The sequence below is a fragment of the Rhodococcus sp. 14-2483-1-2 genome (genome assembly GCF_002259405.1).
Classification (GTDB): domain Bacteria; phylum Actinomycetota; class Actinomycetes; order Mycobacteriales; family Mycobacteriaceae; genus Rhodococcoides.
In genome coordinates this window covers 1-114068 of record NZ_NPFW01000008.1, presented here as the reverse complement: position 1 = coordinate 114068, position 114068 = coordinate 1, and the positions used below count along the sequence as shown (strand labels likewise).

Annotated in this window: 108 protein-coding genes, 1 tRNA gene and 1 riboswitch (1 of these 110 running past the window's edge); of the genes, 50 read left to right on the top strand and 59 right to left on the bottom strand. The window is 65.2% G+C overall.

From position 1 onward, the window contains the following. The 4 genes in view from CH295_RS08465 to CH295_RS08450 are tightly spaced (at most 2 nt apart) and all read right to left on the bottom strand, a layout consistent with a single transcriptional unit that may run on beyond the window. Positions 1-2002, bottom strand: partial view of a xanthine dehydrogenase family protein molybdopterin-binding subunit gene (locus CH295_RS08465; protein ID WP_252341966.1) — the 5' portion only. 323 nt of this gene lie to the left of the window's left edge; the window shows 2002 of its 2325 coding nt (coding positions 1-2002); its start codon is at positions 2000-2002; its stop codon lies beyond the left edge, outside the window. Continuing rightward, on the bottom strand, positions 1999-3351 hold the full coding sequence (locus CH295_RS08460) for an 8-oxoguanine deaminase (protein WP_170945817.1): 1353 nt from the start codon (positions 3349-3351) through the stop codon (positions 1999-2001). The genes CH295_RS08465 and CH295_RS08460 overlap by 4 nt, the downstream gene beginning before the upstream one ends. Continuing rightward, a complete protein-coding gene (locus tag CH295_RS08455) occupies positions 3348-3821 on the bottom strand; it encodes a (2Fe-2S)-binding protein (protein ID WP_094740386.1) in 474 nt (157 codons plus the stop codon). Before CH295_RS08455 ends, CH295_RS08460 begins: the two co-directional genes overlap by 4 nt. Positions 3822-3823: 2 nt before the next feature. Continuing rightward, the gene (locus CH295_RS08450) at positions 3824-4720 is read right to left on the bottom strand and encodes an FAD binding domain-containing protein (protein ID WP_230596455.1); all 897 of its coding nucleotides are present in this window, start codon (positions 4718-4720) and stop codon (positions 3824-3826) included. Between the two features lie 149 nt (positions 4721-4869). Here CH295_RS08450 and CH295_RS08445 point away from each other — a divergent pair, with 149 nt between their 5' ends. Then, positions 4870-6375, top strand: a complete 1506-nt coding sequence (locus CH295_RS08445) for a PucR family transcriptional regulator (protein ID WP_252341965.1) — start codon at positions 4870-4872, stop codon at positions 6373-6375. A 13-nt stretch (positions 6376-6388) separates the two neighbouring features. After that, positions 6389-6685 carry a putative quinol monooxygenase gene (locus CH295_RS08440; protein ID WP_094635013.1) on the top strand — a complete coding sequence of 99 codons (297 nt, stop codon included), beginning with the start codon at positions 6389-6391 and terminating at the stop codon, positions 6683-6685. A gap of 27 nt (positions 6686-6712) precedes the next feature. Here CH295_RS08440 and CH295_RS08435 read toward each other — a convergent pair whose 3' ends face one another. The 4 genes from CH295_RS08435 to CH295_RS08420 all read right to left on the bottom strand — a co-directional run bounded on the left by CH295_RS08435 (position 6713) and on the right by CH295_RS08420 (position 12868). Next, positions 6713-8557, bottom strand: a complete 1845-nt coding sequence (locus tag CH295_RS08435) for a bifunctional diguanylate cyclase/phosphodiesterase (RefSeq protein WP_252341964.1) — start codon at positions 8555-8557, stop codon at positions 6713-6715. A gap of 92 nt (positions 8558-8649) precedes the next feature. After that, positions 8650-11019 carry a lysylphosphatidylglycerol synthase transmembrane domain-containing protein gene (locus CH295_RS08430; RefSeq protein ID WP_037194916.1) on the bottom strand — a complete coding sequence of 790 codons (2370 nt, stop codon included), beginning with the start codon at positions 11017-11019 and terminating at the stop codon, positions 8650-8652. Between the two features lie 9 nt (positions 11020-11028). Further along, complete coding sequence (locus tag CH295_RS08425) at positions 11029-11616, bottom strand: GNAT family N-acetyltransferase (RefSeq protein WP_094740385.1); 588 nt, start codon at positions 11614-11616, stop codon at positions 11029-11031. Beyond that, positions 11585-12868 (bottom strand): MFS transporter, encoded by a 1284-nt coding sequence (locus tag CH295_RS08420; protein WP_094740384.1) that lies wholly within the window; start codon positions 12866-12868, stop codon positions 11585-11587. Before CH295_RS08420 ends, CH295_RS08425 begins: the two co-directional genes overlap by 32 nt. A 90-nt stretch (positions 12869-12958) precedes the next feature. On the opposite strand from CH295_RS08420, the gene CH295_RS08415 reads away from it, so the two are divergent. Together CH295_RS08415 and CH295_RS08410 are read left to right on the top strand one after the other, a co-directional pair. Beyond that, positions 12959-13273: an ArsR/SmtB family transcription factor gene (locus tag CH295_RS08415; protein ID WP_037194912.1), complete on the top strand. Its 315-nt coding sequence runs from the start codon at positions 12959-12961 to the stop codon at positions 13271-13273. Positions 13274-13307: 34 nt separating this feature from the next. Further along, positions 13308-14456, top strand: a complete 1149-nt coding sequence (locus CH295_RS08410) for a macrolide family glycosyltransferase (RefSeq protein ID WP_094740462.1) — start codon at positions 13308-13310, stop codon at positions 14454-14456. On the opposite strand, the gene CH295_RS08405 is transcribed toward CH295_RS08410, so the two are convergent. The 6 genes from CH295_RS08405 to CH295_RS08380 all read right to left on the bottom strand — a co-directional run bounded on the left by CH295_RS08405 (position 14457) and on the right by CH295_RS08380 (position 18736). After that, positions 14457-14978 carry a hypothetical protein gene (locus CH295_RS08405; protein WP_037194911.1) on the bottom strand — a complete coding sequence of 174 codons (522 nt, stop codon included), beginning with the start codon at positions 14976-14978 and terminating at the stop codon, positions 14457-14459. A 257-nt stretch (positions 14979-15235) separates the two neighbouring features. Beyond that, a complete protein-coding gene (locus tag CH295_RS08400; RefSeq protein WP_094740383.1) occupies positions 15236-15562 on the bottom strand; it encodes an Rv0313 family protein in 327 nt (108 codons plus the stop codon). Positions 15563-15647: 85 nt separating this feature from the next. Further along, positions 15648-16391, bottom strand: a complete 744-nt coding sequence (locus CH295_RS08395) for an AIM24 family protein (protein ID WP_037194905.1) — start codon at positions 16389-16391, stop codon at positions 15648-15650. A gap of 12 nt (positions 16392-16403) precedes the next feature. Continuing rightward, a complete protein-coding gene (locus CH295_RS08390) occupies positions 16404-17081 on the bottom strand; it encodes an AIM24 family protein (protein ID WP_037194904.1) in 678 nt (225 codons plus the stop codon). Position 17082: 1 nt separating this feature from the next. Next, positions 17083-17691, bottom strand: coding sequence for an AIM24 family protein (locus tag CH295_RS08385; RefSeq protein WP_037194903.1), 609 nt, complete (start codon positions 17689-17691; stop codon positions 17083-17085). 67 nt (positions 17692-17758) lie between these two features. Further along, positions 17759-18736 (bottom strand): LLM class F420-dependent oxidoreductase, encoded by a 978-nt coding sequence (locus CH295_RS08380; RefSeq protein WP_170945816.1) that lies wholly within the window; start codon positions 18734-18736, stop codon positions 17759-17761. 59 nt (positions 18737-18795) lie between these two features. Between CH295_RS08380 and CH295_RS08375 the strand changes: the two genes are divergently transcribed. Continuing rightward, positions 18796-19176: a VOC family protein gene (locus tag CH295_RS08375; protein ID WP_094740382.1), complete on the top strand. Its 381-nt coding sequence runs from the start codon at positions 18796-18798 to the stop codon at positions 19174-19176. Between the two features lie 6 nt (positions 19177-19182). On the opposite strand, the gene CH295_RS08370 is transcribed toward CH295_RS08375, so the two are convergent. Beyond that, positions 19183-20283 carry a S1C family serine protease gene (locus tag CH295_RS08370; RefSeq protein WP_094740381.1) on the bottom strand — a complete coding sequence of 367 codons (1101 nt, stop codon included), beginning with the start codon at positions 20281-20283 and terminating at the stop codon, positions 19183-19185. A 95-nt stretch (positions 20284-20378) separates the two neighbouring features. Between CH295_RS08370 and CH295_RS08365 the strand changes: the two genes are divergently transcribed. After that, positions 20379-21212, top strand: a complete 834-nt coding sequence (locus CH295_RS08365; protein WP_094740460.1) for a DUF72 domain-containing protein — start codon at positions 20379-20381, stop codon at positions 21210-21212. Between the two features lie 41 nt (positions 21213-21253). Here the strand turns inward: CH295_RS08365 and CH295_RS08360 are convergent, their stop codons facing one another. Then, positions 21254-22060, bottom strand: coding sequence for an IclR family transcriptional regulator (locus CH295_RS08360; protein ID WP_037195521.1), 807 nt, complete (start codon positions 22058-22060; stop codon positions 21254-21256). A gap of 109 nt (positions 22061-22169) precedes the next feature. Here CH295_RS08360 and CH295_RS08355 point away from each other — a divergent pair, with 109 nt between their 5' ends. The 5 genes from CH295_RS08355 to CH295_RS08335 all read left to right on the top strand — a co-directional run bounded on the left by CH295_RS08355 (position 22170) and on the right by CH295_RS08335 (position 27239). Continuing rightward, a complete protein-coding gene (locus CH295_RS08355) occupies positions 22170-23045 on the top strand; it encodes an isocitrate lyase/PEP mutase family protein (RefSeq protein WP_037194900.1) in 876 nt (291 codons plus the stop codon). Between the two features lie 5 nt (positions 23046-23050). Beyond that, positions 23051-24316, top strand: a complete 1266-nt coding sequence (locus CH295_RS08350; protein WP_371828458.1) for a 3-isopropylmalate dehydratase large subunit — start codon at positions 23051-23053, stop codon at positions 24314-24316. After that, entirely contained in the window at positions 24313-24861 is a 549-nt protein-coding gene (locus CH295_RS08345; protein ID WP_094635020.1) for a 3-isopropylmalate dehydratase small subunit, read from the top strand. Before CH295_RS08350 ends, CH295_RS08345 begins: the two co-directional genes overlap by 4 nt. Beyond that, entirely contained in the window at positions 24858-26177 is a 1320-nt protein-coding gene (locus tag CH295_RS08340; RefSeq protein WP_094635021.1) for an MFS transporter, read from the top strand. The genes CH295_RS08345 and CH295_RS08340 overlap by 4 nt, the downstream gene beginning before the upstream one ends. 81 nt (positions 26178-26258) lie before the next feature. Then, positions 26259-27239, top strand: coding sequence for an NAD-dependent epimerase/dehydratase family protein (locus tag CH295_RS08335; RefSeq protein WP_094740380.1), 981 nt, complete (start codon positions 26259-26261; stop codon positions 27237-27239). Positions 27240-27420: 181 nt separating this feature from the next. On the opposite strand, the gene CH295_RS08330 is transcribed toward CH295_RS08335, so the two are convergent. Beyond that, on the bottom strand, positions 27421-27987 hold the full coding sequence (locus tag CH295_RS08330; protein WP_037195517.1) for a TetR/AcrR family transcriptional regulator: 567 nt from the start codon (positions 27985-27987) through the stop codon (positions 27421-27423). An 81-nt stretch (positions 27988-28068) separates the two neighbouring features. Between CH295_RS08330 and CH295_RS08325 the strand changes: the two genes are divergently transcribed. Then, positions 28069-29688 carry an MFS transporter gene (locus CH295_RS08325; RefSeq protein WP_252341963.1) on the top strand — a complete coding sequence of 540 codons (1620 nt, stop codon included), beginning with the start codon at positions 28069-28071 and terminating at the stop codon, positions 29686-29688. Positions 29689-29753: 65 nt separating this feature from the next. Here CH295_RS08325 and CH295_RS08320 read toward each other — a convergent pair whose 3' ends face one another. The 3 genes from CH295_RS08320 to CH295_RS08310 form a co-directional block, all read right to left on the bottom strand. Then, the gene (locus tag CH295_RS08320) at positions 29754-30518 is read right to left on the bottom strand and encodes a GTP pyrophosphokinase (RefSeq protein ID WP_052048086.1); all 765 of its coding nucleotides are present in this window, start codon (positions 30516-30518) and stop codon (positions 29754-29756) included. Positions 30519-30932: 414 nt separating this feature from the next. Next, complete coding sequence (locus CH295_RS27740) at positions 30933-31088, bottom strand: DUF6131 family protein (RefSeq protein WP_094608853.1); 156 nt, start codon at positions 31086-31088, stop codon at positions 30933-30935. Between the two features lie 93 nt (positions 31089-31181). Further along, positions 31182-33131 carry a helicase-related protein gene (locus CH295_RS08310; RefSeq protein ID WP_252341962.1) on the bottom strand — a complete coding sequence of 650 codons (1950 nt, stop codon included), beginning with the start codon at positions 33129-33131 and terminating at the stop codon, positions 31182-31184. Between the two features lie 48 nt (positions 33132-33179). On the opposite strand from CH295_RS08310, the gene CH295_RS08305 reads away from it, so the two are divergent. The 3 genes from CH295_RS08305 to CH295_RS08295 are packed head-to-tail and all read left to right on the top strand — an operon-like array spanning position 33180 to position 36376. Further along, complete coding sequence (locus CH295_RS08305) at positions 33180-33893, top strand: type 1 glutamine amidotransferase (RefSeq protein ID WP_094740378.1); 714 nt, start codon at positions 33180-33182, stop codon at positions 33891-33893. Positions 33894-33902: 9 nt separating this feature from the next. Beyond that, positions 33903-35081, top strand: coding sequence for an alpha-hydroxy-acid oxidizing protein (locus tag CH295_RS08300; RefSeq protein WP_094740377.1), 1179 nt, complete (start codon positions 33903-33905; stop codon positions 35079-35081). Next, positions 35081-36376 carry an alpha-amylase family protein gene (locus tag CH295_RS08295; protein ID WP_094740376.1) on the top strand — a complete coding sequence of 432 codons (1296 nt, stop codon included), beginning with the start codon at positions 35081-35083 and terminating at the stop codon, positions 36374-36376. Before CH295_RS08300 ends, CH295_RS08295 begins: the two co-directional genes overlap by 1 nt. Here CH295_RS08295 and CH295_RS08290 read toward each other — a convergent pair. Then, positions 36369-36680, bottom strand: a complete 312-nt coding sequence (locus CH295_RS08290; RefSeq protein WP_094740375.1) for a hypothetical protein — start codon at positions 36678-36680, stop codon at positions 36369-36371. The two genes, CH295_RS08295 and CH295_RS08290, sit on opposite strands and share 8 nt — an antisense overlap. Before the next feature lie 105 nt (positions 36681-36785). Continuing rightward, positions 36786-36878: riboswitch (TPP riboswitch) on the top strand. A gap of 48 nt (positions 36879-36926) precedes the next feature. Here CH295_RS08290 and CH295_RS08285 point away from each other — a divergent pair. After that, the gene (locus CH295_RS08285; protein WP_094740374.1) at positions 36927-37688 is read left to right on the top strand and encodes a 3-oxoacyl-ACP reductase; all 762 of its coding nucleotides are present in this window, start codon (positions 36927-36929) and stop codon (positions 37686-37688) included. Between the two features lies 1 nt (position 37689). Continuing rightward, positions 37690-38958, top strand: coding sequence for an LLM class flavin-dependent oxidoreductase (locus CH295_RS08280; protein WP_094740373.1), 1269 nt, complete (start codon positions 37690-37692; stop codon positions 38956-38958). Between the two features lie 6 nt (positions 38959-38964). On the opposite strand, the gene CH295_RS08275 is transcribed toward CH295_RS08280, so the two are convergent. From CH295_RS08275 to CH295_RS08265, 3 genes are all read right to left on the bottom strand, one after another. Then, on the bottom strand, positions 38965-39861 hold the full coding sequence (locus tag CH295_RS08275; protein WP_094740372.1) for an alpha/beta fold hydrolase: 897 nt from the start codon (positions 39859-39861) through the stop codon (positions 38965-38967). Between the two features lie 12 nt (positions 39862-39873). Beyond that, complete coding sequence (locus tag CH295_RS08270) at positions 39874-40893, bottom strand: PDR/VanB family oxidoreductase (RefSeq protein WP_252341973.1); 1020 nt, start codon at positions 40891-40893, stop codon at positions 39874-39876. Positions 40894-40976: 83 nt separating this feature from the next. Beyond that, on the bottom strand, positions 40977-41876 hold the full coding sequence (locus CH295_RS08265; RefSeq protein ID WP_037195510.1) for a metal-dependent hydrolase: 900 nt from the start codon (positions 41874-41876) through the stop codon (positions 40977-40979). A gap of 115 nt (positions 41877-41991) precedes the next feature. Here CH295_RS08265 and CH295_RS08260 point away from each other — a divergent pair, with 115 nt between their 5' ends. Next, positions 41992-42507: a hypothetical protein gene (locus CH295_RS08260; RefSeq protein ID WP_052048032.1), complete on the top strand. Its 516-nt coding sequence runs from the start codon at positions 41992-41994 to the stop codon at positions 42505-42507. Between the two features lie 140 nt (positions 42508-42647). Here CH295_RS08260 and CH295_RS08255 read toward each other — a convergent pair whose 3' ends face one another. Continuing rightward, a complete protein-coding gene (locus tag CH295_RS08255) occupies positions 42648-43115 on the bottom strand; it encodes an alpha-isopropylmalate synthase regulatory domain-containing protein (protein WP_094635034.1) in 468 nt (155 codons plus the stop codon). 228 nt (positions 43116-43343) lie between these two features. On the opposite strand from CH295_RS08255, the gene CH295_RS08250 reads away from it, so the two are divergent. Then, positions 43344-44546 carry an ATP-binding protein gene (locus CH295_RS08250; protein ID WP_094635035.1) on the top strand — a complete coding sequence of 401 codons (1203 nt, stop codon included), beginning with the start codon at positions 43344-43346 and terminating at the stop codon, positions 44544-44546. A 7-nt stretch (positions 44547-44553) separates the two neighbouring features. On the opposite strand, the gene CH295_RS08245 is transcribed toward CH295_RS08250, so the two are convergent. Continuing rightward, positions 44554-45738: an alkane 1-monooxygenase gene (locus CH295_RS08245; protein WP_094635036.1), complete on the bottom strand. Its 1185-nt coding sequence runs from the start codon at positions 45736-45738 to the stop codon at positions 44554-44556. Positions 45739-45904: 166 nt separating this feature from the next. On the opposite strand from CH295_RS08245, the gene CH295_RS08240 reads away from it, so the two are divergent. Together CH295_RS08240 and CH295_RS08235 are read left to right on the top strand one after the other, a co-directional pair. Beyond that, positions 45905-46759 carry an alpha/beta hydrolase gene (locus CH295_RS08240; RefSeq protein ID WP_094740371.1) on the top strand — a complete coding sequence of 285 codons (855 nt, stop codon included), beginning with the start codon at positions 45905-45907 and terminating at the stop codon, positions 46757-46759. Between the two features lie 28 nt (positions 46760-46787). After that, positions 46788-47636 carry a patatin-like phospholipase family protein gene (locus CH295_RS08235; protein ID WP_094635038.1) on the top strand — a complete coding sequence of 283 codons (849 nt, stop codon included), beginning with the start codon at positions 46788-46790 and terminating at the stop codon, positions 47634-47636. Positions 47637-47645: 9 nt separating this feature from the next. Here CH295_RS08235 and CH295_RS08230 read toward each other — a convergent pair whose 3' ends face one another. Together CH295_RS08230 and CH295_RS08225 are read right to left on the bottom strand one after the other, a co-directional pair. Then, positions 47646-48554, bottom strand: coding sequence for an amidohydrolase family protein (locus CH295_RS08230; protein ID WP_094740370.1), 909 nt, complete (start codon positions 48552-48554; stop codon positions 47646-47648). Further along, positions 48541-49224, bottom strand: a complete 684-nt coding sequence (locus tag CH295_RS08225; protein WP_094740369.1) for a dienelactone hydrolase family protein — start codon at positions 49222-49224, stop codon at positions 48541-48543. The genes CH295_RS08230 and CH295_RS08225 overlap by 14 nt, the downstream gene beginning before the upstream one ends. A gap of 106 nt (positions 49225-49330) precedes the next feature. Here CH295_RS08225 and CH295_RS08220 point away from each other — a divergent pair, with 106 nt between their 5' ends. After that, on the top strand, positions 49331-50308 hold the full coding sequence (locus CH295_RS08220) for an NADPH:quinone oxidoreductase family protein (RefSeq protein ID WP_094740368.1): 978 nt from the start codon (positions 49331-49333) through the stop codon (positions 50306-50308). A gap of 35 nt (positions 50309-50343) precedes the next feature. Here the strand turns inward: CH295_RS08220 and CH295_RS08215 are convergent, their stop codons facing one another. Both CH295_RS08215 and CH295_RS08210 read right to left on the bottom strand, forming a co-directional pair. After that, the gene (locus CH295_RS08215) at positions 50344-51714 is read right to left on the bottom strand and encodes an ABC1 kinase family protein (protein WP_252341961.1); all 1371 of its coding nucleotides are present in this window, start codon (positions 51712-51714) and stop codon (positions 50344-50346) included. Beyond that, a complete protein-coding gene (locus tag CH295_RS08210; protein ID WP_170945814.1) occupies positions 51711-52274 on the bottom strand; it encodes a TetR/AcrR family transcriptional regulator in 564 nt (187 codons plus the stop codon). Before CH295_RS08210 ends, CH295_RS08215 begins: the two co-directional genes overlap by 4 nt. 104 nt (positions 52275-52378) lie before the next feature. Here CH295_RS08210 and CH295_RS08205 point away from each other — a divergent pair, with 104 nt between their 5' ends. Next, positions 52379-52996, top strand: a complete 618-nt coding sequence (locus CH295_RS08205; protein ID WP_170945813.1) for a DUF998 domain-containing protein — start codon at positions 52379-52381, stop codon at positions 52994-52996. On the opposite strand, the gene CH295_RS08200 is transcribed toward CH295_RS08205, so the two are convergent. Further along, on the bottom strand, positions 52979-53758 hold the full coding sequence (locus tag CH295_RS08200) for an enoyl-CoA hydratase/isomerase family protein (RefSeq protein ID WP_094635043.1): 780 nt from the start codon (positions 53756-53758) through the stop codon (positions 52979-52981). The genes CH295_RS08205 and CH295_RS08200 overlap by 18 nt on opposite strands. A 79-nt stretch (positions 53759-53837) precedes the next feature. Here CH295_RS08200 and CH295_RS08195 point away from each other — a divergent pair. Then, positions 53838-53911: transfer RNA gene (locus tag CH295_RS08195), tRNA-Met, on the top strand. Between the two features lie 52 nt (positions 53912-53963). Here CH295_RS08195 and CH295_RS08190 read toward each other — a convergent pair. From CH295_RS08190 to CH295_RS08170, 5 genes are all read right to left on the bottom strand, one after another. Continuing rightward, positions 53964-54602 (bottom strand): LON peptidase substrate-binding domain-containing protein, encoded by a 639-nt coding sequence (locus CH295_RS08190; RefSeq protein WP_094740367.1) that lies wholly within the window; start codon positions 54600-54602, stop codon positions 53964-53966. Next, positions 54599-55513, bottom strand: a complete 915-nt coding sequence (locus CH295_RS08185; RefSeq protein WP_094740366.1) for an alpha/beta fold hydrolase — start codon at positions 55511-55513, stop codon at positions 54599-54601. Before CH295_RS08185 ends, CH295_RS08190 begins: the two co-directional genes overlap by 4 nt. 99 nt (positions 55514-55612) lie before the next feature. After that, on the bottom strand, positions 55613-58186 hold the full coding sequence (locus CH295_RS08180) for an alpha/beta fold hydrolase (protein ID WP_094740365.1): 2574 nt from the start codon (positions 58184-58186) through the stop codon (positions 55613-55615). Between the two features lie 183 nt (positions 58187-58369). Next, positions 58370-60892 (bottom strand): ABC transporter permease, encoded by a 2523-nt coding sequence (locus CH295_RS08175; RefSeq protein ID WP_094740456.1) that lies wholly within the window; start codon positions 60890-60892, stop codon positions 58370-58372. Between the two features lie 68 nt (positions 60893-60960). Further along, a complete protein-coding gene (locus CH295_RS08170; RefSeq protein WP_037194862.1) occupies positions 60961-61695 on the bottom strand; it encodes an ABC transporter ATP-binding protein in 735 nt (244 codons plus the stop codon). Positions 61696-61770: 75 nt separating this feature from the next. Here CH295_RS08170 and CH295_RS08165 point away from each other — a divergent pair, with 75 nt between their 5' ends. Then, on the top strand, positions 61771-62535 hold the full coding sequence (locus CH295_RS08165) for a deoxyribonuclease IV (RefSeq protein ID WP_037195492.1): 765 nt from the start codon (positions 61771-61773) through the stop codon (positions 62533-62535). On the opposite strand, the gene CH295_RS08160 is transcribed toward CH295_RS08165, so the two are convergent. The 5 genes from CH295_RS08160 to CH295_RS08140 all read right to left on the bottom strand — a co-directional run bounded on the left by CH295_RS08160 (position 62513) and on the right by CH295_RS08140 (position 67083). Then, positions 62513-63208, bottom strand: coding sequence for a condensation domain-containing protein (locus tag CH295_RS08160; RefSeq protein ID WP_141216979.1), 696 nt, complete (start codon positions 63206-63208; stop codon positions 62513-62515). The genes CH295_RS08165 and CH295_RS08160 overlap by 23 nt on opposite strands. A gap of 106 nt (positions 63209-63314) precedes the next feature. Continuing rightward, a complete protein-coding gene (locus CH295_RS08155; RefSeq protein ID WP_094635047.1) occupies positions 63315-63791 on the bottom strand; it encodes a DUF309 domain-containing protein in 477 nt (158 codons plus the stop codon). Positions 63792-63827: 36 nt separating this feature from the next. Further along, positions 63828-65093, bottom strand: a complete 1266-nt coding sequence (locus CH295_RS08150) for a multidrug effflux MFS transporter (protein ID WP_502694477.1) — start codon at positions 65091-65093, stop codon at positions 63828-63830. Positions 65094-65154: 61 nt separating this feature from the next. Beyond that, positions 65155-66099 (bottom strand): aldo/keto reductase, encoded by a 945-nt coding sequence (locus CH295_RS08145; RefSeq protein WP_094635048.1) that lies wholly within the window; start codon positions 66097-66099, stop codon positions 65155-65157. Between the two features lie 51 nt (positions 66100-66150). Then, positions 66151-67083 (bottom strand): DNA-3-methyladenine glycosylase family protein, encoded by a 933-nt coding sequence (locus tag CH295_RS08140; protein ID WP_052048027.1) that lies wholly within the window; start codon positions 67081-67083, stop codon positions 66151-66153. Positions 67084-67258: 175 nt separating this feature from the next. Between CH295_RS08140 and CH295_RS08135 the strand changes: the two genes are divergently transcribed. The 4 genes from CH295_RS08135 (at position 67259) to CH295_RS08120 (ending at position 71774) form a co-directional block, all read left to right on the top strand. Further along, positions 67259-68452 (top strand): MFS transporter, encoded by a 1194-nt coding sequence (locus CH295_RS08135; protein WP_094740454.1) that lies wholly within the window; start codon positions 67259-67261, stop codon positions 68450-68452. 119 nt (positions 68453-68571) lie between these two features. Beyond that, complete coding sequence (locus CH295_RS08130; protein ID WP_094740364.1) at positions 68572-69165, top strand: ribonuclease H family protein; 594 nt, start codon at positions 68572-68574, stop codon at positions 69163-69165. 192 nt (positions 69166-69357) lie between these two features. Then, positions 69358-70764, top strand: a complete 1407-nt coding sequence (locus tag CH295_RS08125) for a hemolysin family protein (RefSeq protein ID WP_037195487.1) — start codon at positions 69358-69360, stop codon at positions 70762-70764. After that, the gene (locus tag CH295_RS08120; RefSeq protein ID WP_094740363.1) at positions 70761-71774 is read left to right on the top strand and encodes a CNNM domain-containing protein; all 1014 of its coding nucleotides are present in this window, start codon (positions 70761-70763) and stop codon (positions 71772-71774) included. Before CH295_RS08125 ends, CH295_RS08120 begins: the two co-directional genes overlap by 4 nt. Positions 71775-71783: 9 nt before the next feature. Here CH295_RS08120 and CH295_RS08115 read toward each other — a convergent pair whose 3' ends face one another. The 4 genes from CH295_RS08115 to CH295_RS08100 all read right to left on the bottom strand — a co-directional run bounded on the left by CH295_RS08115 (position 71784) and on the right by CH295_RS08100 (position 74688). Beyond that, a complete protein-coding gene (locus CH295_RS08115; protein ID WP_037194851.1) occupies positions 71784-72671 on the bottom strand; it encodes a pirin family protein in 888 nt (295 codons plus the stop codon). Next, positions 72668-73120: a MarR family winged helix-turn-helix transcriptional regulator gene (locus tag CH295_RS08110; protein ID WP_252341960.1), complete on the bottom strand. Its 453-nt coding sequence runs from the start codon at positions 73118-73120 to the stop codon at positions 72668-72670. The genes CH295_RS08115 and CH295_RS08110 overlap by 4 nt, the downstream gene beginning before the upstream one ends. After that, positions 73107-74198 (bottom strand): LLM class flavin-dependent oxidoreductase, encoded by a 1092-nt coding sequence (locus tag CH295_RS08105; protein ID WP_094740361.1) that lies wholly within the window; start codon positions 74196-74198, stop codon positions 73107-73109. The genes CH295_RS08110 and CH295_RS08105 overlap by 14 nt, the downstream gene beginning before the upstream one ends. An 85-nt stretch (positions 74199-74283) precedes the next feature. Then, the gene (locus CH295_RS08100; protein ID WP_141216978.1) at positions 74284-74688 is read right to left on the bottom strand and encodes a hypothetical protein; all 405 of its coding nucleotides are present in this window, start codon (positions 74686-74688) and stop codon (positions 74284-74286) included. A 538-nt stretch (positions 74689-75226) separates the two neighbouring features. Here CH295_RS08100 and CH295_RS08095 point away from each other — a divergent pair. Continuing rightward, on the top strand, positions 75227-76264 hold the full coding sequence (locus CH295_RS08095; protein ID WP_170945811.1) for a GGDEF domain-containing protein: 1038 nt from the start codon (positions 75227-75229) through the stop codon (positions 76262-76264). Here the strand turns inward: CH295_RS08095 and zapE are convergent. Then, entirely contained in the window at positions 76203-77225 is a 1023-nt protein-coding gene (gene zapE, locus CH295_RS08090; protein WP_094740358.1) for a cell division protein ZapE, read from the bottom strand. The genes CH295_RS08095 and zapE overlap by 62 nt on opposite strands. Positions 77226-77285: 60 nt before the next feature. Here zapE and CH295_RS08085 point away from each other — a divergent pair, with 60 nt between their 5' ends. Together CH295_RS08085 and CH295_RS08080 are read left to right on the top strand one after the other, a co-directional pair. Continuing rightward, positions 77286-77846, top strand: coding sequence for a TetR/AcrR family transcriptional regulator (locus tag CH295_RS08085; protein WP_094740357.1), 561 nt, complete (start codon positions 77286-77288; stop codon positions 77844-77846). Between the two features lie 144 nt (positions 77847-77990). Then, positions 77991-78422: a glycerophosphodiester phosphodiesterase family protein gene (locus tag CH295_RS08080; protein ID WP_252341959.1), complete on the top strand. Its 432-nt coding sequence runs from the start codon at positions 77991-77993 to the stop codon at positions 78420-78422. Positions 78423-78432: 10 nt separating this feature from the next. On the opposite strand, the gene CH295_RS08075 is transcribed toward CH295_RS08080, so the two are convergent. Continuing rightward, positions 78433-79320 (bottom strand): oxidoreductase, encoded by an 888-nt coding sequence (locus CH295_RS08075; protein WP_094740355.1) that lies wholly within the window; start codon positions 79318-79320, stop codon positions 78433-78435. Positions 79321-79355: 35 nt separating this feature from the next. Here CH295_RS08075 and CH295_RS08070 point away from each other — a divergent pair, with 35 nt between their 5' ends. Further along, positions 79356-79565, top strand: a complete 210-nt coding sequence (locus tag CH295_RS08070; RefSeq protein WP_094740354.1) for a helix-hairpin-helix domain-containing protein — start codon at positions 79356-79358, stop codon at positions 79563-79565. Between the two features lie 12 nt (positions 79566-79577). Here the strand turns inward: CH295_RS08070 and CH295_RS08065 are convergent, their stop codons facing one another. Next, complete coding sequence (locus CH295_RS08065) at positions 79578-80384, bottom strand: pentapeptide repeat-containing protein (protein ID WP_037194844.1); 807 nt, start codon at positions 80382-80384, stop codon at positions 79578-79580. Positions 80385-80416: 32 nt separating this feature from the next. Further along, complete coding sequence (locus tag CH295_RS08060; protein WP_170945829.1) at positions 80417-82054, bottom strand: 2-isopropylmalate synthase; 1638 nt, start codon at positions 82052-82054, stop codon at positions 80417-80419. 222 nt (positions 82055-82276) lie between these two features. On the opposite strand from CH295_RS08060, the gene CH295_RS08055 reads away from it, so the two are divergent. The 5 genes from CH295_RS08055 to CH295_RS08035 all read left to right on the top strand — a co-directional run bounded on the left by CH295_RS08055 (position 82277) and on the right by CH295_RS08035 (position 88968). Next, positions 82277-82930, top strand: coding sequence for a FadR/GntR family transcriptional regulator (locus CH295_RS08055; protein ID WP_212556153.1), 654 nt, complete (start codon positions 82277-82279; stop codon positions 82928-82930). A gap of 95 nt (positions 82931-83025) precedes the next feature. After that, entirely contained in the window at positions 83026-83808 is a 783-nt protein-coding gene (locus tag CH295_RS08050) for a putative protein N(5)-glutamine methyltransferase (protein WP_094740351.1), read from the top strand. Positions 83809-83853: 45 nt separating this feature from the next. Further along, positions 83854-84555 (top strand): type 1 glutamine amidotransferase domain-containing protein, encoded by a 702-nt coding sequence (locus CH295_RS08045; protein ID WP_094635061.1) that lies wholly within the window; start codon positions 83854-83856, stop codon positions 84553-84555. Between the two features lie 108 nt (positions 84556-84663). Further along, positions 84664-86991: an endopeptidase La gene (gene lon / locus CH295_RS08040; RefSeq protein ID WP_094740350.1), complete on the top strand. Its 2328-nt coding sequence runs from the start codon at positions 84664-84666 to the stop codon at positions 86989-86991. Positions 86992-87102: 111 nt separating this feature from the next. Then, positions 87103-88968: an ABC transporter ATP-binding protein gene (locus CH295_RS08035; RefSeq protein WP_094740349.1), complete on the top strand. Its 1866-nt coding sequence runs from the start codon at positions 87103-87105 to the stop codon at positions 88966-88968. 37 nt (positions 88969-89005) lie between these two features. Here the strand turns inward: CH295_RS08035 and CH295_RS08030 are convergent, their stop codons facing one another. From CH295_RS08030 to CH295_RS08020, 3 genes are all read right to left on the bottom strand, one after another. Further along, positions 89006-89998, bottom strand: coding sequence for an iron-siderophore ABC transporter substrate-binding protein (locus tag CH295_RS08030; protein WP_094740348.1), 993 nt, complete (start codon positions 89996-89998; stop codon positions 89006-89008). An 86-nt stretch (positions 89999-90084) separates the two neighbouring features. Continuing rightward, positions 90085-91299, bottom strand: a complete 1215-nt coding sequence (locus tag CH295_RS08025; RefSeq protein ID WP_037194829.1) for a lipase family protein — start codon at positions 91297-91299, stop codon at positions 90085-90087. Positions 91300-91524: 225 nt separating this feature from the next. Then, positions 91525-93828 (bottom strand): ATP-dependent DNA ligase, encoded by a 2304-nt coding sequence (locus CH295_RS08020; RefSeq protein ID WP_094740347.1) that lies wholly within the window; start codon positions 93826-93828, stop codon positions 91525-91527. Positions 93829-93887: 59 nt separating this feature from the next. On the opposite strand from CH295_RS08020, the gene CH295_RS08015 reads away from it, so the two are divergent. Beyond that, the gene (locus tag CH295_RS08015) at positions 93888-94316 is read left to right on the top strand and encodes a type II toxin-antitoxin system Rv0910 family toxin (protein WP_032396781.1); all 429 of its coding nucleotides are present in this window, start codon (positions 93888-93890) and stop codon (positions 94314-94316) included. Between the two features lie 86 nt (positions 94317-94402). Here CH295_RS08015 and CH295_RS08010 read toward each other — a convergent pair whose 3' ends face one another. The 3 genes from CH295_RS08010 to CH295_RS08000 all read right to left on the bottom strand — a co-directional run bounded on the left by CH295_RS08010 (position 94403) and on the right by CH295_RS08000 (position 96782). Next, on the bottom strand, positions 94403-95716 hold the full coding sequence (locus tag CH295_RS08010; RefSeq protein WP_094740346.1) for an HNH endonuclease signature motif containing protein: 1314 nt from the start codon (positions 95714-95716) through the stop codon (positions 94403-94405). 288 nt (positions 95717-96004) lie between these two features. After that, positions 96005-96409: a hypothetical protein gene (locus tag CH295_RS08005; protein WP_037194821.1), complete on the bottom strand. Its 405-nt coding sequence runs from the start codon at positions 96407-96409 to the stop codon at positions 96005-96007. Then, the gene (locus CH295_RS08000; protein ID WP_094635067.1) at positions 96402-96782 is read right to left on the bottom strand and encodes a hypothetical protein; all 381 of its coding nucleotides are present in this window, start codon (positions 96780-96782) and stop codon (positions 96402-96404) included. The genes CH295_RS08005 and CH295_RS08000 overlap by 8 nt, the downstream gene beginning before the upstream one ends. A 272-nt stretch (positions 96783-97054) precedes the next feature. Between CH295_RS08000 and CH295_RS07995 the strand changes: the two genes are divergently transcribed. Genes CH295_RS07995 through CH295_RS07960 form a run of 8 tightly spaced genes read left to right on the top strand, consistent with a single transcriptional unit; the run spans position 97055 to position 104443 of the window. Next, positions 97055-97579 (top strand): MSMEG_0572/Sll0783 family nitrogen starvation response protein, encoded by a 525-nt coding sequence (locus tag CH295_RS07995; RefSeq protein ID WP_027495238.1) that lies wholly within the window; start codon positions 97055-97057, stop codon positions 97577-97579. Positions 97580-97588: 9 nt separating this feature from the next. Beyond that, positions 97589-98644, top strand: a complete 1056-nt coding sequence (locus tag CH295_RS07990) for an MSMEG_0568 family radical SAM protein (protein ID WP_094740345.1) — start codon at positions 97589-97591, stop codon at positions 98642-98644. Between the two features lies 1 nt (position 98645). Beyond that, positions 98646-100061 carry an MSMEG_0567/sll0787 family protein gene (locus tag CH295_RS07985; protein ID WP_094740453.1) on the top strand — a complete coding sequence of 472 codons (1416 nt, stop codon included), beginning with the start codon at positions 98646-98648 and terminating at the stop codon, positions 100059-100061. Then, entirely contained in the window at positions 100058-100939 is an 882-nt protein-coding gene (locus tag CH295_RS07980; RefSeq protein WP_094740344.1) for a carbon-nitrogen hydrolase family protein, read from the top strand. The genes CH295_RS07985 and CH295_RS07980 overlap by 4 nt, the downstream gene beginning before the upstream one ends. Then, a complete protein-coding gene (locus tag CH295_RS07975; RefSeq protein ID WP_094635070.1) occupies positions 100932-101222 on the top strand; it encodes an MSMEG_0570 family nitrogen starvation response protein in 291 nt (96 codons plus the stop codon). Before CH295_RS07980 ends, CH295_RS07975 begins: the two co-directional genes overlap by 8 nt. Before the next feature lie 11 nt (positions 101223-101233). Beyond that, positions 101234-102526, top strand: a complete 1293-nt coding sequence (locus tag CH295_RS07970) for an MSMEG_0569 family flavin-dependent oxidoreductase (RefSeq protein ID WP_094740452.1) — start codon at positions 101234-101236, stop codon at positions 102524-102526. A 7-nt stretch (positions 102527-102533) separates the two neighbouring features. Then, positions 102534-103385 carry a carbon-nitrogen hydrolase family protein gene (locus tag CH295_RS07965; protein ID WP_037194809.1) on the top strand — a complete coding sequence of 284 codons (852 nt, stop codon included), beginning with the start codon at positions 102534-102536 and terminating at the stop codon, positions 103383-103385. Then, complete coding sequence (locus tag CH295_RS07960) at positions 103382-104443, top strand: MSMEG_0565 family glycosyltransferase (protein ID WP_094740343.1); 1062 nt, start codon at positions 103382-103384, stop codon at positions 104441-104443. The genes CH295_RS07965 and CH295_RS07960 overlap by 4 nt, the downstream gene beginning before the upstream one ends. Here the strand turns inward: CH295_RS07960 and CH295_RS07955 are convergent. The 3 genes from CH295_RS07955 to CH295_RS07945 are packed head-to-tail and all read right to left on the bottom strand — an operon-like array spanning position 104425 to position 109170. Further along, entirely contained in the window at positions 104425-105456 is a 1032-nt protein-coding gene (locus CH295_RS07955) for an adenylate/guanylate cyclase domain-containing protein (protein WP_094740342.1), read from the bottom strand. The genes CH295_RS07960 and CH295_RS07955 overlap by 19 nt on opposite strands. After that, on the bottom strand, positions 105449-106876 hold the full coding sequence (locus tag CH295_RS07950) for an HAD-IB family hydrolase (RefSeq protein ID WP_037194802.1): 1428 nt from the start codon (positions 106874-106876) through the stop codon (positions 105449-105451). Before CH295_RS07950 ends, CH295_RS07955 begins: the two co-directional genes overlap by 8 nt. Continuing rightward, on the bottom strand, positions 106873-109170 hold the full coding sequence (locus CH295_RS07945) for a glycerol-3-phosphate 1-O-acyltransferase (RefSeq protein ID WP_094635075.1): 2298 nt from the start codon (positions 109168-109170) through the stop codon (positions 106873-106875). Before CH295_RS07945 ends, CH295_RS07950 begins: the two co-directional genes overlap by 4 nt. Before the next feature lie 398 nt (positions 109171-109568). On the opposite strand from CH295_RS07945, the gene CH295_RS07940 reads away from it, so the two are divergent. Next, positions 109569-110309, top strand: coding sequence for a DUF6319 family protein (locus CH295_RS07940; RefSeq protein ID WP_094740341.1), 741 nt, complete (start codon positions 109569-109571; stop codon positions 110307-110309). 66 nt (positions 110310-110375) lie between these two features. Further along, positions 110376-111032: a chymotrypsin family serine protease gene (locus tag CH295_RS07935; protein WP_037194795.1), complete on the top strand. Its 657-nt coding sequence runs from the start codon at positions 110376-110378 to the stop codon at positions 111030-111032. Between the two features lie 85 nt (positions 111033-111117). Here the strand turns inward: CH295_RS07935 and CH295_RS07930 are convergent, their stop codons facing one another. After that, the gene (locus tag CH295_RS07930; protein ID WP_037194793.1) at positions 111118-111735 is read right to left on the bottom strand and encodes a TetR family transcriptional regulator; all 618 of its coding nucleotides are present in this window, start codon (positions 111733-111735) and stop codon (positions 111118-111120) included. A 192-nt stretch (positions 111736-111927) separates the two neighbouring features. Between CH295_RS07930 and CH295_RS07925 the strand changes: the two genes are divergently transcribed. Beyond that, positions 111928-114051, top strand: coding sequence for an MFS transporter (locus CH295_RS07925; protein WP_094740339.1), 2124 nt, complete (start codon positions 111928-111930; stop codon positions 114049-114051). Positions 114052-114068: the final 17 nt, after the last annotated feature.

Genomic DNA, 114068 nt, shown 5'->3' with positions numbered 1-114068 from the left:
TGAGGATCTTGCCGACGTCCTGCACGGCCGCCATCTCGACGACCTTGACCAGACCGAGTTCGACGTCGACGTCCACCACGGCGCGATGGACACACAGTGCGAGCTGGGTGTGGCTCGCTCCTTGTCCGGTGACCGGATCCATTCCGCTGGTGGGGCGATGGTGGAATTCACGCGTCTGCTCGATGACCCGTTCGCCGAGGACATCCTCGATCGTGGCCAGTACACCGTCGGTGGCCGAGACGATCTTGCCGCCGTCGAGGCTCAGGTCGGCAACCGCGCGGCCCAGGTACAGGCCGGCCAGGACGAACACCGCTTCGCGGACAGCCTCGCAGGCGGTCTTGACTGCGCCGCCGGTCATGTACGACTGCCGCGACGCGGACGAGGAGCCGGCATTACCGACCTTGGTGTCGGCGGGATGGATGACGACCTTGGTGACGCCGAGCTCGGTGCGTGCGATCTGCGCCTCCAACGTCACCAGGCCCTGACCGACCTCGGCAGCGGCCGTGTGCACCAATGCTGTTGCCTCACCACCGATCACCTCCAGTCGAACGCGCGCGGTGGAGTAGTCGTCGTAGTTCTCGGAGAAGCAGATGTTCTTGATGCCGACGCCGTATCCGATTCCGCGTACGACGCCTTCGCCGTGGGTGGTCTGCGACGCCCCGCCCGGCAGATTACGGATGTCCGACGCGTCCACGGGGGCAGGCAGTTCCATCGCCTCGGCTCGGGCGAGCATCTCGGCCAGTGGGGCAGGTGCTTCGATGACCTGGCCTGTTGCGAGGATCGAACCCTGGCTGACGGCGTTGATCTGCCGGATGGCCACGGGGCCGATACCGCAGGCCTCGCCGAGCTTGTCCATCATCGACTCGTATGCGAAACATGCTTGCACTGCGCCGAATCCACGCATCGCGCCGCAGGGTGGATTGTTCGTGTACACGCCGTAGGCGTCGATCTCGATGTTGGGAATGACGTACGGTCCGACGCCCAGCGAGGCTGCGTTGCCCACGACGTTGAGGGTTGCCGAGGTGTACGCGCCACCGTCGAGGATGATCTCGACATCGGCGAACACGAGCTTGCCGTCGCGGGTCGCGCCGTACTCGTAGTGCATCTGCGCGGGGTGGCGGTGAACGTGTCCGAAGAACGACTCGTAGCGGTTGTAGACGATCTTGACGGGCTTGCCGGTGTGCATGGCGAGCATCGCGGCGTGAATCTGCATCGACAGGTCCTCGCGGCCACCGAATGCCCCACCGACACCGGCGAGCGTCATCCGGATCTTCTCCTCGGGCAGGCCGAGGCACGGTCCGATCTGGGCCAGATCGTTGTGCATCCACTGGGTTGCGACGTAGAGGTCGATGCCGCCGTCCTCGGCCGGAACTGCCAGTCCCGATTCGGGTCCCAGGAATGCCTGATCCTGGATCCCGACGGCGAAGTCGCTGCTGACGATCACGTCAGCGGTCGCGCGGGCGGCGGCGACGTTGCCGACACGCACCGGCTGATGGCGCGCCACCCCGCCGCGTTCCTGCACCTTCGGGTAGTCCGGGTCCAGAGCTGCGCGGCGGGCGTCGGTCAGAGGTTCGAGAACGTCGTACACCACAACGATCTTTTCCATTGCGCGCCGGGCGGTCTCGGGATGATCGGCCGCGATCAGCGCGATCGGTTCACCTTCGTGCCGGACCTCGTCGAAGGCCAGTACCGGCTGGTCCCACGTGTGGTCGAGTCCGAAGCATTTGCGTCCCGGAACATCCTCGTGCGTGAGTACGGCTTCGACGCCGGGCGTCGCCAGCGCCTTCGAGATGTCGACGGAGACGATCTTCGCCCGGGGATGCGGGCTGCGAAGCGTTGCGCCCCACAGCATGCCGTCGATGAACAGGTCCGAGGAATACGCGAACTCGCCCTTGACCTTCAGTGTGCCGTCGGGCCGTAGTGGACTGTCGCCGACCCGGCCTCGTCCCGGGGCCGGGATGTCGGCGGGAGCTTGCCGGGGTGTGGTGGTCGGGGCGCTCACAGTACGTCCTCCGCGAGTTTCATCAGGCGACGGTGCGCATCGGCTCCGGCGCGGCCTATCTCGTCCTGCGGTGCGCTGGTCAGTACGTCGTTCTCGACGATCGTCCGACCACCGACCATCAACCGCGCAAGCGGTGGTGTCTGTCCGTACGCGAAGGCCACGACCGGATCGTCCACGGCCGAGTAGAACCCGTCGGTGCGCCAGATCGCGATGTCGGCGAGCTTGCCGACTTCGAGCGAACCGATCTCGCTCTGTCGGCCCAGTACCGTTGCACCGCCGAGCGTTCCGATCTCGAGTGCCTGACGCGCCGTCAGTGCTGTCGGACCGTACTTGGCCCGCTGCATGTACATCGCCTGGCGGACCTCGCCGGCCAGCGGCACCATTTCGGCCGAGGCCGAGCCGTCGACTCCGAGGCCGACGGGTGCGCCGGCGGCGAGCAGGTCGGAAATACGGGCGATGCCCGCACCGAGCCGAGCGTTGGAACTCGGGCAATGGGCGGTACCGGTACCGGTGGCTGCCATCTTCGCGATGTCGGAGTCGTGCAGGTGTACCGCGTGGGCGAACCACACGTCGTCACCGAGCCAGCCGACCTGCTCCATGTATTCGACCGGGGTGCAGTTCATCTGAGCGAGGCAGTGCTCTTCTTCGTCCAGCGTCTCGGCCAGATGAGTATGCAGCCGAACACCTTTGGCGCGAGCAAGGGTGGCGGACTCGACGAGCAGCTCCTTGCTGATCGAGAACGGGGAGCACGGCGCGACCGCGATGCGGAGCATCGAACCGAAGGAGGCGTCGTGGTAGGTGTCGATGGCCTCGGCCGTGGCGGTGAGGATGTCGTCGAGCGATTCGACCACCTCGTCCGGTGGCAGACCGCCGTCGGACACACCCCGGTCCATCGAGCCGCGGCACGGTTGGAACCGCACGCCGATCCGCTGTGCGGCGTCGATCTCGGCCGCGAACAGGTCGCCTCGGCCCTTGGGGAAGATGTAGTGGTGATCGGTGCTGGTGGTACAGCCCGATTTCGCGAGCCAACCGAGACCGGCAGCGGCGGCACCGCCGACCACCTCGGCGTCCATCTTGGACCACGGCTTGTAGAGTGCGACAAGCCATTCGAAGAGCGTGTTGTCCTTGGCCAGGCCCTGGGACGCCCACTGATACAGGTGGTGGTGGGTGTTCACCAGGCCTGGGGTGACGAGGCAGCCGGACGCGTCGATCGTCTCGGCTCCGGCGATCACCGGTGCCGGGCCCGAACCGATGGCGCTGATCGTGGTGCCCTCGACGACGAGGTATCCGGAGGGGATCTCGTCCCCGACGATGGGAGCGATGTAGGCGCCCGAGATCACCGTGGTCATTTGGCTTCGGCCTTTCGAGTTGCTGCGAGCCGTACGGCATCCAGGATCTTTTCGTATCCGGTGCAGCGGCAGAGGTTTCCGGCGAGAGATTCACGGATCTCGGCGTTGGACGGATCGGGAACACGTTCGATCAGGTCGTGAGCCTGGACCACCAGTCCCGGCGTACAGAAGCCGCACTGGACGGCTCCGCACTCGACGAACGCTTCTTGCATCGGGTCCAGCTTCTCGCCGTCGGCGAGGCCTTCGACGGTACGAATCTCGCGGCCCTCGACCTGACCGGCTGCCACCAGGCAAGCGCACGCCGGAATGCCGTCGAGATAGACGGTGCACGAACCGCATTCGCCTTGTTCACACGCGTTCTTGGATCCGGGTAGTCCCATGCGTTCGCGCAACAGGTACAGCAGACTCTCGCCCTCCCAGACGTCGTCGGCTTCCATGTCTTTTCCGTTGATGGTGCAGTTGACTCGCATGTTCAGGCCACCTTCCGTGCGGCTGTGAGGTCTCGCCATGCCCAACCCAGTGTTCGCCGGGCCATCACGGACAGGGCGTGCTTGCGGTAATCGGCAGTGCCTCGTACGTCGTCGATGGGACTTGCTGCCGCACTGACCAATCGGCCGAATTCCTCCGACACCCCAGGATCGAGGGCACCGTCCCACTCGAGTTCGGCCGCGAGGTAGTTCTCGGCATCGTAAGCCCGGCGCGGCGTCGGCGCAGCGGAGCCGAGACCGGTACCGACGCGACCCTCCTGTGGAAACAGCGCGATCGAGAACGAGCAGACGGCGATGACCATGGCGTTGCGGGTGCCGATCTTCGAGAAGTACTGCGGTCCCGCTGCCGGTGCCACGTGGAAGGCGCGGATGAGTTCGTCCGGCCGGCAGGAATTGCGCTTGACGCCGAGGTAGAACTCGGTCGCGGGAATCATGCGTACACCGCGCTCGGCCGATTCGACCTCCACAGTCGCGCCCGCCGCGAGCAGAGGCGCGTGCAGATCACCTGCGGGTGACGCGCCACCGAGGTTGCCGCCGACGGTGCCGCGATTGCGGATCTGCGGTGAACCGACGGTGCGGGAGGCCTGGGCGATGCCGGGAAGCATGTCTCCGAGCTCGGCGATGATGCGAACGTAGGGCACGCCTGCGCCCACCCGTAGCGTCCCGTCGGGGAGCTGTTCCCATTCGGTGAGTTCGGTGATCGGGTTCAGATCCAGCAATGCGCCCGGCCGGTGCAGGTCGAAGTTCATCTCGACCATGACGTCGGTGCCGCCCTGGATGGGCACCGCGTCGACATCGTCGGCCTTCGCGGCCAACGCGTCGCCCCAGGTCTGTGGTCGCAGAAAATCCATATTCGGTACTCCGCTCGCTGTCTTCTTCATCGGGTCGTTCCTGCAGGCTCCACTCCTGCTTCGTGTTCACCCAGTACAGCGGCCTGAGGCGTTGGGAACGAGAGACAGGAACGACGAAGTATGACGCCGATCACAGTGTAGGTTTTGGAGGATCCTACGAAGAGGAGGTCGATGTCACCGTGAGGCTGCGTGATCTGGCTGGTCTCGCCGATCTGAAACTGCAGCCGATCGTCACTCCCGAGCACTTCGATCCGACCATCCGATGGGTCGTGACCACCGACATGCTCGATCCGAGCCGCTACCTCAGCGGGGGCGAACTGGTCTTGACCGGCCTGATGTGGCGGACGGGCCCCGAGGACTCGAGGACGTTCGTACGGGCGGTGTCCAAGGCCGGGATCTCGGCGCTGGCGGCATCCGACGACGGCGTCGTGCCCGACGATCTGGTCGACGCCTGCCTCGAGCACGGGCTGCCGCTCTTTCGTGTACCCGCCGACATCGCTTTCGCCACGGTCACCGAGAGCGTGGTCCGGCAACTGTCGACGGCGAGAGCCTCGGACCTGAGTCTCGTGCTCGACCGGCATCGACGTCTCGTTGCAAGTGCCGGCCCGGGCGGCGGGCTGGGTCCGCTGCTGGAGATGGTCAGCTCCGATCTGGGCATGAACTGTTGGGTCGTCACTGCGTCGGGACGGGTACTCGCCGGATCCGACAATCCGCCGGACACCGAGGCCGTGGCGCAGGAATTCATGTCGTCGGTGCGGCTGCCGCGGTACTGCCGAGAGCAGAGAGTCTCGGTGTTCGCTGTCGATGGAGAGTCCGCACCGCGGGTCGTGGATTGGTTCGTGGCCTTCGAAAGTGATTGGCAGACATGGGATGCGCCGAGGCTCTCCCTGGCCGGGCAGCTGGCGTCGATCGTGGCCGTGGAGCGCAGTCGCGTCGACGATCGCCTGTCGGGCTCGGGAATACTGGCGCAGGAATTCGTGCGCACGATCGTCGGGGGCGCGACGGCCGCAGACATCCTCGCCCAGATGCACGTCATCGGACTCGATATCGAAACACGTTACGCTGCAGTGGCTGTGGCCACATCCGGCGAGACCCTGCGCCTCGGTGAGCTACGCCCGCTGCTGCGAGAAGTGCTGGCACCGTTGGAGATCACGGTCGGAATCGTCGACGACGAGGCCATCGCGCTGGTGGAGGCGAGAACCGATCGAACCGATTCGGTTCGGCGAGCCGTCCACACGTTGGCGCCGGGACTGATCGGTAGCGGCACCTCGATCGGTGTCAGCGCTCCGACCGCGCCCGCCGACATCCGAAGCGCGATCGAGGAAGCGCGCTACGCCCGCCGGCTCGCCGAGCGCCGTGGCTCGGACTGCAGCGTCGTCGGGCACGATGAATTGGCCACGTTGACAATACTTCTCGCCAACGTTCCCGATGACGTGCGACGCATGTTCACCTCGAGGCTGCTGACTCCCCTGGTCGACTACGACGACCTGCACAACAGTGATCTCGTGGAGACATTGTCGGTGTACCTCGACACCAACGGTGCCTGGACGCGATGTGCCGAACAACTGCACATGCACGTCAATTCCGTCCGATATCGCATCCAGCGCATCGAGGAACTCACCGGCCGCGATCTGTCGCGACTGGAGGACAGAATCGAGTTCTACTTGGCACTTCGGCTGAGATGACTAGTGTGAAGCCATGGCACTCATCGCTCTGTTGGATCTGACGTTCAAGCCCGAGTCCGTGGCCGATGCCCGCGCGTTGCTGCGGACGGTGCTCGCCGATACTCGCGCATTCGAGGGTTGCCTCGGTGTCGAGGTGTGGGTCGACGAGGAGAACGAGGCACACGTGATCGCCTACGAGACGTGGGAGTCGGCCGAGGCCGATGCGAAGTACCGCGAGTTCCGCGCCGGACCGGGCAAGATCGCCGAGTTGCCGCCGCTGCTCGCCGCCGCGCCGACTCTGACTAAGTTCACCGTCGATTCGTCGATCTGAGTTCTCTGCGAGAGCGGCGGTGCAGCGCTACCTGCTGATGTCCGACAGCGGTAGAGGTCGTCCGGTGAGAAAGCCCTGCACCATGTCTGCTCCGAGTTCGACGGCCACCCGCAGTTCCGCTTCGGTTTCGACGCCTTCCATGATGACCGTCGAGCCGATCTCGTGTGCGAATCCGATCACCGATGCAGCGGCGGCCCGTCGAATCGGGTCGGTGTCGATTCCGTGCACCAGTGCGTAGTCGACCTTCAGGGTGTCGGGTCGCAATTCGACCACCTGGCGAAGTCCGGCGAAGCCTGCACCCACGTCGTCGACGGAGATGGAGATGCCTGCCCCGCGCAAGGATTCGATGGTTCGGGCGACCGCGCGGTAGTCGTGGACTCGCTCGTGTTCGGTGATTTCGATGTGGAACTGTCGGTTCTTCTGGAACGGCCGCAGTACGGCAGCCAGATCGGTGGAGCGAATGGTGTCGGCAGATGCGTTGAGTGAGATGAAGATGCCGCAGGGAAGTGATTCGGATGCGGCCAGCGCACGGTCGATGGCCGCGACTTCGAGAAGCGGTCCGATTCCCGCATCGGTGGCGTCGCGGAACCACATCGACGGCGGGCCGTAGCCGAAAGGAAAGCGAGAGAGCGCCTCGTACCCGACGACCGTCGTGGTGGCCGCGTCGCAGATAGGTTGGAACACCACGTCCGGCCCGCCTCGCGAGATCAGAGTCTCGATGCGCGTGCGGATGGCCGCTCGCGTTCCGGTGCCGCTGCCCCGTGCACTGCCGTCGTCCTCGGACAGTCGAGACTTGTTGCGATACATCTCGATATCGGCCAGTGCGATCAGTGTGCGCACGATGGTAGGGGTGACGGGTTCGCTCCCTAGGAGCTCCGAGGCCGAACCGACACTGGCGGTGAAGGGCGGCCCGGAGAAGCTCTCGTCGAGACCGGCCCGGATCCTGTGATCGGTCGATTCGATCTCGCCGGGCGAACCGACGTGCACGATGACGAACTCGTCGCCGCTCAGACGCGAGACCACCGATGTCTTCGGAACCGCGGCGGTGAGTCGCGAGGCGACCTCGATCAGTACTGCGTCGCCGGTGGGGTGCCCGAATCTGTCGTTGATGTCCTTGAACCGATCGATGTCGAGAACGGTGACCCCGAGGGTTCGATCCGAGGCGCAGTCGGTGGACGCGGTACCGACGTCGTCGATCGCCTCGAGCAATCCGCGCCGGTTGTACAGGCCGGTCAGCGAATCGACGACGGCACCCGATGCCCGAGAACGTAGATGTCGGATGTACGCCCGCATCATCAGGGGGGTGAGGTACAACGTGGCGACTGTGACTGCGGTTGCTGCCACCAGCCACGGGTTCTTTCCCTGACCGACCGCGAGTACGCCGAGCGCAAGTACCGTCGCCACCGAGACTGCCAGGTGAGCCCACATGACTCGGAACGAGCTGGCGATGACGGTGAAGACGGCCACGATCGTGAACATCATGCACCCGGCCAGCGGTACGTAATGGTCGGTGCTGCTGAACAGGATGCCAACGATGCCGACGTCCGCGTAGAACACGAAGGCATTGGCCAGACGTGTCGACGGCCATGGTCTGACGAACCACGCGATCGCGACCGGAATCGTCGTCAACGCCCCGATGAGGACGAATACCGCCAAGCCGTCGTAGTGGATGCCGGTGGGAACCATCAGGATCCCGGACAGGCCGAACAACAGTGTCAGGGTTCCGATGAAATACCGCACCCAACGCTCGCGCGCTGTGTTCGCGAAATACGTGTAGTCGTCGTCGACACTCGAGTGTGTGGCGTCGAGGCCAGGTCTGTACCGTGTTCGGCCCTCGGCCGTCACCGTAATCCCCGGTCTGGAAATGGGCATACCTCTCATGGGCAGATCCCCGGCCGACTGAACGCTACCAGCGCCACCTGGAGCTGGGCCGGAATCGGGCGTACTCGCTGGCTACCAGTGCGTCAGACCATGTCTCGCTTGGTGAGCCACCGTAATGTCGGCCACCCGAGAAACACCGGCAACCAGCAGGTCAGGACACGGTAGAGCAAGACCGACGGTACGGCGATGGAGGCGGGCACGCCGAAGGCGGCCAGACCGCCGATGAGTGCGGCCTCCACGGCACCCACACCGCCCGGCGTCGGCGCGGCGGAGGCAAGAGTTCCGCCGATCATGGTCACCACCGTCACGGTGACGAACGTGGTGCCGCCGCCGAAGGCCTCGATGCTGGCCCACAGTGCAAGCGCGGCACCCAACGTCGTCGCCGCGCAGCCGAGAATGATGATCGAGAAGCGTTTGGGGTCGCGGGCGAGTTCGCCCAGTTCGCCGAGGACCTCCTTGATCTGCGGCCGGACGGCGACCCGCAGCCAGCGGCGCAGCTTCGGTACGAACATGAACGTCCCGACGACGCCGAAAGCAGCACCGGCGATGAGATACAGAACAGTGTTGCCCGGCACCATGTTCGACAGTCCGGACGAGGTGCCTGCAACGACGCTGAAGAAGATCAGCAGGCTCACGTGCGTGATCACCTGGACGGATTGTTGCAGCGCCACAGCGGCCGTCGCGCGAACCGTTCCCAGCCCACCCTTCTGCAGGAAGCGCACGCTCAGGGCCAGTCCGCCGACGCCCGCTGGTGTCGTCGTCGCCGCGAAGGTGTTGGCGACCTGCATCACCGTCAGATTCCAGAAGCTGACCTTGCCCAGCGCGCACGCCCACAACGCAGCTCCGGCACCGATGTACGTCAGTGCGGACACCGCGAGACCGAGCAGAGCCCACCACCAGTTGGCCGAACCGAGTTCGGTGACGAATGCGGGCACCGCACTGATGAACGGGTATGCGACATAGACCAATCCGATCAACAGCACGAGCGAGATGATCTGGTTACGGCTGAATCGGGTGACCTGTTCGGCCTCGATCTTCGCGGTGCCGGTCTGCTCGAGAACTTCGAGCCGGACGGCCTTCATCGTCTTGTCGGCGTCGCGCACCGACTGGCGAATGCGAGGCGGGATGGCGGACTTGGTCAATCGACCCGAGGCCGCGACCACGGTCTCGAAGCCGAGTACGTCGATGGCGGTCGCGACGGCGCGCTGGGAGCCGAACAGGTCCGCCGTGGTGAGCAACAACTGCGCGACGTCGGATTGCATCTGGGAAGCCGAGGCACCGAGTTCGGCATGGCCGAAACCGCAGAACAGGGCATTGCCGTCGTGGATCCTCAGTTCTCCGCGGTGCAGATCGCCGTGGGAGATCTGGTTCTCGTGCAGAGTGTTCAGGGCCGTCCACAGGGCACCGAGGGTGGCGTCGTCGTGCTCCGCCTCGACCGGATCACCGATGGGCAGGCTGTGCGCGTACAGGGTCCATCCCCTGTCCAGCGCTGCCACCGCCAGCGGATGACTGCCCGCCGCACCCAACCCCTTGATGGCCAGACCCATCAGGGCGCGATGCTCGACGGCCCGGCGCATCGACGCGTGCAGTGGCGCAGTTTCGCTGCCACGCAGCGTGAACCACCGCCAGGACTGGCGCAGTGCGCCGCCGCTGCGCTGATTCTGCCCGTACAACTCGACCACCACATCGGCGTCGGGAGTGTGTGCGTTCAACACCAACGGGCCGGGGCCGGCCGGACGGACGACGGTGAAGCTGCGAACGGTGACACCGCGACTGTGGAACAGGCGAACCGCCGCGTCGAGTGGAACCTCCAGTGCCGGCGTACCGACGAGCAACACGATGACGGCTCCGACGAGCCAGCCGACCGCCAGTCCGAGCATCGAGCGAGCCGGGACCACGGTGGAGACGACCAGGTGTATCGGCACGAACGCGAGCAACAACGTCCACCATGCCCGACGCCATCGTGCGGGCAGGCCGGGACCGGACACCGTCAGGGCCGCGGCCAACATGGCGATCCAGCGCGAATCGTCGAGGAATTGCGAGAGGAAGGTGTCGAGTCGCTCGGGAACGTCGAGGTCCCACGTGGGAGTGGAGATCCCGGTTCCGGTGATCGACAGCGCCAAGGCGGCCAGCAGTGCCGCGGCCGCGTACCCGGCGAGCAGTTTCCATTTGCGGCCGGCGATCAGTCCGATCAGGACGCCGAACGGGAGCGCGAGAATGGCGACGCCGTAGACGATGTAGACGGCATTGGACTGGTCGGGACTGAGCACGCCGACGATGTTCGAGACCGATTGCTCGAGCGCATCCCACTGATTTCTGGTGATCAGCGAACCGGCGATCACCACGCCCAGCAGTGCCGCGGCCGATACGACCCGAATGATGTCGCTGGTTCTCCGCACCAGCGGCTGAAGCAGGTTTCCCGCTACGGGAATGTCCCGCCCATCCACACGCATGGGGTCAACCTACCGTGAGGTACGCCTGCGGAGTTCGTTGCGGACGGTGGGCCATTCGGATTCGATGATCGAGAACACGACGGTGTCGCGCAACGAACCGTCGGACATGCGTTGATGATTGCGCAGAATTCCGTCCTGCTTCGCACCCAGTTTCGCGATCGCCGTCCGCGACTGCAGGTTCATCCAGTGGGTACGAAATTCGACGGCGATGCATCCCAGTTCCTCGAATGCATGCGTCAACAGCAGCAGTTTGCTCGCGGGATTGGTGCCGGTTCCGTGCGCGGAGCGGGCATTCCAGGTGTATCCGATTTCGACGCGACGGTTGGTGGCGTCGGCGTTGCAGAATGTCGTCGCTCCGATGATCTGCCCGGTGTCGTTGCGGCGCAGCGTGAACGGAAGCATGGTGCCTGCGTCGAGCAGTCCGAGTCGACGGTCGATCTCGGCGGCCATCTCCTCGGGCTTCGGCACGCTGGTGTACCAGAGATTCCACAGCTCGCCGTCGCGGGCGGCGTCGCACAGACCTTCGAGATGATCGTGGCTCAGCGGCTCGAGGGTCACGAGATCGTCAGTGAGGGTCACCGGTTTCAGAAAGGACATTCGCCGACGATACGTCGGACCTGCCCGTCCGGGAAAGCACGACGATCAGCGCTGCGGTGACGGCCACGGCGACCACCACCAGGGCGATGACTTCGGTGAAGGCGTGGGCGTAGGCGTCGGCGAACCCCGGTTGCCCGGCCGCCGCTGCCTCGGCGTCGGCCTCGCCGGGCACACGTCCGCGGACGAGGATCGTCAGCAGCCAGGCGTAGCCGGCGACCATCACGGCCTCGCTACCGATGCGGAAGAGATTGAGTACTCCTGCTGCGGTGCCGCTGCTGTGCGGCGGAACCGCAGCGAGTGCTTCGCCGTCGACCAGCCCGATCGGGAGCCCGAATCCGAGCCCCAACAGAATCATCGGGACCACGACGGCGGCGAGCGAGACGCCTGGTTGCAGGGCCAGCATGCCGAGATTCCCGAGTACCAGGAAGCCGAGACTCGTGCCGATCACACGGTTCGGGGTGACGGCCTCGAAGGCGGTGATCGCTCTGGCGACCGTCAACGGAGCGATCAGTACCGGAATCGTCATCGCCAGCATGAACAGTCCGGCCCGTCCCGGCGTCAGAGACGCGACGGCGCTGAGCGCAGCGGGCAGATAGGTGAGCAGGGTGACGAATCCGATGGCTCCGGCGACCGGTACCAGGCACAGTGCGAGGAAACGACGGTTACGCAGTAGGCCGAAATCGAGCAGTGTCGATGGTGTGGTGGGGGTGCGTAGTGCCGGCAGGGCCAGGGTGCCGACGGCCGCGACCAGAAGGACGAGTGCCTGAGCGGCGAACACTCCACGCCAATCGAGCACGGCGATCAGCAGTCCGGAGATGGTCGGCCCGAGTGCCAACCCCAGTCCGTTCACGGTGCCGAACAGGGCGAACGCCGTCGCTCGTTCGGTCCCCTCGAAATGCAGCGAAAGAATGGACGTCGAGCCCACCAGTACTGCTGCGGCACCGATGCCGGCGAGGACTCTCGCGGCGTCGAGCAGGAGCAAGGAGGGTGCCAGTGCACTGGCCAGGCTGGCGACAGCCGTGAGCACGACGCCGATGCGGAACGACGTGCGGTGGCCGATGCGATCCGAGACCGCACCCCAGACGACGGTGAACAACGCGAAGGCAACGTTGAAGCCGTTGACGACCCATTGCAGCGGTGTCGGATCGGAGCCGAGATCTGCGGCGATCACCGGGAGCGCGATGGCGGTGCCCGAGATGGACATCGGTACGACGAACTGTGCTGCGAGTACGACCGGCAGAACTGCTCTCATGGATCCCCCTTGGCTTAGGTACGATGGTTTTCGTACTAGACCAGGTTTGAAGGTACGGCGCAAGTCGTACCTTGTTGTGGGGAGGAGCTCATGGCAGACGAGAACGGGCATCCGGAGCCCGAGGAAATGCAACTCGGCGCGGTGATGTCTGCACTGGCGGATCCACTGCGGCGCAAAGTGGTCACCGAACTCGTCGGCGACGACGACGGTGCCGAGCGAACCTGCATGTCGTTCGAGCTCGGCGTCACCAAATCGACTCTGACGCATCACTTTCGAGTGCTGCGGGAAGCCGGACTCGTGTTCCAGGTCGATCGCGGAAACAGCCGCAAAGTGACGCTGCGACGCCAGGAGCTGAACGATCGATTTCCCGGCTTGCTGGATCTGATCGCCAACGAAATCCACTAGCTCTCCGCACGCGATGCGCCTTACGGTGGGCACCATGCACATCGCCATGATCGGCACGACGGCCCCGAGTCATATCTATCCATCGCTGGCCGTGATAGCCGAGCTGGTCCGGCGCGGGCATCGCGTCACCTATGCCGTCGGTGATTCTCTGCGACACGTGGTCGAACCCGCGGGAGTCGAAGTGGTGCCGTTCACCTCGATACTTCCCGACGGAGAGGCGTCGTGGCCGGACGATCCGGCGGCGGCGATGCAGGTCTTCCTCGACGAGGCAATTGCGTCGTATCCCGTGCTCACCGCGTTCTACGACGACGATCAGCCGGATCTGTTCCTGTACGACATCGGCGGAATGACGGCACCCGTCCTCGGTGTGCGATACGGGGTGACGGCAGTGCAACTGTCGCCGACGTATGTGGCGTGGGATGGATACGCCGAGGACCTCGGTGATGGGATGACCTCCATTCGAGAGTCGCCGACCGGCGTTGCGTATCGCGAAACCTATGCAGCCTGGTTGCGAGAGAACGACATCGACGCCGATCCGTGGGAGTGGATCACCTACCCGCAGCACTGTCTGTCGCTGATCCCGAAAGTGATGCAGCCCCATGCGGATCGGGTACCGGATTCGGTGCAGTTCGTCGGGCCGTGCCTCGATCCGGTACGCCTGCAGGACCGAAGCTGGACGGCACCCGACGCGCCTGTCCTGTACATCTCCCTCGGCACCGGATTCAACGAGCGACCGGAGTTCTACCGCCTGTGCATCGAGACGTTCGCGAACACAGACTGGCACGTGGTGATCTCCATCGGCCGACGCGTCGACCCGGCCGTGCTCGGAGAGCTACCCGCGAATATCGAAGTACACGAACATGTTCCGCAGCTCGCGGTGCTGGACGCTGCCACCGTGTTCATCACCCACGCCGGGATGGGTGGGTGTACCGAGGCGCTGTGGTTCGGTGTGCCGACCGTCGCGGTCCCGCAGGCCGTCGATCAATTCGGCAACGCCGCGATGCTCGCCGAACTCGGGGTAGGCGTGCACCTGGAATTCGAGAAGGTCACGGCTGCGGTCCTGGCCGACGCCGTTGCCGAAGCTCGCGAATTCGCACCACGCGCAACGGGGATCAGTGCAGAGGTGCGGGCGCACGGTGGCGTCGACCATGCAGTGGATGCGGTAGTCGCGTTTCTTGTGTGATCAGTTGGCGGCGCTACCGCTGTCCAGTATGGATCCGAGATCGGGGGCCGGCGTACTCGGCTCGACGGTGACGACAGTGGAGGACTGCTCCACCTTGTATGAAGTCCAGGGAAGCCCGTTCAGAAATTCGTCGAGTCCGGGGTAATCCGAGATCCATGCGGTGGTGGTGTCCCCGTCGACGGAAGTGCACGATGCCAGCGCCACGTAGGAGCCGGCCGGGACGTCGGTAATCGTCTGGACCGTCGAACCCGGCTGGGTGTCTCCGTTGGTGTACAGGGACTGCCCGTTGCCGATCACCTCGAGGACCGGAGGAAGAACACCGTTCGGCGCAGGTGCGAGCGATGTTCCACAGCCGATAACCGTGCCCGAGGAATTGGTGATCGTATTGGTCACGCTGGTTCCGTCGACCGCGAACGAGAATGTGATGTCCCCGGGTTCGGCCGCGAGGGCCGACGCGGGTGCAACGAGGGCGAGGGTGGTGCAAGCCGAGGCAATGGTCAAGGTGCGCAATGTCGTTCGCATGAAGGTTCCTCGTCGTCGAGTGGCATCGTTCGCATCAGAGTCTGCCTCAAAATAGACCGTTTGGCACTTTTCGGGCGCGGCGCAGCAAAGCCATCGTGAAACCCGCGAATCTTCTGTTCGAGACCGACTCGCACTCCTGCATCGCGGTTTGCGGCACCGATCGGTACCCGTGAGGTCCGGGTATCGCCGCAGTCCGAGTCGAGCATGCATGAATCCGGTGCAGCCAGCCGCGCTGAGCGCGGTCCAGTGCACCCGATTCAGTCCTCCAGAACGCTGACGCTCACGCCGTAGGGCAGGAAGCGGACGCGTCGACGCGGGTCGGTGTTGTCCTTGTGTGCACGGAGCGTATCGAGTTCGGTGGCGTAGAGCTGGTCGATCTGGGGTGATCCGGCGTCGTCGACGCTGTAGATCGCCCAGACTCCGTCACCCTTCTGACCTGTGGTTTCGGGCTCAGGCGGAGCTTTGGGTGCCCCGGCGTTGGATGCGAACAGTGAGCCGACCACCTCACGTAGTCCCTCGGTTGCCTCACGAGCGAACTTGTCGAAGTCGTCGGATCCGAATCCGAAGGGTCCTTGGTTGGCCATGGCGGTACCTCCTCAGGTGATACTCCAGTATGCGCGTTTTCTCCGAACAGCCGCCGTGCATACCGTCGAGGTGCTGCGAGCCGCGCTACTGCTGTAGTCGGGCACCGATGGTGTTGTGCAGCGCTCGCAAGGAGTTCTGGCCCAGCGAGACCGTCTGCGATTCGATGTAGCGCAACAGATGCGAATCGTTGAGCACCTTTTCGCTGGACTGGATCAGCACTGTGCCGGCACCGGTGAAGTCGAACTGCCGCTCCTCGCCGCTGTTGGCACCGAGAAATCCGCGGGCCGCACCGAGGAAGTTCTGCATCCAGTCGGCGTCGAAGTGATGCGACGGTGACGGGCAATCTGCCCATCCCACAAGGGCTTCCGGGTCGATACGCAGCGGTGGCTCGGCGAACATGACGGGGCCGTTGGACGAGGCCAGGAACTTGCCCGTACCGAGCAGAGTGAGAAATCCCGGGACGATGGACTGCTTGAGATCCAGAGTCGGCTCGAACGCGAGCAGGTTCGCGGCCCGGATGGTGAGGTTGCCGTCGTCGAGGTCGTAGCTGTTGATGTTGAACCCGCGATCGCCGAGGATCAGCTTGCCCTGGCCCTGCGCGAGTACCCAGTCGTTCGAGTACAGCGGCGACGAGAACCGCGCCGCGACAATGGCGGGCATCGACGTCTGCCCGAGCGGTTCGAAGCGAACATTGCCGTAGTACGCGATCATCGCGCCCTTCGACGTGAACCACGGCTGGCCGGCGAGCTCGACGCAGAACGCGTAGTCGTTGCCGGGGACGTTGTCGTTGACCGGCAGCGTGTACGGGGTGTGAATGTCCAGACCCATGGGGTGTCCCTCCTAGAACTTCTGCTCGGACGCCTGCACCCACACGGTGCCCATGCCGGTCATCTTCAACTGGATCGCCTCGCCGCTGCCCTTGCCGACGGCGTCGCGCCACCCGACGTTCGCGGAGATGTCGACGTTGATGTTGCCGATGTGGCAGACGTACGCCTGCGGATCCACCACGACCTGGGGGTGATCGGGCCCGACCTGCAGCGGAGTCGCGCCGCCGTGCGAGAGAACCGCAACGCTGCCCTGGCCGGTGAGCTGTGTCGTGAACAGGCCTTGCCCGGTCATCGCGCCGCGCACTGCTCCACGGACGCCGCCCTGCGAGGTCAGAGCAACGATGGAACTCTGGAGGTAGCCGTCGTGCACCAGGAGTCGATCGGCTTCGACGGTGAGCATCGACGAACCGTCGAGGTGGATCACCTCGATGTACAACCCGGCATGACCGTAGAAGACCTCGCCCTGCCCCTCGGCTGCCATCATCGCCACGTGCTCGCCCGCCATCATCCGCCCGGCCATGCCTGCAACGCCGCCCATGCCCGGCATGGCACCGGCCGAGCCGCCCATCGAGTGCGGAACGAACCGGACGTCGCCGGTGTAGTAGAGCATCGCTCCACGACGGGCGAGCACGTTCTGATTCGGTGCCAGAACGGATTTCACGACTTTGCTGTTGACGAGTTCGAGCGGCACGTCAGCGCTCCTCGGGTTGGATGTAGACGACGCCCTGGCCGTCGAAGCGGAGGGAGAACGCCTCGCCGCTACCGCCGCCGATGGCGGAACGCCACGTGACGTCGGTGACGAAGCTCTGGTTCAACTGGCCGCGATGGGCGACGAAGGCGTCGGGATCGACGACGAGTGGGTACTGCGGATCGACGGCGAGGGCGATGATCGGCCCACCCTTGGACAGCAATGCGACAGTGCCGGATCCGCTGACGACGGTGGTGAACAGTCCCTGGCCGGAACTCGCGCCGCGTAGACCGGAGAATTTGATGTCCGTCTTCAATTGCCCTGTGAGAGCGAGTAATTGGGACGACTCGACGTGAAGGTTGTCGCCTTGGACCTCGACGAGAGTGATGTCCTGAGCGTCGACGGCGAAGTACACGGTGCCCTTGCCGGACACGTCCATCAGAGACAGCGACTCGCCGGTCACCTTCTGTTTGAGTGCGGCGCGAAGTCCGCCGCCACCACCCATGCCGGCACTCTTGAAGGCGACATCACCCTCGTAGGCCACCATCGAGCCCGACATTGCGCGCAGGGAGTCGCCGGTCAGGTCGGCGACCAAGACGCGGTGCCCGTTCATCCTCAGCTGAGCCACGGGGGAACTATGCCACTGCACGCGCCCCCGCGGCTACTGCTGGAGAAAATATCTAGACGAGCGGCTTCAGGGCTTTACCTGCCAGTTCGACGGCTCCCGGCTGGTGTCCGTTGGTGATCAGGTTGATGATGATGCCGTCGACGCCCTGATCGAGGACGCGCTTCTGCACCTGCTCGGCAACGTCGTCGGGGGTTCCGCAGAAGTGGCGATCGGTGGCCTTCGCCGCGTCCTCCTCCGACAGGTTCGTCAGATCGAGGCCCTGCTTCAGTACGAACTCGCGCTGCAACTCCTTGGCCTTGTCGCCGTCCTCGTCGACGATGACGAAGGCGAGGAAGCTCGTTTCGAGGTCCTTGGGGTCGCGGTCGACCTCCTCGCATCGGGCCTGCACGGCAGCCATCTTGCGCGGCAGTTCGTTTGCGTCGCAGATGATGTTGAGATGGTCGGCGAACTGGGCGGCCAAGCCGAAGGTCTTCTTCTCGCCGCCACCGCCGAGCATGATCGGCAGATCGTCGCGGATGCGCGGCTCGTTCATCGCGTTCTCGACCTGGTACCAGAGGCCGTCGAACGTCGGACGCTGGCCGCGCAGCATGGGTTCGATGATCTGCAATGCCTCGTCGAGTCGCTCGAAACGGTCGGTGAAGGTACCGAACTCGAGTCCGAAGCTCTGGTGCTCGAGTTCGTACCAGCCGGCTCCGATTCCGAGGATCGCGCGACCGCCGCTCACGACGTCGAGCGTGGTGACGGTCTTGGCCAGGATCGCCGGATTGCGGTAGGTGTTGCCGGTGACCAGGGCGGAGAGCTGAATGGTGTCGGTGGCCGTCGCAAGGGCGGACAGCGCGGAGTAGGCCTCGAGCATCGGCTCGTCGGGCTTGCCGATTCCGGGAAGTTGGTAGAAGTGATCCATCACGAATGCGGTGTCGAACCCGGCCGCTTCGGCCTCGCGCGCCTGCGCGATGACCTGGGGAAAGAGCTCTGCGACCGAACCGTCGTAGCTGAAGTTGGGCATCTGGTAACCGAGGCGAATAGTCACGAGATCCACGCTACTCGGATATCCGCCCGCGGCACGTGCGAGAGCGCGATAATTCGACGATGACAATTCTGGAGCTGACCAGGCAACCGTTCTCGGGGTTCGCCGTCGACGACCTGCAGGCGGCGCGCACGTTCTACGCCGAGACCCTCGGACTGACGGTCACCGAGAACGAGATGGGCATGCTCGAGCTACACCTCGGGACCGGGGCGATCGTGCTGATCTATCCGCGACCCGCACACGTGCCCGCGCAGTACACGATCCTGAACTTCCCGGTTGCCGATATCGAGAGCGCAGTCGACGCTCTGACTGCGAAAGGGGTTGTGTTTGCACAGTATCCGGAGATGGGCACCGACGAGAAGGGAATCTTTCGCCACGGCGGACCGTTGATCGCCTGGTTCACGGACCCGGCGGGCAATGTGTTGTCGGTGCTGCAGGATTGACGACCCCTACGCAGTCGGTGTTCCGGCGGCGAGTGTGACTGTGCCGGAGCTGGTCACGCCGATATCATCGACCCATTCGACGACGGCGGATTCGCCCGGGCGACGTCCGAGCAGCGCCTCCGCCAGGTCCGATGAGGATCCGATCGCGGTGCCGTCGAACGTCACGATGACGTCCCCCGCAGACAATCCCAGCACCTCCGCCGGGGAATCGAACGTCACCGTCACGACGGCCGCCCCGATCGCCGGCTTGTTCTCGAAAACCGACACATCGCGCACCGAGACTCCGAAATACGGTGTGGGGCCGACATGTACGGTGCCGCCCGAGCGGCCGGCGAGCACCTGATCGAGGACCGAGACCGCCTCGGCGATGGGAACGGCATACGCCTCGGGCGCCTGTGGGGGTGAGAACTCGGTGCCGTTGCGTGCCTCGTCGGACAGCCCCGCGGTGTTCACGCCCACCACACGACCCCAGGCGTCGAAGAGAGGTCCGCCCGAATCCCCGGCTCGCACATCGGCATCGACGCGAATCATTCGTTCCAACGTATTTCCCGATCCGTCCACCGAACTGCGCGTACGCACCTGCTGATCGAGGGCGGTCACCGCACCGGGAGCAGGAACCAATACCCCCGCCCCCGAGGCATTCCCGACGGCGGTCACCGCATCACCCACCTCGGGAAGTGGGTCCGGGGCCAGCTCGACCACCGGCAGGTCGGCCGCGGTGATCAACTGCACGACCGCCACGTCACGAGATTTGTCGTAACCCAACACGGTGGCGTCGTAGATCAGTCCGTTCCCCATGTGTACTGCGCTGATCTCGGTGGCGTTCTCGACGACGTGGAAGTTGGTGAGCACGATTCCGTCGGGGGCGACGACGAAGCCCGTGCCCGCGACCCCGGAAAATCCTGCGGACGCCGAGAGGGTGACGACGGTGGGATCGACGCGAGTCGACAGCTCGTCGAGCGTCAGCGGTGGCGGTTCGACGACGGGTGCGACGGGTGCCGGGGTGGCGACGAAATCTGCGGTTCCGGGATCGAGCGGTGGCGTCGCGAAGAGCCACACGCCGGCAGCGACCAGCGTCAACACCACCGCTCGTCCACCCGACCGCATAGAGACCGATTATGGTCCGGTGGCGATGGTGGTGCCAGCTAGTTGGCGATCACGGCCTGGCGGTACCTCTCCGCGCGTCCGTCTACAGTCTGTCCATGCCCGCGTCGCATCGACCCCGAGTCCTGATCGGCATCTCCGGTTGGACGTACGCGCCGTGGCGAGGTGATTTCTATCCGGCGGGCTTGGCCCACCGCAAGGAGCTCGGGTACGCGTCGGAACATCTGACGTCGATCGAGATCAACGGCACCTTCTACGCGATGCAGAAGCCGTCGAGCTTCACCAAGTGGCACGACGAGACGCCGGACGACTTCGTGTTCTCCATCAAAGGCGGTCGATACGTCACCCACATCAAGCGGCTCGTCGGTGTCGAGGCAGCCCTCGCGAACTTCTTCGCCACCGGGGTCTTGACGCTGGGCGACAAGCTCGGACCGTTCCTGTGGCAGTTGCCTCCGAACCTCGAATTCGACGCGCAGAAGATGTCGGACTTCTTCGCCGTGTTGCCCCGAACAGTCTCCGCTGCAGTCGCTCTGGCGCAGTCTCGCGACGACAAGCTGGCCGAGGATCGGGTGTTGTTGCCGCCTCCGTCGTCTCGTGTCCTGCGGCACTGCGTGGAGGCCCGGCATCAGAGCTTCGCGACCGACGAGGCCGTGCACTTGTTGCGCGAGAACGATATTGCGTTCGTGGTCGCCGACACCGCCGGCAAGTATCCGTACGTCGACACTCCGACAGCCGATTTCATGTATGCCCGCCTGCACGGTGACGAGGAGCTGTATGCCAGCGGCTACACGGATGCGGCGCTCGATCGGTGGGCGGCGAAGATCTCGGACTGGACGGCCACGGGCCGAGACGTCCACGTGTACTTCGACAACGACGTCAAAGGATATGCACCCTTCGACGCCATGAAACTGATCGATCGAATCGGTAGGTGAGTATTCGGCTCTCTAGCCCACCTGGTAGATGTACGTATAGTTCAATGTTCTCGCCCCGGCGCAGGTAGCGCCTCTGCCACACGGGACAGGCCCTTTGCGGAGGCAAGAATCGTGGACACCTTCTCTCTCAGGGCATCGCCCTCGAATGTCTCCGCTCGGCCGCCCACGCTGATCGATGCAACGACCGCGCCGCCTCGCCCGAGGATCGGTGCTCCGACCGCCGCGACGCCGGTGAGGTAGTCCGAGTTGCTCAATGCGTACCCCTGCGCTCGGATCTGTTCGAGACGTGTCAGCAACTCGTCCGGCGCGGTCGGCGTTCGATCCGTGAACGCAGGTAGGTCTTCGGTGAGCCATCGGTCGCGAATCCGAGCGGAGAACGCCAGCATGGCCATCGGGCCTGCGGTGGCGTGATACGGGAGAACCGAACCGATCGAAATGCCAGCGACCACAAGAGGATTGCTTCCTTCATGGCGATCGATGCAGACGGCGCCCTCGTCCGCAGGTACCATGAGATACGCAGTGTCACCGAACTTTTCGGCTATCTCCGACAGGTACGGTTGCGCGGCACCGCGGATGTCGAGTTGCGTCAGTGCCGACGATCCGATCTCGAAAACGGGCATGGCAATTCGGTACGAGCCCTCGGGCGTTCGGTCCACCCAGCCGGCGTGGATCATCGTGGTCATCAACCGGTGCACGGTGGTCTTGTTCATTCGACTTGCTGTCGTCAAGTCGTTCAGTGTCCATACCGGATGCAAGGTGTCGAAGTGCTCGAGCAGCCTGCACGCCTTGACCACCGCTCCGACGATGTCGCGGCCGGCGTTGGCGTCGGACTCGATGGGCGATGCCACGTGTGCTCCTTCGATCGGACTGGGAAGTGATGCCGCCATCCTACGAACCCCCCTTGACTTGTGATCGCCACCACTCTAGTTTCGGAATGCGTTCCGCAATACGAAATGGATGGTGTGTATGACTGCGACACTCAGAGAACTGACCGAACAGGGACTCGTGTACGCCCCCGGCGTGTGGGACGGGCTGACCGCCAAGCTCGCCGAGCAGGCCGGATTCTCGGCCCTGTGCGCCTCCGGATTCGCAGTGTCGGCTGCCCTCGGACTCCCCGACGCCGAGCTGTACACGATGACCGAGAACCTTCAGGCGGTACGCACCATCGGCGAAGCGTCTTCCCTCCCCCTCGTGGCGGACATCGATACCGGCTACGGCAACGCCGTCAACGCGGCGCGGACAGCAGCCCGGTTCGCCGCCGCAGGTGTTCAGGGCGTCTTCATGGAAGACCAGCTTTCGCCCAAGAAGTGCCCCATCTGCGTGGGCGAGCCGGTGGACCTCATCAGCATCGAGGAAGCGTCGGGCAAGGTGCGCGCGGTGCGGGATTCGCTTCCGGACCACGTCCTGATGATCGCCCGCACCGATGCGCGTGGCGACGACGCGATCCGACGCGCCACCGCATACGTCGACGCCGGTGCCGACATGATCATGCCGGTCACGAAGACTTTCGAGACCGCCGACGAGTGGGCTCGCTGTCACGACGCCGTAGGCGTCCCGCTGATGGCGACGTTGACCGCGTCGACCTGGACCGAGCGCGAGTTCACCCCGGACGTGTTGCAGCAGATCGGCGTTCGACTCGCTCTCCTGCCCACCCAGGTGCTGATGGCCGCCACCGGAGCCGCTCGTGAGGCTCTGCGCCGACTCGCCGGCGGCGAAGCGCCGGCCGACGTGAGCGCCGACGCGTTGCAGCACCACGAGTTCGTCGATCTGATCGGCTTTCCGGAAGTGGAAGCAGCGCAACGCAAGTACCTTCCCGCCGACGCGAAGGTGTGATCGGCATGAGCTCCGACGCACTGACGATGGTCGAGAAGATCCTCGGCCGAACCTGTGATGCCGATGTGGTGCATGCCGGAGAGAATCACGCCGTCAGGCCCGCTCGCATGATCGCCTACGACTTCCCCGGCTACACCGACGTGATGTTCCGGCAGATGCGCGAGGACTTCGGTATCACCGAACTCGTCGACCCCTCCCGGTACGTCGTCTTCATCGACCACATGCTCACCAAGAAGAATGCCAAAGAGCAAGAGGTGCATCAGGTCACGCGAGACTGGTGCGAGTTCTACGGCATCGAGCTGCACGAGGGGCGGGGCATCGGCCACCAGCTCACTGCCGAACTCGGACTCGCGACGCCAGGAGACTTCCTTGTCCACTTCGACGGGCACATCAGTGGAATCGGTGCTTTCGGCGCACTGGGTTGGGGCATCCGCCGCGATCTGATCGAGGCCTGGGTGACGGGTCAGCTGTACGTCGACATCCCGGCCACCACGCGGTTCGACCTCGTGGGTGAGTTCGGTGCCGGCGTCGACAGTCGCGATCTCGTTCACACGATCATCGACCTGGTCGGTGCCGACGGATGCGCCCACCAGGTCATGGAGTTCGGTGGCCCCGGAGCGCGGTCGATGAAGATCGACCACCGCCAGGGGCTGTGCGGAATGGCGATGTTCACCGGAGCGGTCTCGGCGATCTTCGAACCCGACGAGCTGTCGCTCGCCTACGCCCATGACGTCGCCCGGCGGACGTTCACCCCCGTGCTTCCCGATGGGGGTGCCACCTACGCGGCGCACCACACCATCGACCTGTCGACCATCGTGCCGCAGGTGGTGCAGCCCGGTTCGGCCCGTGCTGCCAACACGCACACCGCTGCCGATCTGGCCGGAATCCCGATCACGAAGGCGTTCATCGGCTCCTGCGCCAGCGGCCGCATCGAGGACCTGCGCGCAGCGGCTCTGGTGCTCGACGGGCGAACCGTCGCTCCCGGCGTCGAGCTGAACGTCGTGCCGACCTCCCAGAAGGTGCACGATCAGGCCGAAAGCGAAGGGCTGCTGGACATCCTGCGATCGGCGGGCGCACACATCGCGGTGTCGAGCTGCGACTTCTGCTTCGGCTACCAGAAGCCTCTCGCGGCCGGCGAGAACTGCATTTCCACCGGGGTGCTCAACATCTCCGGGCGAATGGGTAGCTCCGACGCCAACATCTACATGGGTTCGCCCTTCACCGTCGCGGCCAGCGCCCTCGCCGGGACGATCGCGCAGGTGGGGTCATGAGCGCGTACCCGCCCCCGCCCGACGTCATCGACGGCGCGGTCGCGTGGATATTCGGTGACGACTTCGACATCGATCTCGTCGTGGGAGTGGCCAACATCAAGTCCTACGACCCCGACCACCTGCGGTCGGTCTGCATGACGGCGTACGACCCGGGCTTCGTCGATCGAGTCCGCCCCGGAGACATCATCGTCGGAGGACGCAACTTCGGTTATGGACATCCGCACTATCCGCCGATGGTGGCGCTTCGCAACCTGGGTATCAGTGCCGTTGTGGCGGAATCCTTCTCACCGGGATTCTGGCGTGGCGAGACCTTCAACGGTATGCCCCTGATCACCGTTCCCGGAATATCCGACGCGGTGGCCGTCGGTGACGATGTCAGACTCGACTGGCGGCGTGCGGAGGTGTCGAAGCAGGACGGCACCACGATCGCCGGCCGTCCACCGAACGCCCGAACCGTCGCTGTCATCGAAGCAGGCGGTTCGTACGAACTTCTTCTCTCCGAACACCGAAGCACGCAACCACTCACAGAAGGATCAGCGCGATGACGAACACCGAACACTCCCGCGCAGGAGTCGCTCCGCCCAAGGCGGACACCACGACTGCGCGTCGAGCTGCGATTGCCGGAGGTGTCGGTACGCTCATCGAGTACTACGACTTCGCGGTCTACGGCTTTCTCGCGGTGATCATCGCGCCGCTGTTCTTCCCATCCACCAGTCCCGGCGTGTCGATTCTCGCGACCTTGGCCGTATTCGGCGTCGCCTATGTCGCCCGTCCGCTCGGCGGAATTTTCTTCGGTCGGCTCGGGGACCGCAAGGGTCGTCGGCACGCTCTCGTCATCACCGTGGTGTGCATGGGTGTCGCGTGCGGAATTCTCGGCCTGCTGCCGACACACTCGAGTGTCGGGGTGCTGGCCCCCGTTCTGCTGGTCATCATCAGGCTCGCCCAGGGATTCTCTGCGGGCGGTGAGATCGGAGGTGCCGCAACGTACATCGCGGAGTCGGCACCGCCGAACCGTCGGGGATTCTTCGGGTCCTTCACGCCGGTGGGATCGACTCTCGGCTTTGCCGTCGCTGCGGCCGTCGTCGGGCTCGTGGCTCTGATCACGACCGACGAACAGATGTCGTCGTGGGGATGGCGCATCCCGTTCCTACTGGCCCTGCCCCTGGCGTTCGTATGTCTCCGTGTGCGACTCAAGCTCGAGGACAGCCCGGAGTTCGAGGAAATGGCAGCCAAGAACGAGGTCGCCAAGAGCCCGTTGAGTGACGTGGTGAAGAAGCAACCGTGGTCGGTGCTCCGCGTCGTCGGCATCGCGATCGCCATGAACGGATCCGGATACATCGGACTGACCTACTTCAGTGTGTATCTGATCAACGACCTCGGCTTCTCGAAGGACTCGGTGTACTGGACGTCGGCCGTGGCAATTGCATTGGCCTGCGCCACATTCCCGCTGAGCGGGATGCTCACCGACAGGTTCGGCCGCAAACCCGTGCTGCTGTTCGGCTACGTGGCCTACGTGATCATCGCGCTGCCGGTGTTCATGATTCTCGGTGCGACGTCGAGCATTCTGATCGTCGGCGTCGTCTACTTCGTCTACATGGTGCTCAACGGTGTGGTGCAGGTCCCGGCTTTCCCGCTGTTCACCGAACTCTTTCCTCGGGCAGTTCGCTACACCGGAGTGTCGTTGGGCTTCAACATCGGAACGATCGCGGCCGGTGGAACGGCCCCCTACGTAGCGGCCCAGTTGGTCGAATCGACGGGCAATGCCATGTCACCGGCGTATTGGGTCATGGGCGTGTGCGTCATCGGTGTAGCGACGGTACTGACCATCAAGGAGACGGGACACAGCAAGCTTCCTGTGTAGCTCGAGCCGCTCTGCTGTCAGCAGAGATCCGAACCCGGCGTTCGGCAGAACAGACGGACTGCTCACCGGCACAATGGATTCATGAAGCTATTGGTCCTCGGCGGCAGCGACTTCGTGGGGCGAACTGCCGTCGAACATGCTCTCCAGCTGGAGTGGGATGTCGCGGTCCTGAACCGCGGCACAACAGCGTCGGATCCTCGTGTCACGCAACTTCGGGGCGACAGGCGCTCGTCCGACGGATTGGATGAGACCCGAGAAGGATACTGGGACATAGTCTTCGACACCTGGTCGTGGGAACCGGACGTGGTGGCGCAGTCGGCGACGATGCTCGACGGCCGAGTCGGCAGCTACGTCTACGTTTCGAGCCGATCGGTGTACGACGCGCCGCGAGCGGGAGCGACCGAGACGTGGCCGACAGTGCAGGGGCCCGGCGAGGACTATGCGCGGCAGAAGTTGGGCGGTGAGCGAGCGGCAGTTGCGGCTTTCGGCGATCGAACGCTGCTGGTCCGCGCCGGGCTGATTCTCGGGCCGTACGAAAATATCGGCCGACTTCCGTGGTGGCTGAACAGAATCGAGCGCGCCGGTGAGGTGCTGGCACCCGGTCCGGTCGATCTGGCGCTGCAGTACATCGACGTCCGCGATCTTGTTGCGTGGAGCCTTGATGCTGCCGCGCGAGGGCTGGGCGGTGCGTACGACGTAGTGAGCCGGCCCGGTCACGCGACCATCGGCGAGCTGTTGCAGTGCTGCCTCGCCGCCACCCGGTCCGACGCTCGCCTGTGTTGGGTGGAGCCGGACGTCCTCAGCGCTGCGGGGGTGCAGCCGTGGACGGAGCTCCCGATCTGGATTCCGCCCGGCGCGGATCATGATTCGCTGCATGCATCCGACGTTTCGAAGGCATGTGCCGCAGGTCTTCGGACGCGTCCGATTCAGGAGACCGTCGCGGATACGTGGACGTGGTTGCAGTCCCTGGGCGGTAGCGAGCCGACGAGGACTGACCGCCCGCCCGTCGGACTCCCGGCAGAGCGTGAGGCGGCAATTCTGGCGGGCCGCGGGCTCACGTGAGTCTGCGAGGTGCGCGAAGGGAACAGACGCGCGCGGAATCGTCAGACGCGTTCGGAATTGCCAACGGATCGGTGTCGAATTCGCGCGCGTATGGCAAACGCGCGCGCGTTTGCGGGGAAGCCGGCCCCGCTAGCCTGCTATTCATCGATCTTGCCCGAAAGCTAGAGAGTGATAGACAACGCTACGGAGTGCAGAGCCGTCGCACCGCACCCTCGATGATCGACGCCCGACGCTGGTGTTCCGCGTCGTCGACGGGTCCGCAGTCGCTGCCGGGAGCCGTCATCCAGGACGAGGTGATGCCGAAGATCATGGTGAACAGGTCGTCGACGGTGAAGGCGTCGGATATCAGGCCGTCCTGCTGTGCAGCTGCCATAGCGCGTCGCCGTTCGGCGATCACTGTGTGGATGTCGTCGGCACCCGCGACCACCATGCCGCCTTGAAGCTGTGTCCACAGCAGCAGTCGGTGTTCCTCGGGATTGGCGGCGAGGTGCAGGTACTCGCGCGCGGCGTATCCGCCGAGATCGTCGACAGTGAACGGGACCGACTCCAGGAAGCGCGCGAATCCGTCTTCCACTACTGCCCGGAAGAGTGCTTCCTTGTCTCCGAAGTACGCGTACAGGCGTTCCTTGCTCGCCTTTGCCGAAACCGCGATGCGATCCACCCGTGCTCCGGCCAGTCCGTGCTCGGAGAACTCCGTGCGTGCTGCGACGACGATGCGGGCGCGGGTTGCGCTGGCGTCTGGCTTCATGTCGGCCACCCTACCGCCAACCAACTAGTTCGTTTGACACGGCCGACAGAGTGGCCTACCTTTTCGGTCGGGACATTTTTCGTGCCCAGAATCAACGAGTACGAGTGGGGTAGAAACATGTCGCAGGTCTCCGAACACGGGGCGCTGGCCGAGAATCCGAATTACGAGCGCCGTTGGTTGGTGCTCTGCATCGTCGCCATCACACAGCTCACGATCGTGCTGGACGGCACCATCGTCAACATCGCCCTGCCGCAGGCGCAGATCGACCTCGGCATCAGCGACACCAGCCGCACCTGGGTGATCACCGCCTACGCGTTGGCGTTCGGTGCACTGCTGCTGCTCGGTGGCCGCATCGCCGACTACTGGGGACGCAAGCGGTCGTTCATCGTCGGCATGGCCGGCTTCGCCGTTGCCTCCGCAGTCGGCGGACTCGCCCAAGAGGGCTGGCAGCTGTTCATCGCACGCGCAGGTCAGGGCGTCTTCGCTGCATTGCTCGCACCTGCAGCACTGGCCATCCTGACGGTCACCTTCACCGACACCAAGGAACGAGCCAAGGCATTCGGCGTGTTCGGAGCGATCGCCGGTGGCGGCGCAGCCGTCGGCCTGCTCCTCGGCGGAGTGCTCACCGAATATGCGAACTGGCGCTGGTGCCTGCTCGTCAACATCCCTGTTGCCGTCATTGCCATCGCCGCCGCAGTCCCGCTGGTCAAGGAAAGCAAGGCGCACGGAGATACCCGCTACGACCTGCCCGGCGCGATCCTCGTCGCACTCGGACTGGCCTCACTGGTCTACGGCTTCACCGAAGCCGAAAACGGCTGGGCGACGGTACCCACCATCTCCTTCATCGCACTCGGCCTCGCGTTGCTCGCCGCGTTCGTCGTGGTCGAATCCAAGTCCGCCAACCCGCTGCTCCCCCTGAGTGTGTTGCTCGACCGCGACCGCGGTGCCGCATACATCGGGTCGGCCGTCATCGGTGCGGCATTGCTCGGTGGCACGTTGTACCTGACCTTCTACTTCCAGATCGTGCTCGAGATGAGCCCGGTGATCGCCGGTGTCGCGTCACTGCCCATGACCGGCGGCATCCTGATCACCGCTGCGATCGCGTCGGCTCTCGTTCCGAAGATCGGGCCCAAGCCGATGATGGCCGTCGGCCCGGTGGTTTCCGCGATCGGCCTGCTGCTGCTCACGCAGATCGGCGTCGACACCTCGTACTGGACGCACGTGCTTCCCGGCGTCGTGCTGCTCGGACTCGGCCTCGGTCTGCTGATGGTGCCGATGCAGAACGTTGCGCTCATCGGCGTCCCCGATCACGACGCGGGTGCGGCATCCGCTCTGATCAACGCCACTCTGCAGGTCGGCGGCGCACTCGGCGCCGCGGTGTTCACCACGGTCTACACCTCGTCCAAGACGTCGTACCTGGCCGACAACCCGGCCCCGACTCCGCCCGCAGGAGTGCCGGCCGAGGCGCTTGCCGGCCAGGAAATTCCCAGCGACGAGGTACTGGCCGCGCTGCCGGAGCCGATCCGCGACTTCGTGCTCGCCACCATCGATCACGCCTTCGCAGCCGAGGTATCGGGCTATGCGTGGGCCTTCGGAACCGCTGCGATCCTGGTCGCACTGGTGTGCCCGGTCGTGCTGGTGCTGGTCCGCGCGAAGAAGGACGACCTGCCCGTCGGCGACACTCCGGTCCACATCGGCTAGACGCACACGAGAATGGAACCCCGCTGCTCACCGTCGAGCAGCGGGGTTCTTCGTTGTGGTGACTTTCAAGCCCGGTCGGGGTCGATCGCCTCGGCCTGCGCAGTGAGAAGCATGTGCAGTAGCTCGGGAGGCAACGCCATGGGAGGCAGAGCGCCGAGAGCGATGGAGTTCTCTGCCTCGCCGCCCAGCTCGACCACCTCGTCGTGCAGGCTTTCCATCTTCTCGTCGAGCTTGTTGGCGCTCTCGGCTGCCTCGGTCAGCTCCGCCAGCAGAGTGTCCGGGATCTGCCCGCGGTACTTGTAGAAGATCTTGTGCTCGAGGCTCGCCCAGAAATCCATCGCGATGGTTCTGATCTGCAGTTCGACGAGCACCGGCTGGACGCGGTCGGACATGAACACCGGGATCTCCACCAGCAGGTGCAAGCTCTTGTAGCCGTTGGGTTTCGGGTTCGCGATGTAGTCCTTGACCTCGACGACCCGAATGTCGGTCTGGCTACTGAGCATGTCCGCGATGCGGTAGGTGTCGGAAATGAAGCTGCAGGTGATGCGCACTCCGGCGACGTCGAAAATGTTCTCGCGAATCGCATCGAGAGTCAGGGCGCACTTCTTCCGTTGCGCCTTGTCGAAAATACTTTCCGGGGTCTTCAACCTCGACGAGACGTGCTCAATGGGGCTGTACCGGTGAATATGGGTGAATTCCTGCTTTAAGATGTTGATCTTCGTGATCAACTCGTCGATCCCGAACTTGTAGCTCATCATGAATCGTGTGAAATCTTGTCTCAGTCGACCCAGGTCGACCGCAGTCTCACCGTTCTTCATGACCTCGCTCATGACTCCGATTGTCCACGACGGCAGGCCGAGCGCGCGCGGCGCGGGAGTCGAAGCTCGCATCACTGCACGACGGGCCCAGCTCCGGTGTGAATCTCACGACGCCACAGGACTGGCACTGATGCGTGCGGTGATGCCCCAGCTCGCACGAACAGGCTCGTGACCCGACGAGAACCGAACCGGCGACGAGCCGATGACCGTTGCCACATCGCGTCGGTGCTCTCTCGGCCCACCGATCCCCGACGCGGTACAGAGAGCCGGCCGCGGGCTCGGGTTCGAGTGCCATCGCGCGCGCCCACTTTCGACGAATCCGCCGCATCCGATATGGACCGCCCGAAGTGGCTCCGCTGGCCGCATCGCCAACTCCGGGGGCGCGTTCACACTAGCAGGAATCGAACGTATGTTCTAACTCGTATGTCAGAACCACGTCTTGCGGCCACCGACTGCGCGCCCCATCGAACCGAGCACCGTCAGAACCGCGCCGACGACCACCAGAATGATGCCGACAGTCGTCAAGATCGAAATGCCGGCGAAATAGCCGATGAGGGCGAGGATGATTCCGAGAACGATCATGACTACTCCTGGTGCCACTGTGAGCCCGTTACCGGCGAATGCCGATGGGACCGAAGCTACGCCACCGAGATGGAGGAATGGTCACATTTGTCGCTATTTACCGGCATCCACTTTCGCTGCGAGGAATGCCTCGGGGTCGATCAGATCTGCCTGCCCCACGATCGACCCGAGATCCGCGATGCGTTCGATGCCGGTGAGCACCATCTCTTCTTCCACCGTGCCCTCGGCGTAACCGTAGTAACAGGTCGACGTCGTGTGGTTGTGGTCCTTGTCTATTCGGTTCGCCCGACCCTCGATCTGCCTGATGTCGATGGGTGTCCACCGAGGATCGTGGATCAGCGTCACGCGTGGTGCGAGGGTGGAGACCGTGCCCTCCGGGAGCAGTAACTCGTTGGTGTGCAGGTTGATCGCGCTGGTGGTGGTCGAGACGATGACCGACGCGTCGCCGGTCTGGAACCGTCTGATCGACGCCTCCTGATCGGGGCTGCTCATACTGCCGTCGACGACTGCGACGTCGAGGCCCTCGTCGCGCAGTGTCTGCGCCAGCGCCGCGACGGACTCGCGGTAGAACATCGAGACGAACACCTGATTGCCGGCCTTGACCCATGTGCGCACCTGATCGGCCGACGCGGGAATGCGCAAGTACGAACACTTCTGACGGAATCGCAGGGTCGCGGCGCGGGTGCTCGGGTTCTTCTGCAGTACTCGCTTACCGCCGACGGCCTTCCAGATCGGTAGGCCGACTTCCTTGCGATAGTCCACCCATGCCGAGTTGTACAGGCGCTTCTGCGCGGCAGTGAGTTCCTGGCCGAGTGGCTCGCGCGGAGTCGGCGGCGAGGGGCGCGAAATGGACCACGGCACAGCACCTCCCGACAACCAGCCGTGTACGGACGCGATATCGCGGGCGCGTCGGGCCGCATCCTCGGGCTCCCACCGCCACGTCGTCAGCCCCGTCGTCGCCTTGCCTGCCTTGACGGCGAACCCGGATTCGATGAGGAACTCGGCCCACTTCATCGTCACCGCGTAGCCGAGATACTCCTCGTCACCGAGGATCTCGACCCCGCGGCTGCGCTCGACCGCACGAGCCATGTACGCGAAGTGCAGGGGCTGATAACCGGGCGTGGCAGACATCCACACCACCGAGCGCGCCGCCTCCTGATATCGCCAGAGGATCTGCGACTGCTGCGATTCGATGTTCATCAGCGCATGCGATTCGTCGGCGATCACCACATCGATGTCGAATCGAAGCTCGCCGAGCGAGATGGTCCGCTTGTTCTGTGTCCGTTTGCGTTTGCCCAGGTCGGTCTCGGGAGGAACCGACAGCAGCTTCTTCGTCGACTGGTAGGTGATCAGCAGCCAACGCTTGCGCTCGGACGGCTCGATGTCCGCCTCGCTGTCTGCAATGGTTCGACGCCACCCCGGCAACGCACCCTTGGGGGCCACCACCAGCACCGTGCCGATCTCGGCCGCCGACATCTGCCGAACGGCCTCGCACACCGCCAACGTCTTGCCCAGACCCGTCGAATCCATCTGCGCGAAGTAGGGGAACCCGGCCTCGAGCGCGGCGAGATGGCGTCGAACGGATTCGAGTTGAGTCTCACGCGGCTGCATCGCGCGCTCGCGCACCACCTCGTCACGCCAGTTCTCGTTGGCATCGTCCTCGAGCCACCGCTGCAGGCTGTACGGCATCGACTCGTACGGCTGCAGATACTCCGGCAGTTCGGTGCCGTAGTACGCGAACACCCGAGGCCCGGGATACCAGCGCGCCCCGGCCGCGCCCGCCGCCGACCGATCCTCGAACGGCACGTCCAGCACCCAGACGCGCTCACCGGGATCGGGAACCCGCAGATCAGGGGCAGCAGTCTTACGAGGCGACGTCTTGCGCGGCGCTGCCCGCTTGCGTGGTGCGGCCTTCTTCGGGGCAGCTTTCGTCGTTGCAGGCTCACCGTTCTTGGCGGCCGCGAACTTTCGGGCAGCGCTGCTCTGCCCGACCTTGACGGTGCGGGCAGTGGTGGATCTGGCTGTGCGTCTACGAGGTGGCATCGGATCCAGTCTGTCGTACGGTGTGCACGAACACCGTAAAGGAGCCCTGTGACATACACGAACGACCCGCGCGCCGTAGTACTCGTCCACGATCAGGACCCGGCTCTCGCGCGACGCGACATCGGCACCCTCGACGCCGAATTGCGCACCAGGGGTTTCCAGTTGGACGTGCACTCCTTCGACCACAGCCCCGACCTCGCGCCGCCGCCGCTGTCCGACGCGCAGCTGCTGCTCGTCATGGGCTCGCCCGACGCCGCGTACGACGACACGCTGACCTGGCTCGCGCCGGAGATCGCCTACGTTCAGGACGCGGTCGACGCGCAGGTCCCGATCCTGGGTGTCTGCTTCGGTGGGCAGTTGCTCGCTCGGGTACTCGGCGGCACCGTTCGCAGGTCCGAGCGTCCCGAGTACGGATTCGTCGACGTCGAGACGTCCGACCCCGAGCTCATCGCCCCCGGACCGTGGATGGAGTTCCACGGCGATACCTTCACCGCTCCTCCGCAGGCCACGGTGATCGCCCGCAACGAGGCCGCGCAACAGGCCTTCGTCCTCGGACCGCACCTCGGACTGCAGTTCCACCCCGAGATCGACCTCGACACCTACGACGCGTGGGCCGCTGCCTGGGACCGCGACGGCGTCGAACACGGTGTGGACGTGCACGAGATTCGCCGGGCCATCGCCGACGCCGAACCTGCAGCTCGGGTGCGTTGCTCGGCTCTGCTCGACGCATTTCTCGCCCGATCCTCGGCGGTGCCCCGGTAGGGTCGAACGATGACCGAGGCCAGGCCCAGCAACTTCAGCGATCACCAACTCGGCATCTACGCCGCCGGGATGTTCGCCCAGCAGACACCGTCGATCACCACCAACCTGGCGAAGCTGGAGGACCAGGCTGCCGAGACGCTCTCACCCGAGGCTCTCGGCTACATCGTCGCCAGCGCGGGCAGTGGCTCGACGGCCCGTGCGAACCGTGCGGCTTTCGACAGATGGGCCATCACGCCGCGGATGCTGCGCAGCTCGGCGGCCCGTGATCATGCGTGCACCGTGCTCGGCACCGACATGCCTGCACCGCTGCTGATCGCTCCGGTGGGTATTCAGACTCTCGCGCACCCCGACGGAGAGCTCGCCACCGTCCGTGCAGCCGCGGAACTCGGTGTGCCGTACATCCATTCGACGCAGGCCTCGCACTCGTTCGAGCAGATCGCCGAGGCGGGTGGCGACGCGCCCCGCTGGTATCAGTTGTACTGGCCGACGGACGAATCGGTTCTGCTGAGCTTCCTGCAGCGCGCGAAGGACGCCGGGTTCACCACACTGGTGCTGACGCTCGACACGACGTTGCTGGGCTGGCGGCCTGCCGATCTGGACCGCGGCTACCTCCCGTTCCTGGCCAACCTCGGCATCGAGAACTACCTGACCGATCCGGCGTTCCAGGCCGGCCTGGGGCAGCCGGTCGAGGAGAATCCTGTTGCAGCGGCCATGCATTGGGCGCAGATGTTCCCCAACCCCGGTCTCTCGTGGAAGAACCTGGCGTTCCTGCGGGAGCACTGGAGCGGCCCGATCGTGCTCAAGGGGATCTGCACGGTCGGCGACGCCAGGGAGGCGGCCGCGCACGGAGTCGACGGCATCGTCGTCTCCAATCACGGCGGTCGTCAGATCGACGGGGCCAGAGCATCACTCGACGCGTTGCCGTCCATCGTCGAGGCTGTGGGCGACGAATTGACGATCCTGTTCGACTCCGGTGTGCGCACTGGTGCCGACATGGCCAAAGCGCTGGCGCTCGGGGCCGATGCGGTTCTGCTCGGCCGTCCGTTCCTCTACGGCCTGGCACTCGGCGGGCAAGAGGGCGTTGCACACGTATTACGTTGTCTGCTCGCCGAATTCGATCTGGTGACGAGCCTCTCGGGCCACACCGGTGCGGGCGAACTGGGCCTCGACTCGATCATGGAGTCCTGATGGAGTGGACGAAGCACGCCATCTGGTGGCACCTGTACCCGCTCGGCTTCACCGGAGCGCCGGTGCACGGCTGGGACGGCGAATCCCAGTCGGATCTGCACCGGCTGAACAGAATCGAGAAGTGGCTCGACTACGCACTCGAGCTCGGTGCGTCGGGCATCGCCCTCGGTCCGATCTTCGAGTCCGAGAAGCACGGCTACGACACCGTCGACTACTACCATGTCGACGGCAGGCTCGGCACCGACGAGGACATCGACTCGCTGATCGCCGCTGCGCACTCGCGCGGCCTGAAGGTCATGTTCGACGGCGTCTTCAACCATGTGGCGCAGAGCTTTCCGAAGTTCCGACAGGCTCTCGACGAGGGCCCGGACTCCGAGGCCGCGCAGTGGTTCCATCTCGATTGGTCCGGTGACGAGCCGACGCATCGCAACTTCGAGGGCCACGACGAACTGGTGGCACTCAACCACGAGAGCCCGCATGTGCAGCAGTACGTCTTGGACGTGCTCTCGCACTGGCTGGACCGTGGTGTCGACGCCTGGCGGCTCGACGCTGCCTACGCGGTACCGCCGCGCTTCTGGGCCGCGGTACTGCCGAAGGTCCGCGAGAAGCATTCGGACGCTTACTTTCTCGGTGAGGTCATTCACGGCGACTACGACAGGATCGTCTCGGCGTCCACACTGGACTCGGCCACCCAGTACGAGCTGTGGAAGGCGATCTGGAGCGGTCTGAGCGAGAAGAACTTCTTCGAGCTCTCCCATGCTCTGGAGCGCCACAACGGGTGGCTCGACGCCTTCGTGCCCGCCACGTTCGTCGGAAATCACGACGTCAATCGCATCGCCAGCGTCATCGAGGACGAGCGACATCTGGTGCATGCGTTGGTGGTTCTGTTCACCGTGGGCGGTATGCCCATGGTCTACTACGGCGACGAGCAGGCCTTCCGCGGTATCAAGGAGGACCGAGTCGGCGGCGACGACGAGGTGCGTCCGGAGTACCCCGACACGTCCGACGATCTCGCCCCGTACGGCTGGCCGGTCTTCCGTATTCATCAGGAGCTGATCGGTGTACGGCGTCGAAACCCGTGGTTGTACTCCGCGCGCACCGAAACGCTCGAACTGACGAACACCGCACTCGTCTTCCGAGCGTCTGCCGACGACGAATCCATCACCGTGGCACTGAATCTCGGCGACGACGCCATCGACTACGCGGTCGAGGGTAACGACGTGATCGCCGGCGAGGCACATCTGGACGGAGGCAGGATCACGGTGCCCGCGCACGGCTGGGCGATCGTCAGCTGAGTGCTCTGGCCGCCTTGGCGCGGTCGAAGAACGCCAGCAGGTGCGGCAACTGCTCGTCGGTGACGGTGAACTTCATTCGGTCGCCCGCGTAGCCGATGCTGCCGTCGGATGTTCGCAGACCGAGGACGATCTTGGTGCCGTCCCGGGTCGGTTTCGCGTCCACACCCAGATGATCGACGTGCCAGCGACAGCGCCCGCCCGATGCGATCCTCACGGCGGCGTCGAACACCTCGACAGTCCGGTGGTCGAGAACGAAGATGACGTTCTCGTCGAGGCGATACTCCAGGTAGACGCGTTCGGCCATGGCGGCACAGTAACTTGTCATCGTCGTATTCGGATATCTATCGACTGAGCTAGAGAGCCGTATCGACGGCAATGCAGCGCCATATCGAGGCCTGTGGGTACAGTCGAGCGCGACACGGGGTGCCCCCAGGGGCTGAGAACACACCCGTCGAACCTGATCTGGTTAGGACCAGCGAAGGGAATGTCGTGACGTTCGGTATTCCTGTCCCCTCGTGACGGTCCCGACCTCGAACGAGAGGCGAGGCGCATGAAATTCGACGAGCAGACAGTGCTGATCACCGGCGGTGGACGCGGACTTGGGGCATCGATCGCCGCGGCGTTCGCCGGTCAGGGTGCACGTGTGGTGATCGATTACCGCAACAGCAAAGATGCCGCCGAGGCGCTGGCAGACCGGATCGGCGAGAACGCGATCGCAGTACAGGGTGACGTCACCGACGAGTCGGCCGTCGCCGCGCTGTTCGGCACTGCGCGTGAACACTTCGGCACCCCGATCACCACCGTCGTCAACAACGCGTTGGCCGATTTCTCGTTCGACGGAGATGCGCGGCCCAAGGCCGACACCATCACCTGGGAGCGCTTCGATACCCAGTTGCGTGGCAGCGTCCGCGCAGCGTTGCTCACCACCCAGGCGGCGCTGCCGGGTATGCGTGAGGCGGGCTTCGGCCGAATCATCAACGTGGGCACCAACTTGTTCCAGAATCCAGTGGTGCCGTACCACGACTACACGGCCTCCAAGGCGGCGCTGCTCTCGCTGACCCGCACTCTGTCCGCGGACCTGGGCGCAGACAACATCACCGTCAACATGGTCTCGGGTGGACTGCTGCGCACCACCGACGCCAGTGCCGCCACCCCGGTAGAGGTGTTCGACTTCATCGCGGCCTCGACCCCGCTGCAACGCGTCACCACCCCCGAGGAATTCGCCGACGCACTGCTGTTCTTCGCTTCGCCGTGGGCGCGGTCGGTGACCGGCCAGAATCTCGTCGTCGACGGCGGCCTGGTCAAGGACTGACATGCACCTCAACGCTTTTCTCTACGGTTGTGGCCACCACAGTGCGGCGTGGCGTCATCCCGAGTCGCGAGTGGAGGACCTGGGCGATATCTCGTACTACGAGGAACTCGCCCAGCTCGCCGAACGGGGAAAGTTCGACGCGGTGTTCTTCGCCGACGGACATTCGGTGCGCGACCCCGCCGGAGCCGGAACCTGGTTCCTCGAGCCGATCACCGCGCTGTCGGCCATGGCCAGGGCCACCACGCATATCGGTCTCGTCACCACGGTGTCGTCCACGTTCTACACCCCGTTCCATGCCGCGCGCATGCTGGCGTCGCTCGATCACATCAGCGGCGGCCGAGCCGGCTGGAACGTCGTCACCTCCATGTTCGACGCCGAGGCACGCAACCACGGGATGGACGTCATTCCGGCTCGCGAGGAGCGCTATGCCCGCGCCGAAGAGTTCGTCGATACTGCACTGGCGCTGTGGGATTCGTGGGACGCCGACGCGTTGACGCTCGATCGCGCCGGAGCCTATGCGGACCCGGCCAAGGTGCATGCCATCGACCACGACGGCAAGCACTTTCGGGTCGACGGCCCGCTGACGGTGCCGCGTTCACCGCAGGGGAGGCCGGTGCTCTTCCAGGCCGGGGCGTCGGGTCCGGGTCGTGATCTCGCTGCCGCGTACGCCGAGGCAATCTATGCCGTCGCCTACGATCTTGTTGCCGCGCAGAGCTATTACGAGGACGTGAAGACGCGAATCTGCCATGCGGGCCGCGACAGCGCGGCAGTGGGAATCATGCCGGGGCTGGTGACGTACATCGGGTCGACGATGGATGAGGCCCGACGCAAGAAGGCCGAACTCGATGAGCTGCTGCCCACCGAGCAGTCGCTGGCGATGCTGTCGACGTTCACCGGACAGGACTGCGCTGCATGGGAACTCGATGCTCCGGTGCCGCCCTTGCCGCCGGCGGCCGAGTTTACCGGACCACAGGGCCGCTACGAGACGATCCTGCGGATCGTCGAGAAGGACGCCCCCACCGTGCGGGAGTTGCTCGGCACCCTCGCGGCCGGCGGCGGGCACGCCACGATGATCGGCACACCGGAGTCCATCGCAGACGAGATGCAATCGTGGATCGGCCGCGGCGCCGACGGATTCAACCTGATGTGTCCGCGTTACCCGGACTCATTGGAGGACTTCGTGGACCAGGTGGTTCCGATCCTGCAGCGGCGCGGTGTCTTTCGCGCCGAGTACACCGAGTCGACGCTGCGCGGGCACCTGGCGGGGTGATCGGGTCTAGCGTCGGTCCAGCGAGTCGATGAACTCCCTCGTCAATCGAGCGATGTCGTCGGCATGGGAGATCGGCGACCAGTGTCCGGCCGGAATATCGTTGCGTGTCAAGTCTTTCACCCACTTGCCGGTGTCGTCGTAGTGATACGGACGCACTGCGACGTCCTCGGTGTTGACGATGAGGTGCACCGGGATGTCGATGTACCGCTCGCGTGGATTGCCCAGGAGCGGAATGATGTTCGCGCGGTACAGTTTTGTGCCGTTGGTGGCATCCGACCACAGCGTGGGGTTCTGAGTGACGAGCTTCGGGTCGACTCCCGAGAACTCCTGGAGGAACGCAGGCCAGCCCTTGGCGAACTGCCGCTTGATCCGCAGCGTGGACAGACCGGGGATATGGAAGGTGACGGTGTACCACGACGCGCGGACCTGGGCGAGCACCTGCTTGACGCCGGTGAGCGTGGGTCTGCGAAGCCGCGACTGCGACCACTTGCCGAGGTGATCGAGGTTCGGACCGGAAATCGATGTGTACGAGCGGATTCGGTCCTTCGCCTGCGGTTGAGCCGCGGCTTCCCAGACCTCCACGGCACCCCAGTCGTGAGCGAGCACGTGAACCGGGGCGTCGGGGCTGACGGCGTCGGCGACAGCGTAGAAATCCGATGCCAGACGCGCCAACTTGTACGCCGATTGCTCCGGGGGAACCGAGCTCTCGCCTGCACCGCGGGAGTCGTAACTGATCACCCGGAAGCGGTCCTCGAGCTGGGGCACGATGTGGCTCCACAGCTCGTGGGTATCGGGCCACCCGTGGACGAGGACGATCGGGTCACCCTCGGGGTTGCCGCTCTCGAACACCGCCAGTCGGATTCCCTCGTTGACGACCGTCGTACGAACCGCATTGCTGCTCAACAGTTTTCCGTTCTATAGATCGAGTACGAGGCGCGCGCTGCGTGCGCGGGAGACGCAGATGAGCATGTGATCGCGCTGCTCTTCGGGGGTCAATCGTGTTTCCAGGTGCTCGGGCTCACCGGAGAGCACACGAACCTTGCAGGTGCCACAGAAGCCCTGCTGGCACGAGTACGCGATGTTGGGCTTCTGCTGCTTGACCGCCGTCAGCACGGAGGCGTCGGCGGCGACGTCGAGCACAGCGCCCGTGCTGATCAGCTGCACCTCGAACGGCGTGCCGTCGAGAATCGGTGGCGGGCCGAAACGTTCGAAATGCAGTGCGGTGGCCGGGCACTGGCGGAAGTCGCGGCGGACGGCGTCGAGCATGGGGGTGGGGCCGCAGCAATAGACGGCACCGCCTGCCGGGGCGCGCTCGAGCAGTTCGCCCTCGGTCGGGTAGCCGTACACATCGTCGGTGCGGACGAACACGCGGTCCGATTCCCAACTCTCAATTTCCTCGAGGAAGGGCATCGTGTCGCGGGAGCGACCGCAGTACACGAACTGCCAGTCCATACCGAGAATCCGTGCCGCACGGACCATTGCAATGATGGGGGTGATACCGATTCCGCCCGCGATGAACAGGGCGCTGCCCTCGCCGACGAACGGAAACCCGTTGCGCGGCCCGCGGACGGTGACCTCGGTGCCCGGCTGCAGCCCGTGCATCTCGATGGATCCGCCTGCGCCGGTGGGGATTCGGCGCACCGCGATGCGATAGGAACTACGGTCGGATGGGTTGCCGCACAATGAGTACTGCCGGCGGCGGCCCGAGGGTAGGTGCAGATCGAGGTGACAGCCCGGATGCCAGATCGGCAGCTGCTCCCCCGTCGGCGACGCGAGGGTGAGAGCGGCGACATCGTTGTCCTCGGCGACGATCTCGCGCTCGGTGACGACCAACTTCAGTGCGGAATCGGGATTGTGGCCTGCGACGGCATCGTTGTACTCCGCACCGGCAGCCGCCTGCATGTACCCGTTGAGGAACGTACCGAGCAGCTGCATCGAGCGGTCGGGACGTGCTCGTCCGCGCAGGTCGGGCGGTGCATCCTTGGGAAGCAGCCGCGGGACGCGTCGTGCGTTGAGCTTCACCGTGCCGCAGCCTGCGCGGCAGGCGAGGACGCGAGGTACCGGACTGCCTGTGCGGTGGAGCCTTCCTGGCTGGGGTGGTACGACTTCTTGAGGTAGCGCGACATGCTGCGGCCGACGTGCGTCAGCGCGGGAAGGGTGCCGCGTTTGACCGACTTCCGCCACAGAGCCGACCGAGGCTTGCGCACGGACTTGGGTGCAGACTGCAGCTCCGGATCGTTCTTCATCAGGAAGATGATCCCGCGCATCCAGATGTAGGCCATCAACGGCACGACCACCACGAAGGTGCGCAGGCGACGGACCTCGCGCTTGTCGAAGTACCGCAACGTGTCGTATGCGACCGAGCGGTGCTCGACTTCTTCGGCACCGTGCCAGCGCAGCAGATCGAGCATGGTGGGGTGAATCCCCGCGCGATCGAGACCGTCGGCGTTGAGCACCCAGTCGCCGAGAAACGCCGTCACGTGCTCGATGGCGGCGATCAGAGCCAGTCGCTCGACCAGGTTGTTCTTCGAGCGCAGGCTCGTCACCGAATCGGATCCGAGGACCTTGCCGAAGGCCCACTCCATCTGATCGGTGAACGGTGTCGGGTCCAGGCCCTTGGTCTGGAGGTGCACGAGCACGCCGGTGTGCGCCTCGGCGTGAACGGCTTCCTGCCCGATGAAACCGATGACGTCGTCGCGCAGCTTCTCGTCGTCGATGTACGGCAGAGCTTCCTTGAAGGTGTCGACGAACCAGTGCTCGCCGGCCGGAAGGATCAGGTGCAGCACATTGAGTACGTGCGTGGTGTACGGATCGCCCGGCACCCAGTGCATCGGCAGGTCGGTCCAGTCGAACTTCACGTTCCTGGCCTGCAGCATCACTTCGCCGGGATCCGACGCGACGGTGTTCCGTTCGGTCATCGAGCCCACCTCCTCCACATCCGCATGTGTGGCCGATGCCACAGTGCGCGCTTTAGTATAAACACCAGTTACAGGTAAAAGGAACCGTGTCGGCGTCGAGTGAGAGACTGCTGTGATGACCGACCCCTCCCCAGCGGCTGTTCCCCCGAGCACCGTCCCCATCACCTGGCCTGCCGAATGGCCCGCCGAGGTGCGACGGATCGCCGATGCCACGAACGATGCCCTCGCCGCTGTGGCGGCGCGGGCTCCGATCGCGTTCGACGACGCCGTCGAACTTCTGGGCCGCTCGGACTCGGCACAGGCCGGTCGAGTGCATGCCGAAATGGTACGCACGTTGCTCGAAGAGGTATACAGCGATGGATTGACCGGCGAGAACGTCCAGGAGGTGCTGGGCCGAACCGTGCGCGCCGCGGACTGGCTGCCGAATCTGGACATCGCCGGGTTCGTCGAGGTGCTCACCGGGGCCCTGGGGGTTTCCGACGTCGAAGAGCAGTCGCGCATGAGGCCGCGTCCGGCGCATGCGTTGCTGGTGGTCGCCGACCTTCTCGCGGTGCGCCGCGGCCGCGCCGAGACCTATCTGCGGTACGCACTGGCCGAAGTGCGCCGCGCCGAGACGATCGAGATGCCCTAGCGAGATCTGTGCCTGTCTGGCATGAATGCTAGACGGGGATAGAAAGTGCTACCGATGCAGGAGATTGTGCGCGTCGAGTTCGCAGTTGTGCGGACAACGAGGGTCTTTATTGCTGCACAACTGCGAACTCGGAGTTTTGGCTACCGATGCAGGATGTTCGCCCCGGCGAGGATGGCCCTGATCGACGACAGGTCGGCGTCGGCATCCATGCCCATCGACCATTCGCGGCGACCGTCGTGCTCGGCCAGGACGAAGGTGGCGGTCTCGTCGCCGATGATCTGCTGGTGGAACGAGAGGATCTCGATGCGGAATCCGGCGTCGTGGAGCATCGACGTCAATGCTTCGATCGGCCCGTAAGTCGTTGCCGCACAAGCGATGATCGTGTCGCCGACGCCGAAGGTCGCGTCGAAAGCAGTCCGACCGCCAGTTGCGCTGTCGGCAGTCCATGACCCCAGTCGAAGCGGTCCGGTGGTGGGCGAGAAGCGGTCGGCGAAGTGTGCCCACGACATGTGTTGCCAGGTGATCTCGTCGCGCATCGTGCGCGGCAGGGCACAGCCGAAGCGGGCATGGAACGGATCTGTGGCGAAAGTGGAAGCAAGTGAATTCATGAGGGTGGTCTTCCGAATGTGAAGGGAGGACCGAGAGAGCACGACGACCCGCAGCGAGGGGTCGGTCCGAATCAGACCCCGCTACGGCGGCGTACTACGAGAATGCGCTTCACACCCCAGAAAGTAGCCCTTCGCCGCAGCCGCGCGCAAGTATCGAGTGAATTCCGATCTCTAGGACACGAACTAGATGTCCGCATATATCGCACGATTCGTTGTAACTTTGGCCCCATGGACCCCGTGCGTAACCCCTACGCTCCCGGCGCCGGCCAGCGCCCACCCGAGCTCGCAGGCCGAAAGAAGCAGCTCGACGCCTTCGACGTCGTGCTCGAACGCATCACCCGCGGCAGACCGGAACGCAGTGTCGTACTCACCGGGCTGCGAGGCGTCGGGAAGACGGTGTTGCTCAACCAACTCCGATCCGCGGCCATCGCCCGCGGATGGGGCACCGGCAAGATCGAGGCTCGGCCGGACCAGGAACTGCGTCGACCGCTGTCGTCGGCGCTGCACATGGCGGTCCGCGGCATCGCGGCCTCGCATCGCGATCCCGAACGCGTCGACGAATTCCTCGGTGTGCTCAAGGCCTTCGCCCTGCGCTCCACGGCCGACAAGGGCATGCGGGAGCGGTGGCAGCCCGGCATCGACGTTCCGGCGAAGACCGGCCGTGCCGACTCCGGCGACATCGAGATCGACCTCGTGGAACTTCTGCTCGACGCCTCCGCGCTGGCCGGCGACGTGGGCGTGGGCATCGCCATCTTCATCGACGAGATGCAGGACCTGGGTGCCGCGGACATCTCCGCACTGTGCGCCGCCTGCCACGAGCTCAGTCAGGACACCGCGCCGCTGATCATCGTCGGGGCGGGGCTGCCGCACCTGCCTGCGGTGCTGTCGGCGTCCAAGAGCTACTCCGAGCGCCTCTTCAGCTACCACCGGATCGGCCGACTCGAACGAGCCGCGGCCGACCTGGCCCTGATCGCCCCGGCCGATCGCGAGGACGTCGAATTCACCCCCGACGCGCTCGACGCGCTGTATGCGGCCGCCGACGGTTACCCGTACTTCGTGCAGGCCTACGGCAAGGCGACGTGGGATCTCGCGGCCGACACCCCGATCACCGTCGAGGACGTGCGTGTCGCTGCCCCGACGGCGGAAGAGGAACTGGCCGTCGGATTCTTCGGTTCCCGCTACGAGCGTGCGACGCCTGCCGAGCGCGAATACATGCGTGCGATGGCCGAACTGTCGGTGGACGACGGCTCGGTGCCGACCTCTGCCGTAGCGACCGAGCTGGGGCGCAAGCCGGCGTCACTGTCTCCCGCCAGGGACGGACTGATCAAGAAGGGCCTGATCTACTCGGCCGAGCGGGGCACCATCGCCTTCACGGTGCCGCACTTCGGCCGCTATCTGCGCGCACAGACCGACGAACCAGCAGCGGTGTGACGGCCGCCTAGTGTGCCTCGGCTCGCTCGACGCACAGTCGCTCGAGTTTCCGCACTGCCTTGGGGTCGGAACGGTCGACGTTGACGAGCTCCGGGTCACCGTCGTAGAAGTCGATCAGCCGTTGATCCATCACCTTGCGCCACAGTGGCGGTACCAGCGCGCAGAAGATCATCACCGCATAGCCGGCCGGTAGCTGCGGGGACTCGTCGACGGTGCGCAGAGCCTGGTATCGACGCACAGGATTCGCGTGATGATCGCTGTGACGTTGCAGGTGATAGAGGAACAGGTTGCTCCAGAGGTGATCGCTGTTCCAGCTGTCCCGGTGGGTCGGCTTTCCGTATCGACCGCTGGGACGCTTCTGTCGCAGCAATCCGTAGTGCTCGAGGTAGTTGGCCGCCTCGTACAGGACGATGGCGATCGCGGCCTGAATCAACAGATACGGCACGATCACCGTGCCGAAGACGGCGATCAGGACGCCGAACAGCAATACGCTCATGGCACCGGCATTGAACAGGTGATTCTTGTGGGTCCACCTCGACATGCCCTGCCGAGCGAGGCGTCGGGACTCGAGGTCCCAGGCCGAGTGCAACCCGTGGACGATCGTGCGCGGCAGAAACTTCCAGAACGACTCGCCGAATTTCGCCGATGCCGGATCGTCCGGGGTGGCAACGCGGAGGTGGTGGCCGTGGTTGTGTTCGACGTAGAAGTGGCCGTAGAGCGTCTGCGCCAGCGTCACCTTCGAGAGCAAACGCTCGCGGAGCTCGCGCTTGTGGCCCAGTTCGTGGGCGGCATTGATGCCGACGCCGCCGACGATGCCCACCGTGATGGCCAGGCCGATTCGCTCGGGAACGCCCAACGGCCCGTGCGCCCACAGATAACAGGCGGCGACGAGCCCCGCGTACTGCAGCGGCAGGAACAGGTACACGCACCAGCGGTAGTACGGATCCTTCTCGAGTGCGGCGATCGCCTCGTCCGGGGGATTGCTGCGGTCCACTCCGGCGAACTTGTCCACCAGTGGCAGTGCGACGCCCATGATCATCAGGCCGAGGGTCCAGAACGCACCGGGGCCGAGGAGCGACACCAGACCCCAGGCCAGGAACGGGCTCAGGGGAATGATCAACCCCAGCGGCCACAGATAGCGCTTCGGGTCGCGCCACCGCGGCGACGTGCTAGTGGCGGACTCATCACGCATTCTGGATTCGTAACTCCTGGGTTGTGGCCGAGCCTCGGGCCGAGGCAGGGCGGTAGTGGCGTCTCGCAATGACATCGCCCGCTCGACCAGGATAGTTACTCGAGCGAATCTTTGCGGGTTCGCCGATGGGCCGTCGCACGACCCGCTGCCCTTGTACGGTGACCGAATGAAGCATGTCGAGTCGTCGTTCGTCGGAGTCCACGGAACCCGAATCGTCCACGACGTCTGGACCCCCGAAACCACGTCGACCGGGATCGTGGTGCTGGCCCACGGCCTGGCCGAGCACGCAGGCCGGTACCGGCACGTCATCGACAGGCTGGGCTCGCTCGGTCTCGTCGTCTACGCGCCCGACCACCGCGGACACGGGCGATCCGGGGGCAAACGGGTGTCGCTGGAGAAATGGTCCGACTTCACCGACGACCTCCACACGCTGTTCGGCATCGCAGCTGCTGAGCATCCCGATCAGCGCACCTTCCTACTCGGCCACAGCATGGGCGGTGCCATCGCACTGTCGTACGCACTGGACCATCAGGGCGACCTCGACGGTCTGATGCTGTCCGGGCCCGCGGTGGCTCCCAGCGTGGGACAGCCGAAAGCCCTGGTGGCGGTCGGCAAGGTCCTCGGACGATTCCTACCGGCAATGCCCGTACTGAAACTCGACCCCAAGCTCGTCTCGCGCGACAAGAGCGTCGTCGACGCCTACGTCGCCGATCCGCTGGGCTACCACGGCACCGTTCCGGCGGGCCTGGCCGCAGCGATGCTCGGCGTCGGGGAGACCTTCCCCGCGCGGTTGCCGTCGCTGAAGATTCCCGTGCTGCTCCAGCACGGGACGGCAGACGGATTGGCCGATGTCTCGGGCAGCGAACTCGTCGCCGAACTCGCCGGATCCGACGACCTGACCCTGAAAACGTACGACGGGCTGTTCCACGAAGTGTTCAACGAACCGGAGAAGGAGCGCGTACTCGACGATCTCATCGACTGGCTGCGTCCACGTGTACACACCGGCGCTGTAAGTTCCTGACGGATCTTTTCGAAGAAGGAGTACGACCATGACCAGGCGAGCACTCGTATTGGGCGGCGGCGGAGTCGCAGGTATTGCGTGGCAGACGGGTGTCCTACTGGGATTGGCAGAATCCGGAGCCGACGTCACAGATGCCGAGATGCTGCTGGGAACATCGGCAGGCTCCTCGGTGGCAGCGCAGATCTCGAGCGGAACCGCGTTGGCCGAACTGTTCGAGCGTCAGGCAGACGAGGCGAAGCAGGACCACGAACCGCATGCCGAGGCGACCATCGACGAACTGGTCTCCATGTTGGCTCGAGCGGCTCAGAACTCGGACGGCAGTGCCATCGACACTCGCAGGCGCATCGGTGCCGAGGCACTGGCGGCCTCGACGATCACCGAGCGTGAGCGCAGGGCCATCATCGAACGACGGCTGCCGTCGCACTCGTGGCCGAGCCGCGATCTGCGGATCGTCACCGTCGACGCTCTGACGGGCCGGCATCGAGTTCTCGATCGTGGCTCGGGCGTTCAACTGGTCGACGCGGTGGCCGCGAGCTGCGCCATCCCGGGAATGTGGCCCCCGGTGACGATCGGCGATCATCGTTACGTCGACGGAGGTATCCGCGCGAGCGAAAACGCCGATCTGGCAGTCGGTTTCGAGAAGGTACTGGTGTTCAGAGTCGGCGCACTCGACCTGGAGCACGATCCCTTCGACATCGAACGAGAGCGGCTGGTCAAGGGTGGCTCGAAGGTGGAAGTGATTGCACCCGACGCCGATTCGTCGGCTGCTATCGGACCCGACGCCACCGACATCGCCGTCCGATCGGCCGCGGCCGTGGCCGGACGTGCGCAGGGCAATGCCATCGCCGAGCGTATTGCCGAGTTCTGGGTCGGCTAGAGAACTGCTCTAGCCGAACAGTGCAGCCCCGTTTTCCCAGCACACTGCGCGAACCCAGTCGTCTCCCAGGTCGAGTCGGCTTACTGCCTGCAGGGCGTGCAGATACGGGTACGGAATGTTCGGGTAGTCGCTGCCGAACAGAATGCGATTCTGCAGATCGAGCAGTCGTGGCAGCTCGTGTCTCGGAAACGGTGCGCCCGCCTCCGAGAAGTCGGTGAACGACATCGTGGTGTCCAGTCGAACGTTCTCGTAGCGATCGGCCAGGTCGAGGAAGTCGACGTACTCGGGCATGCCCATGTGCGCGATGATCAACGGGAGCTGGGGGAACCGTTGCAGCAGTGCGGCAATCGGTTCCGGTCCGGTGTGGGTGCCGGGTGCCGGACCGGACCCGCAGTGGATCACCACGGGTACCTGTGCGTCCGAGAGTGCGCCCCAGACGCCGTCGAGCAGGGGATCGTTGGGCGCATAATTGCCGACCTGTATGTGCGACTTGAAGATTCGGGCACCGTTCGTCAGTGCCTGCTCGACGTACTCGGTGGCCCCGTCCTCGGGGTAGAACGTGGCGGTCTGCAGGCAGTCGGGGGTGCGCGCCGCGAAGTCGGCACCCCACGAGTTGAGCCACGCTGCCATCGACGGCTTGTGGGGGTAGATCATCGAGGTGAAGTGCCGTACCCCGAATCCTCGAATGACCTGCAGCCGTCGGTCTTCGGCGAAACGATACGAAATGGGCCAGACACTGCCCGTCAGCGGCCCTGCGCTGTCGAAGTAATTCCACACCTTGTCCATCACGTTCTTCGGCATGAAGTGCGTGTGGACGTCGAACAGTCCGGGCAGCGACAGCTCGGTCCAGAAGGCGACGATACGTTCCGTCTCCTCCGTGAGTTCGGCGTCGGAGCGGGGTGGCTCAGCGTGCGACATGGGCGTCGAACCACTCGAGAGTCTTGCCCCAGGCGTCGGCCGCAGCATCGGCGTCGAACACCGCGGGGCGGTCGTCGCAGTGAAATCCGTGCTTGCCGTGGGCGTAACGGGTTATCTCGGTGTCGACCGGGGACGTTGCGGTGATCTCGCGCAGCGTTTCCACCTCCTGGAAGGGGATGCCCTCGTCCAGGTCTCCGAAGAAGCCGTGCCAGGGTGTCGCGAGGGCGTCACCCACCGACGCCATCGCGGGGTAACCGAAGCGACCCTGGGTGATTCCGCCGCCGTAGAACGTCGCTGCCGCACCGAGTTGCCGTCGGACGGCGGTGTGGAACGCAACGGTGCCGCCCATGCAGAAACCGACGATGGCGATGGACGAGGGCTCGAATCCGAGCTCGGCGAGCGCACTCGCCGCCGCGTCGACGTCGGAATCGACCTCGTCCGCGTGCAGCCGCCCGATTGCCGCCATCGCCGAGTCCATGTCCGAGTACGACAACACGGTCACACCCTCCTGCCGGTGGAACAGGTGCGGTGCGACCGCGACCCAACCGGCGGCCGCGAGGCGGTTGCAGACGTCGACGATGTGATCGGTGACCCCGAAGGCCTCCTGAATGACGATGACGCCGCCGCGGGCGTCACCCTCGGGCCGCACGACGGTGAGGGGAGTGTTCATCCGTCGATTGGAGCACACCCCTGTTCGCGCATGCCGGTAGCCACGGTGAGTTCTGTTGTTTTGTACGGTGGCGTGCAGGGAACGATCCCGACCGAGAGGACCATTCATGCGCGCGGTACAGATCTCCAGCCTCGACGGACCCGACTCGGTGAGTGTGGTGGACATCGACGAACCCGCCCCGCGGGACGGGTCGGTGGTCATCGAGGTCCATGCTGCGGGCGTCGCCTTTCCCGACGCGTTGCTCACCCGCGGGCTCTACCAGTACAAGCCCGAGTTGCCGTTCGTACCCGGCAGCGAGATCGCCGGCATCGTTCGGTCGGCACCGCCGGAGTCCGGCTTCTCCGCAGGTGATCGAGTAGCCGCACTGACGGGGCTGAGCGACGGTATGGCCGAGGTCGCCGTCGTATCCCCGGACACGGTGTTCGCGCTGCCCGAGTCGGTGTCCCTCTCCGCAGGCGCTGGGCTGTTGTTCAACGACCTGACGGTGCACTTCGCGCTCCGGGAACGTGGCCGTTTGGCGCCGGGCGAGACGGTTCTGGTGCACGGCGCAGCAGGGGGCATCGGAACCTCCGCGCTGCGAATGGCTCCGGTGCTCGGCGCATCTCGCGTCATCGCCGTCGTGAGCACGGAGGCCAAGGCCGACATCGCGCGATCCGCCGGAGCCACCGACGTGGTGCTTGTCGACGGTTGGAAGGACGCGGTCAAGGAACTGACCGGCGGCCGTGGCGTCGACGTCGTCGTCGATCCGGTGGGTGGTGATCGGTTCACCGACAGCATCCGCTCGCTCGCACCGTCGGGCCGAATCCTGGTGCTGGGCTTCACCGGTGGCGAGATCCCGACGGTCAAGGTCAACCGATTGCTGCTCAACAACGTCGATGTCGTCGGCGTCGGTTGGGGTGCATGGTGGATGACGCGCCCGGGCTACCTCGCCACCCAGTGGTCCGAGATCGAACCGCTCCTCGCCGACGGATCGCTCAGTGCGCCGGAGCCGTCGGTGTTCCCGGCCGCCGATGCGGCTGCCGCCATCGCATCTCTGGAAAACCGCACTGCGGCAGGCAAAGTGGTACTCGACTTCACTCACTGACTCAGCACCCGTTGACGCTGTGTCGAGCTGCCGGTTCACTCCGGCAGCTCGACGCCCCTCGCCTCGGCCAGTGCCGCGATCTCGGCGGGGAAGACGTTCTTGAACACGAACGGATCGGTCCCGAGCGCCCAGTTCGGGGCGAGTTCGATGGCGTATCGCTCGAAGTAGCCGAGTTGTTTGGCCACCAGGATCAATTCCTCCGGGCTCGATGTCTTGTACTGCTTGCCCATGTTCACCAGCGCTCGGATGAAGTCCGCCAGGCTGAAGTGCGCGAGAGTTGCCGAGAGCATCGGAGCGAACACCGACTGCAGGATCGCGCCGACCTCGGCGTCGGAACCCATCTGCGGGGCAACGATTCCCAGCCGCTTGACGGTACCGGCGAGCCGGGTGAAGTCGCCGTCGATCACGGTGGCGTGAAAGAGATCGAGCAGAAGCGCGCGCCACTGCTCGTCCACCTCGCCCATGACTCCGAAGTCCAGGAATGCCACTCTGCCGTCGTCGAGGACCCACACGTTGCCCGCATGCACGTCGCCGTGGAAGAGGCCGTGCAGCACAAGGGCTTCCATCCAGACCTTGGCGGCGCGGCGGACGATGAGCTCGGACTGCTCTCCTGGCTCGTAACGGTCGAGTGGGGAGCCGTGCATGCGTTCCATGCAGATGACGCGCCCACCGCAGTAGTCGAGAAACACCTCGGGCGCGGTGACGTGGGCGTTGTCGTCGAACGCACCGATGGCCGCGCGAAAGCTGTCCTGGCGCTTGGCTTCCACGGCGCTGTCGAGTTCGGCGAAGGTAGCGGCGTGCAGGTCGACGATGATCGCCGACGCGTTGGCCGTGGCGAAGAACGGAATGAACTGCTCGAGTCCGCGGGCGATGAGGTACGCGATGCGCAGGTCGATCTTCATGCGGTGGTAGATGCCTCGCCGCTGCACCTTCATGACCACTTCACGGCCGTTGTCGCGGCGCACGCACAGATGCACCTGAGCGACCGAGGCGGACGAGAGCGGTACGTCGTCGAACGAGGAGAACAGGTCGTCGATTCCGCGACCCAGATCGGCCTCGATCACCGCGCGCGCCTGCGAACCGGGGAACGGTGGCACCTCGTCGAGGCAGCGCAGACAGGTATCGGCGAGAACCTTGGGAAACAGTCCGGGCGAGGACCCCATCAACTGACCGACCTTGACGAAGGTGGGTCCGAGTACGAAGAAGGCGTCGACGACGGCCTCCGAGGCGTGCAGTGGCCACCCGCGCCGTGGCGCGCGCACCCAACGGCCGATCGCGACGAGCTGGAAGTACGCCAACACCGATCCGATGACGATGAGCCGCAGCAGTTCTCGTATTCCGAATGTCTTCAGCTCGGGTGCGGGCTTCGGTGTCATGGGCTCGGGTGTCACGGCCTCGGGGGTCATACGTGCACCCCCGCAGGCACCCGTGCTGCCGAGGCTTCCAGGCGTGCCAGCAGTCGATCGAACCGCGTTGCATCGTCCGAGGCGCGTGAGAGCACCAACGCGCCCTGAATCCCGGCCACGATCTCCTCGGCCAGTTCGGCTGCCGAGTCGCCGTGTCCCAGCCGGCGCAGTACCGGCGTGAGTGCGTCGATCCAGTGGGTGAAATGCGCTGCGACGCGGCCCGAGAACACCGCACGTTCGAGACCGAGCGTGAACGCTCCGAACAGGCACACCAGACGATTGGACCGGAAGTATCGCGCGGTCTGCTCGAACATCTCGTGTGTGGTCGACGCGGCATCGGTGCCGTGTCGCAAGGGCTCGAACACGTTGTGGTGGAACCACTGCTCGACGTCGTCGAGGACGGCCTCGGCCATCTCCTGCTTTCCACGCGGAAAGTAGTGGTAGAGGCTACCTTTCCCCAGGCCGGTCTGTTTGCTGATGACCGCGAGGGTCGACCCGTCGAATCCGTGGTCGCGGAACACCCCTGCGAGTACCGGCACCACGTCGTGGCGATCGCTCATGAGCCGGTACTGTACCAATCGGTACACGACGGGTGTATCGGGGCTCCGGGAGTGGAGCCTGCGAAATGACCCATCGGGGTCGAGCCGAGATGGGTCATGCAGCTGTGAAGAGAACTACCGTCCTGGCAGCCGGAGCCTTCCTCGTCGGCGGGGTGACGTATCTGGCCGCCGAAGCCGTGGCCGCGCTCGGGTGGACGGACCGGCCGTACAGCTACGCCCGCAACAACATCAGCGACCTCGGAATCCCCGACATCTCGCCGCTGCACGCGGTGATGAACACCGGCTTCGTCGTCGACGGCACGTTGTTCCTCCTGGCGGGGCTGGGACTGTCCGTGCTCTTCGAAGGCCGGGCGCGGTGGATCGTGGCCGGCACCTCCGTTGTGCACGGTGTCGGCAGCATCGTCGTCGGGCTCGCCCACGCCTCGGTCGACGGGGCATCGACGCCCCATGCGGTGGGTGCAGGCATGGCGATCGTCGGCGGCAATCTGGTGCTTCTGGCCGCGGGACGATACGGCGGCCGCGTCGGTGCGCCGCGTTGGTACACCGTGGGCAGTGCGACTGCAGGAGTGGCAGGACTGGTGGGGCTGGCGCTGTTTCTCGCCGACACCGGAATCCTCGGCGGCGGAACATTCGAGCGCATCTCGGTCTACACCATCATCGGATGGGAGATCGTCACCGGCGCAACGATTCTGGTCAAGCGCCGCCTATCCGAACTCGGGTGACTCCTTGGCAAGGAAGGCGCGCACGCCTTCCTTGCCGTCGGCCGACTCGAACGCCTCCTCGAACACCGGCAATGCCCGTCGTGCGGGCAGGCCTGGGGACTCGCCGAACGTGAGCGCGAGGGCGCGCTTGTTCGCCCGAACAGCAGAGCGTGATTTTCGCGCCAGCGCCTGCGCCAATCCCAGTGCCACCGACAAGGACTGTCCGCGCGGAGCGACTCGATTGATCAGGCCCCACTCCAGAGCGGTCTCGGCCGGGATGGGCTCGCCGAGCAACACCAGTTCGGCGGCGCGCGCCTGACCGACCCGCCGCAGCGCACGCATGGACCCGCCGCTGCTGGGGATCACACCGAGGTCGATTTCCGGGAGTCCGAGTCGAGCCCCCTCGTCGGCGACGACGAGATCGCAGCACAGCGCCAGTTCGAGGCCGCCGCCCAACGCGAATCCGTCGATTGCCGCGACCGTGGGCAGCGGTAGATCGTCGAGCATCTCGAGGGTGGCGTTCTCGAGAATGCTCTTGCGGGCGAGTACGTCACCGCCGTCCTGCATCTCGGGCATCTCGGAGATGTCCGAGCCGGCACTGAACACCCGGTCGCCGGTGAGAACGACCGCTCGGACCGCAGCATCGTCGATCAACTCGAGAAGGAGGGCGCGCAGTCGCCGCGTCGCCGGACGGGTCAGTGCATTGACCGGTGGGTTGCTCAGCGTGATCTGCGCGACGCCGGCGTGCGGAAAGGTCAGGACGGGAGAAAGCGCGGTGGTCATACTTCGGAACCGTAGAGCCTGCGGCTGACCTGGCGATTGGGAGACTGCCGAGATGGCATGTAGCGTGGTGAACACCCGACGCGGGGTGGAGCAGCTCGGTAGCTCGCTGGGCTCATAACCCAGAGGTCGCAGGTTCAAATCCTGTCCCCGCTACTACGCACGTCAGGCCCGACATCGATGATGTCGGGCCTGACGTGTTTCTGTCTCAGGGTTGCAATCGGAATTGCACGACGGCGGTGACATTCTCGATGGCGTCGTCGAGAGCGGTCATGCGTGCTCTGGCGTCCGGCGCGGACAGGATGTCGAGTCGATCGGACTGACCCATCGGAATCAGTGCTGCCAGCGACCAGATCTTCTCGGCGGCCGAGATCGGCAGGCCCAGGAAGTCCGGAACACCGGGTGTGGCAACGTTCTCCGCCGATTCGAGTCGGCCGATCAGTTCGTAGAGATCCTCGATCCGCGCCCAGGTGGCGTCGAATTCGGTGTCTGCGATCATCGCGTCCGTGTCTTCGTCCGGCCATGCTCGAACGTCGGCCAGTGGGTACGGGTCGTCCGGCAGCCAGGCGTCGATCCTGATCCGTTCACCGCCGACGCATTCGAGTAGATAGCGGCCGTCGCCGATGGACTCGTGACCGATGATGTGTGCGGTCGTGGCCACATCGTGCCGGACGTCGCCGCCGCCGGCTTCGTGCCCACGCGCGATGAGAACCACGCCGAAGCTCGGGTCGTCCTGCTTCAGGCAGTCGTGCACCAGAGCTTGGTAGCGCGGCTCGAAGATGTGCAGTGGTAGTCGTTCGCCGGGGAGCAGCACGCTGCCGAGCGGGAACATCGGTGTCACGCTCACGGGTGCTGCAACGGAACAGCCGCCGGGGTGATCGCCGCAGGCGCGCTCTTCTCGGTCCGGTTGGAGTCCAGAAATTCGTCGAGCAGTCGGAAGAAGAAGTCCGGCTCGTCGAGCTGGGGAAAGTGGCCGGCGTCGGGAAAGATCTCGACGCGACTGTTCGGAACCTCGCGTCGAATGTTGTCGGCGTGCTTGGCGGGAATCATCCGGTCCTTGCCGCCCCAGACCAGCAGCGACGGAATGGACTCGAACTTCTCGAAGTGTTGCTTCGCGCTGACCGTCTGCCCCCGCGGGCCCACCACGGCCCGCGTCGACGCCAGGAACGCCCCACGGGTGGAGCGGTCTGCGACCGACCGGAACGACCTCCAGGTCTCGGCCATGCTGGGTCCCGGCGCGACCGGCAGACCCCATTTGCCCAACTGCGCCAGCGCGCTTTCGGTATTCCTACGGAACCAGTCCGATGCGAGCAGTGGCAACACCAGCTCACTGCCGGGCAGCGTCGCTGCCTTGAGCACCAGGCTCACCTCCGGACCGAGGCCGCCGCTGCTGACCAGCGCCAGGCGATCGACTCGCTCGGGAAAGAGATACGTCAGCTGCATGACGATGCCGCCGCCGAGAGAATGACCGACCATCGGTGCGGAGTCGATGTTCAGGTGGTCCATCAGGTCGCGAATGGTGGCCGCGTGCGAACTCAGCGAGTAGTCGCCGGTCGGCTTGTCGGAGTCTCCGTGCCCGAACAGGTCGGGCGCGATGACCCGAAATTTGTGCGACAGACGTTCGAGCTGCGGGCCCCAGGACCGATGCGATCCCAGCAGGCCGTGCACCAGAATCACGGGCGGGCCGTCGCCCATATCCACGTATCGCAGGACGTCCTTGTGTAGTTCTACCGACTGCAATTCGTACGATGAACTCATGGTCGACCTCCTCGTCGTGTGATTCCCGGGTCGTCGCGCGGCTCGGTGAGCCGTAGGCACAAACGTACAAGCTGAGCCGACACTGCGACAGACCGTCGGTCAGCGTGCGAGGCCCGCGTCGTCGAAGGTGTTCGTGATCGTCTCGGCCAAGTGCGCGGCCATCGGTTCACGCAACATGTCGACGTGATCCCCGGAGATGTCGACGAAGGTCAACTCACCACGACCGACGGTCTGCCACGACTCGAGATCTTTCACGTTCTCTGCTGTGCGAACCACGGTCATCGGACCCGACCATGGTGTCGGCACGTGCTTGTTCAACGCCACGTACCCGATGCTTGCGAAAACCAACCATTCCATCGTCGTCGGGTACCGCAGCAACCCGGCGAACTGCATCCGTAGCCAGAGGGCAGCGGTGCCGATGCGGCCGAGGTGGAAGCCTGCGTCTTCGCGCGTCTGAGCCGGCGGAGCAGCCGGAACTTCGCGACCCCCGGGCAACCTGTCCAGCAGATGCCGAAACAGTCGCGTGTCGAGGAGCAGCAGGTGGGGAGTTCCGAGGCCGGAGTCTCGGATCTCCTCCGCCATCGCGATGGCAATCCAGCCACCGAGCGAATGACCGACCAGATGGAACGGGCCCTCGGGCTGGACCGTGCGAACAGCGTCGACGTAGCGCTTCGCGGTTCGCCGAATCGTGCGGTCCGGGCGTCCGCGCTTGCCGCGGCCGTGCGCCTGCAGTGCATACACGGGGCGGTCGTCGTCGATGTGTTTGACGAGATTCAGAAACGCCATCGCACCGACGCCTGCTCCGCCGACCAGGAAGATCGGTGCCTTGCTTCCCTCCGTGCGCAGCGGCACGAGCACATCGTGTTCGCCGGTCGTGCGCCGACGCGCAGTTGCCGCGTCCTCGAGGCGGGCATCGACTGTCACGGCCAGCGCTCGAACAGTGGTCGCCGCGAACACATCCTCCGGCGTCAGATCGATCTTCAGGCTCTCGCGAAGTTGGGCAAGCATCGCCGTGGTGGTCAGCGAGTTGCCGCCCAGCGCCAGGAAATCCTCGTCCCGGCCGATCGTGTCCAGCCCGATCGCGGTGCGCGCGGCCTCGGCCACGATGTACTCGGTCGGGCCGACTGCCGTCCGCTCGACGCGTCGATCGGCGGGCTCGGGCAGTGCACTTCGGTCGAGCTTGCCGCGTTCGTTTCGCGGCATCGCGTCGAGCGCGACGATGTGGGTGGGCACCATCCATTCCGGCAACGTCCGGCGCAGTGACGCTCTGATCTCGCCCACGGAGGGTCGCCAACCGGAACGAGCCGAACACACGTAGGCGACCAGGTCGGTATCGGTGCCGGAGGTCCTGCCGATCACCGCTGCGTCGTCGATCTCCGGCATGGCGCGCAGCGCTGCCTCGACCTCGGCCGGCTCCACCAGGTAGCCACGCACCTTGACGGCGTCGTCGATGCGTCCCGCCAGATGCAGTGTCCCGTGTTCGTCGAGTCGTCCCAGATCGCCGGTGCGGTACCGGAACAGACCGTCGCCGAGCGCGGCGAATCGTTGGGAGTCCAGACCGGCACCGCCGAGGTAACCGTCGGCCAAGCAGCTCGACGTCACCCGTACTTCGCCGATCACGTCGGGTGCACACGTCGAACCGTCGGAGGCGACGACCTCGACGAGCTTGCCCGGGATGGGTCTGCCTGCGGGGAGAAAGCCCGACGGCAGCGCTCGCTCGAGCGGGAATTCGCCGTAGGCGACGGCACCGGCCTCGGTGGTCGCGTACCAGTTGACCACCGTCGCTCGGCTGTCGAACCGCCGCCGGAAGCCGTCGGCATCGTCGGAGTGCAGGGATTCCCCGTACGTGATGACCACCCGCAGCGTCGGTACGGCCCCGCGCCCGCCTGCTGCGTGTTCGGTGGGTCCGTGATCGACTGCGGAGACTGCGCGCAGCAGCGACGACGAGCAGTGCAGCGTCGTCAGGGAATGCGCGGCAGTCCACTCGACGGTGCTGCTGGGGACACCCGACCTGGGGTCGCGGCAGTGCACGGCGGCGCCGCTGAGCAGGCCGGCGAACAACGTGTTCAAGCCGGCACCGAAGCTGACCGGAAGCGAGTTTCCGACGCGGTCGTGTGGGCTCAGTGCCAACGCGTTGGCAACCTCGTATGCCTTGGTCAGGCACATGCGGTGGCTCAGGATCACGCCCTTGGCGGTGCCGGTGGATCCCGAGGTGTAGTTGATCACCGCGGTGTGGTCGCCCGACAGTGTCGGCAGCGGAACACAGGAGTCCATGGCGGCGGCCACGGTGGCGGAGTCGATCGCCGTCGCGGCTGCTTGGTCGATGATCGTGGCGCGGCGCTCGGCCGGAAGCATGGGGTCGAGCGGCACCAGGGGATGGCCCGCGGCGACGACGGCCAGCATCAGCACGATCGAATTCGTCGTTGCGTCGGTGTCCACGGCGAGCGGCCGAGAATCGGCGGGGAAGAGAGTGGCGATCTTGCGAGCCAGAGAGTAGGCGCGGTGGAGGAGCTCGTCGAAGGTCAGCGAGGTGCCGTCGACGTCGAGGGCGACGGCATCGGGCAGGGCGTGAGCCACCTCGCGGTAGCGGGCCATCAGGGTGTCGCGGCGTTCGGGCCGGCACAGCGGGGCCAGAGAAAGTCGGGTCGGCGCATCGATGTCCTGAATCGACATGATTCTCCTTGCACGAGCCCGACCCGTGATGACGGAGTCGGTTTGTGACTCACAAACCGTCTCTGAGACTGTTTTACCGACTCAAAGGTAGACGCGCATGGCCTTTTAACGCAAGCGGAAAACCGGACATTCCACAACAATCGGGTGACGTTGCGGAATGCCCGGTCTGTTTCGGGCCTGTCCCTACAGGTCCGCGATGGCCTCCAACGGCTTCGTGCGTGCGGCTCGCACCGCAGGCCACAGCGCCGCCAACACACCGACGACGGCCGATCCGAGCAGCATCGCCACCACCTGGCCCCACGGCACGGTCATGGTGCCCAGGCCCTCGTCGCGCAGAGTCTGCACGAATCCCCACCCGAACGCGATGCCGAGGACGACGCCCACGATCGCGCCGAACAGTGCGATGAGCAGCGACTCGAGATAGATGATGCGACGAACCTGTGGACGCTGCATTCCTATGGCCCGCAGCATGCCGATCTCCCGACGCCTCTCCACGACCGACAGGGCCAGCGTGTTGACGATGCCGAGCACGGCGATGACGACGGCCAGTGCCAGCAATCCGTACAGCACGGCGAGCAGGGTGTCGATCTGCTGACCCTGGCTGCCCTTGAACTCCTCGACGTCCTGAACCTGGACGACGACGAACGGCGTGGTCGCGGCTTCGAGGTCGGTTCGCAGCGTGTCCAGGTCGGTACCAGGCGTGGCCTTGATCAGAACCAGGATGTCGGACCGGGTGATGGACGGCGTCACCTCCTGGTAGATGTCGCCCGAGACGATCCAATTCCCGATGAGCGGATTGTCGGTGAACACACCGGTGACGGTCACGGGGACCGACGCCCCGTCCACGGTGTCGAAGGTGACCTCGGTTCCGACCGTCCATCCGCGGTTGGCCGCTTCGGTTTCCGACACCGAGAATCCGTCGCTGTCCAGGTCTGCCGTGCCCTGGACCATCGACAGCTCGAGCAGTCCCTCGGGAGAGCCGTCGATGGCGGCGCCGTACTCCTCCTGGCCCGCGATGGTGACGAACACCGGGTGCAGTACCGCGGTGCGGTCCACGCCGGTCACCTGTTGTGCAGCGGTCGTGGCACCGGTCGGAACGCCGATCGACTGCGGACCGGAGAGGATGTAGTCCGCCTCGACGCCGGTGTCGACGAGTGAGTCGACGCTGGCCTTGGCAGTGGATCCGAGCACGCCGATGACGGTGACGAGCATGAGGCCGAGCATCAGGGCGAAGGCGGTGGCCGCGGTGCGTCGCGGGTTGCGTACCGAATTGGTCCTGGCCAAGCGCCCGATCGCTCCGAACGGACGGGTGATGACTGCACCGAGCGCGCCGACCACCGGCCGTGACAGCGACGGCGCGGCCAGTGCGGTGGCGACGATCAGCGCGACGGCTCCCGCGCCGACCGTGGCAGCGGCCGCCCCGCCGGTCGACTGCGCGCCGATGATCAGTGCGGCCGCGCCTGCGATTCCCAGGCCGACGCCCACGAACGTCCTGGTGCGCAGCGTGTCGCCCGCAGAGGCGAACTCCTCGCGCATCGCGGCGACCGGTGGAATCTTGGCCGCCCGCCGGGCCGGGGCGTACGCGCTCAGCACGGTGACGACGATGCCGACGGCGAACGCGACGACAACGGTGCGCGGCTCCAGTGCCAGCGGTCCCGACGGTAGGCCCAGGTCGAAGGCGTTGAGCAGCGCCCGCAGCCCGTAGGCCAGCCCTACTCCGCCGACGAAGCCGAGGACGCTGCCGATGACGCCTACGACCAGAGCTTCCAGGACGACCGATCGGCTGACCTGTCCGCGGCTGGCTCCGATGGCGCGCAGCAGTGCCAGTTCGCGGACGCGCTGAGCGACGATCATCGAGAACGTGTTGTAGATGATGAAGGTGCCGACCAGCAGGGCGATCCCGCCGAAGGCGAGCAGGAAGTAGTTGATGAACGACAGTGCCGACTCGACCTCGGCCTGAGTCTCGGCCTGTACGTCCGCGGCGGTCTGGACCTTCAGATCGGGAAACGCCGCGGCGATCTCGTCGCGAAGATCGCTCTGGGTCAGCCCTTGCGCGGCCAGATCGTTGCCCGCGACGTCGATGTACTGCACGTGGGCACCGTCGGTGAACAGCTCGTTCGCCTGGCTCTGCACGAATTGGATTCCGATGTAGCCACCGGATTCGGTTGCCGTCGAATAGATTCCGCTGATCGTGACGTCGGTGATGCCCTTGGACGGCACGAGGACCTGGGTGGCGTCGCCCACCTTCAGTCCCGCGCGCTCGGCACCACCTTCGTTGATCGTGACCTGACCGGGAGCGGTGGGAGCCGAACCGTCGACGAAGGTGGTCGGATCACCGAGTCTTTGGTCGTCCGGGAGGTACGACTCACCGATGGTCGGTGCGCCGCCGGACTGTACGGCGGCACCGTCCGAGCCGAGCAGCACCAACTGCCCGCCGACGTACGGCGACACGGCGCGCACGTTCGGCAACGTCGAGATCGCCGCGATGTCCTCGTTCGGTAGGCCGGACGAGCGTGCGTCCTCGGGGCTCACGCGAACGTCCGCGCCCTGCGCGGTATCGGCGAACAGGGAGGAGAAGGTGCGCTGGAGGGTATCGGTGAACACGAAGGAACCCGCGACGAATGCCGTGCCGAGCACGACGGACAGCACGGTCAGAGCAAGGCGAACCTTATGTGCAGCAAGGTTTCTCAGCGAAACCTTGCGCATGGGATTGCCCGACGCGGCCCGACGTGGGGCCTTGTCGTCGACCGAGTGTTTGGAGGCCGAGTGCGCCATTATCGGACCGTCTCCAGCTTCTTCATCCGCTCGAGTACGGCGTCGGCCGTGGGCGCGTTGAGCTGATCGATGACTGCGCCGTCGGCGAGGAACACGACGCGGTCGGCGTAACTGGCCGCGCGCGGATCGTGCGTGACGATGACGACGGTCTGATCGAATTCGTCTGCGGCAGTGCGCAGAATCGACAGCACCTCGCCGGACGAGCGGGAGTCGAGGTTGCCGGTGGGCTCGTCGCCGAACACGATGTCGGGTCGACCTGCCAGTGCGCGGGCGCATGCCACTCGCTGCTGCTGTCCGCCCGAGAGCTCGCTGGGGCGGTGATCGAGGCGGTCGCGCAGGCCCAGTCGGTCGACCACGGTGTCGAGCCATCCCTGATCCGGCGTGCGGCCGGCGATGTCGAGGGGCAGCGTGATGTTCTCGAGCGCGGTGAGCGTCGGCACCAGATTGAAGGCCTGGAACACGAATCCGATTCGGTCCCTTCGCAATCCGGTCATCTCCTTGTCGGAGAGTGCCGTCAACTCGGTGTCGCCGATGGTCACCGTTCCCGAGGATGCGTTGTCCAAGCCGGCCAGGCAGTGCATGAGCGTGGACTTCCCCGAACCCGACGGGCCCATGATGGCGGTGAATTCTCCGCGAGCGAAGTCGACGCTCACCCCGGACAGTGCGTGGACCTGGGTGTCCCCTGATCCGTAGACCTTCGATACGTTGACCGCACGTGCGGCGATGTCGCTCATGGGTGCCAGTGTTCCAGCGTTCTGCGCCCGTCGCTATCAGGGGAGACCCTGAACACCACCCCTATGATGGGCGTCATGCGCATCGGAGCCCACGTCCGCGACAGCAGCGACCCTCTCGGCACGGCCGAGGCCCTCGGCGTCGACCTCGTCCAGATGTTCCTCACCGATCCGCAGAAGTGGAACAAGCTCTCCCCGCACCCTCAGGGCGAGGCGTTGCTGACCGGCGACGTCGACGTGGTGGTGCACTCGTCCTACGTCCTCAATGTGGCGAGCCTGAACAATCGGATCCGTATTCCGTCGCGCAAGGCCGTCATCGAGCAGGCCGCTGCTGCGGCCGAGATCGGGGCCATCGGGTTGGTCGTCCACGGCGGCCACGTCCGTGAGGGCGAGGACACTGCCAAGGGAATCGACAACTGGCGCAAGCTGTTCGAGCGCCAAGCGGAGCAGGGCGGCTTCGCGGTGCCGATCTTCGTCGAGAACACCGCGGGCGGAGACTCCGCGATGGCGCGCCACTTCGACGACATCGCCCGGTTGTGGGACGCGATCGGTGAGTTCGGTGCCGGATTCTGTCTGGACACCTGTCACGCGTGGGCCGGGGGCGAGGATCTCGTCGACGTGGTCGACCGAATCAAGGCCATCACCGGACGAATCGATCTGGTGCACCTGAACAATTCGCGCGACGAGTTCGACTCGGCGCGAGACCGGCACGCGAACCTCGGCACGGGAACGATCGACGCCGAGATTCTGACCGCCGTCGCACTGGCTGCCGACGCGCCGGTGATCCTCGAAACTCCCCCCGAGGGGATCGAGGACGACGTCAGGCTGCTGAAGAGCCTGTAGTGGCGAGTGCGAGGCTGTGCACGGCCGCCGACCACAGTCGGATCAGTTCGTCGACGCCGTGCAGGTTCGCAGCCCAGGTGATGCGCGCCGTCGCGGTACCCGCATCGGTCACGGAGATCCCGAAGTCGATGGCGTGATCGCGGCTGGGCTCTGCCAGTGCATCCTCACGCACGATGATCTGAGCTCCTGCGCGCGAGGCCAGCGCGGGATAGTTGCGAGTCAGTGCGTAGTCGCGGCCGCCGTTCGGCACCGAGCCCAGCCGCCTCGAGACGTCGTCGACGAGGTGCTCGCGGAGAGAGGGGACGGCGAGAGCGTCGGTGCGAAGCGCAGGAAGCCGGACCGGGTGCACTGCACCGGTGTTCTCGAGATCGAGGTCGACCAGCACGCCGGCCGAGGAGCCGCGGTGGTTGTTCGCCTGCCACGTGGACACGGCCGAACCCAGGGCCGCGAGCAGCAGAACGCGGCGGCGGTGTGCGCCGTCGGGCAACGCGAACGTCACCGATGCCTGCTCGAATTCCGTCGACCGTTCGGTGAGCAACGGTCGCTCCGCCGGGGTCAGGACTGCGACCCAGTACGGAACCTGTTCGGCTACCTCGGTGCAGAGAGTGCGTCCGAGCTGGGCCGGGCTGATCGTCTCGCGGTGCACGAGTCTGAGCGGTGCGAACACGGTCACGCCGACGAACCCCACTTCCGAAGCAGATTGTCCTAGCCTTACCTAACCTTCACCAGGCTAGCTCGAGTCGGGATCGGACGCCAGGACGCCCCCTGTCGGGATCGGTTCAGTCGATAGCGCGCAGCGCCGGAATACCGGGGGCCACCGGCAACCGTCCGGTTTCGAGCTCGACGAGCAGGCCCTCCGACCAGGTCAGCAGGCCGGTGACGTCGACGTGATGCGGAGGATCGCACTCGAATCCGATGAGTCGGTCGTGTCCCTGCCGGAGCAGCGAACCGGCACCGACGCGATTGCCGCGCATCAGATGAGTCAACCCGACGGCGAGTTGGGCGAGGCCCTGCCACAACGGACGCTCGTCGGGCGAGCAACTCTTCCACGTGCCCTCGAGTACCTCGTGCGCATGGAACGGCATGTCCGCGTCGAGGAATCTCTGCGCTTCGACCAGAGCAGCAGTGGGAGGAAGACGGAGGTCGTCGGGCACCCGTGGGGTTCCGTTGCCACCGCGCGCGAGGGGCCGCCCGAGACCGTCACGAGGCCTGGCATTGAGGGGTTTACCGTGCGCATCACGTTCGCGTTCGGCCATGGCGGAAACCCTAGTGTGTGGTGGCAACCACCGAGCTCATAGGCGCGAAGACGAGTGCGCGGCGATGACACCCAGTGCTGCCAGTGCGGCGGCAGAGGTCGCGACCATCGTGGTGGACACGGCCACCGCGTCGTTTCCGAGTGCGCCGACGACAGGCGCAACGATGGCACCGAGCCCGAATTGAGCTGCTCCGAGGAGGGCAGCGGCACCGCCTGCGGCCTCACCGTGCCGGGACAGCGCGAGCGCAGGCGCGTTGGGCATCACGAACCCGACGGCCCCGAGCACGAACCACAGCGGGACGACGAACCCGGCCATGCCGCCGACCCCGGTGATCGCCAGGACCGTCATGACGGCACCGGCGAACACCGCGAAGGACAGCGCTGTCAGCACGATCTGCACCGGTGCGAAGCGTCCGAGCAGAAGGACGTTGAGCTGGGAAGCCCCGATGAGGGAGATGGCACCGGCGGCGAAGACGATCGCGAACTGCTGCTCGTCGAGGCCGAATTCCTCCTGCAGAACGAACGACGACCCGGCGATGTAGGCGAACAGCGAGGCCATCGCCAGTGCGGCCACCAGGACGAGAACGACGAACTGGGCATCACGCAGCAGTGAACGGTAGGTGCGCAGTACCGGCAGCACTCCGCTGGCGCGGCGACGCTCGGGTGGAAGCGTTTCGCGCAGCGACACGATCGCCAACGTCATCAGAGCAACGCCCATGATCGCCAGCGCCGCGAACACGAGACGCCAGGATCCGACCAGCAGCACGGCACCGCCGAGCGATGGGGCCAGCACGGGAGCGACGCCCATGACCAGCATCAGGCGTGAGAGGACGGTCGCGGCGGCGCGGCCACTGAACAGGTCGCGCACGATGGCCATCGCGACCACGGCTGCGGCTGCAGCACCGAGACCCTGCACGACGCGGAGGCCACCGAGAACGGCGATGTTGGGAGCCACGATGCACGCGACCGAGGCCAGGATGTGCACTCCGGTGCCGACGATCAGGGGCAGGCGTCGGCCGACGATGTCCGAGAGCGGCCCGATGATCAGCTGACCGAGGGCAAGACCGACGAGGGTGCCCGCGAGGGTGAGCTGCACAGCGGACGAGGACGTGTTCAGGTCGTCGGCGATGGCCGGAAGGGCCGGCAGATACATGTCGATGGTCAGTGGGCCGAGCGCGATGAGCGCGCCGAGCACCAGGATCACCCGCAGGCGTTCCCTGGACGTCGGCTCGGGGGACGTGTTCGTTGCCGGTGCTTCGGCTACGGCTGTCTCGGCTGCTGACGTGTTCGGTGCTTGGGCCACCCGAGGTTCAGCAACCGGGGTACACGTTCTGTTCCCGGTTGCTGACTACAACTTTCGTGTTCTATGCCACGGCGTCGGACAGTACGGTCAGCTTCTCGACTTCCTGGCTGGTCAGAGCCAGTGCCGGTGCGTCCAGCAGAGCCGGTAGCTGGGATATCTTGCTCGCGCTGGCAATCGGCGCGGTGACTCCCGGCCGGGCCAGCAGCCAGGCCAGCGCGACGCTCGAGATCTCTGCCGAGCGGGATTCGGCGATCTCGCGCAGACCCTGCACGACATCCAGACCGGCGTCGGAGAAGTATCCGGTGGTCAGTCGTTCGCGCTGTTTGCCCGCGAGGTCCTCGCGGGTGCGGTACTTGCCGGTCAGGAAACCTGCGGCGAGGGAGAAGTACGGGAACACCCCGAGGTCGTTCTCGACGGCCAGGTTCTGCAGCTCGCCCTCGTAGTCGCCGCGGGCGACCAGGTTGTAGTGCGGCTGCAACGCGATCGGGGCGGCGAAACCGTTCTCCTTCGCCAGCTCCAGCCATTCGCGCACCCGCGCGGGGGTGTAGTTCGAGATGGCGACGTGCCGGACCTTGCCCGCTGTCACCAGCTCGTCGAACGCGGCGAGAGACTCCACGAGCGGGGTCTTCTCGTCGTCGTAGTGCGCGTAGTAGACGTCGATGTGGTCGGTTTGCAACCGGCTCAGCGACGCGTCGGCGGCGGCTCGGATGTTGTCCGCGGCCAGTCCGCGGAACTCGGGATGCTGGCTGACCTTGGTGGCGATGACGACGTCGTCCCGGTTTCCGCGGGCTCTGGTCCAGTTGCCGATGATGGTTTCGGACTCGCCGCCGGAGTTGCCGTCGGCGAATGCCGAGTACGAATCCGCGGTGTCGACGAAGTTGCCTCCGCCCGCGACGAAGGCATCGAGAATCTCGAAGGACGCAGCCTCGTCGCTGGTCCAGCCGAAAGTGTTCCCGCCTAGAGCGAGCGGAAAGACATCCAGATCGGAACTACCGATGGCAACCACAGACAAACCCCTTACGTCGGCGAACAACTCGACTGTACGAGCAGCGAGGGCTCAGTGCCACGTGTGATCCACCAGCGCGGTTCGCGGACCGAACTTGGGCTTGGTGGCCTTGCCGCTCAGGTACAGCAGCCGAATCGCGCGATGCCTGTGCGGTGCCAAGGGCTGCAGATACTCGACCATCTCCGCGTCGTCGATCGGTCTCCCCAACAGCGACCAGCCCACCACCGACGCCAGGTGGTAATCGCCCACCGACAACGCGTCGGGATCCCCGAGGGCGCGTTGCGCGGTCTCGGCCGCCGTCCAGACACCGACGCCCGGGATCGCCCGCAGCCTGCGTTGCGCGTCCTCGGGTGTCATTCCCGACGCCTCCTCCAGCCGCCCGGCTGCGCAGGCAGCGCGGACGATGGTCTTGGACCGGGCCGGGTCCACGTTGGCGCGGTGGTACTCCCACGACGGGATACGACGCCACACGTCGGGTGTCGGGAAGACGAACATCGGCTTCGGCGTCGGCCCCGGTGCCTTCTCGCCGAACTTGCTCACCAGGTGACGCCACGATCCGAAGGCCGAAATTCCGTGGACGCGTTGCTCGATGATCGCCGGGATCAGGGCCTCGAGGACCAGTCCGGTTCTGCCCAGACGCAGGTGCGGTAGTTGCCGATGGGCTTCCTGGAGAATCGGGTGCTCCGGTGCGAAGGTGGCTGCATCGTCGTCCTTGCCGAGCAGAGCGGGCACCGCGTCCAACAGTTCGGGTGCGCCGGGGCCCCAGGCTCGAACCTGCGCGCTCGTCGGCGACACCTGCGTCAGGCGGTATGTCACCGGGCCGGAGCTCATCCGCGACGTGCGCCAGATCCCGCCGTCCGGCGTCGACTCGTAGGTGGGATCGCCGCGGCCACGACGTAGCGGCGACACCGACATCCGCACGTCGAGCCGTTGCTCGGACGTGACCAGGCGCGCGATCCCGTCGGAACCGGCATCGTCGGGCATCGGTTCGTCACCTCCGAACGGTCGTGGCCATGCGGACCGAGTGGGTCCCCTTCAGGGCTCGGTCGACACTGTTGCAGCGCCGACGGCAAGATACATAGTGCCTCGCGGAGCGCAGGAGTACCGCACGGACTCTCTCGCCGCCTCTGGTCAGGTCGACAGCATCAGGAGGATCTTCGTGGCTCGATCGAGTGCAGCATCGTTCGTCGGAGTCGCCTACGCGTTCGTCGTCGCGATGATGGGTACGACCATGCCGACGCCGCTCTACGCGTTGTACGAGGTCGAATTCGGCTTCTCGGTATTCGTCGTCACGCTGGTGTTCGCCGCGTACGCCGTGGGTGTGCTCGGAGCCCTGCTGGCCTTCGGGCGGTGGTCCGATTCGCTCGGTCGTCGTCCGATGCTGTTGGCGGGCATCGCTTTCGGACTGATCAGTGCCGTGGTGTTCGTGACTGCGGATTCGCTCACGGCCCTGGTGATCGGGCGAGTGCTGTCCGGGTTGTCGGCCGGGATCTTCGTCGGAACGGCGACGGTGACCCTGATCGAACTGGTACCGGACGCGTGGCGGGATCGTGCTCCGGCGATTGCCACGGCGGCCAATATCGGCGGCCTCGGCCTGGGCCCGCTGGTGGCCGGGTTGCTGGCCGAATACCTTCCGCAACCGCTACGCCTGACCTTCTACGTCGACATCGGCCTGCTCGCGGTGGCTGCCCTGGCGGTGTTTCTCGCTCCCGAAACCGTTCGGGTCGCAGCGGGGGCGCGCCCGCAGATGCAACGACTGTCTGTTCCGGCGGACGTCCGTGGCACTTTTCTGCGCGCGTCGATCGGTGGTTTCGCCGGGTTCGCGGTGCTCGGCCTGTTCACCGCGGTATCGCCGGGTTTCATCGCGGGTGTGCTGCAGATCGACAACCATGCCGTCACCGGAGTCGTGGTGTTCGCGGTCTTCGCTTCGTCCGCGACCGCGCAGATATCGATACGCCGGGCCGATCCGACGTCGGCGCAGCGCTGGGGTTGCTTCGTTCTGACGGTCGGGCTGGTGGTCCTGGCTCTGTCGTTGGTACTGACGTCGCTGCCGGTCCTGGTGATCGCGGCACTGCTGTGCGGCATCGGGCAGGGCGTGACGTTCAGCAACGGTATGGCGGCCATCGCCGCGGGGCTTCCGCCGGAACGTCGAGCAGAGGTGACCTCGACGTTTTTCGTGGTGCTGTACGTGGCCATCTCGGTGCCGGTCATCGGGGCCGGGGCTGCGGCGAACGAATGGGGATTGGTGACCGCGGGACTGGTGTTCTCCGCGCTCATCGCAGCGCTCGCGGCGGTGGCGTTCGTGCTGCTCACCCTCGACGGCAAGAAAGCCGGGGCACCCCACTACTCCTGACCCGGGTGGCGTTGCGCCGGAATCGATTCGCGGTGCCGCGCAGTCGACCGCCAAGTACCTCGGTGTTCGTGCGCGAGTCACCCGGAGTTTGTCGGTGCCCCGAAGTAGGGTCTGAGACCGTGATCATCGTGAGTACGGACGGCTCGTGTCTGCGTAACCCCGGCGGAGCAATCGGGTGGGCGTGGGTCAACCACACGGGGCCGAGCAACTCCGGTGGTGAGCCCTCGGGCACCAACCAGGTCGCGGAGCTCAGGGCCCTGCTGGAGGCGGTTCTGGCTCACCCCGGCCCCGAGCCGTTGTTGATCGAATCCGATTCGCAGTACGCCATCAAGTGCGCGTCCGAGTGGCTCGCGGGCTGGAAGCGCAAGGGCTGGAAGACAGCGGGCGGTACCCCGGTACGCAACCTGGAGCTGGTGCAGAGCATCGAGCGGGCCATCACCGAACGTGAAGGCCCGGTCCGGTTCCGGTGGGTCCGCGGACACGTCGGCAATCACTTCAACGAAGCAGCCGACGCCCTGGCCGGGGAGGCCGCGCGAGCCGTGGCTGCAGGGGGTGCGGTGTCCACTGCCGCAACAGCACCTGCGAAGAAGGCACCTGTGAAGACGGCACCGGTGAAAACGGCACCCGCCCCGGCAACTGCCGTCCCGACCGTCTCGGCCCCGACTGCGCGTGAGGCGTCGACGTCCGACGACGCGGTTCCGACGCTGTTCTGATCGCTCATCCCGCCTGGTCGTGGGAATTACGCGCCGACAGTCGATAGAATCACGACATTCCACTCAATTCGGATTCTCTGACACCGGAGGCGTCGAGCGCACTGTGCACGCCATCGATCCCCCTCGGCCGCCCATGGCCACTGCTTCGTCGGAGGGCACTGCTCCGGCCGTTCGTTGTCGAGTGATCGCATGGTGATCACCGCGATACTCTCTTTGCTTCTCGGCTTCGTGCTCACCGCCGCGATCATTGCGGCCAACGGATATTTCGTGGCCCAGGAGTTCGCCTACATGTCCGTCGACCGGGCGACGCTGCGTACCGGAGCCGAGAAGGGCGACGCGTCGGCCGAGCGAGCACTGAAGGTCACCAAGCGCACCTCGTTCATGCTGTCGGGCGCGCAGCTGGGCATCACGGTCACCGGTCTGATGGTCGGTTACGTGGCCGAGCCGTTCATCGGCGAATCGTTGGGCGAGTTGCTGAGCAGTGCCGGAGTTCCCATCGCGGTGGGGATTTCGATCGGCACAGTGGGCGCTCTTGTGCTCGCGACCGTCGTACAGATGATCTTCGGCGAGCTCTATCCGAAGAATCTCGCGATCGCCAGCCCCGACCCGCTGTCCCGACGCCTTGCCCGCTCGACGCTGATCTACCTGGCCGCGTTCGGTTGGCTGATCACCTTCTTCGACAAGTCCTCCAACGCGATGCTGCGTCTGCTGCGCGTCGAGCCGGTGCACGACGTGGACAGCAGCGCCACCGCGAAGGACCTCGAGAGCATCATCGAGGACTCCCGCGCGAGCGGGGATCTCACCGAAGATCTCTCGTTGTTGCTCGACCGCATCCTGGATTTTCCGGAGCGCGATGTCGCACACGCGATGATTCCTCGCACTCGGGTGGACGCGGTCACCCCCACCACTGCCATCGGTGAGATGCGGGCGCGGATGGTGCGTGCGCACACCCGGTATCCGGTGATCGGTGACCGTGAGGAGCCGATCGGTGTGGTGCAGCTGGCCGAGGTGTTGGCTGCCGCGCCCGACGACCGGCGTCCGGTCACCGAGATCATGCGGGCACCGCTGATCGTGCCGGAGCTCATGCCCCTGGAGGATGCCCTGGAGTTGTTGTCCAGCACCAAGAACGAGCTGGCCTGTGTCATCGACGAGTACGGCGGATTTGCCGGGGTGCTCACGATCGAGGATCTTGCCGAGGAACTGGTCGGTGAGATCACCGACGAGCACGACGACGAGGACATCGCAGGCGTGCACGATCAGGAAGACGGAGTGTGGCTCATGGACGGCGACGTCCACGTCGACGAGGTCGAACGCACCATCGGTCGCGACATGCTGTTGCCGAGAGGCGATTACGAGACGCTTGCCGGCCTGCTCATCGCGGAGGGCGGGAATCTGCCCGAGGTCGGAGACACGGTGCGTATCGACCTCGCGGTGTTCGGGGCCGACCTGATGGAAGACGAACCGCCGCGTCCGTCCCTCGAAGTGGAGGTGCTCGAGGTGGATCGGCACGTGCCGAGTGAGCTGAGAATCAGACTGCACGAGAACTCACCGGACGGCATCGAGGATTCGCCGGAGTCGGACGAGGAGACGGACCGATGAACGCGTGGGTCGTGGTCGCGGTGACGGTAGTGCTCATCGCGCTGAGTGCGTTCTTCGTCGTCATCGAGTTCGCGCTGCTCGGTGCCCGCAGGCATCGACTGGAGGAGAAGGCAGGCACGAGCCGATCGGTGCGGGCGGCGCTGCGCGGAATGAACGAGTTGACGATCATGCTGGCGGGCGCGCAGCTGGGCATCACGGCCTGCACCTTCGCGCTCGGTGCCGTCACCAAACCCGCCGTCGATTCCTGGCTCGGTCCGGTGTTCACCTCGTGGGGTGTGCCGGGCTGGTTGGCCGGAACCGCCGCGTTCGCGCTGTCGCTGTTGGTCGTCACCTTCCTGCATCTGGTGATCGGTGAGATGGCCCCGAAGTCCTGGGCCATCGCGCACCCCGAACTCGCTGCCACCATCATCGGGTTGCCGTCTCGGGCGTTCATCCGCCCCTTCCGGCTGTTCCTGGTGTGGGTCAACAAGATCGCCAACACGCTCGTCCAACGGTCGGGAGTGGAACCGGTCGAGAACGCCGCGGTCGGCGGTCGCGATGCGGAGACCATCCGCAACCTGGTCGAGTACTCGTCGCAGGTCGGTGTGCTGGAACCGGAACTGCAGACCCAGATCACCCGGGTGATCGAACTCGAGACACTGACCGTCGACAAGATCACGGTGCTCGACTCCCGGGCGACCTCGGTGCCGCACGGTGCCACTGTCTCCGATGTGCAGGAGGCGGCGTTGCGCTCAGGTCACCTTCGGGTACTGCTCACCGACAGCTCCGGCGCGACGCCCGGCGTCGTCCACGTGCGGGACACGTTGCTGGCCGACGTCGGTGAACCGGCCGCCGATTACGCACGGGAGGCCTACTCGGTCGACGGATCGACACCGGTGTACGAATTGCTACGGCAGATGCGAAACCGCAGCGTGCAGCTCGCGGTCGTCGAGACCGGCGGGCAGTTCCTCGGCATCGTCACGCTCACCGACGTCATCAAACGGGTACTGCCCACGGCTCCTGCTGCGTAGCAGAACAATTCAGCCGCGCGGTTGCATCCGGCTGTTGGGTAGCGGAGGTGCGTGCAGTCGAGATCCCGGGTAGCCCTCGACGGTGCCGAACTGTTCGCTGCCGCGCTCGTAGGCGGCCCGATACTCGACGACGTCCTCGTGGCTGCGGCCGACGAAGTTCCACCACATGACGATCTGCTCGCCGAACGGCGGTCCGCCGAGCAGCAGCATCCGCACCGGCTCACGGGTCGGATTGTGCAGATCGAGCGTCGAACCGCCCGGTTCGCGGTAGCCGAGATCGGCTGCGGCGAGCACTGTCTCGTCCATCGTCACGGTGCCCTGATCGACTATTACGCCGTGCTCGAACGTCGGGTCGACGTCGAGGGTGACGCGGGCTCCTGCGTCGAGCACGATCTCGGCTCCGAGGAGTGGGGTGAACGTGGCCACCGGCGAGGTCTCGCCGAGCAGTGAGCCGAGGAACACTCGTGCGGTCAGCCCCTGGCTCGTATGGGTCTGTGGCACGTAGTGCTCGAAAGTCGGTGCGGTGAAACGAGATCGAGCCGGAAGTGCAACCCACAGTTGCATACCGTGCAGAATTTCCGTCTGCGGGGTCGAGGTCTCGGAGTGACTGATGCCGTGGCCGGCCGTCATCAGGTTCAGCTCGCCGGGCCGGACCATGGCGTGTGATCCGACGCTGTCGCGGTGTTCGATCTCGCCGGAGAAGAGCCAGCTGACGGTCTGGAGCCCGGTGTGCGGGTGTGGCGGCACATCCATCGGTGAGGTGTCGGGACCGTAGTGGTCTGCGAAGCACCACGCACCGATCAGTGAACGCTGCCGCTGCGGGAGCGTACGCCGAACCTTCAGTGCGCGTGGACCGCCCAGGGGAACCTCGCGTGGGGTGAGAATCTCGATGGTCATTCGATGCCTGCCTGTGTGGTTCGGAGCTTGGTGCAGAGCCGGTCGAGCTCGGCGAGTTCGCGGCCGTCCAGTGCGCCACCGACCAGTCGTGCGATCTGTGTCGCATGCTTGCGGCCGATCGATTTCTGCAGGTCCGCCCCTGCCTCGGTCAAGCAGATCACCGTCCCGCGCTTGTCCGACGGATCGCTCTGTCGGACAACATAACCCATCGCCGTGAGCCGGTCGCACATCCTGCTCAGCGACGGTTGGCTCAGGAGGATCCGCTCGTTGAGTTCGTGCAGTCGGAGTGCGCGAGTGGGGCTGCTGCTCAAGGTGAACAACACGTCGTACTCGCGCACGCCGATCGGCTTCCAGATGTCCTCGGCGGTGAAGCGTCGCATCAGCGTCACCTGGGAGCGAAAGAGTGACTCCCAGGCATCGACTGCCGCTTCGGTTCTAGATCGAGACACGGGCGTTTCGTTCGGCCAGGGTGCTCGCGTGAGTCGGAGGATTCTCCGGAACCCCCTCCGGGCGTCGGGCAGCGAATTCCTTGCGCAGCACCGGCACCACATCTGCGCCCAGGATGTCGAGCTGCTCGAGCACGGTCTTCAGCGGCAGTCCGGCGTGGTCCATCAGGAACAGTTGGCGCTGGTAGTCGCCGAAGAAATCCGCGAAGGCCAGGGTCTTCTCGATGACCTGCTGCGGAGATCCGACAGTCAGCGGAGTCTGTTCGGTGAACTCCTCCATGCTCGGGCCGTGGCCGTACACCGGAGCGTTGTCGAAGTACGGTCGGAATTCCGTCACCGCGTCCTGGCTGTTCTTGCGCATGAACACCTGTCCGCCCAGGCCGACGATCGCCTGGTCTGCACGCCCGTGCCCGTAGTGCTCGTAGCGTTCGCGGTAGAGGTCGATCAGCGCGATGTAGTGCTCCTTCGGCCAGAAGATGTTGTTCGCGAAGAATCCGTCACCGTGATAGGCGGCGATCTCTGCGATCTCGGGGCTGCGAATGGAGCCGTGCCAGACGAACGGCGGAATGCCGTCTAGCGGTCGCGGCGTGGAGGTGAACCCGTCGAGCGGGGTGCGGAAGTTGCCCTTCCAGGTCACGACGTCCTCGGTCCACAGGCGTCGGAGCAGTTGGTAGTTCTCGAGCGCCAGCGGGATGCCCTGACGGATGTCCTGGCCGAACCACGGATAGACCGGACCGGTGTTGCCGCGGCCCATGATGAGGTCGACGCGTCCCTCGGCGAGATGCTGCAGCATCGCGTAGTCCTCGGCGATCTTCACCGGATCGTTGGTGGTGATCAGCGTGGTCGACGTCGAGAGAATCAGCTTCTCGGTCTGCGCGGCGATGAAGCCGAGCATGGTCGTGGGAGACGACGGCACGAAGGGCGGGTTGTGGTGCTCGCCGGTCGCGAAGACGTCGAGCCCGACGTCTTCGGCGTGCTTGGCGATGGTGACCATCGACCGGATGTGCTCGTGTTCGGTGGGCGTCACTCCCGTCGTGGGGTCGGTGGTGACGTCTCCGACGGTGAAGATTCCGAACTGCACAGTGTGCTCCTACCCGAACAAAGTTCATGCGTTTGCATCGACTGCGTCGTACAACGGTGGCGCGTCACGCGCTATTCCACGTCGTTCACCGGACGAGTGACGCGGTTCCGCTCAGCAGTCGCACGTCGTAGGCCTCGACCGCACCGTGTACCTCGTTCGATCCACCGTGGACCGTATACAGCACCGCGTAGGAGGTGAAGGTGACGGCCGGAGTGGAGCCTGCGGAACGACCCGAGACCTGGCCGTCGTCGGGGTCGATTGTGACGCGCGGCAACACGACCAGCAGGTGGGTCCGGTTACCGTCCGACAGATTTTCTACGACGGTGCGAACCTCGAATCCCAGGTCCGATCGGGTGACGTCGGTGGACTCCAGCGTCTGCCCGCTCAGAACGAGTTGCGCCGCCCAGACGCCGGCGGATCGGTGGGCATCGAGGGTCCCGGTGATGTCGTCGCCGGTGAAGTCGTAGTGATTCGCTGCTGTGAAAGGCATGGTCACAGGCTATTCCTCGGGTCGTGAAAAATCTTCGGAAAAATTTCCCATCCGGTACCCATCCACCTCGAGGGGGGCTGCGAATGAACAGTGAGACACCCGCTACTGCTGTCGCCCCCGACCGCCGTCAGTAGTGGGTGTCTCCCTTTGTCTGTAGGGGAAAGGCGTGCATCGGTCGCGGGAACGACGGGCGAGCGCTCCGCAGGCCGGGCGAGACCGGATCAGGGGATTTCGGGCGAGCCGAAACGGTGATCGGTACGCTTTCGGACCTGGGCAGTTCGTTTCACAAGGGAGCCCCATGCACGAAGACTTTCGATCGCCCGTAGCGCGGCACAGCGAGCGATCGAATGCGTCCCTACGACCACGTTCGGTGCGGGCGCACGGCGCGACACGGAGTCGCCACCGCAAACGGTCGACCCCACTCCTGCCGCCGAGGTCGATCCCGAGTACCACCGTTCCGCCGCTCGGACCCCAGCCCAGTGCAGCTCAGGTTCTTCGCCACTGGTTCGCTGCTCCGCACGATTTCGACTGGATCTTCGTGCACAAGTCGACTCGTCCGCTGCACCGATTGATCCGAGTCGTGTTCGCCAGCTGTGTGGCCCTGTACGCCGTCGTATCGATCCTGATGCTGGCCTCGCCGAACGGGCCGACCGGATCGGGTCCTGTTGCCTACGTACTCTTCATCCTGGTTCTGCAGTTCGCCACGATCGTGTGGTTGCTCGTCGGGCCGCTGCCGGATCGTAAGTGGCAGGTGGTGGCGTTCCTGGTGTTCGGCGACGTCGGGCTTGCGTCGGTGATTCTTCTCGATGTACCCACGTCGGCGCTGATCGGCACGTTCCTCTTCGCGCTGACAGGGTCGATGTGCACCTTCTTTCTCGGACCGAGGCTGCTTGTCGCTCACCTGGTGTTCGCCAATCTGGTGATCGTCTACATCGGAGTGGTCGCGTACACGCAGGGTTTGTGGGGTCCATGGGATGCGATCGCCGCAGTGCTGGTCGCAGGAGGTGCGACGTCGGGTGTCCCGATCTTCGCCCAGATCGCCTGGTCGTTGGTGTGCGAGGACGCACGGCAATCCGAAATCGATCCGCTGACTCGCTTGAAGAACAGACGCGGACTGCAGAATGCCATCGAAGACCTGTGGACGGTCGCTCACGGCGAGCAGCTGGCGCTCGTCCTCGTTCTCGTCGACATCGATCGGTTCAAGAGCGTCAACGACCGCTACGGACACGACCAGGGCGACGCCGTCATCGTCCTCGTTGCCGACCGTCTCCGCGACCACCTCGGCACGTCGGGGGTGGTGGCGAGAACAGGGGGCGAGGAGTTCGTAGCCGTCCTCGTCGGCGAGGCAGAACAACTGTGTGAGCTGGTGGCGGAGGTGAGCGGCACCCTGACGAATCGCTCGGATCCGATACCGGTCACAGTGAGCGCCGGCGCAGTCGTGATCGCTCCCGATTCCGATGCGTGGACCGCAGGGGTCGACGTGGTCAACGATGCGACGCGCGTGGCGGACTCCCTCATGTACCGAGCGAAGGCGGACGGCGGCAATCGAACGATGCTCGAGACGATGTGGCCGTAGCCATGTCGGTGCGCACGGAAGATCCCAATTCACTGAGCCTGCTGACCAATCGATCGGTGTCGAGACCCGAACATCCGACGGCGAATTCATCCAGCGGGACGAGGGCGTGGAAGTCGACCCGCACATCGCGGTCGTAGGCGACGTCCACCAGATTCGCGAACCGCTGAGCAGTGAACTCGTCGACAGTCGACAGTGCGGGCACCTCGGTGACGGTCAAGCTGGTTGTCTCCTCGAACAGCCGAAGGTAGTCACCCGTCGAACGAGCGGTGCAGCACAGATCGGCAAAGGTGCGACCGCCGATGCCCGACTGCAGGCCAGTTCGGTCACTCCGCAGGCTCCGCTCCTGCTTTTTCTGGTCACTCCGCAGGCTCCGCTCCTGCAGACTCCAACTTCCCGACGCGAATCGCGAACCGCTCGTGCCGGCGGCACGGTAATCGACGGGACCGTCGACGCAGATCACCTCGAGATTTTTCTTCAGCTTCTCGATCGTCGGAACGAAGGTCGGGTGGTACAGCGGATTGGGCAGCAGATCGTCGGGGGCGTAGTTGGAGGTGACGACCAGAGCCACCCCGCGGACGAACAGGGCGTCGAGCATCCGCGTGATGAGTCGGGCGTCGCCGATGTCGTGGACGTGGAATTCGTCGAAGCACAGCAGTTCGGCCTGCACTCCGGTGTCGTCAGTCGAGAGGATGTCGTCGATGGCCGCGTCGATCGAGAAGCGGTGCCGAAAGTACGCAGCGTGCAGGTCGCGAAAGAAGGCATGGAAGTGGACGCGTTTCTTCGCGGTTGTCTCGGCACCGGCGAAGTAGGCGTCGAGCAGCCAGGTCTTGCCGCGGCCGACCGGACCCCACAGGTAGACGCCCTCTGTGCCGGGGGTCGAGAGTACGTCGGCGGCCGATGCTTGGGCGTCGTCGAGGGTGAAGTCGGCGTCGAATGTGTGTGGCGGGGCGATCGGCCTCATGGCTCGAACCGTACGCCGCCATCCTCTACTTTTGTAGAGTGAGTGTGTAGGGTCACGATCATGGATCGCCGAACCGCAATCGCAGATACGGCGCTCGAGGTCATCGCCCGAGACGGCCTGCGCGCACTGACGCATCGGGCGATCGATTCGGCGCTCGACTACCCGGCAGGGTCGACGTCCTACTACTTCCGCACGAAGTCCGACCTACTGGCGGCGGTTGCCGCACGACTCGTCGAGCGTTCGCGCGAGACGTTCATGGATATCGCCGGAACCGAGAGTGATGTCGCCACGGTCGTCGCGCGGTATCTTCACGATGCGCTCACTCATCGCATGATCGACCTTCGGGCCCGGTCCGCGTTGATGCTGGATCCTGCTGTCGCGCAGGATGTTCGGGACCTGCTCGCTCTGTCCTTCTTCTCGCTCGAACGGGCGCGGGCGTTGTTCGTCGATCCCGCGCACGGAGACGGTCTGGTCTCGCTCTGCGAGGGTCTGATGGCCGATGTGATGTTCGGCCGTCGAGTATCGAAAGATGTTGCAGCGCTGCAATTACCGATCTCGGTCTACCTGCAGGGTGCCGGGAGCTCACTGCGAGAGGCCCGGGTGGACACCGACCTTCCGTAGCCTCGTCGAGCATGCGATTCGGTCGGTACTTGCCCCTGGTGTGCGTTCCCCCCGCGGTGTTGACGGGGTGCGGAACGGACTCGGCGGCGGACCCGACCCCGCTCGGGTCGTTTCGATCTGCAGGCCCATCGCGGCGGTCTCGGCTTGGTCACCGAGAGCACGATCGAATCGTTCACCAACGCAATGCAACTCGGGGTGAGCACCCTCGAACCGGACACTCGAATCACCGAGGACGGCATCGCGATCGTCACCCACGACCGCAGGGTCTCGGACAGCAAATGCGTCGATACCGGTTCGCTCACACCGGGGGATCCCAAGTTTCCGTACGTCGGGAAGTTCGTGAACACACTGACACTCGCGCAGATTCGTACTCTCGATTGCGGAGCCCTACCGCTCACGGACTATCCGGAGCAACGACGCGTCCCCGGCGCTCGCATGCCGACCCTCACCGAGGTGTTGGATCTGGTGAAGTCGGCCGACGCGCCGGGAGTGAAACTCAACGTCGAAACCTACCCCGACCGGGTGCGTGCCGTCATGAGCGAGCGCGGACATCCTCTGCCCGAGCCCGCCCGGTGACGGTCCCTCGTCAGAACGGGTAGCCGACCCCGGTCAACCTCTCGCTGGCGTCCCACAGCTTCGCAGCCAGAGCGGGGTCCTGTGCGGTCTTGGTCATGCTCGCCGGGCCCGGCTTACCGCGCGTCTCGAACAACGACTTGGGGCCGCTGTACGTACCGCCACCCGCAACGTCGACGGCGTAGAGCGTGGGACGTGCTCCGGCACTGGCAGATTGCGAAAAGATCTTCAGTCCGATCGGAGCGAGAGTGGCCAGGATCTTGTTGCTGCCCAGACCGTCGGGGCTCGAGTACAGCTCGGTGGCCGAGATTCCGGGGTGCGCGGCATTGCTGGTGATCTTCAGTCCGGCCTTGTCGATCCGGCGCTGGAGTTCGAGCGCGAACAGGATGTTCGCAAGCTTGGAGTTCGCGTACCCGCGCTGGGGGTTGTACCCACGCTCGAGCTGGAGATTGTCGAAATCGAGCTTGGGGCCCTGCCGGTGCGCGACGGAAGCGATGGTGGTGATCTTCGCGTCCGCAGCGAGCTTGGGGAACAGCAGGCCGGTCAGGGCGAAGTGGCCGAGGTGATTGGTGCCGAGCTGGAGCTCGAACCCGTCCGCTGTCTCGTTCCGCAATGCAGGCATCATGACGCCCGCATTGTTGATCAGCACGTCGATCGACTCCGGTGCCGACTCTGCGTACGCACGCACCGAGGCCAGGTCGGCGAGGTTCAGGGTGGCGGTGTCGACCGTTCCGCGGGGTGCCTCCGCCGAAATCTTCGCCGCGGCGGCATCGGCCTTGTCCTTGTTGCGGCAGGCGAGCGTCACGTGGTCGCCTCGCTTCGCCAACTCCAAGGCGGTGTAGTAGCCGATGCCGGTGTTCGCACCGGTGATGACAACGCGTCTCTGCTTGGTTTCGGGCACGCCGCCAGGCTACCGGTCTGTTTTAGACTTCGCCCGTGAGCAGAGCAGAAGCCGATGGGCATGCGGACTTTCCGAAGGGCACCGGACTTCCCGCGTCTCGGGCATTCCGCGCGGCGGGGTACGCGTGCTTGGACGATCTCGCAGGGGTGCCCGCGGCCGAGCTGAAGAAGTTGCACGGTGTCGGCCAGGCATCGCTGACGGTCATCCAGGCCGCGTTGGAGCAGACCGGTCGATCGCTCGGCTGAACCGGTCGAGTCTCAGGCCCAGTGACTCGGACGCGTCACCGATTGTGGGAGTCGCGTCGCCTCGTCACCCTTCGCCGCATCGATCTGGAACTGTGTCGCGAAGATGCTGCCGCGTAGATCCGTACCTCGGAGGTCGGCACCCCGGAGGTCTGCACCGATCAGGTCGGCCAGGCGCAGGTCGGCACCACGCAGGGTGGCCCCGATGAGGTACGTGCCGCGCAGGCTCGCGCCGCGCAGATCCGCGTCGGCCAGTTGTGCGCCGATCATGTCGCGGCCACGGTAGTTCTTCTTCTCGCCCTTCACTTCGGCACGAACCAGATCGCTTGCTGCGAGCAGCAACTCGTTGATCCGCGAACGCAGACCGGAGACGTCGACCGAGCGCAGAACGTCGGGTGCCGACTCGGTCAGCGCATCCAAGTCTGCGTACTCGCCGGACAGTCGATCGTGCAGTGTCGCGGTCGAATCCCGGTCACGCGCATCCGCCAGATACCAGAGCAACTCGTGCAGATCACGCATGATCGGGAACACCGCGAACATCTCCGACGAGTTCGACGGCTGCTGCCGCCAGTCCCGTCCGGCGAACGTGGACTGCGACACCTTCTGGCCCGCACCGAAGCAGTCGTACACCGTGCACCCGGGAAAGCCCTTCTCCCTCAGCGTCGGGTGAATGCCGCACCGTGAGTCCTGCCGAAGATTGCGGCACGGCTCACCGGCGGCCTTGTCGACGGCGAAGTCCGAGGACTTCGCGAAGGGCAGAGCGACGCAACAGAGTCCGAAACAACTGCCGCAGTCGGCCAGTAAGTTCTCGGGCGCGTGCATGCGTCCACTCTGTCCCTCGGCGCGGGGCAGCGTCAAACGAGATTGTTCGCGGCCGACAGCAGTGCATTCAACGAGGAGGCGACGACGGATCCGTCGATCCCCACTCCCCACGCCGACTTTCCGCCCCGACGAACCTCGACATACGTTGCCGCTCCACTGTCCGAGCCGTGAGTGGTGGAGTGCTGAGACAGACCGAGCACCTCGACTCCGAGAATCTGCGCCAATGCGTCGACCGGCCCGGTTCCGGCGGCGCTGTGGTGATGCTCGCCGTCGTCGTCGGCGAGGGCGACCGACAGGGTGGAGTCCGCATCTATCGACCACGCCACCAGTGTGCGACGGCCGGTGCGAATGTAGTTGTCCTCGAACAGGGTCCAGATCTCCTTGGAGCTGATCTCGGTCCCCGTCGAGTCGGTGTCGTGCTGGACCACCCGGGCGAAGTCGATCTGCAACCTGCGGGGGAGTTCCAGGCCGTGGTCCACCGACAGCAGATATGCGATCCCACCCTTTCCGGATTGGCTGTTCACCCGGATGACTGCGTCGTAGTCGCGTCCCACGTCGGCGGGATCTATCGGCAGGTACGGCACCGCCCATGGCGCGAGGTCGGGGTCGACGCCGAGGCGGTCGGCCTCGATGCGGTGGTGAACCATGCCCTTCTTGATCGCGTCCTGATGCGTTCCCGAGAACGCGGTGTAGACGAGGTCGCCCGCGTACGGGTGCCGTTCGTGCACGTCGATTCGGTTGCAGTACTCCACCGTTCGGCGAATCTCGTCGATGTCGGAGAAGTCGATCATCGGGTCGATACCCTGGGCGTGCAGGTTGAGGGCCAGCGTCACCAGGTCGACGTTCCCGGTCCGCTCCCCGTTGCCGAACAGGCACCCCTCGACGCGTTGCGCGCCGGCCAGCACCGCCAACTCTGCGCACGCGACTCCGGTGCCGCGGTCGTTGTGCGGGTGCACCGACAGGATCACCGAGTCTCGGCGGTCCAGGTGTCGATGCATGTACTCGATCTGGTCGGCGTAGACGTTCGGGGACGAGATCTCCACTGTGGCAGGGAGATTGTGGATAACCGGGCGATCGGCACTGGCATCCCAGATCCGCGACATGCCGTTGCAGATCTCGAGCACGTAGTCGGGTTCGGTCAGGTTGAACACTTCCGGCGAGAACTCGAATCGAACCCCGCTCCTGTCTCCGGCTGCGCGTGCTATCCGCTCCCCGGACTCGAAGATCAACCGGCGCAGTGCATCACGGGAATGTCCGAGCACCACCTCGCGCCAGGTCGGTGCCGTCGCGGTGTACATGTGCACCACCACGTCGGGTAGTCCTTCGACCGAGGCGAAGGTCTGTTCGATTAGGTCGGCTCGGGCTGCGGTGAACACGACGATCGTCACGTCCTCGGGCACGGTACCGACGAGAGACCGAACGAAGTCGAAGTCGGCGCGGCTCGCCGACGGGTACCCCACCTCGATCTCCTTGTAGCCCATGTTGACGAGCAGGTCGAACATGCGGCGCTTGCGGTGCGGATCCATGGGCTCGGCGAGCGCTTGGTTGCCGTCCCGGAGGTCGACCGGAACCCACAGTGGGGCAGCGGTGAAGGTTGCTGTGGGCCAGCGCCTTTCCTGATCGATGACGGTGACACGGCGGTGTACGTCGCGGTAGCGGTGCGAGGGCATCGGGCTGGGTTGTTGGCGGTTGCTGAACACGGTGATCGTCGTCCTCGGGTGTGTGGGTCTCTGCTATCGGCGACCGGCGCAGTGTCGTACCCCGCGACGGGGTGCCGGTCGGCGATCGACCCCGTCGCGGCGTGGAAGGAGGAGCACGCACCCGAACATGTCTGAGGACTGTAATGTAAAGGTTACTTCTCAGACAAGTGGTGACGCGGGATACTGGTGTCCGTGTCCACCGAACATCTCCGTCCCGCAGACCGCGCAGTCACCGAACTGGGTCGACGCATCGGTGCCGGCGAATGGCCGGTCGGCGCGAAATTGCCGGGTGAGACGTCCCTCGCGCACGAGCTGGGGGTCGGCCGATCCACCGTGCGCGAGGCCGTGCGGGTGCTCGCTACCCGGGGGCTGGTGAGATCGCGGCAAGGTGCCGGGGTGTTCGTCGTCGCAGATTCGGTTCCGATCGACGTCTCCGCATCGGTACAGCGTGCCGGCCTGGCGCAGGTGCAGGAGGTGCGTCGCATCGTCGAGATCGACGCCGCCGGCTTGGCCGCCGAGCGTCGTACGGATGACGACGTCGAGCGGATGCGGCGCGCACTCGACGCGCGGCACGCCGCCGCGAGCGAGCCCGACGCGGCGTTCGTGAACGCAGACATCGACTTCCACGTCGCAGTGGTGGCCGCCGCCCACAATTCCCTGCTCTCGGATCTCTTCGAATCCTTCCTGCCACGACTGCGGGCCGAACTGCTGGCCTACACCTCGGAGATACTCGCACGGCCACGTGGCACCGAGCCCGATGTGGACCTGCACGAAGCACTGTTCGACGCCATCGCGGCGGGAGACCGGGCCGCGGCGGTCGCGGTGGCACGCGAGCACCTGGGCTGAGCTACTGCCCCGTCCTGTCGTGCGACATACCGCGCTACAGTGTTTCCGCGGGCGAGTGAGCGGGCGGGCGAACAGCACTCCGGAAGGCACGATCGATGTCGGAACTCGAGTACGGCCAGGTGGTGTCCGCGCTGCGCGGTGCCGGGTGCGTGTTCGCCGAAGAGGAAGCCGACATCCTCGTCGAGTCCGCGTCGACGCCGGCAGAGCTGACCGCGATGCTCGCGCGTCGCGTCGCCGGTGAACCGCTCGAGCATGTCGTCGGCTGGGTCGCGTTCTGTGGTCGACGCATCGTCGTCGCACCGGGCGTGTTTGTACCTCGCCGTCGAACCGAGTTTCTCGTCGAATGTGCTGCGGCGCTGCATCCTTCGGTGTTGCTCGACCTGTGCTGCGGTTCGGGGGCGATAGGCCTGTCGGTCGATGGTGTCACCGAGTTGCACGCTGCCGACGTCGACGCGGTGGCGGTGGAGTGTGCATCGCGCAATGTCGCAGACGTAGGGGACGCGGTGCCGGTGGGTCACGTTCATCGCGGTGACCTGTACGACGCCGTGCCGGCGGAGATGCGCGGCAGATTCGATGCGATCGTCGTCAACGCGCCCTACGTCCCGACGGGCGACATCGGGTTGATGCCACGAGAGGCGCGCATCCACGAGCCGCACATCGCACTCGACGGCGGTACGGACGGTGCCGAGATTCATCGTCGTGTCGCCGTCGGCGCTCCGCAATGGCTGGCTCCGGGTGGCCATCTGCTCATCGAAACCAGTGCAGCACTGGCGCATTCGACGCTGCGTGCCGTGATCGACGCCGGCTTCGCCGGTCGTATCGCCGAATCCGAGGCGCTCGATGCCGTCGTGGTGATCGGTTCGATGGACGAGCAGTGATCGACCGGGTGTTTCGATCGTGGGTCACCGTGGCATCCCCCGGGCATGACTACATTGCTGTTTGCGGTAACCGCTGCCGACCACTGGACCCTGAACGACGGAACGAAGCACCCCACCGGGTACTGGGCCGAGGAGCTCGTCGAGTCCCATCGCACGTTCGTCGACGCAGGCTGGGACATCACCGTCGCGACGCCGGGCGGTAAGGCTCCGGTCGTCGACGAGGGCAGCCTGGCCGTCGATGCCAACGGCGGCGACGAGGAGAAGGTGGCGGATCAGAAGAGCTACCTCGCCTCGATCGAGTCGATCCTGTCCTCACCCGCAAAGTTGGAGGACCAGAAGGCGTCCGACTTCGATGTCGTCTTCGTTCCCGGCGGTCACGGACCGATGGAAGACCTCGCGGTCTCCGAGAGCTTCGGGGCACTGGTGGTCGACTTCCTCGACTCGAACAAGGTCGTCTCGGCGGTATGCCACGCGCCTGCCGCCTTGCTGCCGGCGGTCCGCAGCGACGGAACCTGGGCGTTCGACGGGTACGAGCTCACCGGATTCACCGACGAGGAGGAGACCCAGGCCGGTCTCGCCGAGAAGGCCCCGTGGTTGCTCGAATCCCGGTTGCGCGAGAACGGCGCGAAGTTCGATTCCACCGACGCGTGGGCACCGAACGTCGTCGTCGACCGAAACCTGTACACCGGCCAGAACCCGGCATCGACGCGTCCTCTCGCGGAGAAGCTGGTCAGCGCGCTGAAGTAGTCGCCGTCCGCGGCCGGTGTTCTGCCCACGGAGAACACCGGCCATCGGTGGGAACATCACTACTGCTTTCGAAGTTGAGCCCCTATAGCTCAATCCTTTGGAGGAGAAGTGACCGAAACCGTTCGTGTCCCCGTACTGTTCCTGACCGACCCGATCGTCCTGCCCGGCATGGTGGTGCCCGTGGAACTCGACGAAGCAGCGCGTGCCGCCGTCGACGCCGCGAAGGCGAGCAACGACGGCACGCTGCTCGTCGCGCCGCGTCTCGAAGACCGCTACGCCGCGTACGGAGTCCTCGCCACGATCGTCCAGATGGGACGCCTGGCGGACGGGCGACCGGCCGCTGTCATCAAGGCGGGTCGCCGCGCGCACATCGGCCACGGCGTCAGCGGCCCCGGTGCCGCCCTGTGGGTCGAGGCGGAGCCCGTTCCGGATGTACTCACCGGCAGCCCCGTCGACGACGGTCTCGATGCGCTCGCGGCCGAGTACAAGCGTCTCGTGGTGGCGATGCTGCAGCGCCGCGACGCGTGGCAGGTGATCGACTCGGTCAACAAGCTCACCGACCCAGGCGCGATCGCGGACACGGCCGGTTACGCGTCGTATCTCACCGACGTGCAGAAGCGGGACCTTCTCGAAACCCCGGATGTGGCAACGCGTCTGACGTCGCTCATCGAGTGGACCAAGGCCCATCTCGCCGAAGTCGAGGTCAACGACAAGATCTCCGGCGACGTCCGCGAGGGTATGGAGAAGACTCAGAAGGAGTTTCTGCTCCGGCAGCAGTTGGCGGCCATCCGCAAGGAACTCGGCGAGGACGAGCCCGACGGTGCGGACGACTACCGTGGCCGCGTCGAGGCTGCGGACCTGCCCGAGAAGGTGCGCGAACAGGCGCTGCGTGAGGTCGGCAAACTCGAGCGGGCCAGCGATCAGAGCCCCGAGTCGGGCTGGATCCGCACCTGGCTCGATACCGTGCTCGATCTGCCGTGGAACAACACCACGACCGACAACAACGACATCGACTCTGCACGTGCGGTTCTCGATGCCGACCACCACGGGCTCGACGACGTGAAGGATCGGATCGTCGAGTACCTGGCCGTCCGGGCGCGTCGCTCCGAGCGTGGTCTGCAGTCGGTCGGTGGGCGTGGGTCCGGTGCCGTCATGGTGCTCGCAGGTCCGCCCGGAGTCGGCAAGACCTCGCTCGGTGAGTCGGTGGCCCGTGCGCTCGGTCGGAAGTTCGTGCGCGTCGCGCTCGGCGGCGTCCGCGACGAGGCCGAGATCCGTGGGCACCGTCGTACCTACGTCGGCGCGCTGCCGGGTCGGATCGTGCGGGCCATCGGTGAGGCGGGATCGATGAATCCCGTTGTCCTGCTGGACGAGATCGACAAGGTCGGCTCGGACTATCGCGGTGACCCCAGTGCCGCTCTGCTCGAGGTGCTCGACCCCGCGCAGAACCACACGTTCCGCGATCATTACCTCGATCTGGATCTCGACCTGTCCGACGTGGTCTTTCTCGCTACGGCCAACGTGATCGACCAGATTCCCGGGCCACTGCTCGACCGCATGGAATTGGTGACCATCGACGGCTACACCGAGGACGACAAGGTCGTCATCGCCCGGAACTACCTGCTGCCCCGTCAGATGGACAGGGCAGCAATCACATCCGAGGAGGTGACGGTCACCGACGCCGCGCTGCGCAAGATCGCGGCCGATTACACCCGTGAGCCGGGAGTGCGGCAACTCGAGCGACTGCTGGCCAAGGCGCTTCGCAAGGTTGCGACGAAGTTGGTGGGCACCACGGATGTCCTGGAGATCGGCGAGCCGGACCTGGTGACGTACCTCGGTCGCCCACGGTTCACGCCCGAAGCGCACGAGCGAACCGAAGTACCGGGTGTGGCAACGGGTCTCGCGGTCACCGGACTCGGCGGCGATGTGCTGTTCATCGAGGCTGCGGCGACCGAAGGTGACTCCAGGCTCGAGCTCACCGGCCAGCTCGGCGACGTGATGAAGGAGTCCGCACAGATCGCGCTGTCCTACGTGCGCTCGCACGCAGAACGATTCGGCGTCACGCAGGAATCTCTCGATCGCCGCATTCACGTGCACGTTCCGGCGGGCGCGGTGCCGAAGGACGGTCCTTCGGCCGGTGTGACGATGGTGACGGCCCTGGTGTCGATGGCCACCGGGCGGCCGGTGCGCTCGGATGTCGGGATGACCGGTGAGGTCACGTTGAACGGACGGGTGCTGCCGATCGGCGGGGTGAAGCAGAAGTTGCTGGCTGCGCAGCGTGCGGGACTGAAGACGGTGTTCATTCCGGCGCGCAACGAACCGGATCTGGACGACGTACCCGCAGAGGTGTTGGAGGCGTTGGATGTTCGCCCGATGACCGACGTCGCCGACATCCTGGCGCTCGCGCTGGAGCCGGCGGAGGCAACTGCTGCGGCGTAGTACCGCGGTGAGCGCCCAGGGAGGGGCAGGCGGCATCGGTCGCCTGCCCCTCCCGTCGGTCTCGGGTGCCGCGCTTGACCTCGAGCTATGTCGAGGTTCTACGTTGGTGGGATGAGTATGGAGATGACCGCCTGGAACCAGATGTATCGCACGATGAACAGGCCCGACACCCAGTCGTCGTTCTCCAAGGAGACGGCTCGCAGGATTCTGACGTTCGCGGCACCGCATCGCCGCGCCCTCGGTGGATTCCTGGTGCTCAGCGTGGCCCTGGCCGTCCTTGCGGTGGCGACGCCGGTGCTGGCGGGCCGGGTGGTCAATGCCATCGTCGACGGGCGAGAGCTTCGTGTGGTGGTGCTGCTGGCCCTGGCGATCGCGGCGATCGCTGTGGTGGACGCAGTGGTCGGTCTGATCAATCGATGGCTCTCGGCGAATATCGGCGAAAGCTTGATTCTGGATCTGCGGACGGCAGTGTTCGACCACGTGCAGCGGATGCCGATCGCATTCTTCACACGAACCCGCACCGGTGCGTTGGTGAGCCGACTCAACAACGACGTGATCGGGGCGCAGCGCGCATTCAGCACCACGCTGTCCGGTGTCGTCAGCAATCTCGTGACCCTGGTGCTGACGTTGGTGGTGATGATCGGAATCTCCTGGCAGATCACCCTTCTTGCATTGGTTCTGCTGCCGGTGTTCGTGCTTCCCGCGCGTCGGATGGGTCGACGCCTCGCGCGGCTGCAACGCGAAGCGGCAGCGCACAATTCGGCGATGAGTACGCAGATGACCGAGCGGTTCTCGGCTCCGGGAGCAACACTGGTGAAACTGTTCGGTCATCCCGACCAGGAATCGGTCGAGTTCGCGGTGCGGGCGGCCAGGGTGCGCGACATCGGCGTGCGCAGTGCCATGGTGCAAACGGTGTTCGTGACGGCGCTGACGCTCGTCTCGGCACTGGCTCTCGCCGTGGTGTACGGATTGGGCGGCTTCTACGCCCTCAGCGGGAGCCTGGACCCGGGTTCGGTTGTGGCACTGTCACTTCTGTTGGCTCGGCTGTACTCGCCCTTGACCGCGCTTGCCAGTGCCCGGGTGGAGGTCATGAGCGCGTTGGTGAGCTTCGAGCGGGTCTTCGAGGTTCTCGATCTCGTTCCGTTGATCACCGACAAGCCCGACGCGAAAGCTCTGCCGCCCGGTCCGGTGGCCGTCGAACTCGACGACGTCAGGTTCGCGTACCCGTCCGCGGACAAAGTGTCGCTCGCGTCGCTCGAGGAGGTCGCAACCCTGGATTCGCGCGGGGGAGAGGAGGTTCTGCACGGGGTGTCGTTCCGCGCCGAACCCGGCCAGATGGTCGCGTTGGTCGGTACGTCCGGCGCGGGCAAGTCCACGATCGCGCAGTTGATCGCACGGCTGTACGACGTCGATGGCGGTGCGGTCCGGCTCGGAGGCGTCGACGTGCGGGACCTGACGGCCGAATCCGTCCGCGGCACAGTGGGAATGGTGACCCAGGACGGGCATCTGTTCCACGAGAGCATCCGGTCGAATCTGCTGCTGCCGCGGCCCGATGCAACCGACGACGAACTGTGGGACGCGCTCTCGAGGGCGCGGCTCGCGGACCTCGTGCGCTCCCTGCCCGACGGCCTGGACACCGTCGTCGGCGAGCGCGGGTACCGACTCTCCGGTGGTGAGCGTCAGCGACTGACGATCGCACGGCTGCTGATCGCGCAGCCACGGGTCGTCATCCTCGACGAGGCAACGGCATCGTTGGATTCGACGTCGGAGGCCGCTGTGCAGGCCGCGTTGGCCGAGGCTCTGGAGGGTAAGACGTCGGTGGTCATCGCGCATCGGCTGTCGACCATCAGGGCTGCGGACGTGATCCTGGTGATCGAGGACGGGCGAGTCGCCGAACGCGGCACGCACGACGAGCTCCTCGCGGCGGGTGGCCGCTACGAGGAGCTGCATCGGACGCAGTTCGCGCAGGTGGAGTGACCTTCACGAAACCGGGAGCGGAGCCTGCGGAGTGACCTTATGCCGGGTCGGGGACGACGGTCGCTGGGTCGTTGTCGGTTGCGGCGGCGAGCATCGGGGTGAATCCGTCGATCGCGTAGTCCAGCGACAGTGGGCTCGAGTAGCCGAGGGCCGAGGGTAGGTCCGTACTGAAGGAGCCGATGTAGACGGTGCGGTCCTGCCGAACGACGTCGAGGGCGGCGAGTAGTGGGTTGGCCTGCAGCTGCTCGCGGCCCTGGCCGGCGATGACGAGGACGTCGGTGTCGAGTCGGTCGAGATTCTCCGGGCTGATGGTCTCGGAGGCGTCGGGAATTTCGAAGCCGAGGTCGGTGAAGAACAGGGCGCGGATGTCGTCCTTGCCGAGAAGCAGGTAGCTGCCGTCGTCCATGACGAACGCGAGGGACAGCGACTTGCCGGTGAACTGGGGGTTCTCGGCCTCGGTGGTGGCGAATTTCTGCTCGAGCTCGGCCGTCTGGTCCTGGGCTTCCTGCGACTTGCCGAGCGCTTCGCCGACGACCGCGAATTCCTGCTGCCACGTTGCCGCGGGCACGTTGTCGTAGCCGCCGATGTCGGCGATCGTGGGAGCCATCCCGGAGAGGGTGTCGTACTGGCCCTGGTCGATGAAGGAGTACGGGCCGAGAATCAGATCGGGTGCCTGTGCGGCGATCTGCTCCAGGTTGAGATCGGTGCTGCCGACTTCGGGAATCTCGGTGCCGCCCAGCGCCTCCTGGGCCCAGGGGCGCTGCCGGTAGTCGTAGCTCAGGTTGCCGCGCGTTGCGACGGGCTTGACGCCCAGCGCGAGTGCGAAGTCCTGTTCGTTGAATCCGATCGTTACGACGCGGGTGGGCTCGGTGTCGATGACCGTCTCACCGAATCGGTGATCGATGGTGACCGGGAAGCCGGCGGCGCTACCGGTGCTACCGGATGCGTCGGTGTCGGCATCGGACGAACAGCCGGCAGCCAGTGCCAGAACGGAGGCACCGGCGGCAACGAGCTGGACGGTCTTCTTCATGGGATCTCCTCGCAGCAGAACTTAGCGAGGTTAGCCTAACCGACCCATCGAAGCTTGGATCAGGTGCCAGGCGTCGGGCGACCCGATCAGCAGTTGGAGGTAGCCGGTACTCCGGCGAACCGCTGGTCGATCCACTCGAGCGCCTGAGGCAGGCCGAGCACTGCCGCAGTCAGGTGATCGTTGCTGGGCACCTTCACCTCGGTCACCAGCACTCCGGCGCGGCAGTATCGGGCGATCGTGTTGTCGATGGCGCTGACCGGGATCAACGCATCGGAGGGGCTGTGCCACTCGAAGTACGGTGCCTTCGGTACGCCGGGGTACAGCTCGACGCTGTTGTCGTTGACTGCGGCGATCGCCTCCGGGCTGCTGATCAGGTCCAGCGTGCCCGCGACCTCCATGGCACTCTTGCCCGCGCCTGCCGCGATGATGTCGTTGGTGCACCCGTTCTGGATCTGGCTCTCGATCTGCTTACCGAGCGGGTTGAGCTGAGAGCTGATCGGGATGCGGGTGGGGTACTCGCGTTCGATACCGAGCGCGGCAGCGAACGCCAGACCGAACATGGGGTGCGGAGCGAAACCGAGATCGCGGGCCATGCGCTCGAGGTTCATCGGAGCGCCACCGTTCGCGCTGCCGACGATGTTCAGCTCGGGGGCGTAGTCGTTCTGAAGCGCAGCAGCCCATGCCGTGGCCATTCCGCCACCGGAGTAGCCGGCCAATGCAACCGGGCTCTGCTGAACCTGGATGGGATCGAAGCGCTGAGTGGCGCGAATGCTGTCCAGCACGATCTGCCCGCCGAGCTTGGCGGCACCGTACGCGCTGTTGGGTCCGAGGTGATCGGCGATCACTACCGTCCAGCCGCGCTGCAGCACCGCGTTCAGAGCTGGTGCTTCACGAATCTGAAGATTGGGGTCGTTCGACCAGAGTGCTTGTGAAGGTGCACATTCGAGACCGAGTGCATTGATGATGTGTTGGTAGGAAAGTAATGGGCCATTCGGTGCTTTGTTCTGCGGAACCAACACGGTATTGATTGCGGCGATGGGATCACCGGCCGAATTGGTGGAGCGGAAATTCAGCTGCCACACGTCCACGCCGAAGAATCCGGGGGGCGGTGGCATCGGGCGGCTGGAGATCACGTCGCCCGGTGCGAGCGCGTCGAGATCCACGGGCGGAGAGTAGAAGCCGTCCGCGATAGGCGTCGGGTACAACGGCGCAGCAGCAGCGTGACCTGCGCCGACGAGCGACGAACACAGAACTGCAACCGCCGTCATGCTGACAGCGCCTGCCAACTTGAGAACCCGCATGTCGAAAACCCCTCCGTGCCTGAACCGAAGCGACGAGCGCTGCGGCGATCTGGCAAGCCCCCGTAGAGCCGGCCCGCAAACCGATATAGCTGATGATGCGTGACTTGTTACGCTCCCCCAGAAACGATGGGCGCAACGGTACGCATCCGCTCATTTTATGGCAACCGTACGTTCCCTATCCTTGTTTCTTCGATCGGGTCCAAGTTTTTCACCCGGGCATTCTCGTCATTCCTGACGCACCGCCTTCGGTTCCTTGTCCGGGCGCAGACCACGCCAGCTCGGATGCCGCAGATGGCCGGATTCCGTCGCCTCGTAGAACCGCACCTCGCCGACGAGTACAGGCTCGACCCATACCGCTCCGTTCCGATCGGCCGCAGGCAGTATCGAAGAGAAGGGACTGTCCGACGCCTCGAGCGGGGCGAGGAGGGCAGCGAGTGTATCGAGCGCACGGTCGTCGAACCCGGTTCCGACGCGTCCCACGTAGCGCAGTCGGTCACCGTCGGGTATCCCCATCAGCAGGGAGCCGAAGCCGCCCGCACGACGACCCTGGCCTCGACGCCACCCACCGATCACGACCTCCTGCGTTCGCCAGTTCTTGTGCTTGATCCACGTATGGGCGCGCTTGCCGGGTTGGTAGACGGAGTCGGTGCGTTTGGCGACGACGCCTTCCCAGCCCCGTTCTCGGCTCTCCGCGACGGCGTCCGCGGCGGAACCTGTCAGTCGCGGAGGCACCAGCACCGAGTCGAGTCCGGTGGTCAGTAGTTCGAGCAGCCGTCGTCGATCCGAGTACTTCTTGCGCAGCAGTGACGTGCCGTCGAGATAGAGCAGATCGAAGGCGATGAATCGGATGTCGTCACGGGTGGCGTTCTGCAGTTTCTCGAAACTGCTGACGCCGCTGTCGTCGAACACGACGACTTCCCCGTCGACGACGGCGTCGTGCTCGGCCAGGTCGTCTGCGAAAGATTGGAGTGCGCCGAACTTCTCGGTGTAGTCGTTGCCGCTGCGCGTGCGCAGCGTCATCGAACCGTGCGTGAGTTCGGCGACGATGCGGAACCCGTCCCACTTGCCCTCGAACGACCACTCGTCATCCGGGAGATCGAGGACGTCGCCGGCGGTCGCGAGCATCGGTGCGATGTTCTTGGGTGTGGGATCTTCCGGCGTGTGTTCTTCCGGAGTCGCTCGGGCGTCGGGTGCGTCTTTCATCAGATGCATGAGCCACTGAGTGCCCTTGGTGCGGATCAGGGCGAAGCGCCCGGTCGCCTTCTTACCGTGCAGGACGACGATGACCTCGTCGTCTCGCCACTTCTCGAGTTCGTATGTTCCGCTGTCCCAGATCGAGACGTCGCCGCCGCCGTACTCGCCCTTCGGTATCCGACCGGAGAACGTCGCGTACTCGAGCGGGTGGTCCTCGGTGTGTACCGCCAGCCGGTTCTGCTTCGGATCGTCCGGGATGTTCTTGGGGACGGCCCACGAGACCAGGACGCCGTCGTGTTCGAGTCGAAAGTCGTAGTGCAACCGTCGGGCATGGTGCTCTTGGATGACGAATGTGTCGTTGTTGCCCTGCGGCTCGGTGGTGGTCGGTATCGGCTCGGGTGTTCTGTCGGCGCTGCGCATGCTGCGGTACTTGCCGAGTTTGTCTGTGACAGGGCTACTTTCGGGGGCCGAGTCCACGGTGGGGTCCAGTTGTGCCAGTAGATCGCCGAGGTCCTGAAATCGCTCCAGGACCTCCTCGAACCGAAGCTGTTGCAGCCCCGACGCTTCCAGCTCGTCCCAGGTACGTGGTGCCGCGACGGTGGGGAGCGTTCGCCCGCGGAGCGAGTACGGGGCGACAGTCGTCTTCTTGCCGTTGTTCTGGCTCCAGTCGACGAACACCCTCCCGGTTCTCTTCGCCTTCGCCATCGTGGCCGTGACCCGGTCCGGGGAGCGCTCTTCGAGCAGCGTGGCAACCCGTTTGGCGACCGTGGATGCGCCGGAGGTCGACAGTGGTTTCTCGAGCGGCACGTACAGGTGGATTCCCTTGCTGCCGCTGGTGACCGGAAATGCGGTCATCCCGATATCGCCGATCAGATCCCGTATCTCACAGGCCACTTCGGCGCATCGGGCAAGATCCACGTCGTCACCGGGATCGAGATCGAAGACCATGCGGGTGGCAGGTCCGGGTTCGGTGCCGTCGAACCGCCACTGTGGCACATGCGCTTCGATGGCTGCCTGTTGACCGAGCCACGCCAGATCGGCTGCGGTGGAGAACAGTGGGTAGGTGACGACGCGGTCCGAATGCTGCATCGAACGCCGATCGAGCCAGTCGGGGGCAGACGCGGCGAGGTTCTTCTCGAAGAACGACGACTGGTCGACGCCGTTGGGCCAACGCTTGCGGGTCACGGCTCGACCGACGAGGTGCGGCAGCATGGCGGGTGCGATGGCAACGTAGTACTCGATGATGTTGCCCTTGGTGGTGCCGGTTTCGGGGAACAGCACTTTGTCGAGGTTGGTGACGGAGACCTTCCGACCTTCGATCTCGAGCGTGGCCATCGTCTCAGGTTAACGGCCGCCGTCTGAAGATGCGGGAGAGTTGTGACAGGCTCGATCTCATGGCAACGATCAGTGTCTCGGTACAGATGCCCGAGAATCCGCAGGGCGCATGGGACAAAGCGTCCGCGCTCGACCGGTTCGACGAGTGGATGACCATCCACGGTGGGTGGTGCAGTCCACCGCCGAAAAAGGTCGGCAAGGGTACCGAGGTGGAGTCACTGGTGAAGGTGAAGGGCTTCAAGAACACGATCAACTGGACCTTCACGGAGTACGACGAGCCGAAGCTGATCGAGATGTCCGGCCGCGGCAAGGGCGGGGTGAGGATTTCGCTGACTGTCCATGTGCGTGAGGCCGAGGGTGGTTCGGAGCTGACGCTCGATGCGAAGTTCGGTGGGGGTGTGCTCTTCGGTCCGGTGGGATCGGTGGTGGCGCGGGCTCTCGACACCGATGTGAAGAAATCCGTCGCGAACCTGGCGGCGTTGAGCTGATAGGTCTCAGCTGAAGTAGCTGCACGACAACCTCTTCCAGCCCCGCACCGTGTTCTCGGTGCGGGGCTGGAGTCTCTTCTGGGGGTTCAGGCGATGTGGGGGCCTGCGCGGGCGTGGGATGGTCTCGGTTGCCGGTAGGGATCCACGGATGCGGGTGGTACGAACCAGGGGTGGCTATCGGTGCCGATGAACACTTCCCAATCGGAGTGGTGGATGAGGCGGTGGTGGAAGCCGCAGAGTAGGACGAGGTTGTTCATGTCGGTGGGGCCGCCGTCGCCCCAGTGCCAGATGTGGTGGCCTTCGGTCCAGGCGGCAGGTTTTCCGCAGCCGGGGAACGCGCAGCCCTGATCGCGGGCGGTGAGAGCTTTACGTTGTTTCGCGGTGACGGTACGGGCGGTGCGGGCGAGGTTCAACGGGTTGCCGTTCTCGTCCATCACGATGGCAGTGAGGACACAATCACACGCCAACTGACGGGAGGTGTTGCGGGAGAGGGGTCCCATCCACGGCAGCCACCCGACCGAAGTGCCGTCGCCGAACAAGTCCCTGTAAGCGCCGCGATCGGCGGTAGGCCCGGCAGCGGGTTCGGTTGCAGTGCGGGTGTTCTCGTCGTCGGTGATGTCGTCGGCGTCGGCGCTGTCGCGGAGGTCGGTGAGATCGCGGAGGCTGATGTGCAGGTTCAGGTGCGGGCGTTCTCCGCCTTCGATGGGGCGATCACTGGAGGCGAGGTAGTGGTCGAGGATGTGTCCGAAGGCGTCGGCTCTGCGCCGGGCGGGGCTGCGGTCGTCTTGGCCGCCGTCGGCGGCGGGGTGGGGTTCGGTCAACGGTGAGAGTGCGGTGAGCAGCTTTTCGCCGGTGATCGCATCGAAGTCACCTTTGAGTACCAGCCGACCGTTCAGGGTTGTGGAGGCGAAGAGTTCGTTGCGGTCGGTGTCCTCGGCGGGTGGTTTCTTGCTGCCGAAGCTGTCTTCGAGTCTGGTGATCGCTGCACGGATCCGGCCGGTACGAGCGTCGGGCCCGGTCGCAGCCTTGATCAGAGCTTTACGTGCGGCATCGCGACCCTCTTCCGGCAGGTTCTCCGGGGGTGTTTCGGCGAAGGCCAGGATCAGGGCGGCATGGTCGATCGTCATGACTCCTGTGTTCACGGCGTCGGCGATGTCGGGAAACGCAGCCATGCCGCGGGCGAGGGCGACGATCTTGGTGGCCTTGGACGGTGAGAGAAGGGTGGTGGAGGTCAGCCAACCGGCAGGCCCTGGGAAGCCGAGCTTCTCCCGCGAGACGCGGGTGTCGATCTCGGCGACGAGAGCAATCCGCCGGGCTTCCAACAACTGGATCCGGTGGGAGACCGAGGCGGCATCGGCGAGCAGTTCGCTCTCGCTCAGTTGCCAGATCCCCGTGGTCATGTGAGCAAGTGTATCGAACGCGCGTTCGACTGGCAACCGTAGTGCAATCGAAAACTATTGCCCCACAAAAGTATTGGGAAATCAAAGTTTGTCGGTACCCCGTGGTAGGGACGCAGCTGGATGATCCACGCGCGGTCGGACGACTTCGGTGAACTGAGGTTGCATCACTCCCTCTCCGGCCGGACTTGGAACAGGTAGTCCTCGGTCGCGTCGGTCCCATCTCCCAGAGCGGATATGAAGGACGGATGCGTGTCGGTCCGCCCACCCTTTTCCGACGTAGTCGGACCCCTACTGCTGTCGAGTCTTTCGCAACCACCACAGTCCCGCGATGGGGAGGATGACCGGGATGAAGACGTATCCGGATCCGAAGTGCGACCACACCGTCGGCTCCGGGAAGTCCTGGGGCTGGATGTAGCTGAGGGTGCCGATGCCGATGACTCCGACGAGTTCGATGATGCAGGAGACCGTCACCACGCGTCGGGATGCTTCTGTTGCTCGCGCCAGTCCTACGGTGGCGACGATGTAGACGACTGCCGCGAAAGCCGACAGCAGATACGCCACCGGTGCGTCGTCGAATCGAGTGGTCAGCTGCACGATCGAGCGCGCTGTCGCGGCGACGGCGAACACGGCGTAGACGGCGATGAGGAAGCGCCCGAATCCGGTGCGCGTGGCTTGCTGGAGGTTGTCAGGCATATCCGGCCCAAATCTGGCTCAGGCGCAGCACCATGGCCGCGAGGGTGAGGACGGCAACGAGGAGAACCGCTGTGCCGCCGCGGGAGCGGTCGCCCAGGGACCACCACGTGCCGAGGGGGAGCAGGAACAGCAGCCCGACGAGGTAGGACCCGAACGTCAGCCGGTGTATCTCGCGGTCCGAGGTGAACATCATGACGAACCCGATCACGGCCTGCAGCGCGACGACGGCCTCGGTGGCGGCGATGGTCCAGAACAACGCTCGATCGGACTTGTTCTTCAACAGGACCGGTCGGTTCATGGCGAGCTTCGCGAGCACCCAGATGCCCACTACCAGCGACAACGCATACAACAAGCCGGTGACGGCGCCGATCATCGAGTTCCTCGTCCTGCTCGCAGTGGATAGGTGGACCGGTCTTCACAGTAGTCGCGTAACACCACGTCAACACTGTGAGGCCCTGGCAACACGGAGTTGTTCCGAGCGTGACCAATCGGAAATGGATGGGGCTTGTACTTGTTCCATGGCCGAAGAGGATCTGCTCTTTCGCCGGACATGACCTCTCTTCCTCAGGTGGCCATCGGTGTCCACCGCATCTCGAGTAGTTGCCCACTGCATTCAGCCAGCTCTGCGAACCTCAGGAGACACCCGTGTCAGACCTCGACCAGTCCATCGCCGAGAACATCAAGAAGTCCCTCGAAGAGATCCCGCACCCTTCACTCCCCAAGGGCAGCAACATCTACGGCTCCACCAAGATCTTCCCCGACTACAAGGCCGAGAACGGCGAGAGCTACTTCACGCTGGTGCACGGCATCGCGCACGAGTCGTCGGTCTCCTTCGTCGCTGTGCTCCAGGCAACGCGCGCCCTGCGTAAGGGCTTCGAGTCGGCTATGTACTTCTACGGCCCGGGCGCTATCAATTGCCTTGCCACTCGCGGCTTTCCGACGACCGGTGACTCCGGCTTCCCGGGCGAGCAGAACATCAACGATTCGCTCGCGACGTTCATCGCCGAAGGTGGCACCGTGTTCTGCTGCCGCTTCGGGCTCGCGCTGCACGGTGGCCGCGAAGAGGACCTCATCGAGGGTGTCATCCCGGCCCACCCCCTCGACGTGCAGGACGCGCTGATCCATTACGCGCGCAAGGGTGCCATCATCAATTCGACCTACATGGTCTAGGGGATCCCGATGTCCATCTCTACGCGTGTGGATCTGGCGTTGCTCGGAATTCGAGGAGCAACGCCGGTGTCCAGAACTGCCGGTGCCGGCCCGAGTGACGATGGACATGTCCGCATCAATGGCCTCGGCGCAGCCATCCCGCGCAATCCGCTCAGCCCGTACGTACTCGAAGAGGGTCGAGTGTTGTTCGACGGCAACGACATCGGTCTCGATGTCGAGGCCGTCGACCGGCCGAAGTTCTACGACCTCACCACCGCCGACGGGATCGCCTACGAGAAGATCGCCAAGCTCCACGGCTCCAGTGTTCTCGCTACGACCGTGGTGCAGACGTGCATCCGGTACGACGCCGATCAACGCTGCCGCTTCTGCTCCATCGAGGCCTCGCTCGACGCCGGCGACACCATCGCCGTCAAGACCCCGGCGCAACTCGCCGAGGTAGCCGAGGGTGCGGTGCGGCTCGACGGCGTCACCCAAATGGTCATGACGACAGGCACTTCGGCCGCGAAGGATCGCGGTGCCCGTCATCTGGCCCGTTGTGTGCGCGCCATCAAGGCGGTGGTTCCGCAGTTGCCGATTCAGGTGCAGTGCGAACCTCCCGGCGACCTGCAGACCATTCAGGATCTGTACGACGCCGGGGCCGAATCCATCGGTATCCACGTCGAATCTCTCGACGACGACGTTCGACGCCGGTGGATGCCGGGCAAGGCGTCGGTCTCGATGGACGAGTACCGCGCTGCGTGGAAAGAAGCGGTTCGTATCTTCGGACGCAACCAGGTCTCGACGTACATTCTGGTCGGCCTCGGCGAGGATCCGGACGAATTGGTCGCCGGAGCAGCGGAACTCATCGAGATGGGTGTCTACCCCTTCGTCGTTCCGTTCCGTCCGCTCGCCGGAACGTTGGCGGTGGACGTCGACCGCGCGACGGCCCCCGGCCGGGACGTTCTCGAAAACGTCACCCGACGCGTCGCCAAGGAGCTTCAGGCCGCGGCGATGCTCGGATCCGAACAGAAGGCAGGCTGCGCGGCGTGCGGTGCGTGCAGCGTTCTGCAGAACGCGGGAGGCTGACATGTTCGGTGTCGTAGAACCGGGCGACCTTGCCGGATTGTCAGGTACCGCAACCACTGTCGTCGAGCCCGGTTTCATCGTCCAACCGTGCGGAAGCGCAGTGCAACTCGACGCCTATCGTGCGCTCCGGAGAGCGACCTTCGTTGCCGAACAGGGCTTGTTCGCCGGCACCGATCACGACGACGTGGACGACGATCCGCGAGCAGTCGTTCTGGTCGCCACCGACCGGGACGGCACTGTGCTCGGCGGAGTTCGGCTAGCACCATGCACGGCAACGGATTTGGGGTGGTGGGCCGGAAGCCGTCTCGTGGTCTCTGCCGCGGCGCGCACTGCCGGTGTCGGGCCTGCCCTTGTTCGGGCAGCCTGCGCCCATGCCGAGAGTCGAGGCGTGCTTCGCTTCGACGCGACGGTGCAGAAGGGCAACGAGCACTTGTTCGCCCGCCTCGGGTGGATTCGCCGCGGCGACGTCGTGGTGGCCAACACGCCGCACGTGGCGATGTATTGGCCGATCGACCGCATCGAACGGCTCGTGTCGTCGACCAAGGCGATGCTCGCCGGGGTACTCGCACCCCTTCGTGCACAGCCGCTCGGCCTCGGTGCCAAAGGGTTTCGCGGCGACGACGGCGTTCCGGTACCGGGCAGCGACATGATCGCAGCGTGCGATGCCATCATCCCGTCCATGGTCGATCGCGATCCGGAGTGGGCAGGCTGGTGTGCCGCGCTGGTCAATCTGAACGACCTCTCGGCGATGGGGGCAGGAGCCGTCGGCATGCTCGATTCCGTCGGAGCGCCCACACAGTCCCGACTGACTCGCATCATTCGCGGTCTCGCCAATGCCTCTGCAGCGTGGCAGGTTCCGGTGCTCGGTGGCCACACCCAGGCCGGGGTGCCGTCGTCGTTGTCGGTCACCGCGCTCGGCCGGACCTCGCAACCGGTACGGGCGGGCGGCGGAAGCGTCGGCGATCGGTTGACGCTGACTGCAGACATCGAAGGGGAGTGGCGACGCGGATACCATGGTCAGCAATGGGATTCGTCCTCTCGTCGGAACTCCGACGAACTGACGGCAATGGCGTCGTTCGTCGCCCGCACCGCACCCAAGGCCGCCAAGGACGTCTCGATGGCAGGCTTGGCCGGCACCACCGGAATGCTCGCCGAGGCGAGCGGAACCGGCGCCGTACTCGACATCGCCTCGATACCGAAGCCCGACGCAGCGTCGATGGGCGAATGGATCACGTGTTTTCCAGGGTTCGCGATGATCACCGCGGACCGTCCCGGTGCACCCACTGCACCGTCCGGACCTGCACTATCCGCAGTCTGCGGAGAGCTCACCGACATTCCGGGCGTCGCGCTGCGATGGCCCGACGGAATCACCACTCGCGCGGTCACGTCCACCGTGACCGGATTGGGAGAAGCATGAACGCCATCACCATCTCCGTTGCCGCAGCCGAATTCGGGCGCGACATGGAACAGAGCTACGCCACCATCGCCGCGTTGCTCGAGGAAGCGCGCAATCGCGGCAGCCAACTGCTCGTCCTGCCCGAAGCCTGCCTCGGCGGTTACCTGCCCAGCCTCGGCGGAGGCGACGAGACCGAGGAGTCTCGGCAGCGTCGCTTGAAGGCACTGCCTCCGGCTCTCGAACTCGACGGGCCCGAGATCAGGCGGGTCATCGACATGGCGGGCGATACCGTCGTCACCTTCGGCTTCTGCGAGAAGGACGGCGACACCCGCTACAACGCCGCAGTGACGGTCGACGGCAGCGGAATCCTCGGCTCGTACCGCAAGGTGCACCAGCCGCTCGGTGAAAACCTCTGCTACGACGCGGGAGACAGCTACTCCGCCTTCGACACTCCGATCGGCCGCATGGGCATGCAAATATGCTACGACAAGGGATTCCCCGAGGCAGCACGGGAACTGGCGCTCGACGGTGCCGAGATCGTCGCCTCCATCTCCGCCTGGCCGACGGCACGCACCGCCACTGTCGAGAACATGGAGGAGGACCGGTGGAAGCAGCGGTTCGACATCTACGACAGAGCCCGCGCTCTCGAGAACCAGATCATCTGGGTCGCAGCCAATCAGGCAGGTACCTTCGGATCTCTTCGATTCGTCTGCAGCGCAAAGATCGTCGGGCCGGGAGGAGAGATCCTCGCGGGCACGGGCGTCGAACCGGGCCTGGCGACGGCCACCGTCGACATCGCTGCCCTCATCGGCGCAGCACGGGGCGGCGGGATGTACAACCTTCGCGATCGTCGGCCGTCCGTGTACCGGACCATCACGAAGGAGCCGATCCATGCCTGAGATGTCGTTCCTCGTTCGATGGCCCGACGGACGCGAACAGTCCTGCTATTCACCGTCTCTGGTGATGCACGACTACCTGACGCCCGGCGAGGAGTACCCGGTGGCGGAGTTCGTGCAGCGCACGTCGGAGGCACTGACGATCGCCAGCGATCGAGTGCTCGCCAAGTTCGGCATGCGGTGCACCTCGGCCGCACAGCAGATGGAGGAGATTCACGGTGTCAGTACCTCGTACGAGGCCGGTGCCGTTCGCGTACTGAGCATGTCGGGAGCTGAATTGCTGTGAATCCGAACAGTGTGACAGAGAACCACTCCGTGATCGTCATCGGCGGCGGCCAGGCGGGCCTGTCCATCAGCTGGCATCTGACGCAGCGGGGCATCGACCATGTTGTGCTGGAGCGCGACACGATCGCGCACGAGTGGAAGGACTCCCGCTGGGACAACTTCACACTCGTCACGCCCAACTGGCAGTGCGCACTTCCCGGATACTCCTACGACGGTGACGATCCCGACGGGTTCATGCAGCGCGACGAGGTCCATGCCTTCGTACGCCGCTACGCCGAAAGCTTCGCTGCGCCGGTACGAGAGCATGTTTCGGTCGATCAGGCACTCCAGTCTGCGGCAGGTGGCTTCGATCTGCAGACCTCCGCCGGCCCCATGCATGCCGATCAGATCGTCGTCGCCGTCGGTGGGTACCACATCCCCACCATCCCGAGGTTCGCCGAGAAGCTGCCACGTGAGATCGTCCAGATCCACTCCTCCGAATACCGCGGGTCACACCAGTTCCCGGACGGAGACGTGCTGGTGGTCGGCACCGGACAGTCCGGAGCCCAGATCGCCGAGGACCTGCACCTCGACGGCCGACGCGTCCACCTGGTGGCAGGCACCGCTCCCCGCGTCGCACGCTTCTATCGTGGGCGCGACTGTGTCGCCTGGTTGCACGACATGGGGGTTTACGATGTCTCCATCGAAGATCAACCCGGCGGCGTCGGCAAACGCGAGAACACGAACCACTACGTCACCGGACGTGACGGTGGTCGAGACATCGACCTGCGCGCATTCGCCACCGAGGGGATGCAACTCTACGGCCGACTGCTCGGAGTCGAGGACGGCGTTCTACAGTTCGCACCCACTCTCGGGGCATCTCTCGATGCAGCGGATCGGGTGGCCGAAAGCATCAAGGACAACATCGACGCCTACATCGAGCGCGACGGAATCAGTGCTCCCACCGAGGATCGCTACGTGCCGGTGTGGCGTCCGGAGATCGAGACCACCGAACTCGACCTCGCTACCGCGGACATCAAGGCCGTCGTCTGGTCGGTCGGCTTCCGGACCGACTACCGATGGCTGAAGGTCGGTGCCTTCGACGGTGAGGGTCACCCGACGCACAACCGCGGCGTCACCTCGGTGCCGGGCCTGTACTTCCTGGGCCTGCCGTGGCAGCACACCTGGGGCTCGGGACGCTTCGCCTCGGTGGCCCGAGATGCGCAGTTCCTCGCCGATCAGATCGGCCTCGAGATCAGTGCCGTGCAGTCGCGAAACACCGAGCAGTCTCAGAGCTCGGCGCAGCCGCAGAGCCAGATGGTCTGAGAGTTCCGTGGCCCCCATCAAGATCGGCGCGCTGGCAGCGCATTTCGGCAGAGATGTCGACCGGGCCGTACTGAAGATCACCACGATCATCTCCAGTGCGGCGCGAGAAGGCATCGATCTCCTGGTGCTGCCCGACGCGTCCCTCGGGGGCTACATCAACAGCCTGAGCAATCCGGATCCCGCAGAACTCCCGCCCACCCTCGATCCCGACGGCCCGGAACTGGCGGCGATCATCGCCGCAGCCGGGAACATGACGATCTGCATCGGGTACACCGAACTGTCGAAAGGGTTGCGGTACAACGCTGCCGCCTGTCTGACGGGAGACGGCATTCTGGGTAGTCACCGCAAGGTGCACCAGCCGCTCGGGGAGTCGCTCGCCTACGCGGCCGGTGACCACTTCGAGGCGTTCGATACCCCGGTGGGGCGGATGGGGATGCTGATCGACTACGACAAGACATTCCCGGAGTCGGCGCGGACGTTGGCACTGGACGGCGCGAGAATCATTGCGGCGCTGTCTGCGTGGCCCGCAAGCGTGACAGATCGGGCATCGTCGTTGCCGAACGATCGGCAGTCCCGTCTGTTCGATCTGTACGACGCAGCCCGGGCCGCCGAGAACCAGGTGGTACTGGTCTCGTCCAATCAAACCGGAGTGATGGGTTCCCTGCGCTTTCTCGGGCAGGCGAAGATCGTCGGGCCCGGTGGCGACGTCCTGGCGCGGACCTGGTCCAAAGGTGGCCTTGCGGTGCACGAGATCGATGTAGACGCAGAGGTCGACCGAGCCCGCCGGGGGCTGCATCACCTGGCGGAGCGTCGGGTGGATGCGTATCCGAATCTGTTGCAGGAGAAGCCGGGTCAGTGAAGATCAGTCTGTCGACCTACTCGTCCAAGCCGCGCGGTGGAGTGGTGCACACGCTGGCGCTGGCCGAGGCACTGGCGCGCGCCGGGCAGGACGTGTCGGTGTGGTCTCTCGGCCGCGGTGGCGACAGTACGTTCTTTCGTGACGTCGACCCAGCCGTGACCGTGCGAATGGTGCCGTTCGAGCAGCGCGAGAACGAGAGCGTCGGCGAACGCATACTGCGGTCCATCGATGTTCTGCGGCAGGCCTTCACGCCGGACGAGTACGACATCGTCCATGCGCAGGACTGCATCTCGGCCAATGCCGTCGGCCGCTGCATCAGGACCATCCACCACCTGGACGAGTTCACCACGCCCGAGCTGGCCGCGTGTCACGAGCGTGCGATCACCGCCCCGTACGCGCGCATCTGCGTGTCGGCAGCGGTGGCGAGCGACGTTCACCGTGGTTGGGGATTCGAGCCCACGGTCATCCCCAACGGCGTCGACGCCGAGAGATTCACCGCAGCCGAGCAATCGGGCCGTACGCACTGGCGCGAGAAGCTCGGCCGATACGTGCTCGCAGTGGGAGGTATCGAACCACGAAAAGGCAGTCTCGATCTGCTCGACGCCTTCGCCCGGCTGCGGGCGCACGATCTGCGACTGGTCTTCGCCGGCGGCGAGACGCTGTTCGACTATCGAGACTACCGCTCGGAGTTCGACCGCCGCGCAGCCGAACTCGGTATCGAGCCGGTGATACTCGGAACCGTCGACGACGACGAGTTGCCGCACCTCGTGGCGCAGGCCGCCGTGCTGCCGTTCTTCTCCACCAAGGAGGGCTTCGGACTGGCCGCCATGGAGGCTCTCGCCGCATCGACTCCCGTCGTCGCGCGAGATCTACCGGTACTGCGGGAAGTGTTCGGAGACAGCGTCACCTACGCGTCCACAACGGCGACCATGGCAGCCGAGCTCGAACGTGCCGTGCGGGAACCACGGAATCCGCAACCGGGCCTGACGCTCGCACACAGCCTCACGTGGGACGAGGCCGCGCGTCGACACCTGGAGTTCTACTCCTCGCTCCGGTGACCGCCTCGCTTGTTGCGCTTGAGTCGATGGGGCTTGAGCTTGTGGAAACCCTTGACTCGTAGTGAGCGAATCGATTTGAGGTAGAACTCCGAGTCGTGTCGCAGTTCCTCGGTCATGACGGTATCGACGAGAGTGGTTCCGGGATTGGCCGAACTGGTAAGGCGCGCAGCGATGTTGACAACCGACCCGTACAGGTCGCCGTAACGGGCGAGAACCGGGCCCCAGGCCAGCCCGACCCGCAGGTCCGGCATGTCTTCCTGCTCGGCGAAGGCATCCTGCAGATCGAGCGCGATGTGAGCAGCGTCCTCGGGGGTCTGCGCGCTGAACATCACCTCGTCGCCGACGTTCTTGATCACCGAACCGCGGCCGCGGGCAATGATATTGGTGGCCAGAGACTCGAACTCCTCGAGGAGAGTCGTGAGTTCGCCGATATCGAGTCGACGCGTCAGGCTGGTGTAGCCCACCATGTCGGCGAAGCCGACGGCCATGACGGGGCTGTCGGTGACGTCGTCGGGAGCGGCGATGGACCGTCCGGCCGCCGCGGCCAAGTGTCGTCGCCAGGTGTACGCCTGGAGTGCCTCGAGGGTGGGGACCGTCTCGGCTGCGATATCCCTGGCGTTGCGCCGGATGGCGACGATGTCGTTCTTGTCCTCGTCGCTGTTGGTGACGCGCTCGAGGATGTGAGAGTTCACAACGCCCACTTGCCATTCCGCGAGCCTCGACATCGACTGACCGAGGGTGCGCGCGATGGCGACCTCCATCTCGGGTTTGATGACCTTCTGCTCGGTGAGCCCGGTGATCAGCTTCAGTGCCTCGAGGTCCGCATCGGTGTAGACGACCGCCTCGGTGTCGGTGTGAATGGGAAAGCCCATGCCGATCCACAGCGCGATGACCCGTTCGAGCGGCAGCCCCGACTTGGCGACGATGTCGGACCGGGTGTACTTGGGGGTGCCCCCCAGGAGATTGCGTTCGATCTCCGCTTGCACCACCGAGTTGATCTGGTTCTCAGGCATATCCCAACGTTCTGTCGAAATAGGAACGGACATCGTCCACGTAGGCGTCGATCTTGTCGGGCTCCCAGTCCGTGGTGGGAATGGGCTCGCCGATGGTGACCTTGACGGTACCGGAATGGACGGTGAAATCCTTTTTCCACATCACGTCGCCTGCATTGTGGATGACGATCGGAACGATGGGCACTCCGGCCTGCATCGCCAGGTGGAAGCCGCCCTTCTTGAATCGTCCGAGACGCGACGTCGGCATCCGCGTGCCTTCGGGCGCGATGGCGACCGAAATGCCACTGTGCAACTTCTCGATGGCCGGACGCATCGCCTCCCGCGCCTGAGCGGGATCGCCACGGTCGACGTAGGCGACGTCGAAGATCCTCCCCAGCAGTGCGAATCGTGGGTCGCGTTCGAGTTCTCGCTTGGCGACCGCGGTGATGTCCCGTCGGAGAATGGAGGTGACGATGATCGAGTCGGCGGTGCTCTGATGGTTGAACATGAACACAGCAGGCCGAGCCGACCACGCGTTCTCGGTCCCGGTCACGTCGAGCTTGACGCCGGCGATGGTCAGCGCGATGTCCGGCGCAATGGTGCTCGTGATGTTCGCTCCGTTGCGGCGGCTGCGCGTGAGCAGTCCCAGCCCCAGTCCGATCGATGCACTGGCCAGCACCGACCCCAGTGCGGCGGTGCTGCGCACGGCGGAGGTCAGATCGGTGCCGCGCTTGGGACTCTCCAACGTCAGCGACGGCCACTGCTTCTTCGCTGCGTACCGCTGCAGCTCGGGATCCGGGTTCAGGGCGACGGGGCGGCCGACGGCCTCGAGCAGCGGCACATCTTCTCCGCCGTTGGAGTAGGCGAAGCAGCCGGCGAGAGCGATTCCCTCACGTTCGGCGTAGTCGATCGCGGCCTGTGCCTTGCGTGGTCCCCACAGCGAATCGCCGACCAGCTCACCGGTCAGTATTCCGTCGGTGACCACGGGGGTGGTGCACAACAGTGTCTCGAACATCATGTCCTGCTGGACCGGCAGCGCCTGGTACGGCGTGGCCGAGGTAGCCATCACCAGTCGATGCCCGGCGTGGCGGTGGGCCTCGACGAGGATGCGGGCCTGCGGGTAGATCATCGGCGCGATCTCGTTGCGGAACAGCGTGTCTGCCTGTTCCATCAGATCCTCTTCCCGACGGCCCTCCAGGCCGCGGACGGCCTTGCCCATCAGGTTGTCGACCGGGGAGTTGCGCATCCGCATCTCGACGACGGCGCTCGATATCTCCCACAGTTCCTTGACCGTCACGTCGAGGGTCTTGAGTCGTTCGAGAAACACTGCACGGGCCGAGAATCCGTTGATCAGGGTGCCGTCGAGATCGAAGAACGCAACGGTGTCTCGGCCGGGTGGAGCGGCGGCGATCGCGATCAGTCGATCGTCGAACTCGGTCATGAATTGTTCTCCTCGGGGGCCGAGATCGGTTCCACCTCGCGCAGCATGCGGTGGGCCATGTCGCGGATCGTACGCACCTTGCGTGCCCACTCGTCGATCTCGAGTGCGAAGTCTCGACGTCGGCGTGCGACACCGTCGGAACTGGAATCGACGAGATCGCGATTCTCCGCCAATTGCAGTGCAGTATCGAACAATTCGCCGGAGATCGACTCGCTGTGATCGAGCTGCTGACGAAGCCGTCTGGCCTGCGCAGCACCGAGGCACTCCGAGATGAACTTCGCCTTGTCGAACTCACCGCTCTGGGGCAGCAACATCAGCTGATCGGCAACCACCTGATACGCCTCGAAGATCGGCTGCAGAACGCGGTGGGCCAGATGCAGATCCTGTGACTGAAGTTGTCGCGCAGCGTAATCGGGGTCGCTGATGTGGGTGCGCCAGTCCGGATCGATGAGATCGACCTCGGATTCGAGCCGTTCGCCGAAGTCCTTCTTGTCGCCGAAGAAGAACTCGAACTTGAGCAGATCGCGCAACTGCAGTGCCGACTGCCACAGCGATTCCTGAGTCAGTGGTGCCGAATCGCCGCTGGTCGGTAGAACGACCAACTCGCCGATGGCGCGCATGACGAAGAAGTGGATTGCGTTGTTGCGGAAGAACGCAGCCACCAGATGCTTGTCCTGAGCCAGATAGAACAGGGGCTCGGGGCCGTCGTCGAAACGCTTGACGACGTTGGCGTTGACCTGTGCGATGACGGCCGAGCGCACGACGTCGACGTCGGCGATGTCCACGCCTCCCGCGGTGGGCAGGTTGCGGCGTTTGATGTACCGCGCGAGCGGGGCGATGATGGCCCACATCTCGTTGACGTTGAGGGCGCGATCCTCGATGCCGAGCAGGGCCATGGTCACCAGCGCCGCCGGCGTCACCGGAGTCGCGTCGTTGATCGCGTGGGAGACACCGAGCGCGATCTTCTGCACCGCCACTCGCTTGTCGGTGTTCTCGGCGACGATCGACGCCACCGACATCGGCTCTCCGAAGTTGAGATACACGTTGCCGCGCAACGTGCCCTGCGCGCGGATGTAGCCGATGGCCATCCGAATGCCCTCGGCCTGCTTCTTCGCGCCGTGCGATTCCTCGGCCATCGCGCCGACCTCGTGCAGACGGTCGTAGGTGATGGACGTCGGAACCAGATAGACGTCCTCTGCATCGCTGGTCTCGAGTGCGTCGACCAGATAGGTCAACAAACCGAACCGCGGCGGGCGAAGCTTTCCGGTGCGGCTTCGGCCGCCCTCGATGTACCACTCGAGGTTGAACCGCTTGCTCAGCAGGAAGCTCATGTACTGACGCAGCGTCCACTTGTAGATCGCGTCGGAGAACTTGCGCTGGATGAGTACGACGCCACTGCGTTTGGCGATCGGGCCCAGCGGCCAGAAGCCGACGTTGATGCCGCCCATGACGTGGTTGAGCGGCAGACCTTCGGCCAACAGTGCCGGACGCAGCACGAGCGGGTCGAGATAGGAGCGGTGATTGGGTAGGAACACCAACGGATAGTTCTTGTTGAGTTCGCGCACCTTCTGCAGCTGATCGCGGTCCACGTCCACCTTGTACGCCCGCGAGAAGTAGGCCCCGAGGGTTCCCCACATCTCGACTGCGCGGCGGGTCTCGGTTGCGACCATCTCGCCGAGGATGTCCTGGACGCGCTTGTCGACGGCCTCGCGATCCTGGCCGACCTCCTCCGCGAGTTCGGTGATTCCGTCCCGGAACTTCTTCTGCTCCGTCATGTCCTCGACGACGAAGCGCGGGATCTTGTACTCGGAGCCGATGACGCCGCGCTCGGCCTTGTCCAGAGCCAGACTGGCCTGACGCAGAATGAACGACGACAGGGACGTGCCGCCGCCGCGCTCGAACCGGTCCTGCAGATCACTGAGCGTCGCGGGCTCGCCGACGAGAACTGCGGAGTGGTCGGGGTCGTCGCCTGCCACCCATCGCTGCCACACCTGCGTGGGCTTGGACCGACCACGGGGCGCGAAGATGCGGTGCAGAATTCCGTTCTTGCGATCGGAGAGCGTCACCCGCAGTGGGATCAGCAGCGGATCGTCGGCGTATCCGCGAACACTGTCCGACAGTGACGTTTTCGCCTCACCGGAGAGCACAACCGAGGGCGGTCGGGGTTCTCCGTCCGGCGTGGTGGCGTCGATCCACTGATTCAGAGCCTGAACCTCGAGGGTGGATTTGGCATCGAGCAAATACACGTGCGGACCGTCGCTGAGCGACTGCTCGTCCGCGTCGAGGTGGTACATCGAGACTCCTTTTCCGTACCGTCGCAAGAAGGCACGCCGCCAGGCTACGCGGCAGAAACCGCGCGCGAGGGTGGTTCGGCGAGGGCGGTTCCCGGACGTCGATCTCACCGAGAGGCGCGCAGCTACCGACCGGTACTCGGTACGGGTCGACGGCAGTTCGGGTGGACTCGAGCGGCGCGCGCGAGGGCTGTCGTATAGAGTCGGAGACATCGGCCTTCTCGGCCAACCAAATCTAAGTGTAAATCGAAGTAACAGTTACTTGCGGTTACAGTTACTTGGATTAACAGGTAACCTCCTCTCGATGCGGCGATCCGACGCGCCCTGCGCTGCCCCGGCCACATCTCACCAGCATCTGTGCGACAGTATTCGCAAACACTTTCGAGAAAGGCCGGTAGTCGATGCCACCCCGTGGGCGCGCTGTGAACGATTCGTTGACTCCCGAGAATCTGGCGACACTGGCCGCGGCGCTCGCCGAGGGACGTCGGGCCACCGTCTATCTCCGCGAACCGAACCCGAGCCTCGGCCTGCCCGACGGCACCTCGGCGAAGGTCGTGTCGATCGACGGCAACACGGTCACGATCAGCCCGAAGGGCGTCAACGACGAATTGCCCTACGAGGCCGAGGAACTGCGCATCACCCGCAATCCCGCCACACCGCCCGCGCCGGCGAAACGAGTGGCGGCCAAGCGAATCCCGCCGTCCGCGCCGGCACAGCCGCAGGCGTCCGCCCCGACCCCGACCCCGAAGCGACCGCCCGCAGCCGTTGCGCCGAAGGCGCCCGCAACGCCGACTGCGTCCACTCCTTCCACTTCTGCCGCTTCGACGGTGCCCACGCCGAGCCAGGCGTCGCGTCGACCGAAGAAGGCTCCAGGGGGAATCAGTGTCACCATCCATGCTGGGGCCGACAACGATTGGTCGGTCACGGTCACCCAGGGCGCGAAGCGGCCCACCAAAGCGCAACCGGTGAGCCCCGAGTCGGTGAGCCGCGCTGTTCGAGAGTTGGGCGACCCCACTGCACGCGACGCAGTCGAGGCAGTCATCTCCCACGCGCGCGAGGAAGCCGCCCGACGCGTTGCAGAACTGAGCCGTCAACTCGAGGAGGCGCGCACGACGCTTGCCGCCCTCGAGCAGGACGTATGAACGACTCGCTCGTGTTCGTACACCTGTTGTTGCTAGGGTTCTGCCGACACCGCTGAGAGGGAGTACATGTTCAAGAAATTCATGCTCGTCGTCGTGGGGGCGGCTGCAATCGTAGCCAGCGTCGGCGTGGGGTCCGCATCCGCGGCCACTCCAGCTGCTCTCGGCGGCGGCTCGGGAATCATCGTCGGAGGCGCGGCCGAGTGCACGCTGACGACGATCGGTAACGACCGCAACGGAAACCTGGTCGGCTTCACCGCCGGTCACTGTGGCCAAGCGGGCGCCTCCATCGTCCCCGAGTACGACACCTCCCTCGGTGAGGTCGGCCGCATCGCGTTCTCCAACCCGGAATACGACTACGCCCTCATCGAATTCCAGCGTGACAAGGTCGCACCGATCAACCGCGTCGGCAACGTGACCATCTCGCAGGTCGGTCCGCCGACGGCGTTCCCGAACATCGTCTGCAAGGAAGGCCGTACCACCGGCAACACCTGCGGACTCGCGTACGGCGACGTCCTGCAGTCGCAGGAGACCTGGGCGCAGCTGTGTGTCGTCGAAGGTGACTCGGGCAGCCCGGTCGTCGTCGGCAACACCCTCGTCGGCATGGTCAACGCCTACCTGGGCGTGGCGTGCTTCGGACCCGAGGTCGGCACCAACTTCGACGCGATCCTTCGCAACGTCGATCAGGGCAACGGACTCGGCGCCGGATTCGTCCCGGCTCCCTAGATCCACCACGCTTCGGCCGAAGGCCCCGCTCGCGCACCACACCGCGCGAACGGGGCCTTCGTCATTCGCGCGGTCCGCGCTGCTCTCAGCGGGCGCGAGCGGACGAGTCGGACGACCGAACGTCGGCGACGATGCGTTCCGCGTCTTCCGGCGCGATTCCCAGCAGCACCAGGCTCGACGTCGTCGCCGCTCCCGCCGGGTCGCCGATCAGTCCGGCGTTGGTGGCGTCGAGAATCGACAGCGCAATGGCCTCGATGTTGAGGATCAGTACTTCTGCCGCGAGGTACGAGGAGAACACACCCTCGCGCTGTCCTCGCCGGATGACTGCGGCGGCCGACTCGCGCATCGGAGTCAGTAGATCGTGAATGCTGTTGTGTCCCAGATCGGATCGTGCGACCGCGAGCAGTAGCCGGTACTGATCTCCGACGCGCGCCAGGGCCAGCGTCTGCCGAACGAACACCGTCACCGCCGATTCGTCCGCGGCTGGAACTCGGGTGAGCGCAGCCGAAATTCGTTCCGCTGCCTCGAGGGCGATACCGTCGATCAGGGCTTCGCGAGAGGCGAAGTGGGCGTAGACGGTTCGCCGGACAACTCCGGCAGCGGCTGCGACGTCGTTGATGGTTGCATCAGGATTGTCCGCCAGGACCCCTTGTGCGACATGCAGAATTCGCGCTCGGTTGGACCGGGCGTCACGTCGTTGCACGGGCGGCGCTGATGCGTCCCGTGCATTCGAACTCGACTCCGTCGTCTTACGCACAGGACAACATCTAGCACGATCTCGGGCGGGGAGTGTGGTTGCCGCCACAAAAGATTGCCGATCCTAGCCGACGCTTCGTAAGCTGCACAGCACTGTGCAAGGTGTGTCTCGCACCTTGCCAACGGGGGGGAACACACGATGACACTGCTTGCGATGACGCCTGTCCAAGATATGCACAAACCGTACCCACGACGCTGGTCGGCGCTGGTGGTGTTGTGCCTGAGCCTGCTGATCGTGGTCATGGCCAACACGTCCCTGTTGGTCGCCGCACCGTCGATGACACTCGACCTGAGCCTGACGAGCAGCGACCTGCAGTGGGTGATCGACGGCTACACCGTCCCCTACGCGTCGTTGATGTTGCTGTGCGGTGTGATCGGAGATCGCTACAGCCGCCGCGGCGCACTGATTCTCGGCCTGATCATCTTCGTCGCCGGTTCTGTGGCCGGGGCACTCACCGACGCCACCCTCGGGGTGATCCTGGCCCGCATCGTCATGGGTGTTGCCGCTGCCATCGTCATGCCCGCCACACTGTCGCTGTTGGTGGCGACCTTCCCCAAACGGGAGCGCGCCACCGCTGTGACCGTATGGGCGGCCACCTCGGGACTGGCGATCGCGGCCGGGCCGCTGTTGGCGGGCTGGCTCCTCGAGAGCTTCACCTGGCACTCGACGTTCCTGATCAATGTTCCGATTGCGTTGGCCGCCATCGTCGGAGCCGTCGTGCTGGTCCCGCCGTCACGGGCCGTCGACCCGGGTGCGATCGACTGGATCGGTGGACTGCTGTCGGTGCTGGCCGTGTCGACCATCGTCTACGCCATCATCGAGGGGATGCACTTCGGCTGGACGGTCGGGCCGTTGTACTTCGCGCTCGTCGGACTGCTGTCCGTCCTCGGCTTCGTGGGATGGGAACTGCGCCATCCCAATCCGCTGCTCGACGTCCGGATGTTCTCTTCCCGCATCCTCAGCGGTGCCACCCTCGCGGTGCTGATCTTCTTCCTCGTCACCTTCGGTGCGATCTACTTCGTTGCCCAATACCTCCAGTTCGCTCTCGGCTACGGCCCGGTGTCCACCGGCGTTCACCTCCTGCCGTTGGCAGGCGCAGTCTTCGTCGGATCCGGAATCACGATGTGGCTCACGCCGAAACTGGGACCGCGCATCACCGTCACCGCAGGCATGATCGTCGGAACGCTGTCGGTGGTCTCGCTCATCGGAATCGATGCGACGGCAACGTACTCCGACTTTCTTCCCGTGCTGACGCTGCTGGGTCTGGCAATCGGCCTGTCCGTCTCGCCCTGCACCGACTCCATCATGGGTGAGTTCCCCGACAGCAAGCTCGGGGTGGGCGGCGGCCTCAACGACACCGCCCTCGAACTCGGCGGCTCGCTCGGCATCGCGGTGCTCGGATCGGTGCTCGCCGCGTCCTACCGTCAGGGAATCGAAGGATTTCTGCAGACGTTCCCCGGAAAGCAACCGAACGGCCAGTACACCGGTCAGGCTGCGGAAGGGCTTGCTGCATCACAGGATTCGCTGGCAGGTGCGGTGATCGTCTCCGACGTCATCCGCGACCAGAACGCATTCCTCAGTGGGTTCGCCGACAATCTCGAAGCCAATGCCGTCGCGGCGTTCGGTGACGCCGTGGTGCACACGAGTGTTGTTGCCGCCGTGGTGTTCGGCGTCGGCACCGTGATCGTCGCGCTGCTCATCCCGTCCAAGAACGCGGCGCTGGTGACAATGTCGGAGAAGATCGCGTTCGAACCGATCGTGCCCTTCGTCGCACCGCAGGCCAAGGACCCGGCAGCAGATCGGGAGGTCGCCGAGCTCGAGCAACTACTGGAGCGGCCGTCGGCGAAGCCCCAGAAATCCGGCTCACGGCACGCATTGCGAACCGTACAGGCATCTACGCACTTGGCCGAGCCTGCTCTGGTGGACGCCGAGCTCGAACGTCCCAGCATCTATCAACTCGCCTCGAAGGTGTACGAGCTCGACGCCTCCGTCGCCCGACAGGCCACGGTGGACAGCAAGTCCGGCGACCGCGTGACGATCCACCAGCTCGCCCTGTCCAACCTGGCGCGCACCCGACGCATCGAGGCCGAGGAAGCTCTCGACGCTGCGCTCGAACTGAGCGATCTTCCGGTTGCGCCCGCACCGGAGCCCGCCGAACCCACTGCGCCGTTACAGACCTTCTACCAGCGGGCCAGCAAGCAACACGCGAACTGCACGGCATTCAAGGAGCGCTCGAGTTCCATGTGGGCAATGCCGCTGTAGTTCGCCCTACCCCGACG

What these genes read in the sequence shown, in the direction of transcription:
- CH295_RS08225 (WP_094740369.1), bottom strand. Translation starts at nt 49,224, where the DNA reads ATGAACACTCCCCTCACCGTCGTGCGGCCCGAGGGTGACGCCCGCGGC.
- CH295_RS08350 (WP_371828458.1), top strand. Translation starts at nt 23,051, where the DNA reads ATGAGCTCCGACGCACTGACGATGGTCGAGAAGATCCTCGGCCGAACC.
- CH295_RS08310 (WP_252341962.1), bottom strand. Translation starts at nt 33,131, where the DNA reads ATGCCACCTCGTAGACGCACAGCCAGATCCACCACTGCCCGCACCGTC.
- CH295_RS08440 (WP_094635013.1), top strand. Translation starts at nt 6,389, where the DNA reads ATGGCACTCATCGCTCTGTTGGATCTGACGTTCAAGCCCGAGTCCGTG.
- CH295_RS07940 (WP_094740341.1), top strand. Translation starts at nt 109,569, where the DNA reads ATGCCACCCCGTGGGCGCGCTGTGAACGATTCGTTGACTCCCGAGAAT.
- CH295_RS08365 (WP_094740460.1), top strand. Translation starts at nt 20,379, where the DNA reads ATGCCCGCGTCGCATCGACCCCGAGTCCTGATCGGCATCTCCGGTTGG.
- CH295_RS08290 (WP_094740375.1), bottom strand. Translation starts at nt 36,680, where the DNA reads ATGGCCGAACGCGTCTACCTGGAGTATCGCCTCGACGAGAACGTCATC.
- CH295_RS08015 (WP_032396781.1), top strand. Translation starts at nt 93,888, where the DNA reads ATGGCAACGATCAGTGTCTCGGTACAGATGCCCGAGAATCCGCAGGGC.
- CH295_RS07985 (WP_094740453.1), top strand. Translation starts at nt 98,646, where the DNA reads ATGTTCGGTGTCGTAGAACCGGGCGACCTTGCCGGATTGTCAGGTACC.
- CH295_RS08340 (WP_094635021.1), top strand. Translation starts at nt 24,858, where the DNA reads ATGACGAACACCGAACACTCCCGCGCAGGAGTCGCTCCGCCCAAGGCG.
- CH295_RS08330 (WP_037195517.1), bottom strand. Translation starts at nt 27,987, where the DNA reads ATGAAGCCAGACGCCAGCGCAACCCGCGCCCGCATCGTCGTCGCAGCA.
- CH295_RS08425 (WP_094740385.1), bottom strand. Translation starts at nt 11,616, where the DNA reads ATGTCCTTTCTGAAACCGGTGACCCTCACTGACGATCTCGTGACCCTC.
- CH295_RS08025 (WP_037194829.1), bottom strand. Translation starts at nt 91,299, where the DNA reads ATGCGGGTTCTCAAGTTGGCAGGCGCTGTCAGCATGACGGCGGTTGCA.
- CH295_RS08140 (WP_052048027.1), bottom strand. Translation starts at nt 67,083, where the DNA reads ATGCCCGACGATGCCGGTTCCGACGGGATCGCGCGCCTGGTCACGTCC.
- CH295_RS07955 (WP_094740342.1), bottom strand. Translation starts at nt 105,456, where the DNA reads ATGCCTGAGAACCAGATCAACTCGGTGGTGCAAGCGGAGATCGAACGC.
- CH295_RS08370 (WP_094740381.1), bottom strand. Translation starts at nt 20,283, where the DNA reads ATGCGGTCGGGTGGACGAGCGGTGGTGTTGACGCTGGTCGCTGCCGGC.
- CH295_RS08295 (WP_094740376.1), top strand. Translation starts at nt 35,081, where the DNA reads ATGGAGTGGACGAAGCACGCCATCTGGTGGCACCTGTACCCGCTCGGC.
- CH295_RS08230 (WP_094740370.1), bottom strand. Translation starts at nt 48,554, where the DNA reads ATGTCGCACGCTGAGCCACCCCGCTCCGACGCCGAACTCACGGAGGAG.
- CH295_RS08185 (WP_094740366.1), bottom strand. Translation starts at nt 55,513, where the DNA reads ATGAGTTCATCGTACGAATTGCAGTCGGTAGAACTACACAAGGACGTC.
- CH295_RS08220 (WP_094740368.1), top strand. Translation starts at nt 49,331, where the DNA reads ATGCGCGCGGTACAGATCTCCAGCCTCGACGGACCCGACTCGGTGAGT.
- CH295_RS07950 (WP_037194802.1), bottom strand. Translation starts at nt 106,876, where the DNA reads ATGACCGAGTTCGACGATCGACTGATCGCGATCGCCGCCGCTCCACCC.
- CH295_RS08450 (WP_230596455.1), bottom strand. Translation starts at nt 4,720, where the DNA reads ATGAAGAAGACAGCGAGCGGAGTACCGAATATGGATTTTCTGCGACCA.
- CH295_RS08375 (WP_094740382.1), top strand. Translation starts at nt 18,796, where the DNA reads ATGACAATTCTGGAGCTGACCAGGCAACCGTTCTCGGGGTTCGCCGTC.
- CH295_RS08345 (WP_094635020.1), top strand. Translation starts at nt 24,313, where the DNA reads ATGAGCGCGTACCCGCCCCCGCCCGACGTCATCGACGGCGCGGTCGCG.
- CH295_RS08045 (WP_094635061.1), top strand. Translation starts at nt 83,854, where the DNA reads ATGACTACATTGCTGTTTGCGGTAACCGCTGCCGACCACTGGACCCTG.
- CH295_RS08120 (WP_094740363.1), top strand. Translation starts at nt 70,761, where the DNA reads ATGAACGCGTGGGTCGTGGTCGCGGTGACGGTAGTGCTCATCGCGCTG.
- CH295_RS08270 (WP_252341973.1), bottom strand. Translation starts at nt 40,893, where the DNA reads ATGCAGCTGCTCGGTACGTTCCTCAACGGGTACATGCAGGCGGCTGCC.
- zapE (WP_094740358.1), bottom strand. Translation starts at nt 77,225, where the DNA reads ATGAGGCCGATCGCCCCGCCACACACATTCGACGCCGACTTCACCCTC.
- CH295_RS08410 (WP_094740462.1), top strand. Translation starts at nt 13,308, where the DNA reads ATGCACATCGCCATGATCGGCACGACGGCCCCGAGTCATATCTATCCA.
- CH295_RS07925 (WP_094740339.1), top strand. Translation starts at nt 111,928, where the DNA reads ATGACACTGCTTGCGATGACGCCTGTCCAAGATATGCACAAACCGTAC.
- CH295_RS08175 (WP_094740456.1), bottom strand. Translation starts at nt 60,892, where the DNA reads ATGCGCAAGGTTTCGCTGAGAAACCTTGCTGCACATAAGGTTCGCCTT.
- CH295_RS08030 (WP_094740348.1), bottom strand. Translation starts at nt 89,998, where the DNA reads ATGAAGAAGACCGTCCAGCTCGTTGCCGCCGGTGCCTCCGTTCTGGCA.
- CH295_RS08460 (WP_170945817.1), bottom strand. Translation starts at nt 3,351, where the DNA reads ATGACCACGGTGATCTCGGGCGCCTACATCGCTCCCATCGTCGGGGAC.
- CH295_RS08065 (WP_037194844.1), bottom strand. Translation starts at nt 80,384, where the DNA reads ATGCACGCGCCCGAGAACTTACTGGCCGACTGCGGCAGTTGTTTCGGA.
- CH295_RS07990 (WP_094740345.1), top strand. Translation starts at nt 97,589, where the DNA reads ATGTCCATCTCTACGCGTGTGGATCTGGCGTTGCTCGGAATTCGAGGA.
- CH295_RS08240 (WP_094740371.1), top strand. Translation starts at nt 45,905, where the DNA reads ATGAAGCATGTCGAGTCGTCGTTCGTCGGAGTCCACGGAACCCGAATC.
- CH295_RS08250 (WP_094635035.1), top strand. Translation starts at nt 43,344, where the DNA reads ATGGACCCCGTGCGTAACCCCTACGCTCCCGGCGCCGGCCAGCGCCCA.
- CH295_RS08420 (WP_094740384.1), bottom strand. Translation starts at nt 12,868, where the DNA reads ATGAGAGCAGTTCTGCCGGTCGTACTCGCAGCACAGTTCGTCGTACCG.
- CH295_RS07975 (WP_094635070.1), top strand. Translation starts at nt 100,932, where the DNA reads ATGCCTGAGATGTCGTTCCTCGTTCGATGGCCCGACGGACGCGAACAG.
- CH295_RS08165 (WP_037195492.1), top strand. Translation starts at nt 61,771, where the DNA reads ATGCGCATCGGAGCCCACGTCCGCGACAGCAGCGACCCTCTCGGCACG.
- CH295_RS08170 (WP_037194862.1), bottom strand. Translation starts at nt 61,695, where the DNA reads ATGAGCGACATCGCCGCACGTGCGGTCAACGTATCGAAGGTCTACGGA.
- CH295_RS08115 (WP_037194851.1), bottom strand. Translation starts at nt 72,671, where the DNA reads ATGACCATCGAGATTCTCACCCCACGCGAGGTTCCCCTGGGCGGTCCA.
- CH295_RS08000 (WP_094635067.1), bottom strand. Translation starts at nt 96,782, where the DNA reads ATGATCGGCGCCGTCACCGGCTTGTTGTATGCGTTGTCGCTGGTAGTG.
- CH295_RS08455 (WP_094740386.1), bottom strand. Translation starts at nt 3,821, where the DNA reads ATGCGAGTCAACTGCACCATCAACGGAAAAGACATGGAAGCCGACGAC.
- CH295_RS08235 (WP_094635038.1), top strand. Translation starts at nt 46,788, where the DNA reads ATGACCAGGCGAGCACTCGTATTGGGCGGCGGCGGAGTCGCAGGTATT.
- CH295_RS07935 (WP_037194795.1), top strand. Translation starts at nt 110,376, where the DNA reads ATGTTCAAGAAATTCATGCTCGTCGTCGTGGGGGCGGCTGCAATCGTA.
- CH295_RS08335 (WP_094740380.1), top strand. Translation starts at nt 26,259, where the DNA reads ATGAAGCTATTGGTCCTCGGCGGCAGCGACTTCGTGGGGCGAACTGCC.
- CH295_RS08085 (WP_094740357.1), top strand. Translation starts at nt 77,286, where the DNA reads ATGGATCGCCGAACCGCAATCGCAGATACGGCGCTCGAGGTCATCGCC.
- CH295_RS08435 (WP_252341964.1), bottom strand. Translation starts at nt 8,557, where the DNA reads ATGCCCATTTCCAGACCGGGGATTACGGTGACGGCCGAGGGCCGAACA.
- CH295_RS08415 (WP_037194912.1), top strand. Translation starts at nt 12,959, where the DNA reads ATGGCAGACGAGAACGGGCATCCGGAGCCCGAGGAAATGCAACTCGGC.
- CH295_RS08400 (WP_094740383.1), bottom strand. Translation starts at nt 15,562, where the DNA reads ATGGCCAACCAAGGACCCTTCGGATTCGGATCCGACGACTTCGACAAG.
- CH295_RS08405 (WP_037194911.1), bottom strand. Translation starts at nt 14,978, where the DNA reads ATGCGAACGACATTGCGCACCTTGACCATTGCCTCGGCTTGCACCACC.
- CH295_RS08020 (WP_094740347.1), bottom strand. Translation starts at nt 93,828, where the DNA reads ATGGCCACGCTCGAGATCGAAGGTCGGAAGGTCTCCGTCACCAACCTC.
- CH295_RS08200 (WP_094635043.1), bottom strand. Translation starts at nt 53,758, where the DNA reads ATGACCACCGCGCTTTCTCCCGTCCTGACCTTTCCGCACGCCGGCGTC.
- CH295_RS08265 (WP_037195510.1), bottom strand. Translation starts at nt 41,876, where the DNA reads ATGACCGAACGGAACACCGTCGCGTCGGATCCCGGCGAAGTGATGCTG.
- CH295_RS08155 (WP_094635047.1), bottom strand. Translation starts at nt 63,791, where the DNA reads ATGGCCGAACGCGAACGTGATGCGCACGGTAAACCCCTCAATGCCAGG.
- CH295_RS08005 (WP_037194821.1), bottom strand. Translation starts at nt 96,409, where the DNA reads ATGCCTGACAACCTCCAGCAAGCCACGCGCACCGGATTCGGGCGCTTC.
- CH295_RS08215 (WP_252341961.1), bottom strand. Translation starts at nt 51,714, where the DNA reads ATGACCCCCGAGGCCGTGACACCCGAGCCCATGACACCGAAGCCCGCA.
- CH295_RS08260 (WP_052048032.1), top strand. Translation starts at nt 41,992, where the DNA reads ATGACCGACCCCTCCCCAGCGGCTGTTCCCCCGAGCACCGTCCCCATC.
- CH295_RS08060 (WP_170945829.1), bottom strand. Translation starts at nt 82,054, where the DNA reads ATGCCCTCGCACCGCTACCGCGACGTACACCGCCGTGTCACCGTCATC.
- CH295_RS08300 (WP_094740377.1), top strand. Translation starts at nt 33,903, where the DNA reads ATGACCGAGGCCAGGCCCAGCAACTTCAGCGATCACCAACTCGGCATC.
- CH295_RS08280 (WP_094740373.1), top strand. Translation starts at nt 37,690, where the DNA reads ATGCACCTCAACGCTTTTCTCTACGGTTGTGGCCACCACAGTGCGGCG.
- CH295_RS08395 (WP_037194905.1), bottom strand. Translation starts at nt 16,391, where the DNA reads ATGGGTCTGGACATTCACACCCCGTACACGCTGCCGGTCAACGACAAC.
- CH295_RS27740 (WP_094608853.1), bottom strand. Translation starts at nt 31,088, where the DNA reads ATGATCGTTCTCGGAATCATCCTCGCCCTCATCGGCTATTTCGCCGGC.
- CH295_RS08035 (WP_094740349.1), top strand. Translation starts at nt 87,103, where the DNA reads ATGAGTATGGAGATGACCGCCTGGAACCAGATGTATCGCACGATGAAC.
- CH295_RS08285 (WP_094740374.1), top strand. Translation starts at nt 36,927, where the DNA reads ATGAAATTCGACGAGCAGACAGTGCTGATCACCGGCGGTGGACGCGGA.
- CH295_RS07945 (WP_094635075.1), bottom strand. Translation starts at nt 109,170, where the DNA reads ATGTACCACCTCGACGCGGACGAGCAGTCGCTCAGCGACGGTCCGCAC.
- CH295_RS08210 (WP_170945814.1), bottom strand. Translation starts at nt 52,274, where the DNA reads ATGAGCGATCGCCACGACGTGGTGCCGGTACTCGCAGGGGTGTTCCGC.
- CH295_RS08385 (WP_037194903.1), bottom strand. Translation starts at nt 17,691, where the DNA reads ATGAACGGGCACCGCGTCTTGGTCGCCGACCTGACCGGCGACTCCCTG.
- CH295_RS08320 (WP_052048086.1), bottom strand. Translation starts at nt 30,518, where the DNA reads ATGAGCGAGGTCATGAAGAACGGTGAGACTGCGGTCGACCTGGGTCGA.
- CH295_RS08050 (WP_094740351.1), top strand. Translation starts at nt 83,026, where the DNA reads ATGTCGGAACTCGAGTACGGCCAGGTGGTGTCCGCGCTGCGCGGTGCC.
- CH295_RS08010 (WP_094740346.1), bottom strand. Translation starts at nt 95,716, where the DNA reads ATGACCACGGGGATCTGGCAACTGAGCGAGAGCGAACTGCTCGCCGAT.
- CH295_RS08430 (WP_037194916.1), bottom strand. Translation starts at nt 11,019, where the DNA reads ATGCGTGTGGATGGGCGGGACATTCCCGTAGCGGGAAACCTGCTTCAG.
- CH295_RS08255 (WP_094635034.1), bottom strand. Translation starts at nt 43,115, where the DNA reads ATGAATTCACTTGCTTCCACTTTCGCCACAGATCCGTTCCATGCCCGC.
- CH295_RS08245 (WP_094635036.1), bottom strand. Translation starts at nt 45,738, where the DNA reads ATGCGTGATGAGTCCGCCACTAGCACGTCGCCGCGGTGGCGCGACCCG.
- CH295_RS07980 (WP_094740344.1), top strand. Translation starts at nt 100,058, where the DNA reads ATGAACGCCATCACCATCTCCGTTGCCGCAGCCGAATTCGGGCGCGAC.
- CH295_RS08100 (WP_141216978.1), bottom strand. Translation starts at nt 74,688, where the DNA reads ATGCCTTTCACAGCAGCGAATCACTACGACTTCACCGGCGACGACATC.
- CH295_RS08355 (WP_037194900.1), top strand. Translation starts at nt 22,170, where the DNA reads ATGGTGTGTATGACTGCGACACTCAGAGAACTGACCGAACAGGGACTC.
- CH295_RS08180 (WP_094740365.1), bottom strand. Translation starts at nt 58,186, where the DNA reads ATGTCGATTCAGGACATCGATGCGCCGACCCGACTTTCTCTGGCCCCG.